This window comes from Agrobacterium sp. 10MFCol1.1 (assembly GCF_000381165.1).
GTDB lineage: Bacteria > Pseudomonadota > Alphaproteobacteria > Rhizobiales > Rhizobiaceae > Agrobacterium > Agrobacterium tumefaciens.
In genome coordinates this window covers 1-111,160 of sequence record NZ_KB906084.1, presented here as the reverse complement: position 1 = coordinate 111,160, position 111,160 = coordinate 1, and the positions used below count along the sequence as shown (strand labels likewise).

The 111,160-nt window shown below is 59.0% G+C and carries 121 protein-coding genes, 1 tRNA gene and 1 pseudogene; 50 read left to right on the top strand and 73 right to left on the bottom strand.

Annotation, left to right across the window (positions count from 1 at the left end; all coding sequences use genetic code 11):
* Positions 1–204: 204 nt before the first annotated feature.
* Together F617_RS0124840 and F617_RS0124835 are read left to right on the top strand one after the other, a co-directional pair.
* Positions 205–510 carry an ETC complex I subunit gene (locus F617_RS0124840; RefSeq protein WP_003495468.1) on the top strand — a complete coding sequence of 102 codons (306 nt, stop codon included), beginning with the start codon at positions 205–207 and terminating at the stop codon, positions 508–510.
* 51 nt (positions 511–561) lie between these two features.
* Positions 562–638 (top strand) — tRNA-Arg (locus F617_RS0124835).
* Between the two features lie 7 nt (positions 639–645).
* Here F617_RS0124835 and F617_RS0124830 read toward each other — a convergent pair.
* Together F617_RS0124830 and F617_RS27290 are read right to left on the bottom strand one after the other, a co-directional pair.
* Complete coding sequence (locus tag F617_RS0124830; RefSeq protein ID WP_026331062.1) at positions 646–1,383, bottom strand: DUF429 domain-containing protein; 738 nt, start codon at positions 1,381–1,383, stop codon at positions 646–648.
* Positions 1,384–1,447: 64 nt separating this feature from the next.
* On the bottom strand, positions 1,448–1,603 hold the full coding sequence (locus F617_RS27290) for a hypothetical protein (protein ID WP_003515963.1): 156 nt from the start codon (positions 1,601–1,603) through the stop codon (positions 1,448–1,450).
* Positions 1,604–1,839: 236 nt separating this feature from the next.
* Between F617_RS27290 and F617_RS0124820 the strand changes: the two genes are divergently transcribed.
* The 4 genes from F617_RS0124820 (at position 1,840) to F617_RS0124805 (ending at position 5,414) form a co-directional block, all read left to right on the top strand.
* The gene (locus tag F617_RS0124820) at positions 1,840–3,138 is read left to right on the top strand and encodes an efflux RND transporter periplasmic adaptor subunit (RefSeq protein WP_026331061.1); all 1,299 of its coding nucleotides are present in this window, start codon (positions 1,840–1,842) and stop codon (positions 3,136–3,138) included.
* A 14-nt stretch (positions 3,139–3,152) separates the two neighbouring features.
* Complete coding sequence (locus F617_RS0124815) at positions 3,153–3,872, top strand: ABC transporter ATP-binding protein (protein ID WP_013636372.1); 720 nt, start codon at positions 3,153–3,155, stop codon at positions 3,870–3,872.
* On the top strand, positions 3,862–5,070 hold the full coding sequence (locus F617_RS0124810; protein WP_019567107.1) for an ABC transporter permease: 1,209 nt from the start codon (positions 3,862–3,864) through the stop codon (positions 5,068–5,070). Before F617_RS0124815 ends, F617_RS0124810 begins: the two co-directional genes overlap by 11 nt.
* 62 nt (positions 5,071–5,132) lie before the next feature.
* Complete coding sequence (locus tag F617_RS0124805) at positions 5,133–5,414, top strand: hypothetical protein (RefSeq protein WP_019567106.1); 282 nt, start codon at positions 5,133–5,135, stop codon at positions 5,412–5,414.
* A gap of 21 nt (positions 5,415–5,435) precedes the next feature.
* Here the strand turns inward: F617_RS0124805 and sufA are convergent, their stop codons facing one another.
* The 7 genes from sufA to F617_RS0124770 all read right to left on the bottom strand — a co-directional run bounded on the left by sufA (position 5,436) and on the right by F617_RS0124770 (position 12,551).
* Complete coding sequence (gene sufA / locus F617_RS0124800; protein WP_003515971.1) at positions 5,436–5,825, bottom strand: Fe-S cluster assembly scaffold SufA; 390 nt, start codon at positions 5,823–5,825, stop codon at positions 5,436–5,438.
* A 112-nt stretch (positions 5,826–5,937) separates the two neighbouring features.
* Positions 5,938–6,321 carry an SUF system Fe-S cluster assembly protein gene (locus F617_RS0124795; RefSeq protein WP_003515972.1) on the bottom strand — a complete coding sequence of 128 codons (384 nt, stop codon included), beginning with the start codon at positions 6,319–6,321 and terminating at the stop codon, positions 5,938–5,940.
* A gap of 23 nt (positions 6,322–6,344) precedes the next feature.
* Positions 6,345–7,595: a cysteine desulfurase gene (locus F617_RS0124790; RefSeq protein ID WP_019567105.1), complete on the bottom strand. Its 1,251-nt coding sequence runs from the start codon at positions 7,593–7,595 to the stop codon at positions 6,345–6,347.
* Positions 7,588–8,859, bottom strand: a complete 1,272-nt coding sequence (gene sufD / locus F617_RS0124785; RefSeq protein ID WP_026331060.1) for a Fe-S cluster assembly protein SufD — start codon at positions 8,857–8,859, stop codon at positions 7,588–7,590. Before sufD ends, F617_RS0124790 begins: the two co-directional genes overlap by 8 nt.
* 24 nt (positions 8,860–8,883) lie before the next feature.
* Positions 8,884–9,639: a Fe-S cluster assembly ATPase SufC gene (gene sufC / locus F617_RS0124780; protein WP_003507958.1), complete on the bottom strand. Its 756-nt coding sequence runs from the start codon at positions 9,637–9,639 to the stop codon at positions 8,884–8,886.
* A gap of 72 nt (positions 9,640–9,711) precedes the next feature.
* Positions 9,712–11,181, bottom strand: a complete 1,470-nt coding sequence (gene sufB / locus F617_RS0124775) for a Fe-S cluster assembly protein SufB (protein ID WP_003507956.1) — start codon at positions 11,179–11,181, stop codon at positions 9,712–9,714.
* A 200-nt stretch (positions 11,182–11,381) separates the two neighbouring features.
* Positions 11,382–12,551, bottom strand: coding sequence for a cysteine desulfurase family protein (locus F617_RS0124770; protein WP_026331059.1), 1,170 nt, complete (start codon positions 12,549–12,551; stop codon positions 11,382–11,384).
* 211 nt (positions 12,552–12,762) lie between these two features.
* On the opposite strand from F617_RS0124770, the gene F617_RS0124765 reads away from it, so the two are divergent.
* Positions 12,763–13,440: an alpha/beta hydrolase gene (locus F617_RS0124765; protein ID WP_003507952.1), complete on the top strand. Its 678-nt coding sequence runs from the start codon at positions 12,763–12,765 to the stop codon at positions 13,438–13,440.
* Positions 13,441–13,513: 73 nt separating this feature from the next.
* Here the strand turns inward: F617_RS0124765 and F617_RS0124760 are convergent, their stop codons facing one another.
* Positions 13,514–14,635 (bottom strand): anhydro-N-acetylmuramic acid kinase, encoded by a 1,122-nt coding sequence (locus F617_RS0124760; RefSeq protein WP_019567102.1) that lies wholly within the window; start codon positions 14,633–14,635, stop codon positions 13,514–13,516.
* A gap of 152 nt (positions 14,636–14,787) precedes the next feature.
* Between F617_RS0124760 and tyrS the strand changes: the two genes are divergently transcribed.
* Positions 14,788–16,041 (top strand): tyrosine--tRNA ligase, encoded by a 1,254-nt coding sequence (gene tyrS / locus F617_RS0124755; protein ID WP_026331058.1) that lies wholly within the window; start codon positions 14,788–14,790, stop codon positions 16,039–16,041.
* A gap of 45 nt (positions 16,042–16,086) precedes the next feature.
* Here the strand turns inward: tyrS and F617_RS0124750 are convergent, their stop codons facing one another.
* Positions 16,087–19,470, bottom strand: coding sequence for a DUF3971 domain-containing protein (locus tag F617_RS0124750; protein ID WP_019567100.1), 3,384 nt, complete (start codon positions 19,468–19,470; stop codon positions 16,087–16,089).
* Between the two features lie 118 nt (positions 19,471–19,588).
* Between F617_RS0124750 and F617_RS0124745 the strand changes: the two genes are divergently transcribed.
* From F617_RS0124745 to F617_RS0124675, 14 genes and pseudogenes are all read left to right on the top strand, one after another.
* Entirely contained in the window at positions 19,589–20,056 is a 468-nt protein-coding gene (locus F617_RS0124745) for a peroxiredoxin (protein WP_013636380.1), read from the top strand.
* A gap of 14 nt (positions 20,057–20,070) precedes the next feature.
* Positions 20,071–20,902 (top strand): annotated as a pseudogene (locus F617_RS27285) (ferritin-like domain-containing protein).
* 89 nt (positions 20,903–20,991) lie between these two features.
* Positions 20,992–22,308 carry a M23 family metallopeptidase gene (locus F617_RS0124735; RefSeq protein ID WP_019567098.1) on the top strand — a complete coding sequence of 439 codons (1,317 nt, stop codon included), beginning with the start codon at positions 20,992–20,994 and terminating at the stop codon, positions 22,306–22,308.
* Positions 22,309–22,527: 219 nt separating this feature from the next.
* Positions 22,528–24,042 carry a DEAD/DEAH box helicase gene (locus F617_RS0124730; protein ID WP_019567097.1) on the top strand — a complete coding sequence of 505 codons (1,515 nt, stop codon included), beginning with the start codon at positions 22,528–22,530 and terminating at the stop codon, positions 24,040–24,042.
* A gap of 32 nt (positions 24,043–24,074) precedes the next feature.
* The gene (locus F617_RS0124725) at positions 24,075–24,494 is read left to right on the top strand and encodes an NUDIX domain-containing protein (protein ID WP_003515990.1); all 420 of its coding nucleotides are present in this window, start codon (positions 24,075–24,077) and stop codon (positions 24,492–24,494) included.
* An 883-nt stretch (positions 24,495–25,377) separates the two neighbouring features.
* Positions 25,378–26,457, top strand: a complete 1,080-nt coding sequence (locus F617_RS0124715; protein WP_050923875.1) for a branched-chain amino acid ABC transporter substrate-binding protein — start codon at positions 25,378–25,380, stop codon at positions 26,455–26,457.
* A 132-nt stretch (positions 26,458–26,589) separates the two neighbouring features.
* Positions 26,590–27,267 carry a ribulose-phosphate 3-epimerase gene (gene rpe / locus F617_RS0124710; protein ID WP_003515995.1) on the top strand — a complete coding sequence of 226 codons (678 nt, stop codon included), beginning with the start codon at positions 26,590–26,592 and terminating at the stop codon, positions 27,265–27,267.
* Positions 27,268–27,328: 61 nt separating this feature from the next.
* Positions 27,329–27,865 (top strand): hypothetical protein, encoded by a 537-nt coding sequence (locus tag F617_RS0124705; RefSeq protein WP_013636387.1) that lies wholly within the window; start codon positions 27,329–27,331, stop codon positions 27,863–27,865.
* Positions 27,866–27,972: 107 nt separating this feature from the next.
* Complete coding sequence (purB, locus tag F617_RS0124700; RefSeq protein ID WP_019567096.1) at positions 27,973–29,280, top strand: adenylosuccinate lyase; 1,308 nt, start codon at positions 27,973–27,975, stop codon at positions 29,278–29,280.
* A gap of 69 nt (positions 29,281–29,349) precedes the next feature.
* Positions 29,350–29,913 (top strand): alpha/beta hydrolase, encoded by a 564-nt coding sequence (locus tag F617_RS0124695; protein WP_003516000.1) that lies wholly within the window; start codon positions 29,350–29,352, stop codon positions 29,911–29,913.
* Between the two features lie 183 nt (positions 29,914–30,096).
* Positions 30,097–30,861 (top strand): phosphoribosylaminoimidazolesuccinocarboxamide synthase, encoded by a 765-nt coding sequence (gene purC / locus F617_RS0124690; protein ID WP_003516002.1) that lies wholly within the window; start codon positions 30,097–30,099, stop codon positions 30,859–30,861.
* Between the two features lie 55 nt (positions 30,862–30,916).
* Positions 30,917–31,159 carry a phosphoribosylformylglycinamidine synthase subunit PurS gene (gene purS / locus F617_RS0124685; protein ID WP_003495372.1) on the top strand — a complete coding sequence of 81 codons (243 nt, stop codon included), beginning with the start codon at positions 30,917–30,919 and terminating at the stop codon, positions 31,157–31,159.
* Positions 31,160–31,178: 19 nt separating this feature from the next.
* Positions 31,179–31,850 carry a phosphoribosylformylglycinamidine synthase subunit PurQ gene (purQ, locus tag F617_RS0124680; RefSeq protein ID WP_003516005.1) on the top strand — a complete coding sequence of 224 codons (672 nt, stop codon included), beginning with the start codon at positions 31,179–31,181 and terminating at the stop codon, positions 31,848–31,850.
* Positions 31,851–31,933: 83 nt separating this feature from the next.
* On the top strand, positions 31,934–32,341 hold the full coding sequence (locus F617_RS0124675) for a hypothetical protein (RefSeq protein WP_019567095.1): 408 nt from the start codon (positions 31,934–31,936) through the stop codon (positions 32,339–32,341).
* Between the two features lie 132 nt (positions 32,342–32,473).
* Here the strand turns inward: F617_RS0124675 and F617_RS0124670 are convergent, their stop codons facing one another.
* The gene (locus F617_RS0124670; protein WP_003516008.1) at positions 32,474–32,779 is read right to left on the bottom strand and encodes a DUF1127 domain-containing protein; all 306 of its coding nucleotides are present in this window, start codon (positions 32,777–32,779) and stop codon (positions 32,474–32,476) included.
* A 93-nt stretch (positions 32,780–32,872) separates the two neighbouring features.
* On the opposite strand from F617_RS0124670, the gene F617_RS0124665 reads away from it, so the two are divergent.
* The 4 genes from F617_RS0124665 (at position 32,873) to F617_RS0124650 (ending at position 37,588) form a co-directional block, all read left to right on the top strand.
* Positions 32,873–34,291 carry a PLP-dependent aminotransferase family protein gene (locus tag F617_RS0124665; RefSeq protein ID WP_019567094.1) on the top strand — a complete coding sequence of 473 codons (1,419 nt, stop codon included), beginning with the start codon at positions 32,873–32,875 and terminating at the stop codon, positions 34,289–34,291.
* Between the two features lie 107 nt (positions 34,292–34,398).
* Positions 34,399–34,989, top strand: a complete 591-nt coding sequence (locus F617_RS0124660; protein WP_019567093.1) for an acyloxyacyl hydrolase — start codon at positions 34,399–34,401, stop codon at positions 34,987–34,989.
* A gap of 114 nt (positions 34,990–35,103) precedes the next feature.
* Positions 35,104–37,338: a phosphoribosylformylglycinamidine synthase subunit PurL gene (gene purL, locus F617_RS0124655; protein ID WP_003516011.1), complete on the top strand. Its 2,235-nt coding sequence runs from the start codon at positions 35,104–35,106 to the stop codon at positions 37,336–37,338.
* Positions 37,339–37,354: 16 nt separating this feature from the next.
* Positions 37,355–37,588 (top strand): BolA family protein, encoded by a 234-nt coding sequence (locus tag F617_RS0124650; RefSeq protein ID WP_003516012.1) that lies wholly within the window; start codon positions 37,355–37,357, stop codon positions 37,586–37,588.
* Between the two features lie 136 nt (positions 37,589–37,724).
* Here F617_RS0124650 and F617_RS0124645 read toward each other — a convergent pair whose 3' ends face one another.
* Positions 37,725–38,873, bottom strand: coding sequence for a hypothetical protein (locus F617_RS0124645; protein WP_019567092.1), 1,149 nt, complete (start codon positions 38,871–38,873; stop codon positions 37,725–37,727).
* 109 nt (positions 38,874–38,982) lie between these two features.
* Here F617_RS0124645 and F617_RS0124640 point away from each other — a divergent pair, with 109 nt between their 5' ends.
* The 4 genes from F617_RS0124640 (at position 38,983) to F617_RS0124625 (ending at position 41,482) form a co-directional block, all read left to right on the top strand.
* Positions 38,983–39,234 carry a hypothetical protein gene (locus F617_RS0124640; protein WP_019567091.1) on the top strand — a complete coding sequence of 84 codons (252 nt, stop codon included), beginning with the start codon at positions 38,983–38,985 and terminating at the stop codon, positions 39,232–39,234.
* Entirely contained in the window at positions 39,231–39,662 is a 432-nt protein-coding gene (locus F617_RS0124635; protein WP_019567090.1) for a hypothetical protein, read from the top strand. The genes F617_RS0124640 and F617_RS0124635 overlap by 4 nt, the downstream gene beginning before the upstream one ends.
* 137 nt (positions 39,663–39,799) lie before the next feature.
* Positions 39,800–40,135 (top strand): Grx4 family monothiol glutaredoxin, encoded by a 336-nt coding sequence (grxD, locus tag F617_RS0124630; RefSeq protein WP_003516034.1) that lies wholly within the window; start codon positions 39,800–39,802, stop codon positions 40,133–40,135.
* 138 nt (positions 40,136–40,273) lie between these two features.
* Positions 40,274–41,482, top strand: coding sequence for a multidrug effflux MFS transporter (locus F617_RS0124625; RefSeq protein ID WP_026331057.1), 1,209 nt, complete (start codon positions 40,274–40,276; stop codon positions 41,480–41,482).
* 74 nt (positions 41,483–41,556) lie between these two features.
* Here the strand turns inward: F617_RS0124625 and F617_RS0124620 are convergent, their stop codons facing one another.
* The 5 genes from F617_RS0124620 to rpsD all read right to left on the bottom strand — a co-directional run bounded on the left by F617_RS0124620 (position 41,557) and on the right by rpsD (position 45,850).
* The gene (locus F617_RS0124620) at positions 41,557–42,381 is read right to left on the bottom strand and encodes an inositol monophosphatase family protein (protein ID WP_019567089.1); all 825 of its coding nucleotides are present in this window, start codon (positions 42,379–42,381) and stop codon (positions 41,557–41,559) included.
* A 30-nt stretch (positions 42,382–42,411) separates the two neighbouring features.
* Complete coding sequence (locus F617_RS0124615; RefSeq protein ID WP_013636393.1) at positions 42,412–43,239, bottom strand: inositol monophosphatase family protein; 828 nt, start codon at positions 43,237–43,239, stop codon at positions 42,412–42,414.
* Positions 43,240–43,255: 16 nt separating this feature from the next.
* Positions 43,256–44,170 (bottom strand): tRNA 2-thiocytidine(32) synthetase TtcA, encoded by a 915-nt coding sequence (gene ttcA / locus F617_RS0124610; protein ID WP_019567088.1) that lies wholly within the window; start codon positions 44,168–44,170, stop codon positions 43,256–43,258.
* Between the two features lie 63 nt (positions 44,171–44,233).
* Positions 44,234–45,163, bottom strand: a complete 930-nt coding sequence (locus F617_RS0124605; protein WP_003495341.1) for a glutaminase — start codon at positions 45,161–45,163, stop codon at positions 44,234–44,236.
* 69 nt (positions 45,164–45,232) lie between these two features.
* Entirely contained in the window at positions 45,233–45,850 is a 618-nt protein-coding gene (gene rpsD / locus F617_RS0124600) for a 30S ribosomal protein S4 (RefSeq protein ID WP_003516040.1), read from the bottom strand.
* A gap of 451 nt (positions 45,851–46,301) precedes the next feature.
* Between rpsD and F617_RS0124595 the strand changes: the two genes are divergently transcribed.
* On the top strand, positions 46,302–47,285 hold the full coding sequence (locus F617_RS0124595) for a TerC family protein (protein WP_019567087.1): 984 nt from the start codon (positions 46,302–46,304) through the stop codon (positions 47,283–47,285).
* A 38-nt stretch (positions 47,286–47,323) separates the two neighbouring features.
* Here the strand turns inward: F617_RS0124595 and F617_RS0124590 are convergent, their stop codons facing one another.
* The 7 genes from F617_RS0124590 to F617_RS0124555 form a co-directional block, all read right to left on the bottom strand.
* Positions 47,324–48,841, bottom strand: a complete 1,518-nt coding sequence (locus tag F617_RS0124590; RefSeq protein WP_019567086.1) for an ATP-binding protein — start codon at positions 48,839–48,841, stop codon at positions 47,324–47,326.
* 126 nt (positions 48,842–48,967) lie between these two features.
* A complete protein-coding gene (locus F617_RS0124585) occupies positions 48,968–49,855 on the bottom strand; it encodes an O-acetylserine/cysteine exporter (protein ID WP_019567085.1) in 888 nt (295 codons plus the stop codon).
* Between the two features lie 37 nt (positions 49,856–49,892).
* Complete coding sequence (locus tag F617_RS0124580; RefSeq protein ID WP_019567084.1) at positions 49,893–50,531, bottom strand: LysE family translocator; 639 nt, start codon at positions 50,529–50,531, stop codon at positions 49,893–49,895.
* 445 nt (positions 50,532–50,976) lie between these two features.
* A complete protein-coding gene (locus tag F617_RS0124575; RefSeq protein ID WP_013636401.1) occupies positions 50,977–51,216 on the bottom strand; it encodes a DUF1127 domain-containing protein in 240 nt (79 codons plus the stop codon).
* Between the two features lie 380 nt (positions 51,217–51,596).
* Positions 51,597–52,418, bottom strand: a complete 822-nt coding sequence (gene murI, locus F617_RS0124565) for a glutamate racemase (protein ID WP_019567081.1) — start codon at positions 52,416–52,418, stop codon at positions 51,597–51,599.
* The gene (locus tag F617_RS0124560; RefSeq protein ID WP_003516049.1) at positions 52,402–53,244 is read right to left on the bottom strand and encodes an RNA methyltransferase; all 843 of its coding nucleotides are present in this window, start codon (positions 53,242–53,244) and stop codon (positions 52,402–52,404) included. Before F617_RS0124560 ends, murI begins: the two co-directional genes overlap by 17 nt.
* Before the next feature lie 175 nt (positions 53,245–53,419).
* Entirely contained in the window at positions 53,420–53,950 is a 531-nt protein-coding gene (locus tag F617_RS0124555; RefSeq protein WP_003516050.1) for a hypothetical protein, read from the bottom strand.
* Positions 53,951–54,166: 216 nt separating this feature from the next.
* Between F617_RS0124555 and F617_RS0124550 the strand changes: the two genes are divergently transcribed.
* Together F617_RS0124550 and F617_RS0124540 are read left to right on the top strand one after the other, a co-directional pair.
* A complete protein-coding gene (locus tag F617_RS0124550) occupies positions 54,167–55,381 on the top strand; it encodes an NADP-dependent isocitrate dehydrogenase (RefSeq protein WP_026331056.1) in 1,215 nt (404 codons plus the stop codon).
* A 335-nt stretch (positions 55,382–55,716) separates the two neighbouring features.
* Positions 55,717–56,343, top strand: a complete 627-nt coding sequence (locus F617_RS0124540) for a glutathione S-transferase family protein (RefSeq protein WP_003516054.1) — start codon at positions 55,717–55,719, stop codon at positions 56,341–56,343.
* A 77-nt stretch (positions 56,344–56,420) separates the two neighbouring features.
* Here the strand turns inward: F617_RS0124540 and F617_RS0124535 are convergent, their stop codons facing one another.
* The 3 genes from F617_RS0124535 to recA form a co-directional block, all read right to left on the bottom strand.
* On the bottom strand, positions 56,421–56,804 hold the full coding sequence (locus F617_RS0124535; RefSeq protein WP_026331055.1) for a VOC family protein: 384 nt from the start codon (positions 56,802–56,804) through the stop codon (positions 56,421–56,423).
* A gap of 75 nt (positions 56,805–56,879) precedes the next feature.
* Positions 56,880–59,543 carry an alanine--tRNA ligase gene (gene alaS / locus F617_RS0124530; RefSeq protein ID WP_003516058.1) on the bottom strand — a complete coding sequence of 888 codons (2,664 nt, stop codon included), beginning with the start codon at positions 59,541–59,543 and terminating at the stop codon, positions 56,880–56,882.
* Between the two features lie 231 nt (positions 59,544–59,774).
* Entirely contained in the window at positions 59,775–60,866 is a 1,092-nt protein-coding gene (gene recA / locus F617_RS0124520; protein ID WP_003516062.1) for a recombinase RecA, read from the bottom strand.
* A 246-nt stretch (positions 60,867–61,112) separates the two neighbouring features.
* On the opposite strand from recA, the gene F617_RS0124515 reads away from it, so the two are divergent.
* Together F617_RS0124515 and F617_RS0124510 are read left to right on the top strand one after the other, a co-directional pair.
* The gene (locus F617_RS0124515) at positions 61,113–62,054 is read left to right on the top strand and encodes a carbohydrate kinase family protein (protein WP_019567076.1); all 942 of its coding nucleotides are present in this window, start codon (positions 61,113–61,115) and stop codon (positions 62,052–62,054) included.
* 32 nt (positions 62,055–62,086) lie between these two features.
* Positions 62,087–63,010, top strand: coding sequence for a pseudouridine-5'-phosphate glycosidase (locus F617_RS0124510; RefSeq protein WP_003516064.1), 924 nt, complete (start codon positions 62,087–62,089; stop codon positions 63,008–63,010).
* A 199-nt stretch (positions 63,011–63,209) separates the two neighbouring features.
* Here F617_RS0124510 and F617_RS0124505 read toward each other — a convergent pair whose 3' ends face one another.
* Complete coding sequence (locus F617_RS0124505; RefSeq protein WP_019567075.1) at positions 63,210–65,429, bottom strand: OmpA family protein; 2,220 nt, start codon at positions 65,427–65,429, stop codon at positions 63,210–63,212.
* Between the two features lie 341 nt (positions 65,430–65,770).
* Between F617_RS0124505 and F617_RS0124500 the strand changes: the two genes are divergently transcribed.
* From F617_RS0124500 to F617_RS0124480, 5 genes are all read left to right on the top strand, one after another.
* On the top strand, positions 65,771–66,544 hold the full coding sequence (locus tag F617_RS0124500) for an ABC transporter substrate-binding protein (protein ID WP_003516066.1): 774 nt from the start codon (positions 65,771–65,773) through the stop codon (positions 66,542–66,544).
* Between the two features lie 113 nt (positions 66,545–66,657).
* A complete protein-coding gene (locus tag F617_RS0124495; RefSeq protein WP_003516067.1) occupies positions 66,658–67,461 on the top strand; it encodes an ABC transporter permease in 804 nt (267 codons plus the stop codon).
* Positions 67,458–68,288: an ABC transporter permease gene (locus tag F617_RS0124490; protein WP_003516068.1), complete on the top strand. Its 831-nt coding sequence runs from the start codon at positions 67,458–67,460 to the stop codon at positions 68,286–68,288. The genes F617_RS0124495 and F617_RS0124490 overlap by 4 nt, the downstream gene beginning before the upstream one ends.
* A gap of 168 nt (positions 68,289–68,456) precedes the next feature.
* Positions 68,457–68,723, top strand: coding sequence for an usg protein (locus F617_RS0124485; protein ID WP_003516070.1), 267 nt, complete (start codon positions 68,457–68,459; stop codon positions 68,721–68,723).
* An 84-nt stretch (positions 68,724–68,807) separates the two neighbouring features.
* The gene (locus F617_RS0124480) at positions 68,808–69,632 is read left to right on the top strand and encodes a class I SAM-dependent methyltransferase (protein ID WP_019567074.1); all 825 of its coding nucleotides are present in this window, start codon (positions 68,808–68,810) and stop codon (positions 69,630–69,632) included.
* 95 nt (positions 69,633–69,727) lie between these two features.
* Here the strand turns inward: F617_RS0124480 and F617_RS0124475 are convergent, their stop codons facing one another.
* From F617_RS0124475 to F617_RS0124460, 4 genes are all read right to left on the bottom strand, one after another.
* A complete protein-coding gene (locus tag F617_RS0124475; RefSeq protein WP_026331054.1) occupies positions 69,728–70,693 on the bottom strand; it encodes an aliphatic sulfonate ABC transporter substrate-binding protein in 966 nt (321 codons plus the stop codon).
* Between the two features lie 291 nt (positions 70,694–70,984).
* Positions 70,985–71,473, bottom strand: a complete 489-nt coding sequence (locus F617_RS0124470; protein ID WP_003507846.1) for an Lrp/AsnC family transcriptional regulator — start codon at positions 71,471–71,473, stop codon at positions 70,985–70,987.
* Between the two features lie 70 nt (positions 71,474–71,543).
* Positions 71,544–72,188 carry a uracil-DNA glycosylase family protein gene (locus F617_RS0124465; RefSeq protein ID WP_162803600.1) on the bottom strand — a complete coding sequence of 215 codons (645 nt, stop codon included), beginning with the start codon at positions 72,186–72,188 and terminating at the stop codon, positions 71,544–71,546.
* Positions 72,181–72,774 (bottom strand): thermonuclease family protein, encoded by a 594-nt coding sequence (locus F617_RS0124460; protein ID WP_019567071.1) that lies wholly within the window; start codon positions 72,772–72,774, stop codon positions 72,181–72,183. The genes F617_RS0124465 and F617_RS0124460 overlap by 8 nt, the downstream gene beginning before the upstream one ends.
* 108 nt (positions 72,775–72,882) lie before the next feature.
* On the opposite strand from F617_RS0124460, the gene pdhS2 reads away from it, so the two are divergent.
* Positions 72,883–74,418 (top strand): two-component system sensor histidine kinase PdhS2, encoded by a 1,536-nt coding sequence (pdhS2, locus tag F617_RS0124455; RefSeq protein WP_019567070.1) that lies wholly within the window; start codon positions 72,883–72,885, stop codon positions 74,416–74,418.
* Between the two features lie 16 nt (positions 74,419–74,434).
* On the opposite strand, the gene F617_RS0124450 is transcribed toward pdhS2, so the two are convergent.
* Entirely contained in the window at positions 74,435–74,839 is a 405-nt protein-coding gene (locus F617_RS0124450; RefSeq protein WP_003516084.1) for a diacylglycerol kinase, read from the bottom strand.
* Positions 74,840–74,847: 8 nt separating this feature from the next.
* Complete coding sequence (cobT, locus tag F617_RS0124445; RefSeq protein WP_019567069.1) at positions 74,848–75,882, bottom strand: nicotinate-nucleotide--dimethylbenzimidazole phosphoribosyltransferase; 1,035 nt, start codon at positions 75,880–75,882, stop codon at positions 74,848–74,850.
* 131 nt (positions 75,883–76,013) lie between these two features.
* Between cobT and F617_RS0124440 the strand changes: the two genes are divergently transcribed.
* Genes F617_RS0124440 through F617_RS0124430 form a run of 3 tightly spaced genes read left to right on the top strand, consistent with a single transcriptional unit; the run spans position 76,014 to position 77,717 of the window.
* On the top strand, positions 76,014–76,799 hold the full coding sequence (locus tag F617_RS0124440) for an adenosylcobinamide-GDP ribazoletransferase (RefSeq protein ID WP_026331052.1): 786 nt from the start codon (positions 76,014–76,016) through the stop codon (positions 76,797–76,799).
* A gap of 19 nt (positions 76,800–76,818) precedes the next feature.
* A complete protein-coding gene (locus F617_RS0124435) occupies positions 76,819–77,013 on the top strand; it encodes a DUF1289 domain-containing protein (RefSeq protein ID WP_003516090.1) in 195 nt (64 codons plus the stop codon).
* Entirely contained in the window at positions 77,010–77,717 is a 708-nt protein-coding gene (locus F617_RS0124430) for a TIGR02281 family clan AA aspartic protease (protein ID WP_019567067.1), read from the top strand. Before F617_RS0124435 ends, F617_RS0124430 begins: the two co-directional genes overlap by 4 nt.
* A 114-nt stretch (positions 77,718–77,831) precedes the next feature.
* Here the strand turns inward: F617_RS0124430 and F617_RS0124425 are convergent, their stop codons facing one another.
* From F617_RS0124425 to F617_RS0124405, 5 genes are all read right to left on the bottom strand, one after another.
* Positions 77,832–78,593: an ABC transporter permease gene (locus F617_RS0124425; RefSeq protein ID WP_003516094.1), complete on the bottom strand. Its 762-nt coding sequence runs from the start codon at positions 78,591–78,593 to the stop codon at positions 77,832–77,834.
* On the bottom strand, positions 78,590–79,516 hold the full coding sequence (locus F617_RS0124420) for an ABC transporter ATP-binding protein (protein ID WP_019567066.1): 927 nt from the start codon (positions 79,514–79,516) through the stop codon (positions 78,590–78,592). The genes F617_RS0124425 and F617_RS0124420 overlap by 4 nt, the downstream gene beginning before the upstream one ends.
* 104 nt (positions 79,517–79,620) lie before the next feature.
* Complete coding sequence (locus F617_RS0124415) at positions 79,621–80,442, bottom strand: sulfite exporter TauE/SafE family protein (protein WP_019567065.1); 822 nt, start codon at positions 80,440–80,442, stop codon at positions 79,621–79,623.
* A gap of 401 nt (positions 80,443–80,843) precedes the next feature.
* The gene (locus tag F617_RS0124410; protein ID WP_019567064.1) at positions 80,844–82,112 is read right to left on the bottom strand and encodes an extensin family protein; all 1,269 of its coding nucleotides are present in this window, start codon (positions 82,110–82,112) and stop codon (positions 80,844–80,846) included.
* Between the two features lie 304 nt (positions 82,113–82,416).
* Positions 82,417–84,231 carry a methyl-accepting chemotaxis protein gene (locus F617_RS0124405; protein ID WP_013636425.1) on the bottom strand — a complete coding sequence of 605 codons (1,815 nt, stop codon included), beginning with the start codon at positions 84,229–84,231 and terminating at the stop codon, positions 82,417–82,419.
* A 251-nt stretch (positions 84,232–84,482) separates the two neighbouring features.
* Between F617_RS0124405 and F617_RS0124400 the strand changes: the two genes are divergently transcribed.
* Positions 84,483–84,797, top strand: a complete 315-nt coding sequence (locus F617_RS0124400) for a DUF1883 domain-containing protein (protein WP_003516101.1) — start codon at positions 84,483–84,485, stop codon at positions 84,795–84,797.
* An 81-nt stretch (positions 84,798–84,878) separates the two neighbouring features.
* Here the strand turns inward: F617_RS0124400 and F617_RS0124395 are convergent, their stop codons facing one another.
* Complete coding sequence (locus F617_RS0124395) at positions 84,879–86,195, bottom strand: replication-associated recombination protein A (protein WP_019567062.1); 1,317 nt, start codon at positions 86,193–86,195, stop codon at positions 84,879–84,881.
* Positions 86,192–87,598 (bottom strand): DegQ family serine endoprotease, encoded by a 1,407-nt coding sequence (locus F617_RS0124390; protein ID WP_019567061.1) that lies wholly within the window; start codon positions 87,596–87,598, stop codon positions 86,192–86,194. The genes F617_RS0124395 and F617_RS0124390 overlap by 4 nt, the downstream gene beginning before the upstream one ends.
* A 174-nt stretch (positions 87,599–87,772) precedes the next feature.
* Here F617_RS0124390 and F617_RS0124385 point away from each other — a divergent pair, with 174 nt between their 5' ends.
* A complete protein-coding gene (locus F617_RS0124385; protein ID WP_019567060.1) occupies positions 87,773–88,126 on the top strand; it encodes a lysozyme inhibitor LprI family protein in 354 nt (117 codons plus the stop codon).
* A 3-nt stretch (positions 88,127–88,129) separates the two neighbouring features.
* Here the strand turns inward: F617_RS0124385 and F617_RS0124380 are convergent, their stop codons facing one another.
* Positions 88,130–89,131 (bottom strand): serine hydrolase, encoded by a 1,002-nt coding sequence (locus tag F617_RS0124380; RefSeq protein WP_019567059.1) that lies wholly within the window; start codon positions 89,129–89,131, stop codon positions 88,130–88,132.
* 265 nt (positions 89,132–89,396) lie between these two features.
* A complete protein-coding gene (ilvD, locus tag F617_RS0124375) occupies positions 89,397–91,232 on the bottom strand; it encodes a dihydroxy-acid dehydratase (protein WP_013636431.1) in 1,836 nt (611 codons plus the stop codon).
* 312 nt (positions 91,233–91,544) lie between these two features.
* Between ilvD and msrP the strand changes: the two genes are divergently transcribed.
* Together msrP and msrQ are read left to right on the top strand one after the other, a co-directional pair.
* A complete protein-coding gene (gene msrP / locus F617_RS0124370; protein ID WP_019567057.1) occupies positions 91,545–92,486 on the top strand; it encodes a protein-methionine-sulfoxide reductase catalytic subunit MsrP in 942 nt (313 codons plus the stop codon).
* Positions 92,487–92,488: 2 nt separating this feature from the next.
* Entirely contained in the window at positions 92,489–93,136 is a 648-nt protein-coding gene (msrQ, locus tag F617_RS0124365) for a protein-methionine-sulfoxide reductase heme-binding subunit MsrQ (protein ID WP_003516113.1), read from the top strand.
* On the opposite strand, the gene F617_RS0124360 is transcribed toward msrQ, so the two are convergent.
* Positions 93,090–93,518 carry a DUF2809 domain-containing protein gene (locus F617_RS0124360; protein WP_019567056.1) on the bottom strand — a complete coding sequence of 143 codons (429 nt, stop codon included), beginning with the start codon at positions 93,516–93,518 and terminating at the stop codon, positions 93,090–93,092. The two genes, msrQ and F617_RS0124360, sit on opposite strands and share 47 nt — an antisense overlap.
* Positions 93,519–93,575: 57 nt before the next feature.
* On the opposite strand from F617_RS0124360, the gene F617_RS0124355 reads away from it, so the two are divergent.
* Both F617_RS0124355 and F617_RS0124350 read left to right on the top strand, forming a co-directional pair.
* Entirely contained in the window at positions 93,576–94,448 is an 873-nt protein-coding gene (locus F617_RS0124355; protein ID WP_019567055.1) for a DUF817 domain-containing protein, read from the top strand.
* A 218-nt stretch (positions 94,449–94,666) separates the two neighbouring features.
* Complete coding sequence (locus F617_RS0124350) at positions 94,667–94,990, top strand: hypothetical protein (protein ID WP_003516119.1); 324 nt, start codon at positions 94,667–94,669, stop codon at positions 94,988–94,990.
* A 79-nt stretch (positions 94,991–95,069) separates the two neighbouring features.
* Here the strand turns inward: F617_RS0124350 and rplQ are convergent, their stop codons facing one another.
* The 28 genes from rplQ to F617_RS0124205 all read right to left on the bottom strand — a co-directional run.
* The gene (gene rplQ / locus F617_RS0124345) at positions 95,070–95,495 is read right to left on the bottom strand and encodes a 50S ribosomal protein L17 (RefSeq protein ID WP_003495230.1); all 426 of its coding nucleotides are present in this window, start codon (positions 95,493–95,495) and stop codon (positions 95,070–95,072) included.
* 118 nt (positions 95,496–95,613) lie between these two features.
* On the bottom strand, positions 95,614–96,624 hold the full coding sequence (locus tag F617_RS0124340) for a DNA-directed RNA polymerase subunit alpha (protein WP_003516121.1): 1,011 nt from the start codon (positions 96,622–96,624) through the stop codon (positions 95,614–95,616).
* 195 nt (positions 96,625–96,819) lie between these two features.
* On the bottom strand, positions 96,820–97,209 hold the full coding sequence (gene rpsK / locus F617_RS0124335; protein ID WP_003495225.1) for a 30S ribosomal protein S11: 390 nt from the start codon (positions 97,207–97,209) through the stop codon (positions 96,820–96,822).
* A gap of 138 nt (positions 97,210–97,347) precedes the next feature.
* Complete coding sequence (gene rpsM / locus F617_RS0124330) at positions 97,348–97,716, bottom strand: 30S ribosomal protein S13 (RefSeq protein WP_003516122.1); 369 nt, start codon at positions 97,714–97,716, stop codon at positions 97,348–97,350.
* 307 nt (positions 97,717–98,023) lie between these two features.
* Positions 98,024–98,614, bottom strand: a complete 591-nt coding sequence (locus F617_RS0124320; protein WP_003516123.1) for an adenylate kinase — start codon at positions 98,612–98,614, stop codon at positions 98,024–98,026.
* Entirely contained in the window at positions 98,611–99,951 is a 1,341-nt protein-coding gene (gene secY, locus F617_RS0124315) for a preprotein translocase subunit SecY (protein WP_019567052.1), read from the bottom strand. Before secY ends, F617_RS0124320 begins: the two co-directional genes overlap by 4 nt.
* A 333-nt stretch (positions 99,952–100,284) precedes the next feature.
* Positions 100,285–100,764: a 50S ribosomal protein L15 gene (gene rplO, locus F617_RS0124310; protein ID WP_019567051.1), complete on the bottom strand. Its 480-nt coding sequence runs from the start codon at positions 100,762–100,764 to the stop codon at positions 100,285–100,287.
* A gap of 16 nt (positions 100,765–100,780) precedes the next feature.
* The gene (rpmD, locus tag F617_RS0124305) at positions 100,781–100,987 is read right to left on the bottom strand and encodes a 50S ribosomal protein L30 (RefSeq protein WP_003495212.1); all 207 of its coding nucleotides are present in this window, start codon (positions 100,985–100,987) and stop codon (positions 100,781–100,783) included.
* 11 nt (positions 100,988–100,998) lie between these two features.
* Complete coding sequence (gene rpsE / locus F617_RS0124300) at positions 100,999–101,568, bottom strand: 30S ribosomal protein S5 (RefSeq protein WP_003516126.1); 570 nt, start codon at positions 101,566–101,568, stop codon at positions 100,999–101,001.
* 218 nt (positions 101,569–101,786) lie between these two features.
* Positions 101,787–102,149: a 50S ribosomal protein L18 gene (gene rplR / locus F617_RS0124295; protein WP_003516127.1), complete on the bottom strand. Its 363-nt coding sequence runs from the start codon at positions 102,147–102,149 to the stop codon at positions 101,787–101,789.
* A 12-nt stretch (positions 102,150–102,161) separates the two neighbouring features.
* A complete protein-coding gene (gene rplF, locus F617_RS0124290) occupies positions 102,162–102,695 on the bottom strand; it encodes a 50S ribosomal protein L6 (protein ID WP_003516129.1) in 534 nt (177 codons plus the stop codon).
* Between the two features lie 43 nt (positions 102,696–102,738).
* The gene (gene rpsH / locus F617_RS0124285) at positions 102,739–103,137 is read right to left on the bottom strand and encodes a 30S ribosomal protein S8 (RefSeq protein WP_003516131.1); all 399 of its coding nucleotides are present in this window, start codon (positions 103,135–103,137) and stop codon (positions 102,739–102,741) included.
* 12 nt (positions 103,138–103,149) lie between these two features.
* Positions 103,150–103,455: a 30S ribosomal protein S14 gene (gene rpsN, locus F617_RS0124280; RefSeq protein WP_003495202.1), complete on the bottom strand. Its 306-nt coding sequence runs from the start codon at positions 103,453–103,455 to the stop codon at positions 103,150–103,152.
* A gap of 33 nt (positions 103,456–103,488) precedes the next feature.
* A complete protein-coding gene (gene rplE, locus F617_RS0124275; RefSeq protein ID WP_003495201.1) occupies positions 103,489–104,043 on the bottom strand; it encodes a 50S ribosomal protein L5 in 555 nt (184 codons plus the stop codon).
* Positions 104,036–104,344 (bottom strand): 50S ribosomal protein L24, encoded by a 309-nt coding sequence (rplX, locus tag F617_RS0124270; protein WP_003516133.1) that lies wholly within the window; start codon positions 104,342–104,344, stop codon positions 104,036–104,038. The genes rplE and rplX overlap by 8 nt, the downstream gene beginning before the upstream one ends.
* A gap of 12 nt (positions 104,345–104,356) precedes the next feature.
* Positions 104,357–104,725, bottom strand: a complete 369-nt coding sequence (rplN, locus tag F617_RS0124265; protein ID WP_003495199.1) for a 50S ribosomal protein L14 — start codon at positions 104,723–104,725, stop codon at positions 104,357–104,359.
* A 234-nt stretch (positions 104,726–104,959) separates the two neighbouring features.
* Positions 104,960–105,196: a 30S ribosomal protein S17 gene (gene rpsQ / locus F617_RS0124260; RefSeq protein ID WP_003495195.1), complete on the bottom strand. Its 237-nt coding sequence runs from the start codon at positions 105,194–105,196 to the stop codon at positions 104,960–104,962.
* A gap of 11 nt (positions 105,197–105,207) precedes the next feature.
* On the bottom strand, positions 105,208–105,408 hold the full coding sequence (gene rpmC, locus F617_RS0124255; RefSeq protein ID WP_003495193.1) for a 50S ribosomal protein L29: 201 nt from the start codon (positions 105,406–105,408) through the stop codon (positions 105,208–105,210).
* A gap of 12 nt (positions 105,409–105,420) precedes the next feature.
* Positions 105,421–105,834, bottom strand: coding sequence for a 50S ribosomal protein L16 (gene rplP, locus F617_RS0124250; RefSeq protein WP_003516136.1), 414 nt, complete (start codon positions 105,832–105,834; stop codon positions 105,421–105,423).
* 38 nt (positions 105,835–105,872) lie between these two features.
* Positions 105,873–106,604, bottom strand: coding sequence for a 30S ribosomal protein S3 (rpsC, locus tag F617_RS0124245; RefSeq protein WP_003516138.1), 732 nt, complete (start codon positions 106,602–106,604; stop codon positions 105,873–105,875).
* On the bottom strand, positions 106,604–106,993 hold the full coding sequence (gene rplV / locus F617_RS0124240) for a 50S ribosomal protein L22 (protein ID WP_003495184.1): 390 nt from the start codon (positions 106,991–106,993) through the stop codon (positions 106,604–106,606). The genes rpsC and rplV overlap by 1 nt, the downstream gene beginning before the upstream one ends.
* A 2-nt stretch (positions 106,994–106,995) precedes the next feature.
* Complete coding sequence (gene rpsS / locus F617_RS0124235; protein WP_003507772.1) at positions 106,996–107,274, bottom strand: 30S ribosomal protein S19; 279 nt, start codon at positions 107,272–107,274, stop codon at positions 106,996–106,998.
* A 15-nt stretch (positions 107,275–107,289) separates the two neighbouring features.
* Positions 107,290–108,126, bottom strand: coding sequence for a 50S ribosomal protein L2 (rplB, locus tag F617_RS0124230; protein WP_003516146.1), 837 nt, complete (start codon positions 108,124–108,126; stop codon positions 107,290–107,292).
* Positions 108,127–108,169: 43 nt separating this feature from the next.
* Entirely contained in the window at positions 108,170–108,463 is a 294-nt protein-coding gene (locus tag F617_RS0124225; protein ID WP_003495178.1) for a 50S ribosomal protein L23, read from the bottom strand.
* Entirely contained in the window at positions 108,460–109,080 is a 621-nt protein-coding gene (gene rplD / locus F617_RS0124220) for a 50S ribosomal protein L4 (protein ID WP_003516147.1), read from the bottom strand. The genes F617_RS0124225 and rplD overlap by 4 nt, the downstream gene beginning before the upstream one ends.
* Positions 109,081–109,092: 12 nt before the next feature.
* A complete protein-coding gene (rplC, locus tag F617_RS0124215; RefSeq protein WP_003516149.1) occupies positions 109,093–109,734 on the bottom strand; it encodes a 50S ribosomal protein L3 in 642 nt (213 codons plus the stop codon).
* Positions 109,735–109,900: 166 nt separating this feature from the next.
* Positions 109,901–110,209, bottom strand: a complete 309-nt coding sequence (rpsJ, locus tag F617_RS0124210; protein WP_003507767.1) for a 30S ribosomal protein S10 — start codon at positions 110,207–110,209, stop codon at positions 109,901–109,903.
* Positions 110,210–110,522: 313 nt separating this feature from the next.
* A partial coding sequence (locus F617_RS0124205; protein ID WP_019567049.1) for an EF-Tu/IF-2/RF-3 family GTPase occupies positions 110,523–111,160 on the bottom strand: 638 nt, incomplete at its 5' end.

Sequence of the window (111,160 nt, the reverse complement as noted above, 5' to 3'; positions counted from 1 at the left end):
TGTTGAGCCCATTGCCTCGATTATTGAAAACTCATGCAACGCGATGGGACCGTGAAGAGGCCGCAAGGGATAATCGTCTTGACTCTCACATGGAGTCGGTCCATTTCAAATTCAGCGTTCCTGACACGATTTGGTTATTCTATTCAGGTACGTGAATAGTAATCCGGGGCGTATGCCCCACCGCCCAACCGGAGCAGTTTCGACATGTCTGCGAAGATTTACCGCCCTGCAAAGACCGCCATGCAATCCGGCAAGGCGAAAACCAATGTCTGGGTTCTGGAATTCGACGCTGAGGTCCCGCGCAAGATCGATCCGATCATGGGATACACCTCGACATCCGACATGAAGCAGCAGGTAAAGCTGACATTCGAGACGCAGGAACAGGCAGAAGCCTATGCGCAGCGCAAGGGCATCGAATACCGCGTCATCCAGCCGAAGGAAGCAACCCGCAAGGTTGTATCCTACACGGATAATTTCCGCTTCAACCGCACCCAGCCCTGGACGCATTGAAGAAGACGCACTGAACGATTTTCAGCCGGAGCAATAATAGTCCGGCACGACGGCCCCTTAGCTCAGCTGGATAGAGCGTCGACCTTCTAAGTCGAATGTCGCAGGTTCGAATCCTGCAGGGGTCGCCATCTTCATCTAAACTGCCGCTTTCGGAATCCAGATCGCGGAAATGTCGTCGCCATACGGCACTGCCTCACTCTCCAAAGCGCAAATCCCGACCCAGGCGCACACGACGGCATCCATCTTGTCCTCAAAAGCCTTCATCTCCCATCCCTTTGCGTTCGTCGCGGGAATGATGAGTGCATCGGCAACCCCACCTATCCGTCGATCCAGATGTGCGATGATGAAAGACCAGACCTCGAGGAGTTTGGCGCGACGGTCTGCGGACGTATCCGACCGCCAGTAGCTGCCGACTTTTCCCTGCTTATACGGAAGCCGTTTCGCGGCGTTGGTCAGTTCAACGAGCGCAGGGTGCGGGTAGACTTCGAGCAGACCGGGACTGCTGATTTCCCTGGTTAATAACGGATATCCCGCAAGTTCAAACCCCATTTTAAGATCATCACTGACCTTACCGGGCCTGATTGCATTTGGGGTGTGGGTGCCGCATTGCCGGGAACCATAGGCGGAAGACACCAGATTGTCAGAAGCACGGCGGGCAGTAATCGGTTGATGCGAGAGCGGCATATCAATCGTAACGAGATCGATCTTGCATCCCGCAAGGGCTTCTGCGGCCGCCAGAAGCGCCGATGCTTCGGCAACTGATCCCCTGGGGCGATCAGCGAAAACCGGAATATCGGTTCCACAGGCAAGGAAGCCTACGTAGGAAGATGCGGCGGCACGCAGCGTCCAGCCTGTTCCATCGTTGATGACCAAGGCGACCCCGCTCGGCTGGGTAACAGTCCATGCGGCGTCTATACCCAATACGGCTTTCAGAGCGTCACCCCTGCCCGAACAGCGTAAAATACCCCCAGGCGGCGGCAAAAAAAGCGATGATGGCGGCGATCGTCAGGGCTTTTTTCGATTTTGGCCCAAGCGGCTGGCGCGGCTTTTTCGGGGGCGCCGGTTTGCGGAACTTCACCACATTGTCGTTCATTATATCATCGTCCTGCATGTCGCTGCTGAAACCGGCGCCACATCAATGACATCGGCCTTTTCGGATTTATCTCTAGCAGACCAGAGCTATCATAAATATTACCAAGTTTTCACTTCCCCCTTTGGGCAAGCTATGTCACTTCCCACAATCAGAGGAATACAAACAGCGACAGACGGACCGGAAACAGGGGTTGGAAACAATCCTCTGTGGTATTTTGAATTTTGCGGGTGACGAAAATGAATGACGCCAACACCAATGGCCGCGACACGGAAAACAGCCAGCCCGATCTGCGGGACATTCTGGGTACCAGCAGGTCAGGTAGAAAGAAGAAGTCGCGCCGCTATCTCTATGCCGCAGCAGCCGTGGTGCTGATCGGCGGGGGCCTTGGTTATTATTACCAGTCGCGTGCCGCAGGCGTCGCCTATACCTACACCACGGAAGCGGCGAGACAGGGCGACCTTTCCGTCATCGTAACCTCCACCGGCTCAGTCCAGCCGACCGATCAGGTCGACATATCGAGCGAATTGTCCGGCACCATTCGCAAGGTCAACGTTACCTATAACAGCCCGGTTAAATCAGGCGATATTCTGGCGGAACTGGACACCAACAAGCTGGAGGCCGACGTGCAGAGCGCCCGCGCCAAGCTTGCCTCCGCCAAGGCCAATGTGCTGAAGGCGCGCGCCGATCTCGGCTCGGCAAAAACATCGATGGAGCGTCTGCGGTCCCTCGTCCAGAGCCGGGTCTCCAGCCAGCAGGATCTGGATGCCGCGCAGTTCAACCACGATGCCGCCAGCGCCACGCTACAGGTCAACGAGGCGACCGTGCTTTCGGCGGAAGCGGATTTGCGACTGGCCGAGGTCAATCTCGGCAAGGCGAAGATCGTCTCGCCCATCGATGGTGTCATTCTCACCCGCAGTGTCGATCCCGGCGCCACCGTCGCCTCCTCGCTCAACGCTCCCGTGCTGTTCACCATTGCTGGCGATCTGCGCCATATGGAATTGCAGGTGTCGGTGGATGAGGCGGATGTCGGCAAGGTTGAAACCGGGCAGAAGGCCACCTTCAACGTCGATGCCTATCCCGACCGTAGCTTCCCGGCTGAAATAGAGACCGTGCGTTTCGCCTCCGAGACCGTGTCTAATGTAGTGACCTACAAGGGCATATTGACGGTGGACAATGAGGAATTGCTGCTGCGCCCCGGCATGACGGCAACCGCCAATATCGTCGTCGAGGAGATCAAGGATACGCTGCTTGTGCCGAATTCCGCGCTCCGATATACGCCGCCGCGCGAATCCGCCTCCCGTGGCGGTGGCTTGATGAGCCTGTTCCGCCCTCCCCGCATGGGCCGGTCGCAGAACCGCGATGCCGGTCCGGCCGCGACAGGCAAAAGAACGGTGTGGGTGCTGCGTAACAACACGCCCGTCTCGGTTTCGATAGAAACCGGCTCCACCGATGGCCAGCATACCGTGGTAAAATCGGGCGAGTTGAAGGCCGACGACCTGGTGATTACCGACGCCTCAGCCCGCAACGTCGGTTGACGGAGGAAAACCGCATGCAACAGGCGCCACTCATAGAATTCCGCGATGTCGTCAAGCAATATGGCCGGGGCGAAGCGACGATCCGCGCGCTTGACGGCGTCAGCCTGTCGATCCACGAGAAGGAATTCGTCGCCATCATGGGGCCATCCGGCTCCGGCAAATCCACCTCGATGAACATCATCGGCTGCCTGGATGTGCCGACATCGGGCGAATATCTGTTTCAGGGCGTGCCGACCAGCGGTTTCGACAATGAACATCTGACGCTGCTGCGCCGCCACATGCTGGGTTTCGTGTTTCAGGGCTTCAACCTCCTGTCGCGGACCTCGGCGGTGGAAAATGTCGAGCTGCCGCTCGTGTACCGGGGCATGAAAGCCTCGGAACGGCGCGCGCGCGCCATGGAGGCGCTTGCACAGGTGGGTTTGAATGGCCGCGAGCACCACACGACGCAGGAGCTTTCCGGCGGTCAGCAGCAGCGTGTGGCCATTGCACGGGCCATTGTCACCCGCCCCGCTCTGCTTCTCGCCGACGAACCCACAGGCAACCTCGACACCAAAACCAGCGCCGAGATCATGGAGCTGATCACCACGCTCAACCGCGACAAGGGCATTACGGTCGTCATGGTCACGCATGAAGAGGATATCGCTGCCCATGCGGGACGCCTCCTGCGTTTCGTGGACGGCCATCTCGCCTCCGACAGCGCAGCGGAAAACAAGGAGACTTCCGATGTTCTTTGAAACGTCGCGTCTTGCGCTGCGCGCCATCAGCCGCAACCTGCTCCGCTCCTTCCTCACCGTGCTCGGCGTCGTCATCGGTGTTGCCGCCGTCATCGCCATGGTAACCATCGGCAACGGCACGACTGAACAGGTGAAATCGGAATTGTCGCGGCTCGGCACCAACATGCTGTTCGTGCGCCCCGGCCAGTTCGGGCCCGGCCGCGCCAGCACGGAAGCCAAACGTTTCGATGATCGCGATGTTGAGGCGATCCGCAACCAGATCAGCGGCCTGCGCGCCGTTGCTCCTCAAAACCGCAGCTCCGCCGCAACGGTCATTTTCGGCGGCAAGAACCACCAGACAAGCGTCATCGGCACCACCAATGATTATCTTGTAGCACAGGACTGGACGCTTGCGCTGGGCCGTGACTTCCAGCCGGCCGAAGATCGCGGCGGGCAGATAGGCTGCATCATCGGCGAAACGGTGCGGCAGGAACTGTTCGGTGCTGAAAACCCTGTCGGCCAGACGATCCGCGTCAGCAACATCTCCTGCCCCGTCATCGGTCTTCTCGCCCGAAAAGGCCAATCCGGCCTCGGCGACGATCAGGATGACACGATCATCATGCCGCTCAAAATCCATCAGCGGCGCATCGGCGGCACCACCACGATTTCCTCGATCATGGTCTCCGCGCAGGACGGCGTTTCCACCGCCAAGGTGCAAAGCGACCTGCAGAACCTGCTGCGGGAACGGCGGCGCATCAACATTGGCCGCGAGGATGATTTCACCGTCAACGACATGACGCAGATCGCCTCTGCCATGACCGGCACGACGACGCTGCTCACCGGGCTCCTGGGTGCGGTTGCAGCCGTCAGCCTGCTGGTCGGCGGCATCGGCATCATGAACATCATGCTGGTTTCGGTAACCGAGCGCACCCGTGAGATCGGCATTCGCCTCGCCATCGGCGCACTGGAAAAACAGGTACTGACGCAGTTTCTGGTGGAAGCCGTCATGCTCTCTGCCCTGGGCGGCACGGTCGGCATCTTGACGGGCCTTGGCCTTGCCTATGGCGTCGTCAGCTTCCTCAACGTGCCCTTCGTCACCAGCCCGTCGATCATCTTCCTCGCCTTCGCCTTCTCGGCTGCCATCGGCGTGATTTTCGGCTATTTCCCGGCGCGGCGGGCAGCGAGTTTGAGCCCGATCGAGGCGCTGCGGCACGAGTGAGACGAGCCGTCGAGGCTGCAACGGCCTCAACGGAAAAGGTTCATGATTTACGGAGAGTTTCGATGTTCAAATCGGTATCGGATAGCGCCGCTGCTGCAGACGGCGGTTCGCTTGCGCTCTTCGTGGAACGAATTGACGGGCAAACGGAACTGTTTGTGATCAATCGCTCCCTCGCGTCACGCGGAACGCCCGACTACAACAAAGTCAGCTCCAGCCTTCGACCACTTGCCGAGGAGGATTGCGGGAAGATTGCAGCAGCTCTCGAGCCGCTTTTGACAACGACGCCATCGATTCATCCGCTGGCGGATTTTATCGATACGCTGAAACAGCAAACATCCCGCTGATCGGAAAAATGGCGCAGCCAATCAAACGCTGGCTTCAGCCTCGCGCTGCTTCGCCAGCGCCGCCAGATCGGCAGGCTTCAGTTCCACCGACTCACCGCAGCCGCAAGCGGACGTCTGGTTCGGGTTGTTGAAGGTGAAGCCGGAGCGCATCTTGGTCACTTCAAAATCCATCTGGGTGCCGAGCAGATAGAGCACGGCGGAGGGCTGAACCCACACCTTGGCTCCATCGAATTCGACCAGATCGTCCTTCGCATCCGCTTCCGTCACGAGGTCGATGGTATATTCCATGCCCGCGCAGCCGCCCTTCTTGATGCCGACGCGCACACCCTTGGCGTCCGGGCCGGAATTCTCGACGATTGCTTTAACGCGCGAGGCAGCAGCGCCGGTCATGGTCATGATCGCAAAGCCCATGGGCTTAATTCTCCTTCGACAATCGAGTTCAAGGCTCGATGTTTATGGATTTCAATTTAATAGCGCTTGGAGGCGCCATCAAGGGATGACGCCTGTCAAAATCACGTCAGTCTCAATACCAGCCGACGGCGACCTGAGCCTCTTCCGACATGCGGTCCGGCGTCCACGGCGGATCGAAGGTCATCGACACTTCGACACCGGAAACACCTTCGACCGCGCCGACGGCGTTTTCAACCCAGCCCGGCATTTCGCCGGCAACCGGGCAGCCCGGTGCTGTCAGCGTCATGACGATCTTGACCATCCGGTCGTCCTCGATGTCGATCTTGTAAACGAGACCGAGTTCGAAAATATCGGCCGGAATTTCCGGATCGTACACGGTTTTCAGCGCCGCGATCACGTCGTCGCTAAGACGCGCCAGTTCGTCGGGCGCTATGGAAGACGGCTTTGCAGCGTCTTCGGTCACATCATGGGTCTTTGCAGTGGCTTCGGCAGTCATGGTCCTGAACCTCAATCCTGATATCAGGCGAAAAATTTGCGCGCATAATCAAGCGCCTCGACAAGACGATCTACTTCGGCGCGGGTATTGTAAAGGCCGAACGATGCCCGGCATGTGGAGGTGACGCCGAACCGTTTCAAGAGCGGCATGGCACAATGGGTGCCGGCACGCACGGCAACGCCGCGCCGGTCTATCACCATCGACACGTCATGGGCATGGATGCCCTCGAGTTCGAAGGAGAAGATACCGCCCTTATCAGGCGCATTGCCGATGATTCGCAGTGAGTTGACCTCGCGCAGCCGCTCGGCAGCATAGGCCGCAAGATCAGCCTCGTGGGCTGTAATCGCGGCACGGCCGAGATTGTCCATATAATCAAGCGCATAGCCAAGACCGATAGCCTGCACGATGGGCGGCGTTCCCGCTTCGAAACGATGCGGCGGCTCGTTATAGGTCACATTGTCTTCGGACACGTCGAGGATCATCTCGCCGCCGCCCTGGAACGGCCGCATCTCGCTCAGGCGGTCAGCCTTGCCGTAGAGCACGCCGATGCCCGAGGGACCGTAAAGCTTGTGGCCGGTCATGACGTACCAGTCGCAATCGATATCGCGCACGTCGACCGGCATGTGAACCGCGCCCTGAGAGCCATCGACAAGCACCGGAATGCCGCGCTCATGGGCGATGCGGCAAATTTCCTTGACCGGCACGATGGTGCCCAGCGCATTCGACATATGGGTGATGGCAACGAGCTTGGTGCGCTCCGTCAGGCTTTTTTCGAAAGCCTCGATATGGAACGCGCCGTCATCATCGACAGGCACCCAGACAAGCTTGGCGCCCTGCCGCTCGCGAATGAAATGCCACGGCACGATGTTGGAGTGATGTTCCATGATCGAGATGACGATCTCGTCGCCCTCGCCGATCTTTGGCATGCCGTAACCGTAGGCAACCGTATTGATCGCCTCGGTGGAGGATTTGGTGAAGACGATCTCGTCCACCGAACCGGCATTCAGGAAACGGCGCACCTTTTCGCGCGCCGCCTCATAGGCGTCGGTTGCGGCATTGGAGAGGAAATGCAGGCCACGATGCACATTCGCATATTCATTGGAATAAGCATGCGAAACGGCGTCGATCACCACCTGCGGTTTTTGAGCGGACGCGCCGTTGTCGAGATAGACCAGCGGCTTGCCATAGACCTCGCGCGACAGGATCGGGAAATCCTTCCGCACGGCTTCAACGTCATAAGGGGCCGCCAATGCGGCGCGTTCGCTCTCAGGCATGATGTTCCAGCCAGCCGGAGATGATAGTCTCCAGCGCCTCTACCAGATTTTCTTCTTCCAGTTCCTCGGCGATCTCAGCGACGAAGGCGTTGACGAGCATCGCCCGCGCCCTTGCCCGCGGCACGCCGCGCGCCATCAGATAATAGAGATGGTTGTCGTCAATATCGGCAACCGTCGCACCGTGACCGCACTGAACGTCGTCGGCGAAGATTTCAAGCTCCGGCTTTGCCGAGAACTCGCCATCGTCAGACATCAGCAGCGTATTACACGCCATCTTCGCATCGGTCTTCTGGGCATCGGGGGCAACCCGGATCATGCCCTGGAAAATGCCCTTTGCACGGTCGAAGACCACGTTGCGGAACACTTCCGTCGAGGTCGTGTTCGGCACGTTGTGGCCAAGAACCATCGTCACGTCGGTATGGGTTTCGCCGCCCAACAGGTTGACGCCGCGAACGATGAGGTCAGTACCCTCGCCGTCCACGTCAATGCGCAGTTCCTGCCGCACCAGCTTGCCGCCGGCATTTATGACGAACAGACGAATCTTGGCGTCCGCACCGATTTTCATGCGCAGCTGGCCAAGATGAATATCGGCCGCGCCCTGTTGCTGCAGGATGATCCAGGTCACTTCGGCACCGTCTTCGACAACGATGTCGGTGACAGAGGAAACAAGGGCGGCATCCGAAGTCACCGAAAGGTGACGCTCGATGACGGTCGCCTTCGAACCCTTGCCGAAGCGCACCGGGAAGCGGCTGTGAACCTGACCTGCGCCATGGATCGCCTGCAATTCGATCGGCTTTTCGATCTCGGCATCAGCGGGAATGTCGAGTATCAGGCCGTCGCGCACGAAGCTGCCGTTGATACGGCCGATCACGTCGTCCTTGCTGGCTTCCGCAAGGCCTGTGGCGGCCGAGCCGTCAAGCAGGCTTTCGGCAAAGCTGGAAACGCTGATGTCCTCGATCTTGCCAACATTGGCCGTGCCATGCAGCACGTAGGCGACGGACGAGCCGGCGACAACAGACGCCTGCTTTTCGATAACAGGTGCGGGCTGGTCCTCGGGAATGGCACGCAACAGGCTCTTGAGATCGGTATAGTGCCACGCCTCGATGCGGCGGGTCGGAAGACCGCCGGTCTTCAGATCGTCGAACAGCACGTCACGGGCGGCGACAACCGCACCATTGCCCGGCAATTCGCTGAACTTGGCGGTATAGGCGTCGATCAGCGCGGTTTCCGCTGGCGTCAGCCGATTGGTCGTTTGAATGTTCATGGACATCACCTCCTGGCCTCTGGCTTAGGCCGCTTCACCGATGATGTCGGCGTAACCATTGTTTTCCAGCTCCAGCGCCAGGGCCTTGTCGCCCGAACGGATGATCTTGCCCTTGTAAAGAACGTGAACGCTATCAGGCACGATGTAATCGAGCAGGCGCTGGTAGTGGGTGATGACGACAGTGGCGCGATCCGGCGACTTCAGCGCGTTGACGCCATCAGCCACGATCTTCAGCGCGTCGATGTCGAGGCCGCTATCGGTTTCGTCGAGAACGCAGAGCTTCGGCTCCAGCAGCGCCATCTGCAGGATTTCGGCGCGCTTCTTCTCACCGCCGGAGAAACCGACGTTCAGCGGACGCTTCAGCATGTCCATGTCGATCTTCAGATCGCCGGCAGCTTCCTTGACGCGACGGATAAAGTCCGGCGTCGTCAGCTCGGCCTCGCCGCGCGCCTTGCGCTGCTCGTTCATAGCAACCTTGAGGAACTGCATGGTGGCAACACCGGGAATTTCGACCGGATACTGGAAGGCCAGGAAAATACCCTTGGCAGCGCGCTCGGCGGCATCCAGTTCCAGAATGCTTTCGCCGTTGTAGAGGATGTCCCCGGAGGTGACTTCATAGTCTTCGCGGCCCGACAGGATGTAGGACAGCGTCGACTTGCCGGAACCGTTCGGGCCCATGATGGCCGCAACTTCACCGGCAGCAACCTTCAGGTTGAGGCCCTTGATGATCTCGGTTTCGGTATCGGCGATCTTTGCGTGCAGGTCGATGATTTCAAGCATGGTTTTATCCTAAGAATAGTGTGAGCGAAGGTGCGCGAAACCGCGCACTCAAAGTGCGTATTCGTATGACGATCAGCCGACCGAACCTTCCAGCGAAATGCCGATCAGCTTCTGCGCTTCAACCGCAAACTCCATCGGCAGCTGCTGGATGACATCCTTCACGAAGCCGTTGACGATCAGTGCGATGGCCGACTCCTCGGGAATGCCGCGCTGCAGGCAATAGAACAGCTGGTCTTCGGAAATCTTCGACGTGGTCGCCTCATGCTCGAAATGAGCAGACGAGTTCTTCGCCTCGATATAGGGCACGGTATGGGCGCCGCACTTGTCGCCGATCAGAAGCGAGTCGCACTGCGTGAAGTTGCGCGTGTTGGTCGCCTTGCGGTGAGCCGAGACCTGTCCGCGATAGACGTTTTCCGAGAAACCGGCGGCAATGCCCTTGGCGATGATGCGGCTCGACGTGTTCTTGCCGAGATGGATCATCTTGGTGCCACTGTCGATCTGCTGATGGCCGTTGGAAACCGCAATCGAATAGAATTCGCCACGGCTGTCGTCGCCGCGCAAAATGCAGGACGGGTATTTCCAGGTGATGGCAGAACCGGTTTCAACCTGCGTCCACGAAATCTTCGAACGGTTGCCACGGCAATCGCCGCGCTTGGTCACGAAGTTGTAGATGCCGCCCTTGCCGTCCTTGTCGCCCGGATACCAGTTCTGGACTGTGGAATATTTGATTTCGGCATCGTCGAGTGCCACGAGTTCCACCACGGCGGCGTGAAGCTGGTTCTCGTCGCGCTGAGGTGCCGTGCAGCCTTCCAGATAGGAGACGTAGGCGCCCTCTTCGGCGATGATCAGCGTGCGCTCGAACTGGCCGGTGTTCTTTTCGTTGATGCGGAAATAGGTGGAAAGCTCCATCGGGCACCGCACGCCCTTCGGCACGAACACGAAGGAACCATCGGTAAAGACGGCCGAGTTCAGCGTTGCGTAAAAATTGTCGGTCTGCGGCACGACCGAGCCGAGATATTTCTTCACCAGATCAGGATATTCGCGCACGGCTTCGGAGATCGACATGAAGATCACGCCGGCCTTTGCCAGTTCCGCCTTGAAGGTGGTGACAACGGAGACGCTGTCGAACACGGCATCCACGGCCACACGACGGTTTTCCACGCCGGCCAGGATTTCCTGTTCCTTCAGCGGGATACCCAGCTTCTCGTAAACCTTCAGCAGCTCCGGATCGACTTCGTCCAGCGACTTCGGGCCGGGCGTGCTTTTCGGTGCGGCATAATAATAGAGATCGTTGAAGTCGATCTTGGGGTAGCTGACGCGCGCCCATGTCGGCTCTTCCATCGTCAGCCAGCGCTTGTAAGCCTCAAGACGCCATTCCAGCATCCATTCCGGCTCCTGCTTCTTGGCCGAGATGAAGCGGATCACCTCTTCCGAAAGGCCCTTCGGGGCCTTGTCGACTTCGATTTCGGTTTCGAAGCCGTATTTATACTGGTCCACATCGATCTGGCGAACCTGATCGATCGTTTCCTGAACCGCTGCCATGTCGTTCTCCAATCTCGCCGGAGCCAAGGTCCGGTGGCTTGTCAACGTATCAAGGCGGATAGCCGCCTTCATCCATCTTCGGGCAAATAATCCGGGCCCGTATAAACGGGGCGGAGCTTATACCCATGTAAGTGCGGGATGGCGCTTTTCACACATCCCGGCAAGCGGAAAATTGCTATTCCGCAATTCTTTGCCGCATTTTAAGCGGCCTGACCGGTCAGCCTGCGCCGCCCGGCAATTTTCGTAAAGGCTGCGAGCGCGCGCTCGATATCCGCCTCATCAGTCGCATGACCAAGGGAAATCCTGAGTGCGCCAAGCTTGGGATCGCGTCCCATCGCCGTCAGCACATGGCTTTCACCCACCTTGCCGGAAGAGCAGGCCGAACCGGCCGAGAGCGCAATGCCTTCGATATCGAATGCAATCTGGCCCGTTTCCGCCTTCAAACCGGGCAAGGTGAAAAACGTGGTATTGCCGACACGGCCGACATCCTCACCGTAGATGATCACGTCAGGCGCGACTGCCCGCATGCCGTCTTCCAGCCTTGCGCGCAGCGCTGCAAGACGCGTCGCTTCGGTCTCGAGGTTTTGCGCAGCAATAGCGGCGGCGGCACCGAAACCGATGACCGACAGGGTATTTTCAGTACCGGAACGATGTCCCTTTTCCTGACCGCCACCATGGATCAGCGGCTTCGGCATCATCACCTCGCCGCGGGACACCAGCGCCCCAGCACCCTTCGGGCCACCAAGCTTGTGGGACGAGATCACAAGGAAATCGGCCTCCAATGCATTGATATCGAGCGGAACGCGGCCGGCAGCCTGCACGGCATCGACGACCATCAATCCCCCAGCTGCATGTGCAAGCCGCGCCGCTTCAGCCACCGGCTGAAGAATGCCGGTCTCATTATTGACCAGCATGCAGGCGACCATCGGCAGACCAGTGGACTTGTCGTGCGCTGAAAGCAGCGCATCAAGGGCCGCAAGATCGATGATACCCGCTGACGTAACGGGAATTTCCGTAACGTCAGCCTTGCCGAACCGGCCTCCTTCACGAAAAGCGGGGTGTTCGATCGCCGAAACGTAAAGACGACCATAGCGTACGGGAGCGCGCCCCATCTTGAATTCAGGCGAAAGCACCAGATTGGCCGCTTCGGTCGCACCGCTCGTAAAGGTCACATGCGACGCCTGGGCGCCGCAGACCACAGCAACGTCACGACGCGCGGCCTCGACGGCCGCACGGGCTGCGCGCCCTTCCCGGTGTACGGAGGACGGATTACCCGTGATATCGAGAGCGCGGACAAGAGCATCCCGCACGGCAGGCAAAAGCGGCGCCGTGGCGTTCCAGTCCATATATGTGCGCGTCAAAACCGTCATCGCGGAAAAGCTTCGCTCAATCTTCCATGCGCCAAAACGCATTTTTCTTGAAATTACAGTTGCGCTTGCCTTATGACACGGTCCGAGTGCTTAAGCACACGCAAAGTTTCGAATTATTCTAAACTGCGTTCTAGAAAAGATGACACAGTTCGTCAAGTCTTCTCGTCGGAAGAATGCGGTTGGAGAATGAAAAAACACGACCGGAGTACCAATGCCCGAAGTCATTTTTAACGGCCCTGCGGGTCGCCTCGAAGGCCGTTATCAACCCTCCAAGGAAAAGAGCGCGCCGATAGCGATCATCCTTCATCCGCACCCGCAGTTCGGCGGCACGATGAACAACCAGATCGTTTATCAGCTCTTCTATCTTTTCCAGAAGCGCGGTTTCACGACGCTCCGGTTCAACTTCCGCTCCATCGGCCGCAGCCAGGGCGAGTTTGACCATGGCGCCGGCGAGCTTTCCGATGCCGCGTCCGCTCTCGACTGGGTGCAGAGCCTGCATCCCGATTCGAAAAGCTGCTGGGTCGCCGGTTATTCCTTCGGCGCCTGGATCGGCATGCAGCTTCTGATGCGTCGCCCGGAAATCGAAGGTTTCATGTCGATTGCGCCGCAGCCCAACACCTACGACTTCTCTTTCCTCGCCCCCTGCCCGTCTTCCGGCCTCATCATCAATGGCGACGCCGACAAGGTCGCGCCTGAAAAGGACGTCAACGGTCTGGTCGAAAAGCTGAAGACCCAGAAGGGCATCCTCATCACCCACCGCACCCTTCCCGGCGCCAACCACTTCTTCAACGGCAAGGTTGATGAGCTGATGAGCGAATGTGAGGACTACCTCGACCGCCGCCTGAATGGCGAACTGGTTCCGGAACCGGCAGCGAAGCGCATTCGGTGATTTAGGAGCGTAGCTTAGGTCATTGTTGATCTACCTACAATGATCGACGGCGGGCTTGGCTCGCCGTCGTCTATTACGCCCTGACCAAAACCCCACCCGTAACCGGCTCATTCACACCGGTCGTCCCCGGATATGTTAGCGGCAGCCCCTTCAGCGATCGCACCGCCAGATAGGCCCAGGCCTCCGCCTCCATCGCCCCGCCGTCGAACCCCGCCTCTTCCGCCGCGATTACCCGCGCACCCTGCTTGGCAGCAAGGCTCGCAAACTCTTCCATGATAACAGGATTGAGCCGCCCGCCGCCGCAGATCACATAGGTCTTAGCCGCTTCCGGCAGATAGCTCGCCGATTTGAGGATCGCGGCACCCGTCAGATGCGACAGCGTGCGTGCGCCGTCCGCCAGCGAAACCTCGCCCTTTTGCGGCGGCACGAAATCGCTGCGGTCAAGCGAGCGGCGGATATTGGCCGAGAAGAACGGGCTTTCCATGTAGCGCGTGACGAGCGATGCAACGACGCTGCCGCCCGCCGCCGTCCTGCCGCCCTTGTCGAAGGCTTTGCCCGTATGCGCCTCGATCCACTGGTCGATCAGCATATTGCCGGGACCGCTGTCGAAAGCCGCAAGCCGCCCTCCCTCGCCGATATAGGTGAGATTGGATATGCCGCCGATATTGACGAAGACGGCGGGCGTTTCGAAGCCATCAGGCAGATTGGCGGAGAGCGCCATGTGGTACGCAGGAATGAGCGGTGCGCCCTGCCCGCCATGCACCATGTCGTTGGCGCGCATGTCGTACACCACATCGATACCGGTTTCCTCGGCCAGAAGCGCGCCGTCACCGATCTGCACGGTCAACGCCTCATCCGGCCGATGCAGCACCGTCTGGCCATGAAAACCGATCACGTCTATATCGCTGGCTTCAAGCCGGTGGCGGTGGAGGAAGGATTTGACTGCCGCCGCATGGGCAAGCGTCAGCTTGCGTTCCGCATCCGCGAGGTCACCCGGACGCTCGCGCCGTTCGCGAATGGCTTTGGCCGTAACCAGCGCCTTCTGCCACGTGGCGCGCAGGCCCGGATCATAGGGGAAATAACCGCTCGGCCCATGCCGGACCACGTTTTCGCCATCCGTGCGCAACAGGGCGATATCGATGCCGTCCATCGATGTCCCGCTCATCAGCCCGATTGCCGTTTTGACCTCGCCCACGCGCTGCTCCCTTTCAATATCGAATCATGCGGAGATGAATCGCCGTTATTCATGGCCGAAACGGGTGCACTTTTCAAAAAACAATGGTAAAGCCCCCCCCGCGTTCATTGACAGACAATGACGGCAAAGGTCCAACCAGAAAGAAAAAGGTTATGTCCAGGTTCAAGTCCGATTTCCTCCGCACGCTCGATGAGCGCGGCTTCATTCACCAGATCTCCGACGAGTCGGGTCTCGACGAACTGTTCGCCAAGGAAACCGTGACCGCCTATATCGGCTATGACCCGACGGCCTCCAGCCTGCATGTCGGCCACCTCACCCAGATCATGATGCTGCACTGGATGCAGAAGACCGGTCACCAGCCGATTTCGCTGATGGGCGGCGGCACCGGCATGGTTGGCGATCCCTCCTTCAAGGAGGAGGCCCGCAAGCTGATGACGATCGACATGATCGAGGACAACATCACCTCGCTCAAGCACGTCTTCGCCAACTACCTCGATTACGATCGCGCGGAAAATCCGGCACTGATGATCAACAATGCCGAATGGCTGCGTGGGCTCAACTACCTCGAATTCCTGCGCGACGTCGGCCGCCACTTCTCGGTCAACCGCATGCTGTCCTTCGACAGCGTGAAGACGCGCCTCGACCGCGAGCAGTCGCTGTCCTTCCTCGAATTCAATTACATGATCCTCCAGGCCTACGATTTCGTGGAGCTGAACCAGCGTACCGGCTGCCGCCTGCAGATGGGCGGCTCTGACCAGTGGGGCAACATCATCAACGGCATCGATCTCGGTCACCGCATGGGGACACCGCAGCTCTATGCGCTGACCTCCCCGCTTTTGACCACCTCTTCGGGTGCGAAGATGGGCAAGTCCGCGTCCGGTGCCGTCTGGCTCAACAAGGACCTACTGCCGGTCTATGATTTCTGGCAATACTGGCGCAACACGGAAGACGCGGACGTGGTTCGCTTCGCGAAGCTCTTCACCACGCTGCCGATGGATGAGATCGCACGCATCGCCGCCCTTGGCGGATCTGAAATCAACGAGGCGAAGAAAATCCTCGCAACCGAAGTCACGGCTATCCTGCATGGCCGCGCTGCTGCCGAAGAAGCCGCCGAAACGGCGCGCAAGACTTTCGAGGAAGGCGCGCTTGCTGAAAACCTGCCCTCCATCGAGGTTCCGGCATCCGAACTCGATGCCGGCGTCGGCGTCCTGTCGCTCATCGTCCGCGCTGGCCTTGCCGGCTCGAATGGCGAAGCCCGCCGTCACGTTCAGGGCGGCGCGGTAAAGATCAACGACAAGGGCGTATCCGACGATCGCCAGATGATCGGTTCCGCCGAGATCACCGGCGATGGCATCATCAAGCTTTCGGTTGGCAAGAAGAAGCACGTTCTCGTTCGCCCGGCGTAACACCCGCGCAAATCATCAGATGAAGGGCCGCGGAAGCGGCCCTTTTTATTGAAACTCGAAAATCTGCCTGAAGACGCCCGGCGCTATCAGCGACAGCGGGTTGATTGTCAGCTTCGGCTGGTCCGTCTGGCCGGAAAGCTTGAAGGTGATGCCGAGCAACCCGCGGTCGCGGCCGTTGCCGAGGAAGATGCCGATAAAGGGCAGCTCGCCGAACAGCCGGTTCAGGCCATAGGCGGGCATGAAGGTGCCGGTCATGTCCATACGGCCGTTCTGGTCTTTCAGCAGGCCCTGAAACGTCGCACCGATCTGTTCGCCGCGCACCACGCCGTTTTCCACCGCAACAGAGCCGTTGACGTAGACGAGCCGGGCAAAACCGCGCTGGAATTTCTCCGAGCTGACATCGATGTTACGGCGGACCGCCGTGTTGAGGCTCCGGCCGTCATCGCCCGTCGGCGTGGCGACGATATCCTGAAGCTTCGCTTCGTTGACGACGGCGAAATTGCGCAGATCGAGCGAGCCGCTCCAGTCGCTGCCGTTGACGGTCGAGAGTGCGAGATTGAGAAGACCACCGCGAATGCGGGTGTAGATATTGGTGAAACGGGCAAGAGAACCGGCGTCGCTGCTGGTAAGCGTCACGGTTCCCGTCGCGCCGCGATTGGTCGTCTGAGCCACAACCGCCTGGCCCCTGCCGGTGACGCCGCGAAAATCAACCGAACGGACCTTGCCGTCACGCACACTGACATCGGCACTGACATTGGAAAGGATCTCGTCATTGAAGCCGTAGACCTTGTCGAGTTGCGCCTTGATGGCAAGGGACGGCTGCGAACGCGACGTGCCATCACCTGCCCCTGAGGAACTGCGAAGCTTTGAGAGGAAAGGCCGGAGATCGGCAGATTTTCCCGAAGCGTTGATGCTGTATCCGTTTTTGGAGGCAGTGACGGCGACGGCGTAATTGTCGGAAGGTGACAATTGCACGCGGCTGAGATCGGCGGAAATCAGCCCGTTCTTGGTGAAGGTGACATCTCCGGCCGCGCCGAAGCCGTCCCCGGTTAGGGAGAAATCACTGATCGTCGTGCGGCCATCACTGGTTTCCAGGGTAAAGGTCGCTTTTGCCGGAATACCGACGCCCTTGCTCCATCCAAGCCCCGGCAGAATGATAGACGCCTTCGCCAGATCGAGCTGTATGTCCTGACTTTTCGTATCCGCGCCATCGATTTCCACAACTGTCGTGCCGCCAAGAACCGTGGAAAGCTCCGGTGCAAGCTTGGCGACCTGCGTCTCGTTCAGGGTTGCTTTCAGCGTCAGCGTTGGAGCAACGTCGCTGTTCTTGCGCACCGGCTCCGTCATCTCGATAGACATCGGCACATCGTCCACCCGGCCCTTGCCTTCAAGCTTGAGCTGCCGGTCGTTGATGGACATGAAACCGTCAAGCGCGGTCACCTTGCGGCCGGCAAACGGCTTTGTCAGCGACAGGTTCTTCAGATCGAGATCGGCAGTCCACACCGGCGGCGGTGGATTTTGGCTGGAAAGCATGCCGACGGTCAGCTTTGCATTCGCCGTCACGTCGCCGGTGAAGTCATCCGGCTTGAACTGCGTATCCTTGAGCGCATTGATGGGCTTCAGCGTCGCAAGCTCCGCCACGGCATCGGCCGAGCCCGAAACGTTCAAATCGAGATTCCCAAGCAGGGGCTTTGCATAGACGTCGGACATGGAGAACCGGCTGTCCTCCAGCGCAAGCGACCGATTGGAGGCGAAATAGGATGTCGCGTTCTTGAGATCGACATTCATCCGGCCGCCGACGAGATTGAAATGCGCATCAACGTCGCGCAGCGGCGGAATGTCGCCGGTGGTATTGAGACGCGTACCGTCGATATCGAAGCGGATCTGCATTTCGCTCTCGCCCAGCACCAGCGGGCAACCGGGACCGCACATCCGTCCCTGCGGAATGAAGATCGCAATCGAGCCGTTCGTGACCGTGCCGCCATAAAGATTGGAGACCACCCACTCGCGCGGCTTGTGCGCCATCCAGAAAGGCCAAAGCTGCTTGACCGCCGTGGCCTCCATCTTGGGAATCTGTCCGGCGAAACTGATTTCAGGCGAGCCCTGGCCGAAGCGGATTTTCAGCGAGCCTGCCATGTCTCCAAGCGGGCCGGTAACGTATAGCGAGGGAACCTCGAGCTGCCTGGTCGCGACATTGAATTGCCCGTCGGCCTTCAAGCTGAAAGGAACGGGGTCTTCGCCAGAGGCTTCGGCCGAGGCAACCGCATTGTCGATCCGCAGCGAAAGACCGAAGCCCTCTTGGGTATCCGTGATTTCCCCAGTGACCGGAATAGCCGTTCGCCCAAGGTCGATCCGCGAATTCCCAATGACAAGACTGTTTTTCTGAAAATCGTAGCGCGCGTTGACGGTGCCGGCAGTGAAGGGCTGAGCCTCGCCGCCGATAAGAAGCATTCCATTGCCCATGCCGAGCGAGATTTCCAGCCGCGGCTCATGTCCGGGCATGGAACGCCGGGCGAGGATGCTGACACCGGTCTTGACGTTCAGCCCCTCATGAAGATTGCCTTCAGGATCGAATTTTTCCAGAAAAGGACCGATGTCGAAACCGTCGATGCGCGCGTCGAAACCGTCGATCACACCGCCTGATCCCGATGTCTTTAGCGACAGGCTGGCGATTTCGCCGTTAAACAGCGTTTCACCCTCAAGCGAATATCCGCCCTGCTGGTCAGGGGTCAACGAAAGCTCGCGCACTTCGACGACGCGTGGCTTGCCGGCTTCGCTCGGTGGCAAGTGGATCGAGACGCTGGAAATGTCGATTTCCTCGGTTCCGCTGCTTAAAAACGCCTGCGCCAATTTGTCCAGCTGGGAAAACGCCGCCTGCAACTGCTGCGGCACCGCGTCCAGCCGGATGCTGGCGAGATCGAAACCGTTACCCTTGGGCAAAAGGGCCGTATCGAGTTCCATCCCGTCGGCCTCGAGGCTTTGCACGGAGACGCGTCCGGTCAAAAGCGCTAGCGGATCGAGCGCCATGCCGATAGCCCTCGCCCGGCTCAGATGCTGGCCGGATTCCTTCTCGACGATATCCACATCCTCCGCCACCAGCGCAAGCCGCAGCCCGGTCGAGAACCTGATGGCCGAAGAACCGATTCGCGCGCTGTAGTGGGGTCCGAGCGCCCGTTCGAGCGCCTGCTGCGCCTGGCTGGAAAGGGCATTGTCGATCGATCCGGTTTCGACGGAGACAATGATGCCGCCGATGGACAGGAAGGCCAGTACGAAAAGAGCAGCGAAAATCTTGATGAGAGCACGCGCCATGGAGCGCGGCGCCGGGCAATGCACGATGAGAGGATCTTCGGCCTGCGCCGAAGGAAGATCATGCAGCGCAACGATATCGCGCTTGCTGAACTTGACCTTTTCACCCCTTACTTCAGCCATACGCCCGTGTTTGCCCCTGAATAGCTTTTGTTTCGCCTCAACACTGGACGACGCCCGGTTTCGCTATATATCGAATGTGGCGACTTTCACTCAACATCCCGGCGAAAGAAAGATGATTATGACAGAACTGACGATTGGCAGCCCTGCCCCCGATTTTACTTTGCCCCGCAACGGTGAAGGAACGGTGACATTGTCCGGCCTGCGAGGCAAGGCGGTCGTTCTCTATTTCTACCCGAAGGACGACACATCCGGCTGCACCGCCGAAGCGATAGATTTCAGTGCCCTTGGCGCGGAATTCGAGGCCGCCAATACTGTCGTCATCGGCATTTCCCCTGATAGCGTCAAAAGCCACGACAAGTTTGCTGCAAAACACAAGCTTTCGGTGATGCTGGCCGCCGACGAGGAGCGGAAGGCTCTTGAGGCCTACGGCGTCTGGAAGGAAAAAAGCATGTATGGCAAAAAATACATGGGTGTCGAACGCACCACCGTCCTCGTAGCACCTGACGGTACGATCGCGGAAATCTGGAACAAGGTGAAGGTTCCGGGCCACGCACAGGCCGTTCTCGACGCCGCACGGAAGCTCTGAGAGACGCCCCTGTCGTGACGCCCACCTTCAGGATCATCTCGCTGCGCGGCGGCGCCACCGAGGCGATTGCCTGCGCCGATCTCGACAGAAAAACCGCACTGGCGCAGGAAACGGCGACACGATGGTTCGCGCGCCGCCTGTCGCTGCGCCCCCCCCTAGATCCACCCCTGCCCGAACGTCCGGGCAGGCCGGATAAACCGGAACTCGTTCCGCCGACCGCCGTGGAGCGCCGCTCCCTCCACAGCGTCAAGGGTCGCATAGCGCTGCTGCACGCCATCGCCCATATCGAGCTGAACGCCGTTGACCTCGCGCTCGACATCGTCGCCCGTTATGCCAGCGAGCCGGTGCCGCATTCCTTTTTCAACGGCTGGATGCAGGTTGCCTTCGAGGAGGCGAAACATTTCCGGCTGGTGCGGGAAAGGCTGCGAAACCTCGGCGCGGATTACGGCGATCTGCCCGCCCATGACGGGCTCTGGCAGGCGGCGCATTCAACCCGCAACGACCTCACCGCGCGGCTCGCAGTCGTGCCGCTCATCCTTGAGGCGCGCGGACTGGACGTGACGCCCTCCCTGCAGGCGAAGATGCGCGAAACCGGAGACCTTGAAAGCGCCGCCGTTCTCGATGTCATCTACAATGACGAAAAGGGCCATGTCGCCATCGGCGCCAAATGGTTTCGCTTCCTGTGCGCCCGTGAAAAGAAGGACCCGGCAGCAACCTTCAGGCAACTGGTACGTGCCAATTTCCGCGGACCGCTGAAACCGCCCTTCAACGACCTCGCCCGCGCCGAAGCCGGGTTGACCCCCATCCTTTTACCGCTCCCTCACCGCTGTCAGCAACAGCAGCTGACACCCGCAGCCCGGCGCATGGTGCAAAACTTCGTTAACCTTAACGAAGTATGATTTCCTGTGAGAAATCGGCCAGTCCGGAGAGAGATTTTGACTGATACAGCGGAAAACCGGGTATTCGGCAAAAAGCGGCAGCAGCACGTTCTGGTGCTGGCAAGCGGTGACAAGGTCCGGCACATGACGATCCGGCCGTGGATGACGGCGCTTGCCGGCTGCACGATCGGCCTTTTCTCGCTCGGTTATCTGGGCGCCACCGGCTATCTCATCCTGCGTGACGACCTGATCGGCGCGACCATGGCGCGCCAGACCCGCATGCAGCACGATTACGAAGACCGTATCGCCGCGCTGAGGGCGCAGGTGGACCGCGTTACCTCAAGACAATTGCTCGACCAGCAGGTGGTTGAAAAGAAAGTGGAAAAGCTGCTGCAACAGCAGGCGGCACTCACGTCCAGACACGGGCGCATGAGCGAATTGCTGGAGCGCGCGGAAAATTCCGGCATCGCCGCCTCCACGGCCACGGCCCCCATTCAAACCGCGCCCTCCTCGCTCTCGAACGCGATGGCACCGGAAAAACGCGCCGATCTGACAGGTGGCCTCTCCGCCATAGAAAATCTGATGGCGCCCCGCCCATCGCAGCCGGAAAAGCCAGCCGGAACCGACAAGCGGGCGTCCTATGTGCCCGAAAACGGCGAAACGCCTTCCGACCGCGCTGACCGCGTGTTTTCCAAGGTAACGCTGTCGCTGAAGGATATCGAACGCCAGCAGATATCACGGATCGCCAGACTGACCAGCGACGCCGAGGACAAGGCGAGCGCGATGCAGGATATCATCCGGCAGGCGGGCCTGAAAATCGACGAAAGTGGCGCGGACGGTGTCGGCGGCCCCTATGCGGATCCGCAGGGGAATGAAACCGATCCCTTCAATATGTCTCTGACCAATCTAGACAATGCGCTCAACCGGCTGGATATCGTGAAGGAAACCGCAACCGCCCTGCCCTTCGGCAATCCGGCCCCCGGCAGGGCGATCACCAGCCGATTCGGAAACCGGCTCGACCCTTTCCTCGGACGGCCCGCTTTACATACCGGCATCGATTTTCGCGCCGAAACAGGCGCCGACGTCAAGGCGACGGGCGCTGGAAAGGTGACGGTTGCGGAAAACTCCGGCGGCTACGGCAATATGGTCGAGATCGATCACGGCCAGGGCGTATCGACGCGATTCGGCCATCTCTCCACCATTCTGGTCAAAGCCGGCGACAAGGTGGAGGCCGGCGACATCGTTGGCCGTGCTGGCAGCACCGGCCGCTCCACCGGTCCGCACGTACATTACGAGGTCCGCCGCAACGACACGCCTGTTGATCCGATGCGGTTTCTGGTCGCCGGGGCCGAGCTTAAAACCTATCTCAAATAGCAGTCCGATTTTAACGCTTTTTTCGCCCTTTTTGCGATAAATCGCCCGAAACCGCGTCCAAGGCTCAAAAGCCTCGCCATCGTCTCGCCGTTTCGCGCGCATTTCCGGTTGTTTCCTTGACTTTCTGGCAATTTGGGCATATCCCCGCGCCAAGTCTTTGCAAGTGTCGCAGCGGCACGCAGGTATTCTTACCGAACCAGAACGGAAAAAGTTCTTCCTTTGACAACATTCTCTGATCTTGGCCTGAGCCAAAAAGTTCTTTCCGCTATTGCAGATGCCGGCTACACGACGCCGACACCCATTCAGGCTGGCGCAATTCCGCCCGCTCTCGAAAAGCGTGATATCTGCGGTATCGCACAGACCGGCACGGGGAAAACCGCATCCTTCGTTCTGCCGATGCTCACACTGCTGGAAAAAGGCCGCGCACGCGCAAGAATGCCGCGCACGCTGATCCTCGAGCCGACCCGCGAACTGGCGGCACAGGTAGCCGAAAACTTCGAGAAATACGGCAAGAATCACAAGCTGAACGTCGCACTTCTGATTGGTGGCGTTTCTTTTGAAGATCAGGACCGCAAGCTTGAGCGCGGCGCCGATGTTCTCATCTGCACGCCCGGCCGCCTTCTCGACCATTGCGAGCGCGGCAAGCTCCTGATGACCGGCGTTGAAATCCTCGTGATCGATGAAGCCGATCGCATGCTGGATATGGGCTTCATTCCCGATATCGAACGCATCGCCAAGATGATTCCCTTTACCCGGCAAACCCTGTTCTTCTCGGCCACCATGCCGCCGGAAATCCAGAAGCTTGCCGACAGGTTCCTGCAGAACCCGACCCGTATCGAGGTTGCCAAGCCCTCCTCCACGGCAAAGACCGTTACCCAGCGCATCGTCGCTTCGCACAACAAGGACTATGAGAAGCGCGCTGTCCTGCGCGATCTCGTCCGTGCCGAAGAAGCCGAACTCAAGAACGCGATCATTTTCTGCAATCGCAAAAAGGACGTTGCCGACCTCTTCCGTTCGCTGGATCGTCACGGCTTTTCCGTTGGCGCGCTGCATGGCGACATGGACCAGCGTTCGCGCACGACCATGCTGCAGAACTTCCGGGACGGTCAGCTGACGCTGCTGGTTGCTTCCGACGTTGCAGCCCGCGGTCTTGATATTCCCGATGTCAGCCACGTCTTCAACTTCGACGTTCCCATTCATGCCGAAGACTATGTCCACCGCATTGGCCGTACCGGTCGTGCTGGCCGTTCGGGCAAGGCCTTCACCCTCGTCACCAAGAGCGATGCGAAATATCTCGACGCGATCGAAAAGCTGATCACCGAGAAGGTCGAATGGCTGAACGGTGACCTGTCCTCCCTCCCCGCGCCCATGGAAAGCTTTGAAAGCAATACCGGCCGCCGGGGCACCAAGGAACGTGGCGGCAGAGGCCGCGACAGAAACCGTCGCGATGCACCTGCATCGCCGGTCGAAAACATCAATCAGGGTGCACAATCCACCACTGTGGATACGGACATCGCGGCTCACGGAGAAGACAAGGTGAAGGCAGAACGCAGACCGGAAAAGACCCCGCGCAATTCCGAGCGCAACAGCCGCAACCTGAACCCGCTGCACGCCAATGACGACAACCGTGACCGTCGCCGCCATTACCGTGACCATGACGATGGCCCGACGCCTGTTGGTTTCGGCGATGACATTCCCGCTTTCATGCTGATCGTGGCCAACGCCAAGGGCTGAGCCCCGACGGCCTGACGCAGGAAACAATACGCATGACGCCGACGATCAAGCCAGGACAAGATTTTCCAGGCGTCGGCGTTGGGCTTGCCATATTGCGTGATGGCCGCCTGCTTTTATGCCGGCGCTTGAAAGCGCCGGAAGCCGGATACTGGAATATTCCGGGCGGCAAAGTCGATCACCTTGAATCATCCCTCGCCGCAGCACGGCGAGAGGCTGAAGAAGAGACCGGGCTGACAATCGGCAAGGTCGAATTTCTCTGTCATAGCGAATATATCAATGTCGCAGACCGGCACCATTGGGTCTCGCTGATCTTCGTCACCCGCGACACGCAGGGTGAGCCGGTACTGACAGAACCGGACAAGCTTTCCGATATCGGCTGGTTCGACCCCGATAACCTTCCCGAACCCATCTCTGCCTTTGCAAAAGACGCGCTGGCTGCTCTGACGAAATAAAGCCGCTAGCGAACGGAAGCGGCATCAGCGCTGACCGGCGTGGGCTTTTCGCGGCACTCAACGGCGTCTTGAGCTTTACTAAAAACAGGCCTCGCCTGCGACAGACGCGACGCTCCTGCGCGATTTGCTTTCGGAAAACCCAATGCTGGAAGAATATCTTTTCGCGAAGCTTTTCGAATGCAATTTAAAATTGCTTAAATTAGCATCACATAAAAAACCGCCCCGGTTGCCCGAAGCGGTTTATACGTAATGAAAATAATAGAATATAGAATGTAATATAGTTTGGCAGTGCTTAAGTTCGGAACACTTCCGAGGCTTGTTACAGCCAATTTCAGTCGTCCCCTGAAACACCTATATCTAATCTAACCATTTACTTTTCGTCAAGCAGATCTTCTCGCAAATGCGAAAAAAACATGGCAAAGCACAAATAAAGCACAGGGAAATATGTATATTCTCTTTTTATATCAATAAATTAGATGAATGGAAATAAAATGTGCATTTTATTGGGGTGCACTATAAAAGGCAAAATCGCAAACCCGCCCTTATAAAACTGTGCTTATACGCACTGCATGTTACAGTTTTATAAAGTAAAAATGCTCTAAACCATGACGAGCAGTACTTCCGCTCTTATGAAATTACAGAGTGAATTGCCGACCTTAAAAAGATGAATCTCGGCAAAAAACAATCGCACGCGATCACATTGAATATATACAACCATAACGCGTAATTGCAGACTGTTGTTTCAAATTGGATGAGTTGCGATCAAAACCGCCGTGCAGTGAACGATGATGTGCGATTATGATGGGTATCAGCGATTTTTCCTTTGGAAAACCAGTTGTTGCCGATAAACATCAAACCGGGACAACAGGATTTCGCGCACGTCATGCTTTCACTTCGCCTGCTAACGATCATCGCCGGTTTTGCCTTTGCGGGCTCAGCATGCGCGGCGTCGATCGGCATCGTTGCCCCACAGAACGGCCCATATGAACTGCTGGGGCAACAGGTCAGGCAGGGCGCGAAGGCCGCGGCCGCCAAGCTCGGGCTAGATGTCGTCGAAATCCATGAAAGCTGCGAAGACGGCAGCGGCGGCGCGATTGCCGATGGTCTCGTGGCCGCCAAGGTCAGCGCGGCAATCGGTTTTTTGTGCACGGAAACGCTTCAGGGCGTTCTGCCGCCTCTGAAGTCAGCCGCCATTCCAGCAATCACGCTTTCCAGCCGTGCCCCGATCCTGATGGAAGACGCTCTGAAATATAGCTGGCCGCTTTTCCGCCTAGCGCCATCGGACAAGGCCGAATCGGACCGGGCCGCAGAAATCATTCTGCGCGACTGGAAGGGACATTCCATTGGCCTCGTGGATGATGGCACGATCTTCAGTCGCGATCTGGTAGATCGCATCCGTTCGGCGCTGGAGGAGAACGGGCTGAAACCGACACTCACCGATACGCTGCGCCCGGCACAGGAGCAACAGGTGGCGCTTGTACGCCGGCTGGGGCGCACCGGCATCACCCATGTCTTCATCGGCGCGGAACGCAACGACGTCGCGATTGTCGCCAGAGACGCCGGCTCCGAAAACATTCCGCTCACCATCATGAGCGGCGACGCCATGAATGCGGCAAACAACCCCGTGCCACTTGCGGCAAATGTGCTAGCGGTCACGCGCCCGGCCTATGACACATTGCCTTCGGCACAGGCCGTCGCCGGCGAATTGCGTGCCGCCAATATCGAGCCGGAAGGTTACGTCCTGCCCTCCTATGCGGCTGCGGAACTGACTGCGGCGCTTGCCGAAGCAGCCCAATCCCAAGGGAAACCCGCACCGGAGATACTGGCGAACGGTACCGTCTTCAAAACCGTGCTTGGCGATATCGCTTTCAACCCTTCGCATGAGCTTGCAGACAATCCCTATCGCCTGCAGCGCTGGAACGGTCAGCGTTTCGAACAGGCGGACAAGGCCGAAAGACAATAGGTGAAGCCGGTATCGCTGGAAATTCAGTAAGCCGCGGCTGAAAACCGGCGGCAACCGCGCGACAAGCCGTTTCAAACCCTGATACTTGATGCTAAAGGCAGCTTACGCAACGCGTCGAGAGGAGTTTGCCCCATGTCCCTGCCCATCCGGATTGCACCGTCCATTCTGGCGTCCAATTTCGCCAAGCTGGGACAGGAAGTCGCCGATGTGACGGAAGCGGGCGCAGACTGGATCCACCTCGATGTCATGGACGGCCATTTCGTGCCAAACATCTCCTTCGGTCCTGACGTCATCAAGGCGCTCCGCCCGCACAGCAATGCCTTTTTCGACTGCCACCTGATGATTGCCCCCGTCGATCCCTACCTCGAAGCCTTCGCCAAGGCCGGCTGCGACGGCATTACCGTCCATGCGGAGGCAGGCCCGCATCTCCATCGCTCACTCCAGACCATCCGCACGCTCGGCAGGAAGGCCGGCGTGACGCTCAACCCCGCCACGCCGCTTTCGGTCATCGAAAACGTGCTTGACGATGTCGATCTCGTGCTGATCATGAGCGTCAATCCCGGTTTCGGTGGACAGAAGTTCATTCCGGCCATGCTCGACAAGATCCGTGCGGCAAAGGCCATGATCGGCGACCGGCCGATCGAACTTGAAGTGGACGGCGGCGTGACGGCGGAGACAGCCGGCGCCATCGTCGCAGCCGGTGCCAACGCACTGGTGGCCGGTTCGGCCGTCTTCAAGGGTGATGGCGTCGCAGACTATCGCAAGACGGTTTCGTTGTTGCGCTCGGTGTCGGAAGCCGCCCGGTCCTGACCCGCCACAGCAGCCGGATACACCGGAGACGGGACGGCAGGACGTTTGGGTGGGGGCTTTGATGAACAGCGACAGGCGGAATTTCCACGACGTCATCCCGGCAGCGCTGTTTTCGCTCCTCGCTCCGCTTGTCTGGGCCGCCATCTCGGCAGCCACCGCTACCCTCGGCCTCTATCTCCGCAACCGGCTGGAAACCGACCATGCCGCCGATATCGCCGTGCTGTTCTTCTTCGGCGGTCTCCTGGGCTGGCCGCTGGCCATGGTTGCCTTGCGCTTCCTGCCCGCATCCACCAGCCTGCCGCTGCGTTTTGCGGCAAGCTGCCTTGCCATCGCTTTTTTCACGATCGCGGTCGCGGCGGCATTTTTCGCGCTCCAGTACCGCATCTTTTATGCGCAATGGCATGCGCCGGCATTTTCCCGCATCTGGTTTTTCCAGCAATTTTTCACCTCGCTTGGCGCGATCTACCAGTTCTGCATTCTCGGCCTCGGCCTCTATTTTCCGTTTGCCGCCATTCCGCTTGCGCTGGCAGGCGCCATCCTTTGCCGCCGTGCGCACAGAGCGCCACGCGTCCGTTCGGACGTACACCGGACGCTCTAGCATTTTGAATGTACGCATCGAGCCGATGCGCAGGCTTGATAGATTGAGATTCGCGGAACACTTTGCTAAACGGGCAGCAAAATTCCTCCACAAAGAAAGTCATTGCCATGATCCCTCGTTACTCCCGGCCGGAAATGGTCGCCATCTGGTCGCCGGAAACAAAATTCCGCATCTGGTTCGAGATCGAGGCGCATGCCTGTGACGCGCTGGCCGAGCTCGGCGTCATTCCGAAATCGGCCGCACAGACCATCTGGGAAAAAGGCGGCAGCGCGACTTTCGACGTCGCCCGTATCGACGAGATCGAGGCCGTCACCAAACACGACGTCATCGCCTTCCTCACCCACCTTGCGGAATTCGTCGGTCCCGACAGCCGCTTCATCCACCAGGGCATGACCTCGTCCGACGTGCTTGATACAACCCTCAACATTCAGCTCGTCCGCGCCGCCGATCTGCTGCTTGCCGATATGGACCGCGTGCTGGCGGCGCTCAAGACCCGCGCTTTCGAACACAAGAACACGGTACGCATCGGCCGCAGCCACGGCATCCACGCCGAGCCGACCACGATGGGCCTGACCTTCGCCCGCTTCTACGCCGAGATGCATCGCAACCGCGAGCGTCTCGTCAATGCGCGCGCGGAAATCGCCACAGGCGCGATCTCCGGTGCTGTCGGCACCTTCGCCAATATCGATCCGCGCGTCGAGGAACATGTCTGCGCAAAGCTCGGCCTCGTGCCCGAGCCGGTCTCCACGCAGGTCATCCCGCGTGACCGCCACGCCATGTTCTTCGCCATCCTCGGCGTCATCGCCTCGTCGATCGAAAACGTCGCCATCGAAATCCGCCACATGCAGCGCACCGAGGTTCTGGAAGCGGAAGAGTTCTTCTCTCCCGGCCAGAAGGGTTCGTCGGCGATGCCGCACAAGCGTAACCCGGTTCTCACCGAAAACCTCACGGGCCTTGCCCGCCTGGTGCGCATGTCGGTCGTTCCCGCGCTTGAAAACGTGGCGCTCTGGCATGAGCGTGACATCAGCCACTCCTCTGTGGAGCGCGCCATCGGCCCCGACACCACAGTCACCCTCGATTTTGCGCTGAACCGCCTTGCCGGCGTCATCGAAAAGCTGGTGATCTATCCCGACAACATGCTGAAGAACATGAACAAGTTCCGCGGCCTCGTGCACTCGCAGCGCGTTCTTCTGGCGCTGACGCAGGCCGGCGTTTCCCGCGAGGACGCCTACCGTCTGGTGCAGCGCAGTGCCATGAGGGTCTGGGAACAGGGTGCGGATTTCCTTGAGGAACTGCTGGGCGACGAGGAAGTGCGCGCCGCCCTTCCCGAAAACGTCATCCGCGAAAAATTCGACCTCGGTTACCACACCAAGCATGTCGACACGATCTTCGCCCGCGTCTTCGGCAACGCCTGAGGCGAGGCTCCCGAAGTTAATGCCGTCGCGACCTTGATCGTGACGGCATGAAACCACAGATATGGGCCCATGAAAGTTTCAGAAGCAGATATTCTCATCGTACCGGGTTACACCAATTCCGGTCCTGACCACTGGCAGACACGCTGGGAGCGCAAGCTTTCGACAGCGCGCCGCGTCGAGCAGGCTGAATGGTCAAAACCGGTGAAGGAAGACTGGATCGCGCGGCTGGTGGAAGAGGTTAACGCCTCGACCAAGCCCGTTGTCATCGTCGCTCATTCGCTGGGTGTGCCGACCGTCATCCACGCCCTTCCGGAAATCGGCAAGAAGGTTGCAGGCGCGCTTCTGGTGGCGCCGCCGGATGTCGCCAATCCCGATATCAGGCCGAAACATCTGATGACCTTCGGTCCCTATCCGCGCGATCCCTTGCCGTTTCCGGCAATCACAATTGCCAGCCGCAACGATCCCTTCGGATCCTACGAGCATGCCGACGATATTGCCGCCGCCTGGGGTGCGATGTTGGTGGATGCAGGCATGTCCGGCCATATCAACGCCGAGTCTGGCCATGGCCCCTGGCCCGAGGGTGGCATGGTATTTGCCCAGTTCCTGAGCCGCCTCAAGGTGAACGAGCCCTGACCATCGCGGCCAGCCGCTGAAGCCGGTCGATTTTCGGCCGGGCAACATTCTTCCGCCCGACACAAGAATTGAAGGGAAGATATGCGAGCCGCATTGTAGAATGCACTCTTTTCCTTTATGGGACCGCTCAAAGACAGAAACGCAACGCCACCAGAATCGGCGTGAACCAAGAGACCTGCCATTATGAACCGTCGCCGCCGTATTTACGAAGGCAAGGCCAAGATCCTCTACGAAGGTCCGGAGCCAGGCACGCTTATCCAGTTCTTCAAGGACGATGCGACTGCCTTCAACAAGAAAAAACACGAAGTCATCGACGGCAAAGGTGTGTTGAACAACCGGATTTGTGAATATGTCTTCACCCATCTGAACAAGATCGGCATTCCCACACACTTCATCCGCCGCCTCAACATGCGCGAGCAGTTGATCAAGGAAGTCGAGATGATCCCGCTCGAGATCGTCGTGCGCAATGTCGCCGCCGGCTCGCTGTCGAAGCGACTCGGCATCGATGAAGGCGTGGTTCTGCCGCGCTCCATCATCGAGTTCTACTACAAGTCCGACGAGCTGGAAGACCCGATGGTCTCCGAAGAGCACATCACGGCCTTCGGCTGGGCCAACCCTGCCGAGCTTGACGACATCATGGCACTGGCGATCCGTGTCAACGACTTCCTGTCCGGCCTGTTCTTGGGCGTCGGCATCCAGCTGGTCGACTTCAAGATCGAATGCGGTCGCCTGTTTGAAGGCGACATGATGCGCATCATCCTCGCCGACGAGATTTCGCCCGATAGCTGCCGCCTGTGGGACATCGAGACCCAGAAAAAAATGGACAAGGACCTGTTCCGCCGCGACATGGGCGGCCTCGTGGAAGCCTATTCCGAAGTGGCACGCCGTCTCGGCATCATCAATGAAAACGAACCGATCCGCGGCACCGGCCCTGTCCTGGTAAAGTAATTTCGGCCTCGTGAAATAATATCGGCCTAGCAAGGTAAAATCAGGAGAAGATCAGGTGATCAAGGCACGGGTGACTGTTACGCTGAAGAACGGCGTTCTCGATCCGCAGGGCAAGGCAATCGAAGGCGCGCTCGGCAGCCTCGGTTTCGGTGGCGTCGGCCATGTCCGTCAGGGCAAGGTCTTCGACCTGGAACTGGAAGGTGCAGACAAGGCCAAGGCCGAGACCGACCTGAAGGCGATGTGCGAAAAGCTCCTGGCCAATACGGTTATCGAAAACTATTCTATCGCCATTCTCTAAGCCGCAGGAGCCGCCGACCATGAAATCCGCTGTCGTCCAACTTCCCGGCCTCAACCGCGATCGCGACATGATCGCGGCACTCACGAAAATCTCCGGCAAGGCGCCCGTCACCATCTGGCAGACGGAGACGACTATCCCGGATGTCGACCTGATCGTCATTCCGGGCGGCTTTTCCTATGGCGACTATCTGCGTTGCGGCGCAATTGCTGCGCGCATGCCGGTCATGCAGGCCATTCGCGAAAAGGCTGAACAGGGCGTCAAGGTTCTCGGCGTCTGCAACGGCTTCCAGATTTTGGTCGAAGCGGGCATGCTGCCGGGCGCGCTGATGCGCAACGCCTCACTGAAATTCGTCTGCCGCGAAGTGAAACTCGAAGTCGTCAACAACGACACCGAATTCACCCGCGCCTATGACAAGGGCCAGGTTCTGCGCTGCCCCGTCGCCCACCACGATGGCAACTATTTCCTCGATACGGATGAGCTTAAGTCCGTCGAAGACAACGGTCAGGTCGTTTTCCGTTATGCAGATGGCACCAATCCGAACGGTTCGCTGAACGACATTGCCGGCGTCATCAACGCCAAGGGTAACGTTCTCGGCATGATGCCGCACCCGGAAAACCTGATCGAAGCTGCCCATGGCGGCAATGACGGCCGTGGCCTCTTCGCCTCGGCGCTTGGCGTTATCGCAGCCTGACAAGCGGGCGGGCCATGCGCCTGCCCTCTTCCCGATGATGCTTTTTATGGCTCCAGTTTTTGGCCCTTACCTTGGATGACGCGATGAAACGCCTGCTCCGTTCCCACGCCCCGAAGGCCGCTGGATTGCTTCTCGCCGCAGCAGCGCTTGCTGCGTGCCAGCCCAAGCCGCAACCGGCATCGTCCTCCGCATCCCGTGCGGCATTACCGACGATGGAGCGAATCGCGCTTGGCGCCAATGCTTGCTGGTTCAAATCGGGCGATCCGGCGTTCAAGGCCTATCGCCTGGCGCCCGAACTCAACTCCTTCTCGGGCCGTCCGCGCATTCTGCTCGTACCGCGCAACAGCCCGGAATCGCGCCCGATGCTGGTTATTCAGGCAGAAGGCAACCCGGCAAAGCTCGACGCCTTCGGCCCCGTTATGAACGAAGCCATCTCCGGCCGCATCGCAACCGACGTCAAACGCTGGGCGAATGGCGGCAAGGGCTGCTGATCGGGCAAAACTGCGCTAAAAGCCGGCCAAATACAAAAAAGACCCGCCGACGCCGGTTGGGACTGGCGTGGCGGGCCTGCCGAATGGCTGTTCAGGCACCGGGGAAAGATGGCGCCGCTCTCCGGCAGAAAATCAAAGCGGCCGCGACGGCCATGAAAACAGCTGCGATCTCGCGGCCTCCTTCAAGGCCTCGTCCCGCGTAACGCCGATATCGTCCAGAAGATCGTCGGACAATTCCCGCAAGGCAAGCCGTCCCTGACGTTTGCCATGCCAGTTGGACAATCCCGCAATCAGGCGGCCAATAAGCGTGTGAGCGATCCGGGCCGGAAAGGGCGACGGTGCGACCATGTCGCCGGTATCGCGGAACACGCGTTCCCGTTCGTAGCCGTCAGGATAAAGCGTATCCGCTGTCGAAAGGTATTGATCCATCTTGCGCATATTGCACCTATTGTCTCCGTGCGTTTGATCTCATTGACTGCATCCGATAAATACAATTGACTTGCGGACAGATACAATGCATAAATTGTCACCATGACAAATTGGCTTCCCGATATCACCGAGGGCAACGGCCCCATCTACCTTCGCCTCGCGGACAAGATCGAAGGCGCAATTTCGGATGGCATCTTGCAGGCCGGGTCGAAATTGCCGCCGCAACGCAATCTCGCTTTCGATCTGGGCGTTACAATCGGTACAATCAGCCGGGCATATGCCCTCATCCACGAACGCGGCCTCGTCAGCGGCGAAGTCGGCCGTGGCACCTATGTCAACGAGCGTAAGGCTGCCGCCCCATTATCACGCGTGGAACCGACGGCATCGGCATTCGGCGGCACGCGCTACGCGGTGGACACCAGCGCCGAATTCCGCCTGAACACCACGGCCGCTCCCGATGTCGGGCAGAGCGCGCTGGTCAGCAAACACGTCGAGGCCGTGACGAAAGAGCATCCGTTCGAAATTTCCAACTACACCCGCTCCTTTCCCGACAACTGGTGCATGGCGGGCGTTCGCTGGCTTTCCCAGAATGGCTGGTCGCCGAAACCGGAAAACATCGTTTCGACGCTTGGCGCCCATGCTGCGGTGATGAGTGTGGTAACGGCAATGACCGCGCCGGGCGACCGTATCGTTTTCGAACCCCTCACCTATTCCCATATCAGCCGCAGCGCCGCCCTTGCCGGACGGCGGGTGACACTGGTGGAAGTGGATGAGAAAGGCATTATCCCCGATGATTTCGAGCGCGTTTGCGCCCAACAGCATCCAAAAATGATCTTCCTGATGTCGGCGGGCCAGAACCCGACCTGCGCCACCCTGCCCGAGGAGCGGCGGCGGGCGATCGCCGATATCGCCCGCAGATACGGCGTATGGATCGTGGAGGACAATCTCTATGGCGCCATGACGCGGGATGCGATCCCACTCATTGCGGAATTCGCGCCCGATCTTACCTTCGTTGTCGGCGGCCTGTCGAAATCCGTTTCCGCCGGCGTCAGGGGTGGCTGGGTCGCCTGCCCGGCGCAATTCGCCTCGAGAATTCGCATTTCGCATTCGATGATAACCGGCGGACTGCCGTTTATGCTGGCCGAACTGAATGCACGCCTCGTCAACAGCGGCGACGCAGACGACATCCGCAAGGACTGTATCGCCGAGATCAACCAGCGCGAGGCCCTCGCCAGACGCATCTTTGCAGGGCTGGAATTCAACTCCCTGCCGGACATCGCCTTTCTGTGGCTGAGGCTGCCTGAACCGTGGCTGTCTGGAACCTTCCGCAGCGCTGCCATGAAGGAAGGTGTGCTGATAGACGACGAGGACGAGTTCAAGGCCGGGCGCACGGAGAAGGTTTACCACCGTGTCCGCATCAGTCTTTCCGGGCCGTCAAACCAGGAAGAACTGAAGCATGCCCTGGGTATCCTGCGGCATTTGCTCGACAATGGTTCAGCCGGCTACGAAAGCGAGGCGTGAGCGGGAACGAGTCTTTCCTGCAACACGCCCCCTAATTCAGTAACTCATTATTTACCACGCCGACGAATCTGCCATCCTTTCCCTACTTCGGAGCGGGGAATGATTCGATGGCAGCATTCGGTTCCATATCCGGCAGGGCATTTGTTGCTCTCGCGATGGTTTTCGCAGCATGTGTGTTGAGTGACATGACGCCGGCCGCCGCCGCAGACGGCACGGTGTTCGATGAATTGCGTTTCGGGGTCACAACCTCGCTCGCCGATCGCAATGGTGGCGGCGAAGATGGGGTATTCCCGGCCTTTACTGCCTATTTCGATCCTTTCGCGAGCGCCTCGGCCGTCACCTTTGGCGAAAAGCTTGCCCGACCGCGTCTGCATCTGGGTGCGGAAATCGGCACCGAGGGCGAAGCAAATACCATTTACGGCGGTATCAACTGGACCTTCGATCTCAATCCGAAGATTTTCGTCGACCTCGGCTTTGGCGGCCTGTGGCATGACGGCAAGCTGCGAAACGGTCCGGGCGAAACTGGCGCGGAATTCGGTTGCCGCGTGCTTTTTCATGAATATGCCGCCATCGGATATCGCTTCAACAGCAACTGGAATATTTCGACCCAGATCGAACATGCCTCCCATGCCAATCTGTGCGATGGCCCCAATGACGGGCTGACGCGTGTCGGACTTATGGTCGGCTACAAGTTCTGAATAACCCAACAAAGCAGCGTTTTGCTGGCAAAACTGCGCATTTTCCTGTCGCACGGAGAGGCCTCTTGCGCTAAAGAACCGGAAACTTTCCTCGGCTCGAACCGCGTGAGACCTATGTCGATTCCAAACTCCATCAAGATCACCCCGGAACTCGTTGCATCCCACGGGCTGAAGCCCGACGAATACCAGCGTATCCTCGACCTGATCGGACGGGAGCCGAGCTTTACCGAGCTTGGCATTTTCTCGGCCATGTGGAACGAGCACTGCTCCTACAAGTCCTCTAAGAAATGGCTGAAGACCCTGCCCACCACGGGCCCGCGTGTCATTCAAGGCCCCGGCGAAAATGCCGGCGTAGTGGATATCGATGATGGCGACTGCGTCGTCTTCAAGATGGAAAGCCACAACCATCCGTCCTACATCGAGCCCTATCAGGGTGCGGCAACCGGCGTCGGCGGCATCCTGCGCGATGTCTTCACCATGGGCGCACGCCCGATCGCAGCCATGAATGCGCTACGTTTCGGCGCACCCGACCATCCGAAGACCCGCCACCTCGTGGCTGGCGTCGTCGCCGGTGTCGGCGGTTACGGCAACTCCTTCGGCGTGCCGACCGTCGGCGGCGAAGTGGAATTCGATCCCCGCTATAACGGCAACATCCTCGTCAACGCCTTTGCCGCCGGACTTGCCAAGTCCGATGCGATCTTCCTTTCGGAAGCCAAGGGCGTCGGCCTGCCGGTGGTGTATCTCGGTGCGAAGACCGGCCGCGACGGCGTCGGCGGCGCGACCATGGCCTCTGCCGAATTTGATGAGTCGATCGAAGAAAAGCGCCCAACCGTTCAGGTCGGCGACCCCTTCACCGAAAAGTGCCTGCTGGAAGCCTGCCTCGAGCTGATGAAAACAGGTGCGGTCATCGCCATTCAGGACATGGGTGCCGCAGGCCTTACCTGCTCGGCCGTCGAAATGGGCGCCAAGGGCGATCTCGGTATCGAACTTGATCTCAACGCCGTACCGGTGCGCGAAGAGCGCATGACGGCCTACGAAATGATGCTGTCGGAAAGCCAGGAGCGCATGCTCATGGTTCTCGAGCCCTCCAAGGAAGAAGTCGCCAAGGCGATCTTCGTCAAATGGGGCCTGGACTTCGCCATCGTCGGCAAGACCACCGACGACCTGCGTTTCCGCGTGCTGCACAATGGCGAGGAAGTCGCCAACCTTCCGATCAAGGATCTCGGTGATCAGGCTCCGGAATACGACCGCCCGTGGACGCCCGCCAAGGTTCAGGCTCCGCTTGCGGAGAACGACGTTCCTGATGCAGACATTGCCGACGCATTGGTGTCACTGGTCGGTTCGGCCAACAACTCCTCGCGCCGCTGGGTCTACGAGCAGTATGACACGCTGATCCAGGGCAATTCCCTGCAGCTGCCGGGTGGCGATGCCGGCGTTGTCCGCGTTGAAGGCCATGACAAGAAGGCGCTGGCCTTCTCCTCCGACGTGACACCGCGTTATGTCGAGGCAGACGCCTTTGAAGGCGGCAAGCAGGCCGTGGCCGAATGCTGGCGCAACATCACCGCAACCGGCGCTTTGCCGCTCGCGGCCACCGACAACCTCAATTTCGGCAATCCGGAAAAGCCCGAGATCATGAGCCAGCTCGTCCATGCCATCAAGGGCATCGGCGAAGCCTGCCGCGTACTGGAATTCCCGATCGTTTCCGGCAACGTCTCGCTCTACAACGAGACCAACGGTCAGGCGATCCTGCCCACCCCCACCATTGGCGGCGTTGGCCTGCTGAAGGACTGGGGCCGTATGGCGCGCATCCGCTTTGCCGCCGCGGACGAAGTCGTGCTGCTGGCGGGCGCGCCTGCCGGTCTTGGCACCCATATTGCCCAGTCCGTTTACATGCGCGACGTGCATGGCCGCATCGATGGCCCGGCACCGCATGTCGATCTGGAAGCTGAAAAGAGAAATGGCGATTTCGTCCGCGCCCTTATCGCAGACGGTCTTGCCACAGCGGTTCACGATTGCTCCTCGGGCGGCCTGGCTCTCGCGGTTGCCGAAATGGCAATTTCCTCCGGCATCGGCGCGACGATCGACGCGGTCGAGGGCCATAACCCCGTCCTCACCTTCTATGGCGAAGATCAGGGTCGTTATGTGCTGACCGTCAAGAAGAGCGATCTGGATGAAGTGCGCGCGGCAGCGAAGGCAGCGGGCGTTTCCTGCCCCGCGATCGGCGTCACCGGCGGCTCAAGCGTAAAGCTGGGCACGGCACGCGCTATCGAGATTAAAGAATTGCACTTGGCCTATGAATCGTGGTTCCCTCAATTCATGGATGGCGAAACTCTAATCGCCGCAGAATGAATTAAGGAGATACACCATGCCCATGAAACCCGGCGACATTGAAGACATGATTAAGGCGGGAATTCCCGGGGCAAAGGTCACGATCCGCGATCTGGCCGGTGATGGCGATCATTACGCGGCAGAAGTCGTCGCGGATGCTTTCAAGGGCAAGACCCGCGTGCAGCAGCACCAGATGGTCTATGACGCGCTGAAGGGCAATATGGGCGGTGTTCTGCACGCCCTTGCCCTGCAGACCTCGGCTCCCGAATGACTGCGCCCGGAAAAGCGTCTCCGGCAGGACGGTTTCACTGTCCTTGCCGCGGTAACGCTTGAAGCCATGGATTGAAAAAGGCCCGCGTGAGACTGTCACGCGGGCCTTTTCTTTTCCGGCAAATGGCGCGTGCCGCTTACAAAACAGGTGGCTGCTGCGATTCCAGATCGGCAAAGGAGGCAGCCGGCAACGGCCCAGCCGTCAGCAGGGTAAAATCGTAACCGGACTTGCGGTCCGGCCCCAGAACATATTGTCTGTGCATGCGCAGGAAGTTGCGCTTGTTCTTTTTGTAGCGTTCGGGTGAAAGCGAGTGCTTGAAACGGATCGGCACGATCTTCGGCTGCGGCGCATCCTTGTGCCCGGTCAGCGCCACGGTGTTGCAGCGGTAGAGGTGGATCGGATCCGTCAGGCACTGGATATCGAACCATGTCACTTCAGGGTGACGCGCAATCACGCCGACGCTCTGGCGAAGCCGGTCCGCACTCGACAGCAGCGCGCATTGCAGCGCAGCGCCACCGAGCGTCGCAAAGGACAGCTTCCGGCCATCCAGCGCATCTGGCCGCAGTTCCAGCACACGGCCTATCACGGCGAGCGCCAGGCTGGCGCCCATGCTATGCGACACGACCAGAACCTCCTCAGACGGCTGCTCCAGCGCTTTGAGAACGAGGGCTGCCTTCTCTTCAATCCAGTTGCGGGCAATCGGCTCATCGCGCCCGACGGCCAGCGCAAAGCGCCAGTCGGCATAAAGATGCAACGTATGAAACCGCTCGGCGAAAGGCAGAAACGCCTTCACGAAGAACAAGGCCGCAGCGGGAAGACTGATCGCAAGCAGCCAGAGCGGCAAACCGAACAGCCATGGCGAGAGCGCGATCCCCGCCGCAAGCGCACCACCCACCAGCATCAGCAGAAATGGGAAAATGAAGAACAGGCCGAAACGCCAGGCATGACGGAGGTAACGCCCTGCCCCACCTTCGGCGACGATACCGGCCGCAGCCGCAAAGCCTAGTGCGATCTGCCGCCAGAGTGGCGCATCCCGCAGGCGCGATATCACCGCATTGTGGTCGTAGACGAAGATCGTGGAACGCGTCCGCCAGTCGCCGGCCGAGGCCTCCACCGAGAATGTTTCGCCAGCCGGCGAGTTCTCCAGCGCACCCACGGCATAATTGACATCCCACGTCTTGCCAGCAAGCGCTGCCGCCCGCTGATAGCGCAGATGATGCGCAGCCGCATCGAGCGGATCGAAGCCCGGGAAATAAAGAACAAGTCGTGACTTGACGGTCGTCATGCATAAACCCTCGGGCTGGAGACACCCGAAAGGATCGCTTGATACAGTGGGCGATGCACGTATAGTAAAAAACGCGACGGAAATATGATTTATTTGTTGCGAGGGAATTTTGTCTGGGATCGTCGATCAATTGCTAAACGGCGTCGTTAAAGGCGCTCTGTCCGAAGTCCTCGCCAAGACAGGCCTTCGCAAAACCCGCCGCATCCGCCGCCGGACCAAAAGCAACTCGTCCCTCGCAGGCGGCATCGTCGGCTCCGTGCTGGAAGCGGCAATCAAAGCAGCCGTCAAACCCAAGCCGGCCAAAAAACAGGTGAGCAAAAGACGCACCGCCGCCGCCCGCAGCAGACAGCGGCTTCGATGATGCATCACCTCAGAGTGCTTCCCACCTTTTTGGTGTTGGCGATTTCGGGGCCGCTACAAGGTGCCGCAGAGGTTAAGAGCAGCAAAGAGATCAAGATCGGCTTCGTCGTGGAGCTTGATGGTGCTGATCGGATATCCGGCACAGCCTTCTGCAAAACCGGCAACACCTGCCGCCTGGTGGACCAGAAAAGTCCAAAGTTAATTCTCGATATTGAAGTGAACAGTTTCTATAGCGAAATGGAGATTGACTGTGAGGACGATTGCTCGCTGCCGGGCGGAATGCAAGCCATAACGTTCGATAGCGCTCGCGAATTCCATATTTCGGAAGGCGAAACAGGTGTATTGATACAATCAGTCTTCAGACGGTGGAAGCAGATCGGAAAAATAGTTCTCGACTTTTCTTACCCGAAGAGAACGACGCGCTGGTAGCGGGGTTGCGACCTTCACTTATCGATACCACACCAGCGCATTTTTTACGCTTCCCGGGTGGAAATCGCGCCGCGACATGTTATTTAGGGACAAAGTCAAAGCAGCGGCCTTGAACCGCATGTGAAAGGAATAGGCCTATGAGCGGCATTCACGATATGATCGACAGCGAAGTGAAGAGCAACGACATCGTTCTTTTCATGAAGGGCACCCCGCAATTCCCGCAGTGCGGTTTTTCCGGTCAGGTCGTACAAATTCTCGACTATCTTGGCGTCGACTACAAGGGCGTCAATGTGCTCGCCGATGCCGACATCCGTCAGGGCATCAAGGATTATTCCAACTGGCCGACCATCCCGCAGCTCTACGTCAAGGGCGAATTCGTCGGCGGCTGTGACATCGTAAGAGAGATGTTCCAGTCCGGTGAACTTCAAAATCACTTCCAAGAACAGGGTATCAGCGTCCGCGGCGCGGCCTGATTTCGGCCGGTTCATCCGGCCCACCCTGATTGTCAGAAAACTTATGCCAGGCGTTGCTTCATGCAACGCCTTTGCCGTTCTTTTTGGGGCAATCCTGTGACAGAACTTTCACAATCCACCACTTCGCGCGCCGTTTCGATGGGGCGCACGGAATTCATCGCGCTTGCCGCGATGCTGATGGCGCTGAATGCGCTTGCCATCGACATCATGCTTCCCGGCCTTCAGGAAATCGGCGCGTCACTTGGCGTCGTGAATGAAAACCACCGTCAATACGTCATTTCCAGCTATCTTCTAGGCTTCGGCATTGCCCAGCTTCTGTACGGACCGATCTCGGACCGTTTCGGGCGCCGCAAGCCGATGCTCGTCGGGCTGGCAATCTACATCGTTTCGGCTATTGCCGTCGTCTTCGTACCGTCATTCACTGGCCTGCTGGTTCTGCGCTTCATTCAGGGCATCGGCTCTGCGGCGACGCGCGTCATCACCATTTCGATCGTGCGCGACATCTATGGCGGCCGTCAGATGGCGGAAGTCATGTCGCTGATCATGATGGTATTCATGGTCGTTCCGGTCATCGCACCCGGCACTGGCCAGATCGTGCTGTTTTTCGGTGACTGGCACCTTATCTTCGCCTTCATGGCCGGAATTGCCGCCGTCGTGACCGCCTGGATGTATTTCCGCCTGCCGGAAACCCTGCATGCCGATGACGTCAGGCCTTTCACGGTTCGTTCGATCCTCGGTGGCTTCAAGATCGTGCTCACCAACCGTATTGCGCTCTGTTACACGCTCTCCAGCACATTCATCTTCGGTGCGCTGTTCGGCTTCATCAATTCCGCCGAACAGGTCTATAAGGGCATCTACGGGCTGGGCGCATGGTTTGCGGCCGCTTTTGCGGGCGTCGCCCTGTTCATGGCCTTCTCGTCCTTCATCAATGCAAGGCTTGTCGGCAGGTTTGGCATGCGCAAGCTGTCGCACGGGTCGCTGCTCGGCTTCATCGCCATCACCTTCGTGTGGCTGGTGGTACAGATGGTCGGGCCGGAACCGATGCCCTTTGCGATCTTCATCGTGTTCTTCGCGCTTGCCATGTTCCAGTTCGGCTGGATCGGCTCGAACTTTAACTCGCTCGCCATGGAGCCACTCGGCCATGTCGCCGGCACGGCCTCGTCCGTCATTGGCTTCATGGGAACCGTCGGCGGTTCGCTGATCGGTGCCGTTATCGGTCAGGCTTTCGATGGCACGGCGCTGCCAATGGTAGCCGGCTTCTTCGCCGTCTCCATTATCGGCCTCGTCTTCGTGCTGATCGGAGAAAAGGGCGTGCTGTTTCAGGCCCACAACAAGCCGACGCACTAAGGGCGGACAGACAAATAAAAAGGGCGCGGAACTCGGTTCCGCGCCCTTTTTTGTTGATCAAAGCCGAACTTCACTCAAACCGTGAAAATCTTCTCGCGCAGCAATTCCCATGTCTCCTGATCAGGCGCAAGCAGCAGGCCACCCTCAAGGTGGCGCGGCAGGTAAGGCGAGCCGTCGAAACGGGCGGCGTAGGCGCCCGCTTCCTGCGAAAGCAGGGTGCCAGCGAGATGATCCCAGGGCATAAGCTTGTTGTACATCAGGAAATGCATGTGGCCGCCGCAGAACACGCGGTATTCATGCGCAGCACAACGGTAGCTGGTGAAGAGCCGCACATCCGCGAGGTTCATGAGAATCTTGCGACGGGTGTCCACGTCAAAATAACCGGTGTTGGCGATGCCGACCATCTGCGACAGTGCCGGTGCCGGCACGACGGACATCTGCGTCTGCGAGCCATCGGCGGCACAAAGCCATGCGCCGGAACCCTTTTCGGCAATCGCCCAGTCATTGCCCATCGGATCGAAAATGAGACCGGCAACGGTCTCGCCCTTGGAGATGACGCTCATCATCACGCCAAACAGCGGCAGGCCCGACGCGAAGTTGTAGGTGCCGTCGATCGGATCGACCACCACGGCAAGATCCGCATCCGCAAGCTTGCCAAGCAGCGAGGCATCCGCCGCAACGGCCTCTTCACCGATGAACAGCGCCTGCGGCATGATTTCCTGCACGCGGGCGCGGATCAGCCGCTCAGCAGCCTCGTCAGCCTCGGTTACGAGGTCTATCGCCTCGCTCTTTATCCTGACGTCGCCCTCACCCAGATTACGGAACCTCGGCAGGATTTCCACTGCCGCCGCCTCCTGAAGCGCATTGGCGAGAGAGGCGATGTCGAGTTCGATAGCCATGGGCGATATCCTTCTATTTAAGCATCAATATTATAAGGCCACGATTTCCCGGCGCAGCATCTTCCAGCTTTCCTTGTCGGGTGCCGACAGGATGCCGCCTGTCGTCTGTCCTGGCCGGTAGGGCGTATTGTCGAAACGGGCCGTGTAGCCGCCCGCTTCATGATGAATGAGAACGCCGGCGAGATGATCCCAGGGCATCAGCTTTTCGTGGCCGATGAAGTGCAGCTTGCCAGTCGAGGCAAGCCAATATTCATGAGCCGAGCAATTGATTGAAAGCGCCATCTTGATCTTGGCCATATTGGCGGCGATCACCGGGCGGCGATCTTCATGGCTGTGACCCCAGGAAAATATGCCGACCATTTCGGACAATGGCACGGGGTCGGCAACCTTGAGCCTTGCCTGTGAGCCGTCCTTGCGGTGGAGATAAGCGCCCTCGCCTTTGAGAGCAAGGATGGTATCACCCATGACAGGATCGTGGATGATGCCTGCGACCGTCTCACCCTTGACGGTGACGGCGAGCAGCGTGCCGAAAGCTGGAAAACCGGAAGCATAGTTGAAAGTGCCGTCGATTGGATCGATCACGAAGGCAAATGGTGCATCGGCAAGGGCAGGAATAACGGATTGATCCGCGTCATAGGCCTCTTCGCCGACAATATGGGCCTTCGGAAACCGTTGCAGAAGAGCGGCGGTTATCGCCTTTTCCGTCAGAATATCCGCCTCGGTGACGAGATCGACCGCAGAGGTCTTTTCGGAAATCGCGCCTGCATCGAGATTGCGGAAGCGGGGCATGATTTCCTGGCGGCCGGCAGCGGCAACGGTGGAAATCAGAAAGTCGATATCTTTATCGGAAAGGGTCATCGCTAAGGGCACTTCTTCATAAGGGAGGGCTGGCCTCCGTACGCTCTTCAGGTGACGCGCCGGTGACAGAGAGCGCCGAGAAATCAAAAAGCTTCGGGTCGAGCAGATGCGATGGATTGACATGGGCAAGCGCCCGCAGCATCACGTCCTTGCGGCCCGGCATACGCCTTTCGATGTCAGCCAGCATCTCCTTCATGGCATTGCGCTGAAGCCCGTCCTGCGAGCCGCAGAGGTCACAGGGAATGATCGGGAATTCCATCGCCGCCGCGAATTTCGCCATATCCTCTTCGGCGCAATAGGCAAGCGGACGCAGCACCATCAGGTCGCCCTCGTCGTTCATCAGCTTTGCCGGCATGCCAGCCAGACGGCCGCCATGGAAGAAGTTCATGAAGAAGGTCTCGAGAATATCCTCGCGGTGATGGCCGAGCACGAGCGCGTCGCAGCCCTCTTCCCGCGCAATACGGTAGAGATTGCCGCGCCGCAGCCGCGAACAGAGCGAACAATAGGTGCCACCCGCCAGCACCTTTTCCTTCACAACGGAATAAGTGTCGCGATATTCGATGCGATGTGCGACGCCGATCTTCGCCAGATATTCCGGCAGGACGTGCTTTGGGAAATTCGGCTGGCCCTGATCCAGATTGCAGGCAATGAGTTCCACGGGCAAAAGGCCGCGCCACTTCAGGTCAAGAAGCAGCGCCAGAAGGCCGTAGCTGTCCTTGCCGCCGGAAAGGCCTACCAGCCAGCGCTTCTGGCCGTTCAGCATGCCAAAATCCCCGAAGGCCTGACGTACATTGCGCAACAGCCGCTTGCGCAGCTTGTTGAAGGAGACGGAACGGGGCGCCGCGTCGAACAGCGGATGCGAAGCGCCATTTTCTCCGGCCAGGTCCTGATCGGCCTCGACCTCATCTGCGATGCTGGTGACAATGTTCATGATTAGCCCGCTCTGGCGTTCAGCCATTTTCAATGCAGGAAATGCCCGCATCCGCCCGCAATATCAAGCCCCGAATACCGACCAGCCGGTTTTCGTCGCCAGCATTTCCAGCGCATGCGACCCAAGCGCCGAATTGCCGACCTTGTTCAGACCCGGCGACCAGACCGCAATCGATGCCTTGCCCGGCGCCACTGCCATGATGCCGCCGCCCACGCCGCTCTTGCCCGGCAGGCCGACATGATAGGCGAAATCGCCCGATCCGTCATAATGGCCGCAGGTCAGCATCAGCGCATTGATGCGCCGCGCGCGTCGGTCTGACACAACCGTATGACCACTCAGCGGATTGCGGCCGCGATTCGCAAGGAAAAGACCGGCCCGTGACAGCTGCGCGCAGGTCATGGACAGCGCGCACTGATGAAAATAGACGCCCAGCGTATATTCAACAGGGTGATGCAGATTGCCGAAGGACCGCATGAAATTGGCAAGCGCGAAATTGCGGAAACCCGTCGCCTGCTCGGATTTCGCCACGGTGTCATCAATGCTGATCGTGTCATCATCAGCGAGATAACGGACGAAACGCAGAAGCTCGCCAATCGCCTCGCGCGGCTGGTGGCCGGAAAGAACGATATCCGTCACCACGATGGCACCGGCATTGACGAAGGGATTGCGCGGAATGCCGTGCTCATGCTCCAGCTGGACGATGGAGTTGAAGGACGACCCCGACGGCTCACGCCCCACCCGGTTCCATACCGTCTCGCCTGCCTTGCCGAGCGCCAGAGTCAGCATGAAGACCTTGGAGATGCTCTGGATCGAAAACGGCGTGAGCGCATTGCCGGCTGTATAGGTGGTTCCGTCGACAGTGGTGATGGCGATACCGAACTGGTTCGGATCGACCTTGGCGAGTTCCGGAATGTAATCCGCAACTTTGCCCTCGCCCAGGCGCGGCACCATGCTGTCGTAAATGGAATCGACGATCGCCTGAATGTCCTGCATGCAAAGCCTTCCCCAGCAAACAAAAAAGCCGCCCCGAGGGGCGGCTTTCTCAATACTGAAACGCGCCGATTAACGCGAGTAGAATTCGACGACCAGATGCGGTTCCATGACGACCGGGTACGGAACGTCAGACAGAGCCGGGATGCGAGCATAGGTCGCAACCATCTTGTTGTGATCGACTTCGATGTAATCAGGAACGTCGCGTTCTGCGAGCTGAACAGCTTCGAGAACGGTCACCAGCTGCTTGGACTTCTGGCGAACTTCGATAACGTCGCCCGGCTTGCAACGGTAAGAACCGATGTTGACGCGAACGCCGTTAACCGTGACGTGGCCATGGTTGATGAACTGACGCGATGCGAAAACGGTCGGAACGAACTTGGCGCGGTAGACGATGGCGTCCAGACGCGACTCGAGCAGGCCGATCAGGTTCTCGGAGGTATCGCCCTTGCGACGGTTTGCTTCGTCGTAGGTGGCGCGGAACTGCTTTTCGCGCAGTTCGCCGTAGTAGCCCTTGAGCTTCTGCTTGGCGCGCAGCTGCGTGCCGAAGTCGCTCATCTTGCCCTTGCGGCGCTGACCGTGCTGGCCCGGGCCGTATTCGCGGCGGTTTACCGGGGACTTCGGACGGCCCCAGATGTTTTCGCCCATACGGCGGTCAATTTTATACTTAGCCGATTCGCGCTTGCTCATCGTATTTCCTTCTCAATAGGTTATGCCGGTTTGTTGCCAAACCGGTTTGAGGAAACACGCCCTCCTCTGAAGCCCGTTTCAGGACCTCTGACAGGTTTCTCACATGCGAATGGAGAGACCACGGGACATGTCGGTGATGTTGACCGCCGAACGTCAGCTTATAAACTGCAAGGCAGTCAACGAAACACACCGGACATGACTGCCCGGCGTTGGGGCGGCTTCTAAACACGTTTTACAAATTTGTCAAACAAAGCCCGCCGCTTTTTTCTCGAACCACCCCTTGAAAAGCTGGAAGGCCCACCCACTTCTAAGCCGTAATCAGGACTCGGGCCCCTCTGGCGTGTTACCGGACAACACGCGATGTCGAGTCTCTTGAAGGTTGGGGCCCACGTTTATTCCTGATACGCGTCCCCATCCGCAAAGCCAACCTCGTCCGGCTAAAGGTTGACTGATGGAGTTCCTCCTCAACGATTTTCTCGGTACCCCCACATGGATGTGGGCGGTCTTCATTTCTCTCGTCCTTGGCCTCTTGGCGCTCGATCTCGGCGTGCTGCACAAGAATTCCAAGGAAATCGGCATCCGTGAAAGCTTGCTGATGTCCGGCTTTTATATCGCCATCGGCTTGGCCTTCGGCGGATGGATCTGGTACCAGTCCGGTGAACAGTCAGCGATGGAATATGTCACCGGCTTCGTGGTCGAAAAAAGCCTCGCCATGGACAATATCTTCATCATCGCGATGATCTTCTCCTATTTCGCCATTCCCCGCCAATATCAGCACCGCGTGCTGCTATGGGGCATCCTCGGCGTGATCGTTCTGCGCGGCATCATGATTGCCGGCGGCGCCGCCATTGTCGAAAACTTCCACTGGGTGCTTTATCTCTTTGCGGCCTTCCTCGTCTTCACGGGCCTCAAGATGCTGTTTTCATCCGACCATGACGAGAACGACATCGGCAATAACCGCATCCTGAAATTCCTGCGTAGCCGCCTTCCGGTAACGGAGAAGCTGCATGGCGAGAAATTCTTCGTCAAGGAGACCGATGCTGCCACAGGCAAGCTGAAGACCTTCGTGACGCCGCTGTTTCTGGCGCTCATCATGGTCGAAATCGCCGACCTCATCTTCGCGGTCGATTCGATCCCGGCGATCTTCGCGATCACCACCGATCCGTTTATCGTCTATACCTCTAACATCTTCGCGATCCTCGGCCTGCGCGCCCTCTATTTCGCACTTGCCGCCCTGATCCACCGCTTCGCCTATCTGAAATACGCGCTAGCCGCAGTTCTGGTCTTCGTCGGCTCGAAGATTTTCGTCGCGGATATGCTGGGCATCGCCAAGATCCCGCCCGCCGTCTCGCTCGGCGTCACCATCGCCATCCTCGCAACCGGCATCATCGGTTCGCTGATTGCGACGCGCAAGGAAACAAAGGCTATCGAGTAACACCTGAAAATGTTGGCGGCAGGAAACCCTGCCCCAAGTTACTCGGCCGCCAGCCTCGCATCATCCTCAGCCGCATCCGCATCGCCGGGTGCGGTCTTCGCGTCGAGATCGGGGAACGCCACGATGCGCTTGCCGGAGAAATCGGCGTGTACCACCACAAGCTCCTTCTCCTCGAAATAACCGAGAAGACGGCGCGCACGGCGGGCGGAATGGGTACCGTAAGCGCGGGCAATACGGGCGTCGGATGGGCAAGGCTCCTCATTGAGCGCCGCCTTGACCAACAGCAGGAAAACCCCCTGCAGATCGTCGGAGACCGACATCGACAATTCCAGCGCTTTCTCCCAGCCTTCGCTGGCCGCCATTGCCGCATCCACGCCGGAGCGGGCAATCGCCACTTGCCGGCGGAAATCCGCCAGCGTCATCGGCGTGCCGGGAATACGGCGCATGCGCGCGCGCACCAGAAAATCCTGGTACAGCACGGCGTCCGTGCGATAGGCCGATTGCGGATCGTCGAGAATTTCAACCAGCACCGCCGCGATCTTCTCTTCGCGCTCCTCCGGCGTCAGCTCCGGCTGACCTGCACGCGCCGACTGCTCCGGTGAAGGACCGGCGGCGGCGGGGGTGGAGCGGGAGAGTTCAGCGAGAATATCGGTTGTCGGGCGCGGCGCTGGCAGCGTGCGGCGCGTGGCGGGTCGCGTGAACTCTTCCGGGTCCGGCGTGAAGATCAGATCCTCCACATCCTGCGGTGCATCCGGCAGCGGCATCAGCTTCGGCGAGGAAGACCGCGCCGAGGTTTCCACCGCACCGATGACGATGGGCAACGGGCGGCGCGACAGCGCCGGTCCAAGCGCCACGAAATTGCCGCGCTGCAGATCGCGGAACATTTCCGCCTGCCGCCGGTCCATGCCGAGCAGATCGGCAGCGCGCGCCATATCGATATCGAGAAAGGTGCGGCCCATCAGAAAGTTCGAGGCTTCCGCCGCTACGTTCTTGGCAAGCTTGGCAAGGCGCTGCGTGGCGATGACGCCCGCAAGCCCGCGTTTACGCCCACGGCACATCAGATTGGTCATGGCGCCCAGCGACGCCTTGCGCGCATCCTCGGTCACCTCGCCGCCGACGGAGGGCGCAAACATCTGCGCCTCGTCCACAACGACAAGCACGGGATACCAGAATTCGCGATCCGCATCGAAAAGGCCATTGAGGAAAGCGGCAGCGGCCCGCATCTGCTGCTCGATATCAAGACCTTCAAGCGTCAGCACGCAGGAAACGCGGTGCTGGCGGATGCGGTTGGCAATGCCCGCAAGCTCGGCTTCCGTGCGCTCTCCATCCACCACCACATGGCCGAACTTGTCGGACAGCGTGACGAAATCACCCTCGGGATCGATAATGACCTGCTGCACCCATTGCGCCGATTGCTCCAGGAGCCGGCGCAGAAGGTGTGACTTGCCGGACCCGGAATTGCCCTGCACCAGCAAACGCGTTGCAAGCAATTCCTCAATATCGAGCTTGGCCTGCTGCCCGCCCGATAGGGTTCCCATGTCGATGCCGACCTGCAATGTTCCGTTCCTCGTGCTGCATGTCATCCGGCCGATTCCCGTAACGGCGGCCGAACATGCTCTTTACCAAAAAATCACCGATTGCGTCTGCCCCGTGCCGATAATGCACAGGCAATTGCGCCACATCTATGCGGCCCCGGACGAGACGCGCGAAAATGATAGCCGCCTGCCGAACACATTCAGCATCAGCCCGATGATGACCAATGCGGCACCGACCACTTCGAAGACAGTAATATGCTCCGCAAAAGCGAGATAGGCGCTGACGAAACCGACAATCGGCACCAGCAGCGAAAACGGCGCCACCGTTCCGGCAGGATAACGCAGAAGCAGGTAACTCCAGATACCCGCGCCGACGATGGTCGCACCATAGGCCATGTAGATCACCACGAGAGCCATCGTAGGCGTCGCATTGCGCAGCCCTTGCGCAATCGCATCAGGTCCCTCCACCACCAGCGAAAGCAGGACCAACGGCAGAACGGGAACAAGGCTCGTCCATGCGACAAAGGAGACCGCATTCACCTGGCCGATGCGGCGATTGACGATGTTGCCGCAGGCCCAGGCAATAGCCGAGCCGACGCCCATCAGCAGCGGTATCAACGCTGCAGCCGTCATGCGCTCCACGCCGATGACCGCCAGCCCGCCAAAGGCAACGATTGCGCCGACGATCTGTGACGGCAACGGCCGCTCGCCGAGAAACACCACGGCCAGCGCCAGCGTGAAGAAGGCCTGCGACTGCATGACGAGCGAAGCAAGTCCAGCCGGCAGGCCGAGCTTGATGGCCGGGTAAAGCAGGCCGAATTGCACGAAACCCATCGCCATGCCGTAAACGATCATATGCCGCCACGGCACATTGGGTTTGGGCAGGAAGAATACCAACGGCACGGCTGCAAACAGATAGCGCACCCCCGTCAGAAACAGAGGCGGCATGTCGGCGACGCCGATCTTGATGGCAACGAAGTTGAAGCCCCACAAAAACACGGTGATCAGGGCAAGAAGAATATGCGGCAACGCCATTTTGTTATGTCCGAATTTCAGGCGATCGACGGGCGTTTTACGCCGAAACCGCCCTCTTCCAGCCAAATGTAATGAGACCGGCGCCGATCAGGAGACCGCCGCCCGTGCGGTTGACGATGCGCTGAACCTTGGGTTTGCGGATCGTATTGCGGGCGGCACTTGCCAGAAGTCCATAAAGCGCCGCATTGCAGCTGGCAAGCACAAGGAATGTCGCTTCGAAAATCAGCACCTGCGGCCAGAAAGGCAGAGTCGGCACCAGAAACTGCGGCAGGAAGGCGACGAAGAAGACAATGCTCTTGGGGTTCAGCGCCGTGACGACATAGGCATGCAGGAAGATTTTGAGCGGCCTTTCACGGCCGGTAACGCCCGTCCCTTCGGCACCTTCTCCGCCGACCGGCGAACGCCACAGCTTGATGCCGAGATAGATGAGGTAAGCCGCACCGATCCATTTCAGGCCGGTAAAAAGGGCCGCCGATGTGGCAAGCAGCGCGCCGAGCCCCAGCATGGAGGCCGTCATCGCAGTGAAATCACCAAGCGCCACACCCGTCACCGTCGCGGTGCTCGCCTTGCGGCCATGCCCCAGAGCATAAGAAATCACCAGCAGGATTGTCGGCCCCGGAATGGCAAGCATGATGGCGGATGCGGCCACGAAGGCCAGCCAGTTCTCCAGTGGCATGATGCAATCTCCCCCGTTCGGTCTTTGGAGCAAGCCACCAAAAGCGCACGGTATCAAGCCAAATTTTCGGAGGCTGTGCCGCTTTGTCATCCAGCGGACGAAGGGGCTGCTGCTGCCGCTTCATCGCCTGTGCAAGATCGTAATTTGACGGCATGGCAAGCCATGCCGCGCCGCGCTGCCCCCTGCCCGCTCCAGCCGCAGGGCAAGATCAGGAGTAACGCCCGCCCGGACGTTCCCGAGAATAGTGCAACGCGCTATATGCCAGGCCTTTCCGCAGCTTCCGTTACGGAAAACTGAAGTGCGGCAATGAACTCCTCGCAGACGCGCCGTGGGTGGACGACGGGTCGAGTCCCGCATGACGGAGGCGCGCATTTCGAACATCATTAGAAGTGGAAACGGACGACGGAGCCTCCCCGGCATTTTCTCGCCGGAGAGACTGTCGCCATCAAAACCGCGGCGCCCAGTAAGGAGGGGCCCACTCCCGCCGCATTTTGCGGTCGGACGGCTCCAGGCCGATATCGTCCAGAAGACGCTCCGGCAGATCGGAAAGATCGGTCGGCGGCGGGCGCGGCACCATTGCCGCGACGAGAACCGCTTTCAGGGTTTTCCAGACGCCGAATGTGACGAACAGGCGGTCGACCGCATCCGGCAGCGCATATGCTACCAATGGTTGATTTTTCTGCATGGGGAATCCGTCCCGGCGCGGCGAAGCAGCCAGGTCCTTTATCGATGATAAAACGACATGCAGGAACGGCGGGCGCAACACGCGGTAGCGCGGACGCACAATTCAGCTGTCAGACGAAGTGAAGATGCCAAACGGCAGGGAAATCAGGCAGGAAGCCTTATCGGAGGTCGATGCCTCGGGACATGTAACCGCCGACGACCATGCCGGAAAAGCCAGACATGCCGGTAAGGCGCATATTCATATAGTCAGTCATTCCACGCCTCCTTTTTATAGCGGTTACAGACAAGATGCATCTTACACGAGATGCCGGACGCGACAAGAGGTCGCAATCTCGAATTGCAAAAGTCCGGCAGAATAGATGCAAAAATGCAACAAGCCGTTCAGCTCAGCGAGACGCTGAGGCCAAAACCCTGCATCAGCCGCCGTGTGGCGAAATCCGGCTTGCCGGAAGTGAAGACGGCGAAATCGAAACCATTTGGATGCTCCGCATCCTGCGGCAGCGGCACCAGATGGCGCGCGCGACGGGCAATCGCTTCCGCGGGATCGAGCCAGTCCACCGGCCATGGCGCCAGCCGGCGAAACACATTGGCCATGAAGGGATAATGAGTGCAGGCGAGAACAACGATATCGGTGCGCTTGCCGTCGCTATCGATGAAGCAGGGTTCGATTTCCGCCAGCACGGCTTCATCGGAGATCGGCTCGCCCCTGATCCAGCTTTCGGCCATACGCGCCAGATTTTCCGATCCCACGAGGCGAACATGGCATTGCGTGGCGAATGACTGGATGAGATCGCGCGTATAGGCGCGCTTGACGGTGCCGGGTGTTGCCAGCACGGAAACGAGACCGGAACGGGTGCGTTCGGCCGCAGGCTTGATAGCTGGAACGGTGCCGACGAAAGTCATATCAGGGAAGCGCGCCCGAAGATCGGCGCCTGCCAGTGTGAAGGCGGTGTTGCAGGCAATGATGCAGACTTCAGGGCTATAGTCTTCAAGCAGCTTTTCGAAGAGCGAAAGAATGCGCGCTTTCAGCGCCTCCTCTTCCCAGCCGCCATAGGGGAAACCGGCGTCGTCGGCCACATAGATGAAACCGCGCTCGGGCATCAGCACGCGCGCCTCGCGCAGTACCGTCAGCCCGCCAATGCCGGAATCGAACACCAGCACCGGTTTGAGAACATCGGCCAGAGCCTCAGTCGTCTTCAGCATTCTCCCCAGCCCTCTCCGACAATGGTCCCTCCGCCGTCCCGGCCCGGCCTGCCTGCTTAGGCCACTGCCGGGGAAAACGATCGAGTGACCTGATCACGCCACGGAAAACACTGATTTCCTGCTCGGAAAAGCCGCGTCTCGACAGCACCGCACGCAGATTGTCCACCATTTTCGGCTTTTTTTCGGGCGGATGAAAATATCCGCGCGCATCGAGCGCCTCCTCGATGTGTTCGAACAGGCCGAAGACCTGTTCCTTGGTCGAGGGCCGCTGCTCGATGGGCTGGAAAAGCGTCTCGTCCAGATCGTCCATGCCGGATTTCATCCACTCATAGGACATCAAAAGAACGGCCTGCGCGATGTTGAGCGAGGCGAAGGCGGGGTTGACCGGAAATGTCACGATCTCATCGGCCAGCGCCACTTCTTCATTGGTAAGGCCCCAGCGCTCACGCCCGAACAGGATGCCGGTTCTTTCACCCGCCTTGAACTTCGCGCGCAGCGTGCCGGCTGCGGTGACGGGGGCACGAACCGGTTTGAAACCGTAACGCTCCCGCGCGGTCGTGGCATAGACGAAATTGAGATCCTTGATCGCCTCTTCCAGCGTCTCGAACACCTTCGTCCCGTCGATGACATGATCGGCCTTGGAAGCGGCGGCGCGCGCCTTCTCGTTCGGCCAGCCGTCACGCGGCTTGACGAGGCGAAGTTCGGCAAGACCGAAATTGGCCATTGCCCGTGCCACCATGCCGATATTTTCGCCGAGCTGCGGTTCGACCAGAATGATCGCCGGGCCTTCCGCCACAAGTTCAAGCTCGCTGTTTGTGCCTGCCATCGTCGTTTTCCAGTTTCTGAAGCGCCGCATCGATTTTTCAGGCCGATGCGTTTTATGGTTTTCGCGCATTTCCAGACTGAAAACCGGTCGCCGCTTTTCCTGAAAATGCTCTAAAGCGCGCTTCACTGGCACAGATCGGCGCCAAAATCAAAGCCGGGGCAGGCAGAACGCCCTGTTATTCGCCCTTGATGATCGCCGCCATCTCTGCGCGCAGCGAATCCCTGCCCTCGTCTCCAACCCGGTGAATGTCGCTGATGACAGGCTGGCCGTTTTCCTCGATGACATCGAAATGTACCTCGTCGACCGTTGCCTTCATCTCTGCCTCATCCATGCAGGCCCAGAGCTTGAACTTCGCCGTCACGTCAGTCACGCCGTCCTTCACCTCACCGGGCGTTACCGAAACATCCACCAGCGGACAGCCATCCTGCGAGTTGGTCACCACATCGTAGCCGAAGGGATCGCCGGTCTCGCCGCTTTCCGCCTCGTAAGCCGGCTTCTTGGAAGCTTCGCGGTATTGGGCAACGAAGTCCTTGCTGAACAGGCTGGTCAGCATGTCCTCGTCAAAGATGTATTTCCAGTTTTCCGCATCGCCGGACCAGTTCTTGACGGTAATGTCCATCACCTTCTGGACGGGATCGGCAGGGCCGGCCGCAAGGGCGCTGTGGGAAAAGAGGACGGCGGCAGTCAGAAGCAGAATATTCCGCATGATGTGATCCCGGAGGTAGGCCCGACGCGCGGGCGAAGCGATTCGCCTGACTGTATTCCGGCAATATGGTTTGGCAATGCGCAAAGCGTTATTGCACCGCGCCAAAAAAGCGCCCCCCATGGCTTTGCCTCAGGCGCGCGCGATGCTATAGCCGCACCGGATATTTTTCCGAATACCGGCGTCACCAGGCGCCACAGCTTCGAAGGTGAGGAATTCATGGCAAAGATCAAGGTAGCCAATCCAGTCGTCGATCTCGACGGCGACGAAATGACCCGTATCATCTGGCAGCTCATCAAGGACAAGCTGATCCTGCCATACCTCGATCTCGACATCGAATATTATGACCTCTCGGTCGAAAACCGCGATGCTACCAACGACCAGGTAACAGTCGATGCGGCACATGCCATCAAGAAGCACGGCGTCGGCATCAAGTGCGCGACGATCACGCCGGACGAGCAGCGCGTCGAGGAATTCGGCCTGAAGCAGATGTGGAAGAGCCCGAACGGCACGATCCGCAACATTCTGGGCGGCGTCATCTTCCGCGAGCCGATCATCTGCAAGAACGTTCCCCGCCTCGTTCCTGGCTGGACGAAGCCGATCGTCGTCGGCCGCCACGCCTTCGGCGACCAGTACAAGGCAACCGATTTCAAGTTCCCTGGCAAGGGCAAGCTGACGATCAAGTTCGTCGGCGAAGACGGTCAGGTCATTGAAAAGGACGTCTTCGACGCGCCGAGCGCAGGCGTTGCGCTGGCAATGTACAACCTTGACGAATCCATCCGCGAATTCGCCCGCGCATCCATGATGTACGGCCTGATGCGCAAGTGGCCGGTTTACCTGTCCACCAAGAACACCATCCTGAAGGCCTATGACGGCCGCTTCAAGGACATCTTCGAAGAAGTCTACCAGACCGAGTTCAAGGCGAAGTTCGATGAAATCGGCATCATCTATGAACACCGCCTGATCGACGACATGGTTGCCTCCGCTCTGAAGTGGTCCGGCGGTTACGTCTGGGCCTGCAAGAACTACGATGGCGACGTGCAGTCTGATACGGTTGCCCAGGGCTTCGGTTCGCTCGGCCTGATGACCTCCGTTCTCCTGTCGCCGGACGGCCGCACGGTTGAAGCTGAAGCGGCACACGGCACGGTCACGCGCCACTACCGCCAGCACCAGAAGGGTCAGGAAACTTCGACCAACTCGATCGCTTCGATCTTCGCCTGGACCCGTGGCCTCGCCCACCGCGCCAAGCTGGACGACAATGCAGAACTCGCAAAGTTCGCAGCAACGCTCGAAACCGTCTGCGTCGACACCGTCGAAAGCGGCTTCATGACCAAGGACCTCGCGCTCCTCATCGGTCCGGACCAGCCCTGGCTCTCCACCACCGCCTTCCTCGACAAGATCGATGAAAACCTCAAGAAGGCGATGGCGGCTTAAAAGAACGGGGCACTACCCGTTTGAAATATCGACAAAAGGAAACCCGGCCGCAACGCCGGGTTTCTTTTTTTGTTCACAGTATCTTGCTTAGATGTTGCACTAGGCGCAGACTTCGATTCCACAGCGTGCCGCAGTCACAAAAATAAAAATATATAGCTGAAACAGCATAAAACGACACATAACTTGTCCGGCACAGTCAAAAATTCATGTGGTTACCAGCTCGATCCTTCGGGAAAACAGATAATGCTGTGGACTATAAAAACGCACCGTGTCAGCGCGAACTGCGCGCGGGTTTTCAATGATGCTTTTGCAATTTTGCTTGGGGAGGCAAAGCAATGAGTGAATTGATCTTCTACACCAATCCCATGTCGCGCGGACGCATTGCGCGATGGATGCTCGAGGAAGTGGGCGTTCCCTACAAGACAGAGATACTGGGCTTCTCGACGTCGATGAAATCGCCGGCCTATCGGCTGATCAACCCGATGGCCAAGGTGCCCGCCATCAAACACGGCGACACCATTGTCACCGAAGCGGCAGCGATCTGCGCCTATCTGGCGGATGCCTTTCCGGGCGCCAACCTTGCGCCGACGCCGAAAGCGCGCGGACTTTATTACCGCTGGATGTTTTTTGCTGCCGGTCCGTTGGAAATGACAACCAGCATGAAGGCGATGGGTTTCGAGGTGCCGCAGGAAAAGCTGCGTATGGCTGGCTGCGGCAGCTATGCGGATGCGATCAACACGCTCGAACGTGCCGTCAGCGAAAACCGCTTCATCGCCGGCGATCACTTCACTGCGGCGGATGTCTATGTAGGTGCCCATGTCGGCTGGGGCCTGCAGTTCGGCACAATCGAAAAACGTCCGGCCTTCACGGACTATATGGCGCATCTGACAGACCGCCCCGCCTTCAAGCGGGCCACCCAGCTTGACGAAGCGGCAGCGAAGGATATGCAGGCGGCCGGTTGAGGAAACTGACAGGCATTTCGCCTGAAAGCGGAGCACGAGCGCTTACAAGGGTCACAAAACGGATTTTGGAAGCGGGCTTATTCGTTGGACTGGGCGAGTGGTTCGCCGATCTCGACTGCATGCCCGTCCGGATCATAAAAACGGAACACTCTCTGTCCCCATGCCTGCCGCTCAACGGGATGGATCAACTCCACATGCGGCGCAATATTCCGAAATGCCGCATCGACATCCTCATGTTCGAAATAGAGCAGCAGATTCCTTCTGCCGTAAGGTTTGTCCGTGTCCGGCGATGTCCGCCAGACCGTCTGTTCGAGCGAACGCCCCTCATGGATTGCAAAGCCGCTTTCAAAGAGGACAAAATTTCCGAAATCGTCCAAAACCTTCAGGCCGAGCCTGTCACGATAAAACTCCCTGGAGCGGTTGATATCGCACACGAAAGGGATGGGATTTACAAAGCGCATCACGTTCCTTTCGGATTTCAACATCCAGAATCAAAAAAGCGGGGTAGAACCCCGCCTTTTTTCAATTCATCCAGATCAGGCCGCCAGGGCCGCTGCCACCGCGTTGATGGCGTCCTGTGCCTTGGCGCCATCGGGGCCGCCGGCCTGCGCCATATCCGGGCGTCCACCGCCGCCCTTGCCGCCGAGGGCCGCAGAGGCCGTGCGGACGATATCGACGGCGCTGAAACGGCCAGTCAGATCCTCGGTCACGGCAGCAACAGCACTTGCCTTGCCGTCTTCGGACACGGCGATCAGCAGCACGACGCCGGAGCCGATATTGGCCTTGGCTTCATCTGCAAGACCCTTGAGGTCCTTGGCATCGATGCCGGACAGGGATTTTGCGAGGAAATTGACGCCAGCAACCTGCTGTACGTCGTTTGCGCCGGCATCCGACGAGCCGCCGCCCATTGCGAGTTTCTTGCGGGCATCCGCAAGCTCGCGCTCCAGCTTCTTGCGCTCGTCGAGAAGTCCCTCGACACGCGACAGCACATCGCCCGGCTGAACCTTCAGCGACGAGGCCAGTGCCTTTACGCGCTCATCCTGCTCGGAGAGATAGGCAAGCGCGCCCTGACCCGTTACGGCCTCAAGACGGCGCACGCCCGCACCGACGGCACTTTCGCCAAGAATGCGGATAAGGCCAATCTGGCCGGTTGCGGCAACATGGGTGCCGCCGCAAAGCTCGACCGAGTACGGACGGTTGGCTTTCGCACCGTGAACACCGGTGCCCATGGACACAACGCGGACTTCATCGCCGTATTTTTCGCCAAACAGTGCCATAGCACCCTCGGCGATGGCGTCGTCAACGCTCATCAGACGCGTCACGACAGGCGAGTTCTGCAAGACGATCTCGTTTGCCATTTCTTCGACGACCTTCAGCTCCTCGGCCGACATCGGCTTCGGATGCGAAACGTCAAAGCGCAGACGCTCGGGTGCAACCAGCGAACCCTTCTGTGCGACGTGCGTGCCAAGCACCTCGCGCAGCGCCTCATGCAGCAGGTGGGTGGCGGAGTGGTTGGCGCGCAGACGCGAGCGGCGGTCGTGATCGACCGTCAGCTGCACGGCGTCATCGAGCTTCAATCCACCCTTGGACACCGTGCCGGAATGCACGAAGAGGCCCTCGCCCTTCTTCTGGGTTTCTGAAACGGTAAAGGTGCCGTTATCGCCAGAGATTACACCGGTATCGCCCATCTGACCGCCGGACTCGCCATAAAATGGCGTCTGGTTGACGACGATCTGAACCGTCTCGCCCTCGGCAGCACTGTCCACCGACTTGCCGTCCTTGACGATCGCCTGAATAACGCCTTCGGCTGTTTCAGTGTCGTAACCGAGGAATTCGGTCGCGCCGAGCTTTTCCTTCAGTTCGAACCACACCGTTTCGGTCGCCTTGTCGCCGGAACCAGCCCAGTGCGAGCGTGCTTCCGCCTTCTGGCGCTGCATGGCATCGGTAAAGCCGGAAATATCGACGCCGATTTCGCGGGCGCGCAGCGCATCCTGCGTCAGATCGAGCGGGAAGCCATAGGTATCGTAAAGCTTGAAGGCGGTTTCGCCGTCCAGCATGTCGCCCTTGTGCAGGGTCGAAGTCGCGTCAGACAGCAGCGACAGGCCGCGTTCCAGCGTCTTGCGGAAACGGGTTTCCTCAAGCTTCAGCGTCTCGGAGATCAGCGCCTCGGCGCGAACCAGTTCCGGATAGGCGCGGCCCATCTGCTGTATCAGCGCCGGCAGCAGCTTGTAGATCAGCGGCTCGCGCGAACCGAGAAGCTCGGCATGGCGCATGGCGCGGCGCATGATGCGGCGCAGAACGTAACCACGGCCCTCATTCGACGGCAGGACGCCATCGGCGATCAGGAAAGCGGAGGAGCGCAGATGATCGGCAATGACGCGGTGGCTGGCGCGCTTCTCGCCCTCTGCCGGAACGCCGGTCGCTTCGACAGAGGCCGAAATCAGCGCCCGGAACAGATCGGTGTCGTAATTGTCGTGTTTGCCCTGCAACAACGCCGAAATGCGCTCGAGACCCATGCCGGTGTCGATAGAAGGGCGCGGCAGATCGATGCGCTCTTCCTTCGTCAGCTGCTCATATTGCATGAAGACGAGGTTCCAGATTTCGATGAAACGGTCGCCATCCTCTTCCGGTGAACCGGGCGGTCCGCCCCAGATATGATCGCCGTGGTCATAGAAGATTTCCGAGCAGGGACCGCACGGACCGGTATCGCCCATGGCCCAGAAATTATCGCTGGTCGGAATACGGATGATGCGATCGTCGGAGAAACCGGCGATCTTCTTCCAGAGATTAAAAGCCTCGTCGTCGGTGTGATAGACCGTGACCAGCAGACGGTTGCGATCGATGCCGAATTCCTTGGTAATCAGGTTCCAGGCATGGGTAATCGCCTCTTCCTTGAAATAGTCGCCAAAGGAGAAATTGCCGAGCATTTCGAAGAACGTATGGTGACGGGCCGTATAACCGACATTGTCCAGGTCGTTATGCTTGCCACCGGCGCGCACGCATTTCTGCGCCGAGGCAGCGGTGGAATAAGGACGGCTTTCGAGACCGGTGAAGACGTTCTTGAACTGCACCATGCCAGCATTGGTGAACATCAGCGTCGGATCGTTGCGCGGCACCAGCGGGCTGGAGGGCACAATCTCGTGTCCGTTCTTCTTGAAGTAGTCGAGAAAGGTCGACCGAATTTCATTCACACCGCTCATGCCCACACACCGCTCACAGCTGGAGTCCATCACCGCCATCCCGAATGATGGCTATCTTGCAAAATCAAAGGCTTTTATCGTCCGCATCCTGCCCTGTCCAGCCATGGAGGCGCACCAAGGCGTCTAGGCAAAGAAAAAGGGCCACGCGAGGAAAATCGCGCGACCCTTTTGATCCATACCGGCTCATGCCGGCAAAGCCACCGGACGCGAACGCCCGTACCTTCGAATGCATCAGCCCTCGTCGGGACCGTCGTCGCTTTCGCCGGCTTCCGGGCCGCCATTCTGCAGGAACCGATCGGCGATCAGACCGGCGTTCTGGCGCAGCGCCAGTTCGATCTCGCTTGCCATTTCCGGATTGTCGCGCAGGAAGGTCTTGGCATTTTCACGCCCCTGCCCCAAACGCTGGCTGTTATAGGAGAACCATGCACCGGATTTCTCGACGATACCGGCTTTCACGCCGAGATCGACAAGCTCGCCGGTCTTGGAAACGCCTTCGCCATACATGATGTCGAATTCCACCTGCTTGAAAGGCGGTGCCATCTTGTTCTTGACGACCTTGACGCGGGTCTGGTTGCCGACAACCTCTTCACGCTCCTTGACGGCGCCGATACGGCGAATGTCGAGACGCACCGAGGCGTAGAATTTAAGCGCATTACCGCCCGTCGTCGTTTCCGGCGAACCGAACATGACGCCGATCTTCATGCGGATCTGGTTGATGAAGATCACCATGCACTTCGACTTGGAGATCGAGGCGGTCAGCTTGCGCAGCGCCTGGCTCATCAGACGTGCCTGAAGGCCTGGCAGGCTGTCGCCCATCTCGCCTTCGATTTCGGCACGCGGCGTCAGCGCCGCAACCGAGTCCACCACCAGAATGTCGACGGCACCGGAGCGCACCAGCGTATCGGTGATTTCAAGCGCCTGCTCGCCCGTATCCGGCTGCGAGATCAGAAGGTTCTGCAAATCCACACCGAGCTTGCGGGCATAGACCGGATCGAGCGCGTGCTCGGCATCCACGAAGGCGCAGATGCCGCCCTTTTTCTGGGCTTCCGCGATCGTCTGCAACGCAAGCGTCGTCTTACCGGAGCTTTCCGGGCCGTAAATCTCAACGATACGCCCCTTCGGCAAACCGCCGATACCGAGCGCTATATCCAGGCTGAGAGAACCCGTCGAAATGGTCTCTACTTCAACCACGTTTTCATTGGAACCGAGCTTCATGATCGATCCCTTGCCGAACGACCGTTCGATCTGGGAGAGCGCCGCTTCCAGTGCCTTGCTTTTATCCACCGATTTATCCTCTACGAGACGCAAAGAATTTTGTGCCATCCGATCCACCTTTAGGTTATTGAAGCCGCACAGGCAATGAAGCAGTATGGAAATAGGATGTACTCTATTTGTTCTCATATCGCAAGGCGCAGCCAGCATATTGAAAACAAATAGCGATAAGTCGTTTGTTCTGCTTTCGTTTTTCCGTGTCCGGCCTATCGCTGCTGACCGGATGTGAAGGGGAACAAACAGAAGATTGGGACGAATCGTCCACCTTTTCCATCCGCGAAAGAGGGAAACACAAGCGTGAAGAAAATACTCGTTCTGGGCGGCGCGCATATAGACAGGCGCGGCATGATCGAGACTGAAACGGCGCCCGGCGCCAGCAATCCTGGCTCATGGATGGAAGAGGCTGGCGGCGGCGGTTTCAATGCGGCGCGCAATCTTTCGCGGCTCGGCTTTGCCGTCCGTATCATCGCACCGCGCGGCGGCGACGTGACCGGCGAAGCGGTGGCGGAGGCAGCAAGGCAGGCGGGCGTGGAAGATACGCCCTTCGTTTTCCTCGATCGCCGCACGCCAAGCTACACCGCCATTCTGGAGCGCGACGGCAATCTTGTCATCGCACTTGCGGATATGGACCTTTACAAGCTGTTTTCGCCGCGCCGACTCAAAGTTCGCGCGGTGCGTGAAGCGATTACCGCGAGCGACCTTCTGCTTTGCGATGCCAATCTGCCGGAGGATACGTTGGAGGCGCTCGGTCTCATTGCCCGCGCCTGCCAAAAGCCGCTCGCGGCCATCGCCATTTCGCCCGCCAAGGCGGTGAAGCTGAAGGACATGCTCGCCGATATCGACATTCTCTTCATGAACGAGGCAGAGGCGCGCGCGCTGACCGGACAGACGGCAGACAATGTTCGCGACTGGCCGGGCATTCTCCGCAGGGCAGGCCTTGCCGGCGGCGTCATCACCCGTGGCGCAAGCGAAGTGGTAGCCTTCAACGCGACGCAAACCGCAAGCCTCCACCCACCCATCATCCGCGAGGTGAAAGACGTAACCGGCGCCGGAGACGCCATGGCGTCAGGTTATCTCGCGGCGATTACGGAGGGCAAAGCCATCACTGAGGCCCTGCGATTGGGTGCCGCGGCGGCCGCCATCACCGTGCAATCGCCTTTCGCCACCGCCCAAGACCTGTCAAAAGACAGTGTCGAGACCATGTTGGGGCTTGTCCCCAAGGCCGAAATGCTGGCATGAACCCGTTTTTTTTATAGTCTGGAACAAACAGAATGACCCGCCCCATCTCCCCGCTCCTGCCCATCGTCTATTCGCAAGAGGTTGCCGCTGCCAAACAGCGCGGCGCGCCGATCGTCGCGCTGGAATCGACCATCATCACCCACGGCATGCCCTATCCCGGCAATATCGAGATGGCTGAAGGCGTCGAACAGATCATCCGCGATCAGGGAGCCGTTCCGGCAACCATCGCCGTCATTCACGGCACGCTGCATATCGGCCTCGAGAAGGAGCAGCTCGAAGCGCTTGCCCAGACCACCGACGCCATGAAGGTCTCGCGCGCCGATATTGCCTTTGCGATTGCCGAGCGCCGCACCGGTGCCACGACAGTGGCAGCCACCATGATTGCCGCTGCCCGCGCCGGCATCCGCGTTTTCGCCACCGGCGGCATCGGCGGTGTACACAAGGGCGCGGAGGAGACCTTCGATATTTCCGCCGATCTGACCGAGCTTGCCAAAACCGGCGTGATCGTCGTCTGCGCCGGCGCCAAGGCCATTCTTGACATCCCTAAGACGCTGGAAGTTCTCGAAACCAACGGCGTGCCTGTCGTGACTTTCGGTTCGGAAGAGTTCCCGGCTTTCTGGTCGCGTTCTTCGGGCCTTCCCAGCCCGCTGTCGCTCAACAGCCCTGCAGCCATCGCCAATTTCCAGACGACCCGCGAACAGCTCGGCATCGATGGCGGTATGCTGATTGCCAATCCCGTGCCGGAAGAGGACGAAATTCCGCGCGAGGAGATGGAAATCTACATCAATCGCGCCATTTCCCACGCCGAGCGCGAGGACATCACCGGCAAGGCCGTAACGCCCTTCCTGCTCGGCGATATCTTCCGCCTGACCGACGGCCGCAGCCTCGCGACCAATATCGCGCTGGTACGCAACAATGCCCAGCTCGCAGCAGAGATTGCTGTGGCGCTTAACTAAGCGTTAGAGGCTGGATTATCCTCAAATTTGAGGGTGATGGCAGGGTGAGAATCCCAGTCATGCAGGACTTGATCACGCCGGACCCCGGATCTGGTCCGGAGTTACGGATAATGTGTCGGCCTGGGAACTTTGCTACCAATAAAAAAGCCCGGAAAGCTTCGCGCTTTCCGGGCTTTCATTTTTCAGTTCCTGAACCTTATCAGTTCTGGGCGACCGGTCTTACCAGCGGTGTCACGCGGCGGATGGTGACGCGGCGGTTCTGCTGTTCCGGGCCGAGTGTCTGAACCTTCAGGTAACGCTCGCCGTAGCCTTGCGTCGCCAGGTTTTCCGGCGGAATGCCGTAAACATCGGTCAGGACATTGGCGACGGAAGCGGCACGCTCGTCGGAAAGAACGAGGTTGCTTTCATCCGAACCAACGGCATCGGTGTGGCCTTCGATCAGGAAGGTTTCCGCCGGGTTCTTTGCCAGCGCCTTGTTGATCGCATCCGCTACTTTCCGCAGCGAACGGGCCTGCGCCATCGGAATATCAGCGCTTCCAGTGGCAAATGTGATCGTATCGAGGTCGATACGGCGCACCTTGTCGCGGATACGGGCCGAATAACGCACTTCATCCAGCGAGTAGACACGCTCCACAGGCTCGACCGGCGGCTGCTCCAGGAAGCGGTAATAATCGCGGTCCGGATCGCTCGACGTGTCGATGATGTAGTCACGAACCGGAATGCGCAGACGCATCGGCGGCAGGTCGAGGCCGGGATCGCGATAGACATATTCACGGTCCGGTTCGTCCATCAGCTCCGGTGCATAGAACAGCACATATTCCCGGCCACGGTCATCGATGCGCGAACGCTGGATGACGTCGCCATAGCGGTTGCGGATCGTCACCACCTGCGTGCCGTCGCGACGCTCGACGGTCTCGCGGACACGTCCGCCGGGCAGGCGCTCGTAATAGGGCTCGCCGCCATCGCGGATGAAGCGCTGATTGTCGTCGCCGCGCACAACCACGCGGTCGCCAAACTGCAGGATGATCGGCGCATCGCGATCCTGATCGCGCCGGCCGCCTTCGCGCGGCTGCCATTCCCGGGCACCTTCCGGCCGGTCATATTGCGGACGGCGGTCGACACGCTCGCCCTGCTGAGAGGTAATCGCCTCCATCTTCACGGGCGGCGGAGCCTTGCCTCCGGCAGCACCGGCGCGCTGCGCTTCGGCGTCGGAAGTCGGCACCTTCACGTCACCGGCCTGCTCACGCTCGCGGCGGCGTTGCTCGCGTGCCTGATTGTTACCGGAGCGCTCCACTTCCTTGTCGCTGTCGAGAACGGCGGCACCCTTGTCGACGGGCAGAATGACGGTGTCGGCAGTCTTGGACGGGTCCTTGGCGATAGCCTTGGCCTTGTCCAGTTCCTGCTTCGTCGTCGGAGGCGCTTCCGTCTGCGGAATGGCGACCTGATTCGGAACGGCTTCGCCGGCAGGCGCCTGTCCTGTCGTGGCACCGCTTGGCGGCGGAGGTGTCGGAGTACCCGGCAGCGGCGCTGCAGGCTCCGTCTTGCCCTGGCCTTCTACTGGCTGCTTTTCAGAAGGCTGCTGGCCGGGCGCAGGATTGGGCTGAGCTTCCGGAGCCGGTGGCCGTGCCGGTGTCGGCGCTTCCGTTGGAATAGGAGCCTCCTTTACAGCTGGCTCAGGAGCCGCCGGCTTTTTCTCCGGAACGGCCTTTTCGGCGGGTTCCGATTTCGGTTCCGGTGCTGGAGCCTTTTCCTCTACCGGCTTTTTCTCGGCGGCGGGCTCGCGCTGTTTCGCCGGCTGCTCGGTATTTTCAGGGCGTGCGGCTGGCTGTTCGGCCGCCGGCTCCGGCTTGCGCGGACGTGCGGGGCGTTGCTCGCCCTCGCCTGCCGGCTGCTCGGCTCTAGCCGGTTTGCGCGGCCGTTCCTGCGGCTGCTGCTCGGCGGGTGCAGGTGCGGCTTCGGGCTCAGGCTGCGGGCGCTGCTTGCGGGCGGGTGGCTGTTCAGCTGGCGCCGGTTCCGGTTGGGCTTCGCGCTGCTGCTGCCGTTTCGGTTCTGGCTGAGGCTCGCGTTGCGGCTCGGGCTGAGCTTCACGCTTGGGTTCAGGACGCGGTTCGGCCGGTGCAGCTTCAGCCTTCGGCTGTTCGCGCTGCGGTTCCGGAGCCTGCTCCTGCTTTTTCGGCTCTGGCTCTGGCTTCGGCTGCGCCTCTTCTGCTTGCTGGCGTTGCTTGCGCAGCAGCTCTTCCGGGTTTTGCTCCTCCGCCTGCGGCTGCGCCTGCGCCAATATCACCGGGGCCTGTGCCTGGGGCATTTGCGTTTGCGTCCGTGCGGCGCCGGCATAACCGGCGGCGGCCGGCTCCACCGCGATCGCCAGCGACATGAGGGGGAAAACCACCCCCGTCAGCAATGTGTTCTTCTTCAGCATCGGTGCTTCCTCATCTGCCAATCGTTGTACGCCGCTTATGCCGCGACATTGTGAATCCGGCCGCGCGTGCAGGCGCTGGTCAACGCCTTGCATACGCTTAGGTTCCCATGATGACCAAAGCGTTCTGTACCGGAAATGAACAGATCAAGGCCATTTCGTGAAAGCTCCGCGACGAAAAAGAGGGCGCTAATATTGCAGTTGCATTTTTTGACCAACCGGACGAATAATTGCCGCGCGCTGAAGGCCACGAATGGCAACCCGTTCTGTTGCGCCTGCGCTCACGACGTCCGCACTGAAAACAACAACAGACTGCGGATGAACGACCAAAAGAGAGGATCGAAATGCCTATTTCCACCCGTCTGCTCGCAGCCGTATCGATTGCCGCCATCTCCCTGTTTTCCGGCGCGGCCCTCGCGCAGGACAAGATCGTCATCGGCACGGAAGGCGCCTACCCGCCCTTCAACAATCTGGAAGCCGACGGTACGTTGACCGGCTTCGACATCGACATCGCCAAGGCGCTGTGCGTCGAAATGAAGGCTGAATGCACCTTCGTCACCAATGACTGGGACGGCATCATCCCCGCCCTGCAGGCAAAGAAGTTCGACGCCATCATCGCGTCCATGTCGATCACGCCGGAGCGTCTCCAGAAGGTCGATTTCTCGAAGAAATATTACAACACCCCGCCGGCAATCGCCGTACCGAAGGATTCGCCGATCAAGTCCGTCGACGACCTGAAGGGCAAGTCGCTCGGCGCGCAGGGTTCCACGACCCACTCCAACTATGCCGAAAAGCACTTCCCGGGTTCAGACCTGAAAATGTACCCGACCGCCGACGAATATAAGCTCGACATCGCCAACGGCCGCATCGACGCCGTCATCGATGATATCGTCGTCCTGTCGGAGTGGCTGAAATCGGATGCAGGCAAGTGCTGCAAGATCCTGACGCCGCTTCCGGTGGATGTCGAGATCAACGGCAATGGTGCAGGCGTAGCCGTTCGCAAGGGCGATACGGCGCTCGCCGATAAGTTCACGGCTGCCATCGCCGGCATCCGCGCCAACGGCAAGTACCAGGAAATCAACAAGAAATACTTCGATTTCGACGTTTACGGCCAGTAAGCGGCGCGTCGCCTGTTGAAATCTGGTGGCGGAAGGCTTGCCCTTCCGCCATTTTTGTTTGAAAACGTAACCATAACAATCACGGCGGCTTAAGACCGCGGGGGAAAACTGGCATGAGCGGAGCATTTTCCGCCATAGGTGCGTTCTGGACCTATGTCTCGACACTTCTCGACCCTTTCTGTGGGCCGGTTGGTCTCTTCACGCTTTTCGGAAACGGCACCCTCGTCACCTGTGGCGATGCCGGCTGGGGCGACGAAATCGCCTTCGGCGTCAAGGTCACGATCTCGCTGGCGCTCGCCACCCTGCCCGTCGGGCTTGTGATCGGTTTCCTCATTGCGCTCGCCGCGCAATCGGAAGAAAAATCGCTGCGGCTGGCGGCCGGTGTTTATACCACCATCTTCCGTGGCCTGCCGGAACTCCTGACGCTGTTCATCGTCTATTACGGCATACAGATGCTGCTGCAATCGGCCGCCGGTTATGTCGGGATAACCGGCCCGGTAGAGATCAACGCCTTCGTGGCGGGCATGGTCGCGCTGTCAGTGGTGTTTTCGTCCTATTCCTCGGAAGTGTTGCTATCCGCCTTCAAGGCCATCCCAAAGGGCCAATATGAGGCGGGCCATGCACTCGGCCTCTCGCGCGGCCACACCATGGTGCTTGTCATCATTCCGCAGCTGGTCAGGATCGCCCTGCCCGGCATGACCAACCTTTGGGTCATCCTTCTCAAGGATACCTCTTACGTCTCGATCATCGGCCTTGCCGATATCGTGCGCCAGACCGGCATCGCTGCCCGCGTCAGCAAGGAAGCCTTCTTCTTCTACGGCATCGCCTGTCTGCTCTACCTCATCCTCGCTCTGCTCTCCTCCATCGGCATCGGCTTCATCGATCGCTGGTCACGCAAGTCGGAGGCAAGCCGATGAGCCATGTTCAGGAACTCATTCCGCCGCGCCCCGCGCCGGTCGCCACAGACAAGCCCCTCAACATATCGCGCGTCGTCGGCATCGCCGTCATAACGCTCTGGCTGCTGCTGGCCGCCGGGCTGATCTTTGCGATGATCGAAGGCTGGGACTGGGCGAAATTCGAACGTTACGGGCCGCGTTACATCGATGGCCTCATCACCACCATTACGCTGGTTGGCAGTTCGATCATCCTCGGCGCACTTCTCTCGGTGCCGATCGCCTTCGCCCGCATGTCGGAAAATCGCGTCATCAGCGCGCTGGCCTATGCCTATGTCTACGTTTTTCGCAGCACGCCGCTGCTGGCTCAGCTTTTCCTGATCTATTACGGCCTCGGCAGTTTCCGTCAGGGGCTGGAAACCGTTGGCCTGTGGTGGTTCTTCCGTGAGGCCTGGTATTGCGGCCTCTTGTCGCTCACCCTCAACACCGCCGCCTATCAGGCCGAAATTCTGAGGGGCGCGATCCGAAGCGTGCCACGCGGCCAGATTGAAGGTGCCGCCTCGCTCGGCCTGTCGAAATTCATCACCTTCCGCAAGGTCATTCTGCCGCAGGCCCTCATCGTGGCGCTGCGCCCCTACGGCAACGAGATCATCCTGATGATCAAGGGTTCGGCAGTGGTCTCCATCGTCACGGTCTTCGACCTGATGGGACAGACGCGCTACGCCTTCTCCCGCACATTCGATTATCAGGCCTATCTCTGGGCGGCGATCTTCTACCTGACGATCGTCGAGACGCTCCGGCATGTCTGGGCATGGCTCGAAGCCCGCCTGACGCGCCATCTCAAGCGCTAGGGACACCGTTGGCAGCACTCAACAGAGAAGACTGCCAACATTTTGAAAAATATAACTATTTTGTGACAACCCAGACCTTTGGCAAGGTTGGGTTAACCCTGTCGTGTTCCCATATCAGATACAGCGACAACGCTGTGATCGGCAATCATGAGAACGGGAACAGCCGACATGAACAAGGAAATGGAAATGATGCTGAGGGGCTACGGCCTCACCACCGCCCAGATTTTTTATCGCATGCCGGACCATCCGCTGGTTCTCCAGACCTATGTCTGGCAGGACTATGATCTCGCCCCGGATTTCCCCGAAATGCACGGTTTCCTCAAATTCTGGCAGGAAAAGCTAGACGGTCCGTTGCACTCGGTCCGCTATGTGCACCGGCAGGTGATCTCGGCGCAGGAATGGCGCGCACTGAAAGGAGAGTTCATTCTCCACTGAGGCCCATCGCCACATAAGCATTGCGCCCGTCCGTCTTGCGGCTTACAGCAGACTTCAACTGAAGATGCTGACGGATACCGCACGATGACGAAGAACCAGAAAATTGACGAAGAGGCGCTTGCCGAAGCCTATAACCGCGCGCTCGCGCTTGAAAAAGCCGGCGATGTTGACGCGGCGGTGAAGGCCTATGAAGAGGTTCTGGCCATCGACCCGGACGATCATGGCGGCGCAGCCGTTCGCATCGCCGCCATGGGCCGCGGCGAACCGCCTTCCAAAGCGCCCGACGCCTATGTCGAAACCCTGTTCGACCAGCACGCCGAAGCCTTCGAGGATATTCTTGTCGAACAGCTCGGTTATGCAGTGCCGATGATGGTGCGCCAGCGCCTGCAAACGCTCGATCTCGGCCCCTTCAAGCGCCTGCTCGATCTCGGCTGCGGCACCGGCCTCACCGGCGAAGCGCTGCGCGACATGGCTGATGACATCACCGGCATCGACATTTCCGAAAACATGGTCGAGATCGCCCACGAGAAGGACCTCTACGAGACGCTCTATGTCGCCGAAGCCGAGGACTTTCTCGAAGACAATGACGACGAGCCCTTCGACATCATCACCGCAACCGATGTGCTGCCCTATCTCGGCGCGCTGGAACCGCTGTTTTTCGGCGCCGCTGAAAACCTCGTCCCTGGTGGCCTGCTGATCTTCTCGTCGGAAACGCTGCCCGAGGCAACCATGGCCGGACGCCGCTATATGGTCGGCCCGCACCAGCGTTTCGCCCACGCCGAAACCTATGTTCGGGAAAGACTGGCAGCGACCGGTTTCGACATAGTCGAAGTCACCGACATTAACGTGCGCATGCAGGACGGCAACCCCACACCCGGCCATCTGGTGATTGCCAGGCTCAAGGGCTGAGGCAGAGGCAAGCGCTCCTGACATGGAGCGCTTGCCTGAATCAATCTCTCAGCAACAACAGCCAGACGATTGAAGAGACTCAGCTTTCGCCCGGCTCAACTCGCTTTCGGACGCCAGACGATATCGGTAACCTTGAGTTTCTTCGGCACGATTTTCAGATCGTAGAACTCGTCGGCCAGCGCCTGCTGATAGCTGATGGCCTCATCCGAAACCAGCGAGACACGCCCCAGATCCGCTCCCGGACGCGTCAGCGACACCTTGGTGACATCCTGCGGGACGCCGGTTATCGCCGCCAGCAATTTTGCAGTCTCATCGATATTGGCCTGAGCCTTTGCGCCGACGCTTGCGAGTTCCCTGAGGAGCAGCGGCACGAGGTCGGGATTGCTTTCCACGAAGTCGCCATTGGCGAGGAAATAGCTCCAGGGATCGACAATACCTTCGGCAGTCGCGAGAACTCGTGTCGTCGGCTCCTTTTCCGCCACGGCAAAATAAGGATCCCAGATCGACCAGGCATCGATGCTGCCGCTGCGGAAAGCGGCCGCCGCATCCGGCGGGGCAAGGTCGATGGATGTTATGTCGTTCAGCGTCAGACCGGCCTTTCGCAATGCTTTGACAGTAACGTTATGGGCGCTGGAGCCGCGCTTGAAAGCCACCTTCTTGCCCTTGAGGTCGGCCAGCGTCTTCAGCGGCGAATCCTTCTGCACAAGGATTGCCGATCCGCCGGCAGCGCCCTTGTAAGTTCCCACATAGCGCAGATTGCCACCGGCAGCCTGCGCGAAAAGTGGCGGCACATCGCCCGTCGGTCCGATATCCAGCGCACCTGCGCCCAACGCTTCAAGAAGCGGCGGCCCGGAGGAGAACTCCGACCATTTGACCTCAATGCCGCGATCCTTCAACAGCGCTTCAAGCGCGCCCTGGCTCTTTGCCAACGCGATCACGCCATTCTTCTGCCAGCCGATCCGTAATGTGGTGGTCGCGGCTCCAGCCCGCCGGATATGCGGCAGGAACGCCGCCCCCGTTGCACCTGCAATCAGTCCCAATGTTCCGCGTCGTGTGAGCATGTGGATATCCTTCGCTGTTGCCATCATCAGATATACAAAGCGTAGATATTCGAGTGATTTTATCAAAATCCCACTTTGCGCGGCACGAGTGCAAAGAGAATTGAATGTGCGAATTTGCCGTCGCAGGCGGAATAAGATTGCCTGGCCGCCTCGGCACGCCAGGAGTGTGCATTCCCCGGACAACCGCCAGATGGCCGACTTGAGTGCTTGCGGAAAAGCAAACTGCGCAACGAAAAATGCCCTCCCCGGCAGCCGGAAAGGGCATTGTTCAAAAAGCCTGATCAGCCGGGGTCATTCCTCGCCGGATTTGGGATTATCCAGCAGCATGTAATCGAGCGGCAGTTCCGTCGTATATTTGATCTGTTCCATCGCAAAGGCAGACGACACGTCACGAATTTCGATCTTGGCGATCATCCGCTTGTAAAAGGCATCGTAGGCCGCGATGTCAGGCACTACAACGCGCAGCAGATAATCGACATCGCCGCTCATGCGGTAAAACTCGACGACTTCGGGGAACTCGGACACCACCTCGGAAAACCGCTTCAGCCATTCGATGGAATGGGAGGCAGTGCGGATGGAGACGAAAACGGTGACCTTGGTGTTGACCTTGACCGGATCCAGCAGCGCCACGCGCCGGCGGATGACACCGTCCTCTTCCATCTTCTGGATACGCCGCCAACAGGGCGTCGTGGAAAGGCCGACCTTTTTCGCCAGATCAGCGACAGCCAGCGTGGAATCCTCTTGCAGAATGCGCAAAATCTTACGGTCTAGGCGATCCAATGCGTCTACCCTCCTGAATTAATTTCCTTTCAATACACTAATTTTTAGAGAAAAACAGAAAATTGTTTCACTAAAGTCGCATTTCCACATGTTCTCGCAGAACAGGAAGCAGCTCCTCGGTAAACCACGGATTCTTCTTCAGCCAGCCGGTGTTGCGCCAGCTTGGATGCGGCAGCGGCAAAATGGCCGGTCCCGAATTTGAATGAAAATAGCTGCGCCAGTCGTACACGGTCTCGGTCATGGTTTTCCGCCGTCTTTCGCCGAGATGAAAGGCCTGGGCATATTGACCGATGGCAAGGACCAGCTCCACCTGCGGCATCGCCGCCAGCACCTTCTCCCGCCACTGCGGCGCACATTCGCGTCGAGGCGGCAGGTCACTGCCCTTGTCGTCATAGCCGGGGAAACAGAACCCCATGGGCACAATAGCGAAGCGGTCCGGATCGTAGAATGTCTCACGATCAACATTCAGCCACTGGCGCAGCCGGTCGCCGGAGGCATCGTTGAAAGGCACACCCGTTTCATGCACGCGAAGCCCGGGCGCCTGCCCTGCAATCAGGATACGCGCCTTGGTCGACATCACGACCACCGGTCGGGGTTCGTGCGGCAGGCGTCCGTAGGTTGGGGTGTCGCGACAGATGCGACAGAGGGTAATCGCGCCCCGCAGCCCGTCCAACCCGTCGTCATTCATCCGCAGGGCTCGATCCGCCTCAGCCATGATTCCATCCCAGAAGATGACGGATGATGGTGAGGAAACCCGCCGCGGGCGTTTGCAAATCCGCTGCGCGATGTTCGCGCCGCCACTCCGCCGGTCTTTCGAATTCTCCGGCCCATATGCCGCGAGCTTCCTTGCGCGCCAGCGCCTGTTCGCCGGAGAACTGGAAATAACCTGAAGCGATGGCAAAACCCGACACCACCATTTCCGAGGACACGTCCCGGTCTCCCGCCGAGCAATAGACCAGCAGACGTCCGTAACGGTCCCTGGAACTGCCGGAACAGGAAAAGGTCGTGCCTTCGATCATCTGTTGCAGAACGCGGCGCGCCTCCGCGCCGCATGGCCAGGTTTCGCTGCCGCGCCGGCACGTCTGCGAAAGCTCCGGCGCATCGATGCCGAGCAGCCGGAACCGGTCCTCGCCCTTTGAAAGCGTATCGCCATCGATCACAAAGAAACGGCCGGTATGGGTCTCGCTATTGATCTGATCGAGCTTGGCGGCAATCAGAATGCCGAGAAAAACGGTGGCAAGGAAAAGCCCGCCGTCGCGAAACGTCGAGAAAAAGCCGCGCCTGCCTCCATTTCGTCTCATGTCACAACAAACCCTTGTCAGAAATGGCAAACAAATCCTTTCACGGCAGCATCTTCTTAAGATTTTGTGCGTAGCCTGCAAAGGGTTCATGTCACCTGCGTTGTAACAATGAGTAAAAGCGTCAGCACGTCCACCGATAAGATCATCGTCGACCGTTCACGAAAGCACCGTAACAAGGCTGTTTTCGACACGGTGAAGACGACGCGTGAACGCTTGCAGCAAGGCGCTGGCGGCAGCGAAGCCTATGAACGTGAAATGCTGACGATGCACATCGCAGAAGCCCTTCAGGGCGCGATGGTCATGCCGCTTTTCATCGTATTCGCCTCTATCATCGGTTTGTATATCACGGGTGACATAGGGCTGATCATCTGGTCGCTCATTGCGCTGAGTTTCCATGCCATGTCTCTGGTGCTGGCCAAAAGAGCCGCCAAACAGGGGATCACGGCCGAAAATCTGCCGAAGTGGCGCAATCTCTTCCTTGCCATGCAGATCCTCATCGGTTGCGCCTGGGCAATGTTCGCCTTGGCCGAACCGGTGCGCAACAACCCGGCACTCGTTCTTTTCTTCAAGGGCGCGACGCTGCTGATCGCGCTTTCGCTTACCGCTATGGCCAATTTCATGCTGCGGCGGGCCACCTTCATGACCTTCCTGCCGGTGCTGGCGGCGCTGTGCGTCACCTCCGTCGTCTCCCGCGATCCCTTCGATGTTGGCCTCGCCCTGATGTTCGGCATGGCGATTCTTTTCTGTCATCGCATCACCAGCAGGCTTTACCAGACCAGCATCAAGCTGCTGTCGTCGCAGACTGAAAAAGATGATCTGATCGCCGAACTCGAAGTCGCCAACTCGATGTCGGATGAGGCGCGGCGGCGTGCGGAAGAGGCCAATCTGGCGAAATCGCGCTTTCTCGCCTCCATGTCGCACGAGCTGCGAACCCCGCTCAACGCCATTCTCGGCTTCTCCGAAGTCATGTCAGCAGAGGTGCTCGGTCCGCTCAACAATCCGCTCTATAAGGAATATTCCGGCGACATCCACCGTTCCGGCCAGCATCTGCTCGACCTTATCAACGAAATCCTCGACCTGTCGCGTATCGAGGCCGGCCGCTACGACCTCAATGAGGAAGCGGTCTCGATGCTTGAGATCGCCGAAGATTGCATCGGCATGATCCAGCTTCGCGCCCGCGCCAAGACCATCAGGATTTCGCAGCAGTTCGAGAGCAGCCTGCCGCAGGTCTGGGCGGATGAAAAATCGATCCGCCAGGTCATCCTCAACCTGCTCTCCAACGCCGTCAAATTCACCCCGCAGGGCGGTGAAATACTCGTGAAGGCAGGCTGGACGGCGGGTGGCGGGCAATATGTGTCGATCAAGGACAACGGCCCCGGCATTCCAGAGGAAGAGATCCCCGTGGTGCTGTCGGCCTTCGGTCAGGGATCGATCGCGATCAAAAGCGCCGAACAGGGAACCGGGCTCGGCCTGCCCATCGTTCAGGCCATCCTTGCCAAGCATGACGGCCAGTTCATCCTGAAATCGAAATTGCGTGAAGGCACCGAAGGCATCGCCATCCTGCCGGCAAAACGCGTGCTGCAAAGCCTGCCAGCCGTGGAGGAAACCCACGCCATCCAGCCACGCCGCCGGTCCTTCGCCTAAGCGTCAAATCTGCCGTTCAGAAGAACAGCGTCGTCACCAGCGAATAAAGCACGAAAAATCCGTTTGCCGTCAAAAGGCAGAAGACGGCGAAGGAACCGAGATCCTTGGCGTGCCGCCCGACGGAAGAAATTTCCGGCGAGATGCGATCCACCAACTCCTCAATCGCGGTATTGAGCGCCTCGACCGCGAACAAAAGCAGCATCAGCACCGTAAAGACGAGAAGATGCGCAAACGGCGCGCGGGCGACCAGAAGCAGGGCAAGGCCGACGCCGAAGGCGAGAACCTCGTGCCGGAACGCCGCTTCCTGCCACAGCCGTCCAAGCCCCTGCAAGGAATAGCGGGCAGCGGCAAAAAGATGCCGCCATCCCTTTTCCTTACGGAAGGCAGGTTCCGGTTGCTTCTTCTGCGGCGTTGCGTCCATCTTTGGCCTCAATGCTCAGTGTAGGAATGGGTACCAGTATCGACACCGGCAGCTTCGAAAGTCGCCATGCCGGAATGGCAGGCGGCGGCAGCCTTGACGATGCCGGCGGCCAAAGCGGCACCCGTGCCCTCGCCAAGCCGCATGCCCAGCGCCAGCAGCGGCGTCTTGCCAAGTTTCTCGACGGCAGCCAGGTGGCCCGGTTCACCGGAGACATGGCCGATCAGGCAATGGTCAAGCGCCGAAGGATTGGCAGCCTTCAGAAGTGCTGCAGCGGCAGTCGCCACATAACCGTCGATCAGCACAGGAATGCGCTGCACGCGCGCGGCAAGGATGGCGCCGGCAATCGCCGCAATTTCGCGTCCGCCGAGACGGCGCATGATTTCGAGCGGATCGGACAGATGGTCCTTGTGGAACTCGACGGCAGCCTTCACCGCCGCGATCTTGCGCGCCATGACCTCGCCTTCGGAGCCGGTACCGGGACCGGTCCATTCTTCAGCCGTACCGCCATAGAGCGCCAGATTGATCGCCGCTGCGATGGTCGTGTTGCCGATGCCCATTTCGCCAACGCAGAGAAGGTCGGTACCGCCAGCAATCGCCTCCATGCCGAAGGCCATGGTGGCGGCGCAATCGCGCTCGGAAAGGGCAGGCTCGCAGGTGATGTCGCCGGTCGGGTAGTCAAGTGCCAGATCGAAAATCTTCAGACCGAGATCGTTGGTGACGCAAATCTGGTTGATCGCCGCACCGCCTGCCGCAAAATTCTCCACCATCTGCTGCGTCACGGATGTCGGATAGGGCGTGATGCCGTGCCGGGTGACGCCATGATTACCGGCGAAAATCGCCACCAGCGGACGGGTGACGGCGGGCGAGCGACCCGACCATGCGGCAAGCCACATGGCGATTTCTTCCAGCCGACCGAGCGAACCGGCCGGTTTCGTCAGTTGCGCATTGCGCTCCTTGGCCGCGACCAGCGCATGCGTATCCGGGCCGGGAAGCTCGCGCAGCAGCGCGCGGAAATCGTCGAAGGGCAATCCGCTCATGCTCATGGTATCTGTCTTTCTCGTCGTCGGGTTGGCGGAAACTTGTGTTTTCCGGCAAATCGGTCTTTGTTGCGCCTCTCATAATCGCGGACGCGCCGCGGAACAACCGGAAATGCAAGCACAGCAGCGGAGAGAGCATGAAGGCCGGGGATTTTATAACAGATGTCATGCATTCCGTTGCCTTTCTCAGCCGCCTGCCGGTCTCATCGCGCTTCTTCGGTGAAGGTGACGGTCCATCGATGCGCCGGACAGCACGCGCTTTTCCCGCCGCGGGCCTCCTGATCGCCCTGCCCGCTGCTGTCCTCGTGGTGGCATTAGCGAAGTTCGACGCCTCACCGCAGCTCACCGGCTGGCTTGCCATCGCCGTCACCGCGCTCATAACAGGTGCGTTGCACGAAGACGGCTTGGCGGATATGGCCGATGGCTTCGGCAGCGGCAAGCACAAGCCGAAAACGCTTGAGATCATGAAGGACAGTCGCATCGGCAGCTATGGCACGATCGCCATGGTCCTGTCCTTTGCACTGCGCGCCACGGCACTCGCATCGCTTATAGAAACCCTGCCTGCCAAGACCGCCGCCGGCTGCCTGATTGCCGCGCTGGTGGTGAGCCGCGCCCTGATGGTATGGCACTGGCAGTCAATGCCCGCCGCCAAAACCTCCGGCATCGCCGCCGGCGCCGGCCAACCCGGGGAAAGCGAGCGCAACATCGCGCTCGCAACAGGGTTGCTGCTGCTCGTGCTTTTCACGCTGCATGCCCTGCCCTTTGTGTCTATCGTAGTCGTTCTGGCGGCTGCCTGCCTCGCGACGATGCTGTTCGGCAGGCTCTGTGTCAGCAAGATCGGCGGCCACACCGGCGACACAATCGGCGCCAGCCAGCAGATCACGGAGATCGTTACTCTCATCGCTCTTGCCCTTGCGACGTGACAGACTGATATAGATCCCCATGGAAACACCCTGCATTCATATCTGCTCCCTCGACGCCACAAACACCCTCTGTATCGGTTGCGGACGCACGCTGGACGAGATCGGCGGCTGGGCGACCTATAGCGACGAAAAGCGCCGCATGATCATGCAGGCGCTTCCCGAAAGACTGGCAAAAACAGGCAAGGACACCTCCAGGGAGACGCACACCGCATGAACAGGCTGACTTTCGTTCTTCTCTTGCTGACCGTGGGTCTCGGCCTGCTTCTCGTCAATCACGACAGCGGCCGCACCTTCGGCATCGACAACGAAAAATTCGGGCAGATCGTCTATCTCCTGCCGATTGCGGGCTTGCTATCAGTCGGCATTCTGGCGGGAAGCCGCGGCAGCTTCGCAAGCGTTGTCCGGCAACTCGCCATCTGGCTCGTGATTATCCTCGGCCTCGTATCCGTCTATCTCTATCGCTACGACCTGCAATCCTTCGCCGACCGGCTGCTGGGTGGCCTGATGCCCGGCCGCGCGGTGGTGGTGACGACCGCTGGCGGCGAACAGGAGATCATACTGCACAAATCGATGAGCGGCCATTTCGAGGCGAATGTCAGCATTGAAGGCAAAACCATCCACATGCTGGTCGATACCGGCGCGAGCTCCGTGGTGCTGGCCAATGCCGATGCCGCCGCCATCGGCATCGACACCACGAAACTGCGCTACACCGTGCCGGTGATGACCGCGAACGGCCGCACGGCGGCAGCGCCCGTCACCCTGTCCGAGATCGGCATCGGCCCGATCGCGCGGAGCAACATCCCCGCCCTCGTCGCGCAGGATGGCCAACTGGGCCAGAGCCTGCTCGGCATGAGCTTCCTGTCGACGCTTGGTTCGATGCAGATGCAGACCGATGAGTTGAGATTGCGAGACAGGTAAAACCTGCCGGGCAGACAGTTCCTGCTCGCGATCAAAAATAACGTCTCGCTATCCGAATACGAAAACGCCCGGTGCAAACCGGGCGTATCACATTCACGGCAAACCTCTTTCCGGTCAGTTGCGCAGCCGGTAACCGGTCTTGAACATCCAGCCGACGACGCCGAGGCAGAGTGCGAGGAACAGCGTGATCATCGCCAGGCTGATGACGGGATTGACGTCGGCGATCTCGTAGAAGCTCCAGCGGAAACCGCTGATGAGGTAGAGCACCGGGTTGAAATGACTGACCGTCTGCCAGAAGGGCGGCAGCATGTCGATGGAGTAGAAGCTGCCGCCAAGGAATGTCAGAGGCGGCACCACCAGCATCGGGATGAGGTTCAGCTGCTCGAAATTCGTGGCCCAGATGCCGATGATGAAGCCGAACAGGCTGAAGCTCACCGCCGTCAGCACAAAGAACAGGATCATCATGAACGGATGGGCGATGGTGATATCCACGAAGAAGGAGGCCGTTATCAGGATGATCGTACCGATCATCAGCCCCTTGGTCGCCGCCGCCCCGACATAACCGGCAACAATTTCCGTCATCGCCACTGGCGCAGACAATATCTCGTAGACCGTGCCGGTGAATTTCGGAAAATAGATGCCGAAAGAGCCGTTGCTGATGCATTGCGTCAAAAGCGTCAGCATGATCAGGCCGGGCGTTATGAACGCGCCATAGGAAACCCCGCCAACCTCCTGAATCCTTGACCCGATCGCCGTTCCGAAAACGATGAAATAGAGAGAGGTGGAAATGACCGGCGACACGACACTCTGCAACAGGGTGCGGCGGGTGCGCGCCATTTCGAACAGGTAGATGGACTTGACAGCTTCGAAATTCATTTCTGGTCTCCTACCAGCGAGACGAAAATATCCTCAAGAGAGCTTTGACGTGTCGAAATATCCTTGAAATGGATGTTGGCACCGGAAAGCGCGGTCAGCAGATCGGCAATGCGCCCCTGCTCGCCGTTATCCTCGATCTCGTAGGTGATGGTGTTGCGGTCATCCGAGAGCGAAAGGCCGAAAGATGAGAGACTGTCCGGCAACGCCTCCACCGGCTGCGAAAGTTCAAGGAAAAGCTGCTTGCGGCCGAGCTTCTTCATCAGCGCGGTCTTTTCTTCCACCAGCAACAATTGGCCGCCATTGATGACACCCACCCGATCGGCGATCTCTTCCGCCTCCTCGATGTAATGCGTGGTCAAAATGATTGTGACGCCCTTGGAGCGCAGCTCGGAAACGACATTCCACATGTCGCGGCGCAAGGTAACATCCACACCCGCCGTCGGCTCGTCGAGGAAGAGGACCTTCGGTTCGTGCGCAAGCGCCTTGGCGATCAGCACGCGTCGCTTCATGCCGCCGGAAAGCTCCCGCAACATATTGTCCTTCTTGTCCCAGAGCGACAGCGATTTCAGGACGCGCTCGATCAGTTCCGGGTTCTTCTTCTGCCCATGCAGACCACGCGAGAAGCTGACGGTGTTCCACACGGTCTCGAACTGGTCTGTCGTCAGTTCCTGTGGCACAAGGCCGATCAGGGCACGCGTCTGGCGAAAATCCTTCACCACATCATATCCGCCAACGAGAACCGAGCCTTCACCCGGATTGACAAGCCCGCAGATGATAGAGATCAGCGTCGTCTTGCCGGCTCCGTTGGGCCCGAGAAGAGCAAGGATTTCCCCCTCTCTGATATCGAGGCTGACACCTTTGAGCGCCTGAAAGCCATTTGAGTAGGATTTGGTCAGATTCCGTATCGAAACAATGGCATTCATCGCGAATCTTTCGAAAAAACGAGTAAGATGCACGCCATATAGGCCGTACAACCCGCAATTGCCAGCCCAACGGCCTGAACACTGCATTCGGCGGGGAGGGAAAATCAGCTGTAGACGCTGTAGAAAAACTGGGCCGCGACGAAGACCAGAAACACCCCGAAGGCCCGCTCCAGCTGCTTCTTGCTGAGTGCATGCGCCAGCCGCGCGCCATAGGGCGCGACGACAAGCGTGATGGGGATCAGCAGCGCGACGGCGATCCAGTTGATGAAGCCGGTGGAAAAAGGCGGCAGACCTGCATCACCACAGCCGGCCCAGATATAGCCGAGGAGACCCGGCAGCGAAATAAGCACTCCGACACCGGAGGATGTGGCAACCGCCTGATGGATGGTGCGTCCGTAAAGCGTCATGAAAGTATTGTTCATCACCCCGCCGCCCACACCCATCAGGCCAGACAGAAGGCCGATGCCGGTGCCGACCAGAAAGCGGACCGGGTTTTTCGGCAGGTCTGAACCGAGATGCCAGCTCGCCCGGTTGAAGATCATCCGGAAAGCGAGCGCAAGCGCAATGAAAGCGAAGATCAGCCGCAGGGCGACGCTCGAGGCATGCGCAGCCACCACAGATGCGAGGATGGTGCCGAGCGGCACGGCGACGATCCAGCCCTTCAGGAGATCGATATCAACGGCACCTTTCTGTTGATGCGTCAGGAAGGAACGAATGGAGGTCGGCACGATGATGGCAAGCGAAGTGCCAAGCGACAGATGCATGCGCACCGCCTCCGGCACATCCAGAAGCCCGAACACATGGTAGAACACCGGCACCAGCACAGCACCGCCGCCAATGCCGAACAGCCCCGCCAGAAGTCCAGCGACCACGCCCGCGGCCGCAAGCGCCGAAGCAAAGATCAGTATCTCTGAAACTGGGGGCATGAAAGCAGGCTCCCGGGGGCCGTTGTCACAAACATGTGACGCTCATAGCGTATCAGAAAAGGGCGGCAAGCCATGTTGGCCGCAGGTCAGTACGGCGCGATGTTTTTTGCCGGATATCCGCACCGGATGGACCGTTTTATGGGATTTCTTCCCATTGCATGCCCTTGCAAAGACGCCGATATCCCCCGATTTAGGCAGTCTTCTTCAACCGGCCTTAGGGCCGGTCTTTTTTTGGGCGGCTAGCACCAAACCCAACAGGCCCAAATTGTAATGTGGCCACATCCCCCACTCCGTCATTCCGGGTAGCGCCGGGACGGACGGGAAGTTACGGGTCGACGTGACGCACCACAACTAATGCCTCACGCCTATCGTCATGCACCACCGTGTCGTCTCGTCGCCCCCTAGTCGCAATGCCTGTAACCGGACTTGCGGGTGCGCAGGTCGAAGTGGAAATGGTTCCAGTGGTTGGGATCGCTGCCCGGCCCGAGAACCGTGGAGAAATATTTGCAGCTATCGGACCTCACTGCCTTCAGCAGCGCCTTTTCCCGGAAGGCGAAGAAGTTCTTGCTGCGGACGTCGATCTCCTTGCCGTTGTTCAGCGTTATGGTGCCGATATCGATGGCGTTGCCGCGCGCATGTTCGGACCATGGATTGCTGGAGCGCGAATTCATCTTGCGGCAGGAATAACCGCCCATGGGCGTGATGCGCCCGACGCCTGAGAGGTAACGGAAGCGGGAGGACGGCACGAGTTCGAACTTTACCCATTTGGCGAAGGCAAGCGTGACCTGGCAATTGAGCTTCACTGCCGGGCGGATGGCAACGCCGCTGGCAAGCCCGCTGAGTTCGATCGGATAGTCGATACCGCAGGTCGGACCATCTGCAATGCGCGCAACATCGCGGAAGGCGACGCCGAGACGGCGCAGCTCGGAGCGACAGGCCACTTCCGAGGATGGCATGACGCCGGGCGGCATAGCCGAGCGGTTGCTTTGCAATCCGTCGCGGGCCATCGGATCATTGGGCATCAGCATGGCGACCTCCTCCACCGGCTGGCGGCGGGAAGAAGACCCCGGCGGCGGTGGCGGTATCAACCGCGACTGACCCGCACTTTGTTGCCGGCGAGCCGGAGAAACGGCAACCGGATTGTCGGTGCCGATGCCGTCCACCACCGGCTGGGCGGAAGCGCCTTCGGCAATATCGGCATCCTGCTCTTCCGCAAGTCCGCGAACCGGCTCCACGCCCAGCATGGAATCCATGTTCACCCCGCCCTCGCCTTCGGCGATCTGATTTGCGGCGCCCTGCTGGTTGGGCATGGCTGGGGAGGCCATACTTTGGCCGTTCGCGGCCATCCGCGCCTGATGCTGGCCATCCAGCGTGGAATAGCCCTGGCCGCGCTGTGGCGATTGCAGCAGGGGATCCTGCGAGGCATAAGGCTCCGGCATCGGCTGCGACACGGCTGCGGGATAATTGGTGGCCTGCCCGGTCCGCTCGGCCTGATAGACCGCACCCGGCGGCGCGCTGTAGCCTTGCTGCCGCGACGACCGGATGGCGCCGACACGTGTCGTGCCGTCAACCTCGGCCGGCGGCACAAGGCCCTCCGCCGAACACGACACCATGACCGTGGAAATCATCAACAACGTCACAAGACGACGCGGAAGGGAAACATACGCCATACGAGAACCTGTACCTTCAGCGGCCGCTACCCGCGGCAATACAGGTAAATTTTAAAGAAACGGGGTAAACGAATCCTTATTGGTTGGGAGAAATAACGAACCGGGCTGTTCCGTGAAGCGAGAAATGCGGAAGCCTCGAGCGAAATCATACCAAAGGTGTCAGCAAAGCTCCGCAAACCAACGCCTCTCACGATGCAGACACACCACGGGTCCGGCACGACGGAGGAGAGGTTGTCTCACTTCCTCGAAACAGAAAGGGCGCAGCCAAAGCCGCGCCCTGTAAACTATCTCAAGCGGATAAAAATCAAGCCGCCCGCGAAACCTCGCGCCCTGCCCCATGCCCGAGTTCGAAACGGGACAGCAGCGCGCGGAGCTGCCGGCTTTCTTCGGCCAGCGTCTGGCTGGCCGCCGTCGTCTCTTCCACCATGGCGGCGTTCTGTTGGGTCATCTGGTCCATGTGGTTGACGGAGGTGTTGATCTCCTGCAGGCCGGTGGCCTGTTCCCGCGCCGCCGTGGCGATGGAATTGACATGGCCGTCGACCCGGTTGACCAGCGTCACGATCTCATCCAGCGCATCGCCCGTGGAGCGAACGAGTGCGACACCGCCGCCGACCTCTTCCGCGGAACGATTGATAAGGGTCTTGATCTCCTTGGCGGCATTGGCAGAGCGTTGCGCGAGTTCGCGAACCTCCTGCGCCACCACGGCAAAACCGCGTCCCGCTTCGCCTGCCCTTGCGGCCTCGACACCGGCATTCAGCGCCAGAAGGTTGGTCTGGAACGCGATTTCGTCGATGACGGAAATGATCTGCCCGATGCGCCGCGAAGATTCCTCAATACGGCCCATCGCATCGACGGCATTACGCACGATCTCGCCCGAGCGGCCTGCGCTCGTTTTTGTATCCTGCACCATTTGTCGGGCCTCGTTCGCCCGTTCGGAAGCGGTGCGCACCGTCGCGGTGATTTCGTCAAGAGCCGCCGCCGTCTCCTCCAGCGCCGCTGCCTGCTGCTCTGTCCGGCGCGAAAGATTGCCGGTCGCACCGCTGATGTCAGATGCGCTATCGTTGACGACATGGCCGGTTCTGGCGATCGCCTCGATCGCCCCATGCAGCGCGCCGACGGCGCGGTTGAAATCCATGCGCAGCTTTTCATATTCGCCGCCGATATCGGCAAGCTCGACGGTCAGATCGCCATTGGCGAGTGCTTCCAGCGAACTGCCGAGCTCGTTCATGGCATGAGCCTGACGCTCGGATGCGGAGCGCAACGCCATCTCGTTGCCATGCCGCGCCTCCTCCAGCGCCCGCTGCTGCCCCGCCTCGCGGGCCTGCAAGGCGCTGCGCTCATTGACGCTGTCACGCAGCACCAGCAACGTCTTGGCAATGGCGCCGATTTCGTTGCGACGGTCGGCGAATTCGATTTCCGCCTCGCCGTCACCATCAGCGATCCGCTTCATACTCTGCCGGATGCGATCGATAGGCCGTGTCACGCTGCGCACGACGGCTGCAGCCACGCCGATCACCAGAAGGCCGGACAGAACACACACTGCGATGTTGAAATAGGCATTGCTCCAGAAAACCGCCTCAAGATCGTCGACATAAACGCCAGTGCCGACAATCCATCCCCAGGGCGCGAAACCGGCGACATGGGAAAATTTCTCGACTGGGTCCGGCGCGCCGGGCTTGGGCCAATAATAATCGACAAAGCCCTGGCCGCCCGCCTTCACCGTATTGACGAATTCGACGAACAGCGCCTTGCCGTTCGGATCCTTGTTGGCAGTGAGATCGCTGCCGTTCATCTCGGGCTTGATCGGATGCATCACCATCTTGGGATGCATGTCGTTGATCCAAAAATAGCCGCTGCCGTTGCCATAGCGCATCGCCGCAATCGTGGTCTTGGCTTGTTGCTGCGCAGCCTCACGCGTCAGGGTGCCACCCTGCTCCAGCCGGTAATATTGCTCAAGAATGGCGACAGCCGTTTCGTTCATGGATGCGAGTCCCGCTTTACGCTCGCGTTCCATCTCATGAAAAGTCTCGAACAGGCTGAATGTAAGTGCCGCAGTCAATATTGCCAGAAACAATGCAACGAGCGCATAAAGGCGCATAGATATCGTGACGTTTTTCATATTCCCCCCAACGCCGCTGACGGCACTTCGACCAGCGTATGTTAGAGTTAAAAAATTTATTATAACTGAATACGCTTATTATACGTTAGTATTATTCCAGACCTCCTCCTCCCAACCCGCCAATACTCTCCACGGCCCTTCAAAGCCGGCGCAGCGACCCGAAATTCTACAGGGTGCTGCCGTTTTAAAGAGCTCGTTAACCCTGACGTCCTATCCTCTTTTGCCAAAATACAGGTACAGGGAGACGCGCAATGTCACGGCCGAATTTCCGCTTTACACACTATGACCTGAAGGAATTGCGGGCTGGGACGACCATTGAGGTGTCCCTTTCGGCCGTCAACAATGTACGGCTTATGACAGGCGCAAACTTCCAGCGTTTCACCGAATTGCTCGATTTCAAATATCTCGGCGGCGTCGCGAAAAAATCGCCGATCCGCATCAGCATTCCCGAGACCTTGCACTGGCATCTGGTGATCGATGCCGAAGGGCACAGTGGTCTGGCGGAATCCTCGGTCAAGATGCTGCCTGCCCCGTCGCAGGTCATGCAGCACCGGAAGGCATCCTGATTTCCCTTTGGAAACAGTTGGATGGCGCGTTTTTACGACTCACTTTGGCAAGCGCCTGATTCTTTTTGTGAAGAAAGCTTTTTAACGCGAACCGCGCTCGCGGCGCAGCTTCGCCCACCAGTCGAGACGCTTGCGGATGTCCCGCTCGAAACCCCTGTCGGGCGGATCGTAAAACGTCTTGCGCCCCATTTTTTCCGGAAAATAGTCCTGTCCCGAAAAGGCATCCGGCTCGTCATGGTCGTAACGGTAACCGTCACCATAACCCTCGCCCTTCATCAGCTTTGTGGGCGCGTTCAGAATATGTTTTGGCGGCACCAGCGAGCCGTTTTCCTTGGCCGCCCGCATCGCCGATTTGAAGGCTGTATAAACGGCATTCGATTTCGGCGCGGTGGCGAGATAGACGCAGGCCTGCGCCAGCGCCAGTTCGCCTTCCGGTGACCCCAGATAATCATAGGCGTCCTTGGCGGCATTGCAGACGGCAAGCGCCTGCGGATCGGCAAGGCCGATATCCTCCACCGCCATGCGCACCAGCCGCCTCCCGATAAAGAGCGGGTCTTCGCCGGCATCGAACATGCGGCAGAGATAATAAAGCGCCGCATCCGGGTCCGAACCGCGCACCGATTTATGCAGCGCGGAAATCAGATTGTAGTGGCCGTCCTGTCCCTTGTCGTAAACCGGCGCGCGCCGCTGCACGATGCGCGTCAGCCCTTCGGTATCGAAAGTCTCGTCCTTGCGCGCCGCACGCCAGACCTCTTCGGCAAGCGTCAGCACGGCGCGGCCATCGCCATCGGCCATCCGGATCAGGCTGACACGCGCCTCCTCGGTCAGCGGCAGAGGCTTGCCCTCCGCCTCTTCGGCGCGCTTCAAAAGCTCGCCCAGGCTCTCCTCGTCATGCGAACCGAACGTGAGGACACGCGCCCGCGACAAAAGAGCGGCATTCAGTTCAAAGGACGGGTTTTCGGTGGTTGCACCCACAAGAATGATGGTGCCGTCTTCCATGACCGGCAGGAAGCTGTCCTGCTGGGCACGGTTGAAACGATGGATCTCGTCAACAAAAAGCAGCGTCTGCCGGCCGTTCATCCGGCGTGTGCGTGCTGCCTCGAAAACCTTCTTGAGATCGGCAACACCGGAAAAAATCGCCGAAATCTGTTCGAAAGCCAGCCCGGCCTCGCCCGAAAGCAGACGGGCGACCGTCGTCTTGCCGGTACCGGGCGGTCCCCAGAAGATCATCGATCCGAGTGAGCCGCTATCGATCATACGGCGCAGCACGCCCTCTTCACCCGTCAGATGCGGCTGCCCGGTCACCTCCGCCAGCGTCTTCGGACGCAGGCGGTCGGCAAGAGGCCGCCGGTTGGCGACCTCGACAGGCACCTGTGGGGCAAAGAGGTCATCGCTCATCGCAGGAACTGCCGGATGCGTTGACCGTCACGCAGGATTTCCACCCGCCAGAAGCCGGGATTGTCATCCAGCGCCTTTTCGACCGCAGCCGTGGAGCCGATATCCGAGCCGTTCAGCGACAGGATGACATCCTTCGGCTGGAAACCGACCCGATAGGCCGGCGAACCGCGCTTCACATCGGTGACGACGACGCCGGTCACCTGCGAAGGCATGCGCAGTTCATCCGCAAGCTTCGGCGAGAGATTGGCGACAGTCGCGCCCGCCAGGGGATTGCGTCCCTCCAGCAGGCGTTCATCACGCGGCGCGGTTTCCGGCGCCGTGTCGAGCGCAATGGTCACCTTCTTCTCTTTGCCCTTCTCCACCAGCGTCAATTCGGCAGACTTGCCGATGCCAGCAGTCGTGAGGCGATAACCGAGTGCATCGGGATGCTCCACCTCCAAACTGTTGACCGCCGTTACGACCTGCCCCGGCTCGATGCCAGCCTTCTCCGCCGGGCCACCCTTGACGACGCTGACGACGAGCGCACCGCGCGCGCGGTGCAGGCCAAGCGCCTCGGCGACATCGGAGGTGACTGGATCGAAGGTCGCGCCGATATAGGGCCGCTGGAAGTTCGCGTCGCCACGCTCGGCGGCGGCAACGAAAACGCGGACCAGATTGGCGGGAATGGCAAAACCGATGCCGTTCGACCCGCCGCCCTTGGAGAAGATGGCAGTATTGATGCCGATCAACTCACCCGCCATGTTCATCAGCGCACCGCCGGAATTGCCGGGGTTGATGGAGGCGTCGGTCTGGATGAAGAAGCCGAAATCGCCCTGCGTCACCTGGTTGCGCGCCAGGCCCGAGACGATGCCGCTCGTTACCGTCTGGCCGACACCGAAGGGGTTGCCGATGGCAAGCACGAGATCGCCGACTTCAATGGCATCCGAATTGCCAAGCGAAAGCACCGGAAACTGTTCCTTCGCATCGATCTGCAGAATGGCAAGATCGACCCGGTCGTCCTTCAGCAGCACCTTGGAGGAGAATTCACGCCCATCCGCCAGCGCCACCTTGATGTCGTCGGCGCCATCGATGACGTGATTATTGGTCACCACGAGGCCGCCGGCCGTCACGATCACACCCGATCCGAGCGAGGACTGTTTCTCCGTGCGGTTCGGCATCTGCTGGCCGAAGAATTGTTCGAAGAACGGGTCGCCGGCAAAGGGCGACGAGCGCCGCTGCACGATGCGTTCGGCATAGACATTCACCACAGCGCCCGCGGTACGCTTGACCAGCGGCGCGAAGGAAAGCTGCATTTCCATGTGGCTTGCGGGCACGGTCTTGTTGTCCTGCGCCTGCGCTCCGACCGGAACGAGAAGCAGCGCCGCAAGACAGCCGGTGGACAGATACTTCAGCACGCTCTGCATGTGATTCCTCATCCTCATCAGTATGATGGAGTTATAACGTGAAAGCCTATAAAGCAAAGCGCGGCAAGATGATGGCCGATCTTTTTCATGCGATGACCGGCTTGTGCAGGTGGAACCAACAGCACCCCATTTCGGTTTCACCCACACGAGCCTGTCCTCAAAATGAGACGACCCATGCACATGAAACAGACAATCCTTGCCTCCGGCATCCTCCTCGCCTGCGCTTCACTGGGTTCGCCCGCCAACGCCGCCAGCTTCGATTGCACGAAGCCGGATCTGGCCGCGGATGAAAAGGCGATCTGCGACAACCGCGCCCTCAACGATCAGGACGTGAAGATGGTCACCACCTTCGACATCCTGACACAACTCATGGCGATGGGCGCACGCGACACCTTGCGTGAAGAACAGAGCCAATGGTTGAAAAAGCGCCAGGAATGCAATGCGGATGTCGCCTGCATCACAAGTGCCTATGAGGAGCGCATGAAACGGCTCGGGGAAGCTTTCCAGAGCATAAACAGACCGCTCTGATTTTCACGCAACGCGAATGATATTCTCCATCAGCCCATGCAATTGATCGCGATAACCGGTTCTCGCGGAAGGCGCATCCTCACGGGACGTCATAACCACCGAAAGCCGTTTGGCGGGGACGATATAGAGCATCTGCCCGCCATAGCCCCAGGCATAATAAACCGTCTCGCCCGCCATCTCCTTGATGAACCAGTAATAGCCGTAACCATCGCCGTTGAAGACGGAATTGGTGCGTTGCTGCCAGGATTGATCGATCCAGTTCTGCGAAATCAAACGCTCGCCGCCTGGCGTTACCCCGCCCAGCCGGTAAAGCTCGCCGAAAGCCAGCAGCGACCGCGCCGTCATCGCCATCTGGTTGCCGCCGAGATAGATGCCCTGCGGGTCGCGCTCCCAGCCACCGATTGAGAAGCCCTCCAGCGGCCGGAACCAGTCGCGCGCCAGCGACAGCGTCGAACGGCCGGATGCCTTGGTCAAAATCGCCGAAAGCAGATGCGTGGAACCGGTGGAGTAAAGCATGCCACCGCCCGGCTCTCCGGCAAAACCCGACCCCAGCGCCATTCGCACCCAGTTGCGGCTGGCGACCCAGCGGCCGTAGTTCGGGCCGGACATTCGTTCCAGACCGGACTGCATGGAAAGCAGGTTGCCGATGGTCACCCTTTCCAGACGCGCATCGGGGTTCGGCGGAAAATCGCTGCGCAGGATCGTGGCAATCGGCTGATCCGCCCCGGCCAATATCTTGCGGTCGATCGCCATGCCGACCAGCGCGGAAATGACCGATTTCGAGGCCGACTTGATGTTGGTGGAACCCATAAGGCTGGCGCCGTGATAGGCACGGCTGGCCACCTCCTCGCCGTCAATACTGACGATGACGGCTTTCAGGCTCGAAAGCCCATCCGCCTCGTTGAGCAATGGACTGAAGCGGGCGCCATTGCCGGGTGTTTGCCCGTGGGCAAGGCGGGCGAAAGGCAGGGATGCGATAAGGCCGAGTGCGGTTCGTCTTTTCATGGTGCTGAAGTTAGGCATCGCGGCGCGTTGGAAAAGGGCAAGTGACGGAACATCACTCCAATGTGACTGCCGGCATGGAGGGTGGACGGCCGGATGGCTTAGAATTTGCGGTGCAGAAACAGCGTGTTGCGCGAGCTTGGAGAATCAAGCTCTGAGGCAATTGAATCTGTTTCTTAACGACGCACGTAATCTGGGTCCGAACAAGAAAAAGCCGCTCAGAAGAGCGGCTCAGGCTGCCTGCCAATGTAGGCCCCTGCCCGCCAGATTACTCCGGCAAAATCCGAACAGCACCCTTGTCGGCACTGGACGCAAAAGCCGCATAGGCCTTCAGCGCTGTCGTGACGTTGCGCTTGCGGAACTCCGCAGGCTTCCAGCCGAGCTGATCCTGCTCGGCGCGGCGGGCTGCCAGTTCCGCATCCGTAACTTTGAGGTTGATCGTGCGGTTGGGAATATCGATCTCAATCAAGTCGCCTTGACGCACGAGGCCGATAGCGCCGCCCTGCGCCGCTTCCGGCGAGGCATGGCCGATGGACAGGCCGGATGTGCCGCCCGAAAAACGTCCGTCGGTGATCAGCGCGCAGGCTTTGCCGAGGCCCTTGGACTTGAGGTAGCTGGTGGGATAGAGCATTTCCTGCATTCCGGGGCCGCCCTTCGGTCCTTCGTAACGAATGACGACGACATCACCTGCCTTGACCTCGTTGGAAAGAATACCCTTCACCGCCGCGTCCTGGCTTTCGTAAACAACCGCCGGACCGCTGAATTTCAGGATGGATTCGTCGACACCCGCCGTCTTCACGATGCAGCCATCAAGAGCGATGTTGCCATAAAGCACGGCCAGACCGCCATCCTTGGAGAAAGGCTTTTCAACCGAGCGGATAACGCCGTTTTCACCGTCCGTATCCAGATCGTCCCAGCGCGACGACTGGCTGAAGGCCACCTGCGTCGGCACGCCGCCGGGGGCAGCCTTGAAGAACTGCCGCACGGTTTCGCTGTTGGTGCGGGTGATGTCCCAACGGTCGATGGCGTCGCCCAGCGTCGCCTCGTGCACCGTGTAGGTATCGCGATTAAGGAGACCGCCACGATCCAGCTCACCGAGAATGCGCATGATGCCGCCGGCGCGGTGAACGTCTTCCATGTGCACGTCCTGCTTGGCAGGCGCGACCTTGGAAAGGCAGGGAACCTTGCGGGAAAGACGGTCGATGTCTTCCATGCCGAAATCGACACCGCCCTCATGCGCTGCCGCCAGAATATGCAGCACCGTGTTGGTGGAACCGCCCATGGCGATATCCAGCGACATGGCGTTTTCAAACGCAGCCTTGTTGGCAATGGTGCGCGGCAGAACGGTCTCGTCGTCCTGCTCGTAATAACGGCGCGCCAGATCGACGATCAGGTGACCGGCCTCGACGAACAAGCGTTTGCGGTCCGAATGGGTGGCAAGCGTCGAACCGTTGCCGGGCAATGAAAGGCCGAGCGCCTCGGTCAGACAGTTCATGGAATTGGCAGTGAACATGCCGGAACAGGAACCGCATGTCGGGCAAGCGGAACGCTCGATGATCTTGACGTCCTCATCGGAAATCTTGTCATCGGCAGCTGCGACCATGGCGTCAACCAGATCGAGCGCGACCGTCTTGCCATGCAGAACGACCTTGCCCGCTTCCATCGGACCACCGGAAACGAATACGGCGGGAATGTTGAGGCGCATCGCCGCATTCAGCATACCGGGGGTGATCTTGTCGCAGTTGGAGATGCAAACCATCGCGTCGGCGCAATGGGCATTGACCATGTATTCGACCGAGTCAGCGATGATTTCGCGAGACGGCAGCGAATAAAGCATGCCGTCATGTCCCATGGCGATGCCGTCATCAACAGCGATGGTGTTGAATTCCTTGGCGACGCCGCCGGCCGCTTCGATTTCACGCGCAACGAGCTGGCCGAGATCCTTCAGATGCACATGGCCCGGCACAAACTGCGTGAAGGAATTGACCACCGCGATGATGGGCTTGCCGAAATCGCTGTCCTTCATGCCGGTGGCGCGCCATAGGCCGCGCGCGCCCGCCATGTTGCGGCCGTGGGTTGTCGTTCTGGAGCGATAGACTGGCATGGTGTTTTCCTCGATCTCTTGGGCAGAAGAGCGCATTCCCGCACAGCGGTCAAAATGCCCTCGCCCTATTTTGCGGTTTTTCTAGCGCAAACTGTAAGCCCTGTCACTGTCACCTTCGAGCAAAACAGTACGGTTCGGTACGGTACGCCCGGTTTGAATGTTGCAATTCGCGCGACCTGTCATCACAAATGCGCGATTTTTGCCGCCCGGCCGCTGTTTTTGCGCAGAGTGCTGAAACATATCTGTGCAGCGGCCGTATAGCCTATCATAATCGATTTATCGCCGATGCACCCGGCTTTTGTGGAGGTTGAAATGCCCGCCTATCGTCCGCCCCTCATCCCGGCACGAGAAATCACGCCGAAGAATATCTACCTCTCGAGACGTGGCTTCCTGGGCACGGCGGCGGGGCTTGCGGCAATCGGGCTTTCCGGCCGCGAGGCTGTCGCCACTCCGCTTGCTGCCAAAGCAGGCGCCTACAAGCTGGACGAGAAGCTCACCCCGCTCGATGCCGTCACCAGCTACAATAATTTCTATGAGTTCGGAGTGGGCAAATCCGACCCGAAGGAAAATTCCGGCAAGTTCAAGCCCAACCCGTGGACGGTAAAGGTGGATGGCCTTGTCTCCAAACCACAGGAATTCGGCATCGAAGAGCTGATGAAATATCAGCTAGAGGAGCGCACCTATCGCATGCGCTGCGTCGAGGGCTGGTCGATGGTCATTCCGTGGATCGGTTTCCCTCTCGCCGCACTTCTCGACAAGGTGGAGCCACTCGGCAGCGCGAAATACGTGTCCTTCGAAACCGTGGTGCGGCCGGAGGAAATGCCGGGCCAGAGCGGCCTGTTCCAGCCTCTGTCCTGGCCCTATGTCGAGGGTCTGCGCCTAGATGAGGCCCGCCATCCTCTGACCATTCTTGCCGTCGGACTATACGGCGAAACCCTGCCGAACCAGAATGGCGCGCCCATTCGCCTCGTCGTTCCCTGGAAATACGGCTTCAAGGGCATCAAATCCATCGTCCGTATTTCGCTTGTCGAGAAACAGCCGGAAACGACGTGGAAAAACTCCAACGCCCGCGAATACGGTTTCTATTCCAACGTCAATCCGCATGTGGACCATCCGCGCTGGAGCCAGGCGACGGAACAGCGAATCGGCGAAGGCGGCTTTTTCGGCACCCAGAACCGCCCTACCCTGATGTTCAACGGCTATGACGAGGTGGCAAGCCTCTATACCGGCCTCGATCTAAAGGCGAATTACTGATCATGGCCCTCGCCTTTTCGCTTCCCTCACTGCCGAAGCGTTACCAGCCGGCAGCCATCTGGTCGCTTTATGTCATCGGCCTCTGTCCCGGCCTCTGGTATTTTTACCTCGCCGCAACCGGCGGCCTCGGCTTCAACCCAGTCAAGGATTTCGAGCACCTGCTCGGCATCTGGGCCCTGCGCTTTCTGTGCCTAGGCCTGCTGGTGACGCCGCTGCGCGATCTCTTCAACATAAACCTCATCGCCTATCGCCGGGCGTTGGGACTGATCGCCTTCTATTACGTGCTGGCACATTTCAGCGTCTATCTGGTTCTGGATCGCGGCCTGGTCTTCAGCTCCATCGCCGCTGATATTCTCAAGCGGCCCTATATCATGTTCGGCATGGCGGGGCTCGTCATGCTGCTGCCGCTCGCGCTCACCTCCAACCGCTGGTCGATCCGCAAGCTCGGCAGCCGCTGGAACACGCTGCACAAGCTCGTCTATCTCGTGCTCATCGTCGGCGTACTGCATTTCGTGCTGGCGCGAAAATCGATCACTCTCGAGCCGGTGTTTTATATTAGTACGATGGTGGTGTTGCTCGGGTATCGGCTGGTGCGGCCCTCGATCATGGCGGCGAAGAGGGCAAGGCGCGCAAGCCCCGTCCGGACGTAAAGGACGCCACCGCGATCCCGCCGATATAACAGACGATATTCCACACCGAGAAAACGCGGCCGAGCAGCAAAGCTCCGGCCGCCGTTGCGCGAAACGCGTCCAGCGCCGGGAAATGAACGAGCCGAATCAATTCCACGAAGACGACGGCGATGACGGCGATGTGAACCTCGTAACCGTACCAGCGGGACGGAAGGATGGCCGCCAGCAGCAGATATACCATCGCCCCCCAGAGCACGGATCCGCCATATTTTACCGCCACGAACGGCAATCCCACCTCGTAGCCGAACGCCCGCAAGCAAAGACCGCCAATGATCACCATCATGGCCGCCGCCAAAAGCCGGATGCGGGCAAAATAAGGCGGGGAAAGGCGTGACGGACCCATGCGAGTTCCTTCCGGTTTTCGTATGAAAATTTAACAGATACAAATCGAGGCGCGAACATGAGCACAGCAACAGGCCCAGCCGCAACCCGCCTCTCGGTTTTGGACAATCTTCTGTGCGATACCTATCCTTGGGGCGAACTCAAGGGCATCAGGCGCTTTGTCATCGAATTTCTCTATTTCGGCATCAAGGAAGCCCGTGCCTGCCTGTTTGCGGGATTGTTCTTCATTTCCATCTTCGTGGTGCCGCATGATGGGGTATTTGGCATTCCGCGTTATGACGTGCTGCTGATCGTCGCGCTCGGCATCCAGTTCTTCATGATCTGGAGCAGGCTGGAAACGCTTGACGAGGCCAAGGCCATCCTGCTGTTCCATATCGTCGGCTTCGCGCTTGAGGTGTTCAAAACGTCAAGCGCCATCCAGTCCTGGTCCTACCCCGACTTCGCCTATAGCAAGGTCCTCGGCGTGCCGCTCTTTTCCGGCTTCATGTACGCCGCCGTCGGCAGCTACATCATCCAGGCGTGGCGCCTGCTGGATGTGCGCATTCGCAATTATCCCACCTATTGGATGGCAACGCTCATCGGCATCGCCATCTACGCCAACTTCTTCACCCACCACTTTATCGGTGACTACCGCTGGTACATCGCCGCCTGCGCCATCGGCCTCTATTCCCGCGCAACGGTGGTCTACCGTCCCTATGATCGGGATCGAAAGATGCCGCTGCTTCTCTCCTTCGTCCTGATAGGGTTTTTCGTCTGGCTCGCGGAAAACATCTCCACATTCTTCGGTATCTGGAAATATCCCGATCAGATCGGCGCCTGGTCCGTGGTGCATATCGGCAAGTGGAGTTCGTGGTCGCTGCTGGTCATCATGACGTTTACGATTGTCGCGCAACTCAAGCACATCAAGGCCCGTATACACGTTCCGGAGTGAAGCGAGCGCTTTCCAAGCATCGTTAAAAAATACGATTGCAGGACATCGAGCCGATAGAGAGCAATAACTTAGATATCATTAAGTAAATCCTGCCAAAAATCTATCGAGCGATATACAAGACAAGCGAAAATTACGAAGTTGGCGTATTTATTGTTCACGGCGCCAGCCGCCCTAATGGCTTCTATGTTGATACAGCTTACCCTTGGAACGCCGATATTGTGAAAAAGACCATTACACCCGCACCCGTATTCCTGAAATTTACAGGCTATATGATCCAAGACTTCGAAATGTTCGAAAGCTTGGATGGCGTCTTACTTTTAGGTTTGTATCACTTAACTAAAAAGGAGCGGAATGAGCTCAATACATTCCTTGCATCCCTGTTGCGCTCTGATGTTTCAGATAGCTTGATTGGAGATCTTTGGAACACATCCAATGCTGAATTTGGTGCCGAAGGTAAGGGAATTAGATGGCTTCTCAACCGGACCGTCGAGTTGATCGAAGGTGACGACGGCACTGACGGTTACTATCTGCGTCGTTCATGACTATTCTTTTGGAAAATAAAAAAGCCGGGTGATCTCTCACCCGGCTTTTTAATTCACGACGCCTGAACGGCGTCAGACCTTACGCAGCTTCAGCAGCAGCAGCTTCCGCAGCAACGCGAGCCTTGTCGGCTGCGCCCTTGGCGTCAACGTCACGCTCGACGAATTCAACAACGGCCAGAGCCGCGTTGTCGCCCTGGCGGAAGCCAGCCTTCATGATGCGCAGGTAGCCGCCGTTGCGGGTTGCGTAACGCGAAGCGATTGCGTCGAACAGCTTGCGAACAGCGTCCTGATCCTTGATCTGCGAGATCGCCTGACGACGAGCGTGCAGGTCGCCGCGCTTGCCAAGCGTCACGAGACGCTCGACGATCGGACGGATTTCCTTCGCCTTAGGAAGGGTGGTGACGATCTGCTCATGGGTGATGAGCGAAGCAGCCATGTTGGCAAACATTGCCTTGCGGTGGCTGGCGGTTCTATTGAGCTTGCGGCCTGAATTACCGTGGCGCATTGCTATTCTCCTTCTACGCAGGTGCCTTCTCTAAGGCCTGCCGTTTCCTGGCACATGCAGATGACTTATCTGCTGTTTGACGGGGAAAGGCAGTCTTTAAGGTCTGCCTTCTTGTTTGTTAGTATTGGTCTTCGTAACGCTTGGCGAGATCTTCGATGTTCTCAGGCGGCCATGCCGGTACTTCCATACCGAGGTGCAGACCCATGGAAGCGAGAACTTCCTTGATTTCGTTCAGCGACTTGCGACCAAAGTTCGGCGTGCGAAGCATTTCGGCTTCGGTCTTCTGGATCAGGTCGCCGATATAGACGATGTTGTCGTTCTTCAGGCAGTTTGCCGAACGAACGGACAGTTCCAGCTCGTCGACCTTCTTGAGAAGCGCCGGGTTGAACGCGAGTTCGGTAACCGATTCTTCTTCTGCTTCCTTCTGCGGCTCGTCGAAGTTGACGAAGACGCCGAGCTGGTCCTGAAGAATGCGAGCGGCGAAGGCAACGGCGTCTTCGCCGGAAACCGAACCGTTGGTCTCGATCGTCATGATCAGCTTGTCATAGTCGAGAACCTGACCTTCACGGGTGTTTTCCACCTTGTAGGACACTTTCTTGACCGGAGAATACAGGCTGTCCACCGGAATGAGGCCAATTGGGGCATCTTCCGCGCGGTTGCGCTCAGCCGGTACGTAACCCTTGCCGTTGTTGACGGTGAATTCCATGCGGATTTCAGCGCCTTCGTCCAGCGTGCAGATCACGTGGTCGGGGTTCAGGATCTCGATGTCGCCAACCGTCTGGATGTCACCAGCGGTTACCGAACCCGGACCCTGCTTGCGCACGACCATGCGCTTGGAATCGTCACCATCCATCTTGATGGCGATTTCCTTGATGTTGAGCACGATATCCGTCACATCTTCCCGAACGCCGGGGATGGAGGAGAATTCGTGCAGGACACCGTCGATCTGCACGGCCGTAACAGCGGCACCACGCAGAGAAGACAACAGAACGCGACGCAGCGCGTTGCCGAGAGTAAGACCGAAACCACGCTCCAGCGGCTCGGCAACGAGCGTTGCCTTGGTGCGGCTGGACGAGGTGAACTCGACCTTGTTCGGCTTGATAAGTTCCTGCCAGTTCTTCTGAATCATCTTTAAACCTTCCGTTCGCCGCCACCATCCAATCGTGACGGACCGAGCATGAAAACACTGAGAGGAACCTAATTCCGCGGTTCATCAGTGGGTTCTTGAGCGCAAGTCCGTCGATCGAAATCGACGCGCACACGCCAGATACACGAAAATTCCGCCAGACCGAAGGAAAGGCGGAATTTCCGAACCACGGTCGCGTCAGACGCGGCGCTTCTTGCGCGGACGGCAACCGTTGTGCGGGATCGGCGTCACGTCGCGAATGGAAGTGATCATGAAACCGGCAGCCTGCAGAGCGCGAAGTGCCGATTCACGGCCGGAACCCGGACCGCAAACTTCAACTTCAAGCGACTTCATGCCGTGTTCCTGAGCCTTCTTCGCGCAATCTTCAGCAGCGATCTGGGCAGCAAACGGGGTCGACTTGCGCGAACCCTTGAAGCCCTTGGCACCAGCGGACGACCAGGCAATAGCATTGCCCTGTGCGTCGGTGATGGTGATCATCGTGTTGTTGAAGGTCGAGTTGACATGCGCGACGCCCGACGTGATATTTTTACGTTCGCGACGGCGAACGCGTGCGGCTTCCTTGGCCATTTTATACCTTTCATTGATCTCTTCACCGCCGTAACACCAGCGGCTACACCGGCGATCGACCCGTTTCCGAGCTTCACGCCAAACTCAGAAAGGCTGGCGCAGACCGCACCAGCCTCTCCTTTCCGGAGAACCGGAAAATTACTTCTTCTTACCAGCGATAGCCTTCGCCGGACCCTTACGGGTGCGGGCGTTGGTGTGCGTGCGCTGACCGCGGACCGGAAGGCCACGACGGTGACGCAGGCCGCGGTAGCAGCCGAGGTCCATCAGACGCTTGATGTTCATCGAGGTCTCGCGACGAAGATCGCCTTCGACCTGATAGTCGCGGTCGATGGCTTCGCGGATCTGAAGAACTTCAGCATCCGTAAGCTGATGAACGCGCTTGTCAGCCGGAAGACCGACCTTGTCCATGATTTCCTGCGCGAATTTCGGACCAATCCCGTGAATATACGTCAGCGCAATAACAACGCGCTTTGCAGTCGGGATGTTGACGCCAGCGATACGTGCCACGTCTTTTCTCCTTGGTTCCAGTTGCCATCCGGCAAGTGGTGATTCCATTCGAGCGGCCGACACGACCGCCAGTTCAAAATTGATGTCCGTGACAAGTCAAAACGACCGAACCCGGATTTCCCTCCCTTAAGGGAAATCCGCGCCAGTCGCTTGGGATGTCGCGAGTTGGCGCGGTGTTTAACGGAATCAGCGCTAAAAAGCAACCGGCTCCGCCAAGATTCTTTTGCGATCCAAAGGATACGCCGTATCAGGAGCACAGGATTTGCCGGGAAAACCGCCTGCGGTTTTCACCATCCCGCTCCAACCATCAGGCCGAGGCCTTTTCCAGAACCCGTTCGATGGCCGCGGTGACGGCATCGACATCAGCCATGCCATCCAGTGTCACAAGTTCACCCTGCTCGCTGTAATATTGCGACAGCGGCGCAGTCTTCTCGCGATACTCCGTCAACCGCTTGCGGAAGGCTTCCGGATTGTCGTCGGAACGAACCGTGCCACCGGCAGCGATGGTCTCTGCAACGCGATTTTCGATTCGGCGAATCAGCGCCTCCTCGTCCACCTTCAGTTCGATGACGGCATCGAGGGCAACGTTCTTCTTGTGCATGTTCTCGGCAAGCGCCTTGGCCTGCGGAACGGTGCGCGGATAGCCATCGAGAATGAAACCCTTGGCACAGTCCGGAGCTTCGATGCGTTCGGAAACGATCTGATTGACGATATCGTCGGAAACCAGCCCGCCGGCGTCCATGACGGCCTTGGCGCGCTTGCCTATTTCCGTGCCCGCGCTAACCGCAGCGCGAAGCATGTCACCGGTGGAAAGCTGCGGGATCCCGTACTTGTCAGTCAGGCGTTTGGCCTGGGTTCCCTTGCCCGCACCCGGCGGACCTAAAAATATCAGTCTCATCGTCCCCTCTTTCCTCCACGCAACTTCGACTTCTTGATCAGTCCTTCATACTGCTGCGCGATCAGGTGTCCCTGAATTTGCGCAACCGTGTCCAGAGTTACACTGACAACGATCAAAAGCGAAGTACCACCAAGGGCTAATGGAATGCCCGTACGTGCGATAAGTGTCTCAGGAAGGATACACACGAAGACAAGATAAACAGCGCCGACAACCGTGATACGGGTCAGAACGTAATCGATGTACTCCGCGGTGCGCTCGCCCGGACGAATGCCCGGAATGAAGCCACCGTGCTTCTTGAGGTTATCGGCCGTGTCCTTCGGATTGAAGACGATAGCCGTGTAGAAAAATGCAAAGAACGCGATGAGCAGGCCGTAGAGCGCCATGAACAGCGGCTGTCCATGCTGCAACGACGCGATGATCGAGGTTGCCCAGCCCGGCAGGTTGGTGTTTCCGGCAAAACCGGCAGCCGTCGCAGGCAGAAGCAGCAGCGAGGATGCGAAGATCGCGGGAATAACGCCAGCCGTGTTGAGCTTCAGCGGCAGATGCGAGGTATCGCCCTGGAACATCCGGTTGCCGACCTGGCGTTTCGGATATTGTATCAGTAGACGGCGCTGGGCGCGCTCCACGAAAACGATCAGCGCGATGACGCCAATTGCTACGACAACGACCATGAGTATGAGCGTCGTCGACAGCGCACCGGTGCGGCCGAGTTCCAGCGTGCCGGCAAGTGCCTTGGGCAGACCTGCGGCAATACCGGCAAAGATGATGAGCGAAATACCGTTGCCGATGCCGCGCGAGGTAATCTGTTCGCCAAGCCACATCAGGAACATCGTGCCGCCGAGCAGCGTGATGACGGTGGAAATACGGAAGAACAGGCCAGGATCGACCACGAGGCCGTTGCCGCTCTCAAGGCCGACAGCGATGCCGTAGGCCTGCAGGGTGCCAAGCAGTACCGTGCCGTAGCGCGTGTACTGGTTGATGATCTTGCGTCCGGCTTCGCCTTCCTTCTTCAACGCTTCGAGCGAAGGCACGACCGAGGTCATGAGCTGCACGATGATCGAAGCGGAGATGTAAGGCATGATGCCGAGGGCGAAGATCGCCATACGCTCGACTGCGCCACCCGCAAACATGTTGAAAAGACCGAGAATACCGTTGGCCTGGCCACGGAAGGCCTGTGCATAGGCTTCGGGGTTCAGACCCGGAAGCGGAATGTGGGTACCAAGACGGTAGACGAGAAGTGCGGCAAGAGTAAACCAGAGACGCTTTTTCAGATCCTCCGCCTTAGCGAAGGTCGAAAAATTCAGGTTCGAAGCCAGTTGTTCCGCTGCTGAAGCCATAAATTTCTCCGAATGACCCTTGCCGGCCAGCGAAACCGGCCAATGCGGAAAGGTCTAAAAATACCGGTTCAAAAACGGGCTTCGGACGAACACGGCGTTGCGCCGCCATCATGCCTCACCCTGTTTTTTTATGTCCTATCCCCTCCCTCAAGGAAGTTCAAGAACTGTGAGGCTCTCCCTGCGGCACTTTATGCCGCATGTGGCGCGCATAACAGCTGCACCGCGAAGAGTTTGCCGTGATGCCACAATAAATCGATTTAAATCGAGAGCACCATAAGCCAGGGAGCGCAAACGCCCGGAGCGACTATGCCCCGGGCGTCTGAAGTCTATATATTACTCGGAAGCTTCAGCTGCAACTGCGAGAAGCTTGATAGAGCCGCCAGCCTTCTCAATCTTTTCGAGTGCAGGCTTGGAAGCGCCGGCAACTTCAAAAGCAACCTTGCTCGTCAGTTCGCCGTCAGCGAGAATGCGAACGCCGTCCTTGGTGCGACGGATAACGCCAGCAGCCTTGAGAGCAGCAGCATCGATCGTTGCGGAAGCGTCGAGCTTCTTGGCGTCGATGGCGGTCTGAATGCGGCCGAGCGATACAACAGCAAATTCGGAAGCGAAAATGTTGTTGAAACCGCGCTTCGGAAGACGACGGTAGATTGGCATCTGACCGCCTTCAAAACCGTTGATGGCGACGCCCGAACGAGCCTTCTGACCCTTCACACCGCGACCACCGGTCTTGCCCTTGCCGGAACCGATACCGCGACCTACGCGGATACGGTCCTTGGTGGAGCCTTCGTTGTCTCTGATTTCATTGAGTTTCATGATAGGTTACTCCGTCTCACTTCTCGTCAACGACGCGAACGAGATGCTGGACCGCACGGATCATGCCGCGAACCGCAGGAGTATCTTCCAGGGTGCGCTGACGGTGCATCTTGTTGAGACCCAGACCGACCAGCGTCTGACGCTGGATTGCCGGGCGGCGGATAGGGCTGCCGATCTGTTCGACCGTAACAGTCTTTTTGGCTTCAGTAGTCTTCTTGGCCATGATCCAGCTCCTTATTCTTCAGAAGCGTTGCCGGAAGCGGCACGACGAGACTGAAGGGTCGCATACTTGAGACCACGCTGTGCAGCGATGTCCTTAGGATGAACCTGATGCTTCAGAGCGTCGAACGTTGCGCGAACCATGTTGTACGGGTTCGAAGAACCGGTCGACTTGGCAACAACGTCATGAACGCCCAGCGTTTCGAAAACAGCGCGCATCGGACCACCGGCGATGATACCGGTACCGGCCTTGGCCGAACGCAGCAGAACCTTGCCTGCGCCGTGACGGCCATTGACGTCGTGATGCAGCGTGCGGCCATCGCGCAGCGGAACGAAGATCAGATCGCGCTTTGCGCTCTCGGTTGCCTTACGGATGGCTTCCGGAACTTCGCGAGCCTTGCCGTGACCGAAGCCAACGCGGCCCTTCTGGTCGCCGACGACGACGAGAGCGGCGAAGCCAAAGCGACGGCCACCCTTAACAACCTTTGCAACGCGGTTGATCGCGACCAGCTTGTCGACGAATTCGCTATCGCGTTCTTCACGGTTCTGGCGGTCGTCGCGAGAACCTCTTTTTTCCTGTGCCATTGTCCTTGTCCTTTTTCTTTTACGGGTGGAACGGCAAACGAAAAGACCACCGGCCTCGATGAAGAGACCCGCATGGTCCGGTGAAATTCCGCCCGGATCGTTGTCAGGGCGGAAACTGCAGCGCCGCGTGTCGAAACCGACACGCAAAGGACGCTGCAGGATCTTGAGTGGTGCGTGACCCTTTCTCTCGATTGCGAACAATCGAAAGGGTCAAGCACTCAGAAGTTCAGACCGCCTTCGCGGGCAGCTTCTGCCACAGCCTTGATACGGCCGTGATAGATGAATGCGCCACGGTCGAATACGACATCCTTGACGCCAGCCTTGACGCCACGCTCTGCAACCAGCTTGCCTACGACAGCTGCTGCTGCAACGTCGGCGCCGGTCTTGAGCGAGCCGCGCAGATCGGCTTCGAGCGTGGAGGCAGACGCAAGCGTCTTGCCAGCAACGTCATCGATGATCTGAGCGTAGATGTTCTTCGACGAGCGATGAACCGACAGGCGCGGGCGGCCATTGGCAACCGCCTTGATCTGGCGGCGCACACGGCTCGCGCGACGTGCAAGTGCTTCTTTCCTGCTAGCCATTTCGCGTGATCCTTACTTCTTCTTGCCTTCTTTGCGGACGATACGCTCTTCAGCGTACTTCACGCCCTTGCCCTTGTAGGGCTCGGGACCACGGTATTCGCGGATTTCCGCGGCAACCTGGCCAACCTGCTGCTTGTTGATGCCGGAAACGATGATTTCCGTCGGCTTCGGAACGGCAATGGTGATGCCGACCGGAGGCTCGTAAACAACATCGTGGCTGAAACCGAGAGCCAGCTGCAGGTTCTTGCCCTGCAGGGCGGCACGGTAACCGACGCCGTTGATTTCGAGCTTGCGTTCGTAGCCGTCCTTAACACCCTTGAAGATGTTCTCGATCATCGTGCGGGACATGCCCCACTTGGAACGAGCTTCCTTGGTGTTGTTGGCCGGCGTTACGGAAACGCCATTATCTTCGAGTTTCAGCTGGATGTCGTCATTAGCGACGAAAAACAGTTCACCCTTCGGGCCCTTAGCAGTGACCTTCTGGCCGTCGACATTGGCCGTAACACCTGCTGGAACCTGAACGGGCTTTTTACCGATACGAGACATTGTTCAATCCTGTCTGTTCGTTATGGAGATCCGTGCTCGGGTCTTAGAAGACCGAGCAAAGAACCTCGCCACCAACGTTCTGTTCGCGAGCTTGGTGATCGGCCATCACGCCCTTCGGGGTCGAAAGGATGGTGATGCCGAGGCCGTTCGCGACCTGCGGAATGGACTTAACCGAGACATAAACTCGGCGGCCCGGCTTGGAAACGCGGCCGATCTCACGGATCACGGACGCGCCTTCGTAGTACTTCAGTTCGATCGTGAATTCGGCCTTGCCGTTTTCGAAATCGACCTTGGAATAACCGCGAATGTAGCCTTCAGCCTGCAGCACGTCGAGAACGCGTGCGCGGAGGCTGGAAGCAGGCGTGCTTACCGAAGACTTACGGCGAGCAGCACCATTGCGGATGCGGGTGAGCATATCACCCAAAGGATCAGTCATGGTCATGTGCCCGTCTCCTTACCAGCTCGACTTGACAATGCCCGGCACCTTGCCGGAATTGCCCAGCTCACGAAGCGCGATACGCGACATCTTGAGTTTGCGATAGAACGCGCGCGGACGGCCCGTTACTTCGCAGCGGTTGCGGATACGCGTCTTCGAGCCGTCACGCGGCAGCGAAGCGAGCTTCAGAGTGGCCTTGAACCGGTCTTCGATCGGAAGGGACTGGTTCATCACGATCGCCTTCAGTGCAGCCCGCTTGGTGGCCTGCTGGGCGACCGACTTGCGGCGGCGCTTGTTCTTTTCAACTGCGCTTGTTTTCGCCATATCGGAGTTCCTTTTCTACGCTCGTCGTTACGGTTAGTGACGGAACGGGAAGTTGAACTCTGTAAGCAGAGCCCGTGCTTCGTCGTCCGACGTCGCCGTCGTGCAAACGATGATGTCCATGCCCCACATCTGATCAACCTTATCGTAGTTGATCTCAGGGAACACAATGTGTTCCTTGATGCCCATGGCGAAGTTGCCACGGCCGTCAAAGCTCTTCGGGTTCAGACCCCGGAAGTCGCGAACGCGCGGCAGCGCGATGTTGACCAGGCGATCAAGGAATTCATACATGCGGGCGCCACGAAGGGTAACCTTCGCACCGATCGGCATGCCTTCGCGAACCTTGAAACCAGCGATCGAGTTGCGAGCGCGGGTAACAACCGGCTTCTGGCCGGCAATCGCAGCCAGGTCACCGGCAGCAATGGTTGGCTTCTTGGAGTCGGCAGTTGCCTCGCCAACACCCATGTTGATCACGATCTTTTCAAGCTTCGGGATCATCATCACGTTGGCGTAGGAGAACTTCTCCTGCATGGCGCCACGGATACGGGAAACGTACTCCGTCTTGAGACGCGGCTCGTACTTATCAGCCATCGATCACTTCTCCCGAACGCTTGGCCACGCGGACCTTCTTGCCGTCTACAACAGTAAAGCCAACGCGGGTCGGCTTGCCATCCTTATCGACGATGGCAATGTTGGAGATGTGCAAGGACGCTTCCTTGTTGATGATGCCAGCTTCCTGAGCCTGGGTCTGGCGCTGGTGACGCTTCACCATGTTAACGCCACGCACAACGGCCCGATCTTCCTTCGGCAAAACCTGGATTACTTCGCCGGTACGGCCCTTGTCCTTACCGGTCAATACGACAACGTTGTCGCCTTTACGAATTTTCTGCATCGCATACGCTCCTTACAGTACTTCCGGAGCCAGCGAGATGATCTTCATGTGGTTCTTGGCGCGAAGTTCGCGCGGAACCGGTCCGAAGATACGGGTGCCGATGGGCTCTTTCTTGTTGTCGATAAGAACGGCTGCGTTGTTATCGAAACGGATGACGCTGCCGTCAGCGCGACGGATGTCCTTGGCGGTGCGAACGACAACCGCCTTCATCACATCGCCCTTCTTGACGCGGCCGCGCGGAATAGCTTCCTTGATGGAAACGACAATAATGTCGCCAACAGAAGCATATTTGCGCTTCGAGCCGCCCAGCACCTTGATGCACATGACACGACGTGCGCCGGAATTATCCGCCACGTCGAGGTTTGTTTGCATCTGAATCATGTCAGGTCGCCTTCTTGTTGTTACCGGAACGGTTGGGCAAACTCTCCCGAGTGAGCCCCCTGCCCCAGCTTATGAATGTCTCTTTTTTTGCGCGGAAATGTCGTGACAGGGTGGTTTCCCGAAGGACCTTCCGTGCGCATCAAAGCAAAAGACGCTCGATTCACGAGCGTCCTTGCGGTGCTTCATACAGTATTTCGCGCCAAGTACAAGAGACCTGGCGCGATTCTGATGAAATTAAGCCTGGGCGGAAACGACCGTCCAGCGCTTGTCCTTGGAGATCGGTGCGCATTCCTCGATGGAAACGACATCGCCGACCTTATACTGATTGTTTTCGTCGTGTGCCTTGTACTTCTTCGAACGGCGAACGGTCTTCTGGAGCAGCGGGTGAGCGAATCGGCGCTCAACCCGGACTACAACAGTCTTCTCGTTCTTGTCGGACACTACGACGCCCTGCAGAATGCGTTTCGGCATATTATTTTTCCTTAGGCCTTGGCTTCTGCCGCCTTCTGGCGGGCAATGGTTTTAACGCGGGCGATGTCCTTGCGGACTTCGTTGATGCGCGAGGACTTCTCCAGCTGGCCAGTCGCCTTCTGGAAGCGCAGGTTGAACTGCTCCTTCTTCAGATCAGCGAGCTTGTCCTTGAGCTGGTCGGCGCTGAGGCCGCGAACTTCATCGGCTTTCATGTGCCTTGCTCCTTACTCTGCGATGCGCTGTACGAAGCGCGTCTTGACCGAGAGCTTGGCAGCACCGAGACGAAGCGCCTCGCGGGCGATCTCCTCGGACACACCGTCGATCTCGAACATCATACGACCGGGCTTGACCTTGCATGCCCAGTATTCGACCGAACCCTTGCCCTTACCCATACGAACTTCGGTCGGCTTTGCCGTTACCGGAACGTCTGGGAATACGCGGATCCACACACGACCTGCGCGCTTCATGTAACGCGTGATCGCGCGGCGGGCCGCTTCGATCTCGCGTGCGTTCACGCGGTTCGGTTCCTGCGACTTCAAGCCGAATTCACCGAATGCCAGGTCAAAGCCGCCCTTGGCGACGCCCTTGATGCGTCCCTTGAACTGCTTGCGGTACTTAGTACGCTTTGGCTGCAACATTTTCTTACTTCTCCGAGCTTATCTTTCGCCAGCGTCAATCAAGCGTTTTCGCGACGACGATCGGGACGATCGCCACGCTCACGGCTTGCAGGGCCCTGAGCATCGCCTTCGAGACCACGACGCTCAGAAGCCATCGGATCGTGCTCAAGGATTTCGCCCTTGAAGATCCAGACCTTGATGCCGCAGATGCCGAACGCGGTTTCCGCTTCAGCTGTGCCGTAGTCGATGTCCGCACGCAGCGTGTGCAGCGGAACGCGTCCTTCGCGGTACCATTCGGTACGAGCGATTTCGGCGCCACCGAGACGGCCACCGCAGGTGATCTTGATGCCTTCGGCGCCAAGACGCATTGCGGACTGAACCGAACGCTTCATCGCACGGCGGAAAGCCACGCGGCGCTCGAGCTGCTGGGCGATCGACTGAGCGACGAGAGTCGCGTCGATTTCCGGCTTGCGCACTTCAACGATGTTGAGGTGCGTTTCGGAGTTGGTCATCTCGGAAAGCTTCTTGCGAAGCTTCTCGATGTCCGCGCCCTTCTTGCCGATGATGAGACCCGGACGAGCCGAATGGATCGTAACGCGGCACTTCTTGTGCGGACGCTCGATGACCACCTTGGCGATACCGGCCTGCTTGAGTTCCTTGATCAGGTAAGCCCGGATCTTCAGGTCTTCATGCAGCAGCTTGCCGTATTCAGCGGTGTCAGCGTACCAGCGGCTATCCCAGGTACGGTTGATGCCGAGGCGGAAGCCGATCGGATTGATTTTCTGACCCATTATGCGGCCTCCCCTTTTTCCTCAACTTCACGAACAACGATCGTGAGGTGAGAGAACGGCTTTTCAATGCGGGATGCACGACCACGGCCACGAGCGTGGAAACGCTTCATGGTGATGGACTTGCCAACATAGGCCTCGGCGACGACGAGAGCGTCGACGTCGAGGTCATGGTTGTTTTCCGCATTGGCAATCGCAGATTCGAGCGTCTTCTTGACGGTCCCTGCGATGCGCTTGCGGGAGAATTCGAGCTCGGCGAGAGCGCGATCAACCTTCTTGCCACGGATAAGAGCGGCAACCAGGTTCAGTTTCTGGGGGCTGACGCGGAGCGTACGGGCAATGGCCTGAGCCTCATTGTCCTTCAGCCGGCGTTCGGTCTTAGCCTTCGCCATGATTACTTCCTCTTTGCCTTCTTGTCCGCGCCGTGACCGTAATAGGTACGGGTCGGAGAGAATTCACCGAACTTGTGTCCGACCATGTCTTCATTAACAGAGACGGGCACATGCTTGCTGCCGTTGTAGACGCCAAACGTCAATCCGACGAACTGCGGCAGGATCGTGGAGCGACGGCTCCAGATCTTGATTACTTCATTGCGTCCGCTTTCGCGCACCTTCTCAGCCTTAGTGAGAAGATAGCCGTCAACAAACGGACCTTTCCAAACTGAACGAGCCACTTGAGACTTCTCCTCTTACTTCTTGCGCTGATGGCGCGAACGCATGATGAACTTGTCGGTCGACTTGTTCGAACGGGTGCGCTTGCCCTTCGTGGGTTTACCCCACGGAGTAACCGGGTGACGACCACCCGACGTGCGACCTTCACCACCACCGTGCGGGTGGTCGACCGGGTTCATGACGACGCCGCGAACGTGCGGACGCTTGCCACGCCAACGCGAACGACCGGCCTTGCCGTCGTTGGTGTTGCCGTGATCGGAGTTCGAAACTGCGCCGATCGATGCGAGGCAGGAGCCGTGCACCAGACGCTGTTCACCCGAGTTGAGACGCAGGATAGCCATACCGGCATCGCGGCCGACGAGCTGGACGTACGTACCGGCGGAGCGGGCAATCTGACCGCCTTTACCTGGCTTCATCTCGACGTTGTGGATGATCGAACCGACCGGAATGTACTGAAGCGGCATGGTGTTGCCGGGCTTCACGTCCACTGCCTTGTCGGAGGCGATCACCTTGTCACCGGCAGCGAGACGCTGTGGCGCGAGAATGTAAGCCTGTTCGCCGTCGGTATACGTAACCAGCGCGATGAACGCGGTGCGGTTGGGGTCGTATTCCAAACGTTCAACGGTGCCTTCAACGTCGAACTTGCGACGCTTGAAGTCTACCAGACGGTAGGTCCGCTTGTGACCACCACCCTGGAACCGGACGGTGATCCGGCCCTGGTTGTTGCGGCCACCCTTGGAGCTGAGGCCCTGGGTGAGAGCCTTTACCGGCTTGCCCTTGTAGAGCGAAGCGCGGTCCACGATAACCAGCTGACGCTGGCTTGGCGTGGTCGGATTGAAACTTTTCAATGCCATATTCTTGTTCCCTTTTGGGTCTTTGCCCGCTTGGGCCTAACCTTTAGAGTCCGGTGGACACGTCGATGGATTGACCTTCGGCGAGCGTAACGACGGCTTTCTTGACGTCTTTCAGCTTACCGGCGAACCCACGGAAACGACGGGTCTTACCCTTGCGGATAAGCGTGTTCACAGCCGTGACTTTGACGCCGAAGAGAGCTTCCACGGCAGCCTTGATTTCAGGCTTGGAAGCGCTTTTGGCGACGTTGAATACGACCTGGTTCTGTTCGGATACCAGCGTCGACTTTTCCGTGATCGAAGGAGATACGATCACATCGTAGTGGCGAAGATCCGTCATTTGAACCGCTCCTCCAGAGCCTCTACAGCAGCCTTGGAAAGCACGAGCTTACCACGACGCAGGATGTCGTAAACATTGATGCCCTGAACCGGCAGAACGTCCACATTCGGGATGTTCTGAGCTGCGAGCTTGAAGTTGCCATCAAGTTCTGCGCCACCGATAACGAGAGCGTTGGTCAGGCCAAGCGAAGCGAAGCTGCCCAGCAGAGCCTTGGTCTTTGCTTCGGACGCGACGAGCTGATCGACGATGATCAGATCTTCAGCCTTCAGCTTTGCAGACAGGGCGTGACGCAGAGCAAGCGCGCGAACCTTCTTGGGAAGGTCGTGTGCGTGGCTGCGAACGACCGGGCCGTGGGCCTTGCCGCCGCCGCGGAACTGCGGTGCGCGAGCCGAATGGTGACGAGCGCGGCCCGTACCCTTCTGCTTGTACATCTTCGCACCAGTACGGGAAACTTCCGCACGGGTCTTGGTCTTGTGCGTTCCCTGCTGCTTCTTTGCAAGCTGCCAGCGAACCATACGGGCCAGGATATCCTGACGGGGATCGAGGCCGAAAATCTCGTCCGACAGAGAAACCTTGCCGGCGTCTTTTCCCTCGAGGGTCTTGACGTTCAATTCCATGATAAGGCTCCCTTACTTCGCGGCCGACTTGACGGCGTCGCGGACGATGATCCAGGCGCCCTTGGAACCGGGAACTGCACCCTTAACGAGGATCAGGCCACGGTCTTCATCGGTCGAAACGACTTCGAGGTTCTGGGTCGTAACGCGCGTCTGGCCCATATGACCAGCCATGCGCTTGCCCTTCCACACGCGGCCCGGATCCTGGTTGTTACCAGTCGAACCGTGCGCACGGTGCGATACGGAGTTACCGTGCGAAGCGCGACCACCACCGAAGTTGTGACGCTTCATAGCACCGGCAAAACCCTTACCGATCGTGGTTCCCGTTACGTCGACCAGCTGGCCGGCCTGAAAATGAGTTGCGGTCAGTGTTGCACCGATATCGATCAGGTTCTCGGGGGAAACCCGGAACTCGACGAGCTTTGCTTTCGGTTCGACATTGGCAGCGGCAAAATGACCGCGAAGCGCCTTCGTCGTGTTTTTGACCTTGGACTGGCCGGCACCGAGCTGAACTGCGGTGTAGCCATTCTTGTCTTCCGTGCGCTGGGAAACGACTTGTACGTTATCCATCCGCAATACTGTTACTGGAATATGTTCACCAGCGTCGTTGTAGACGCGGGTCATACCCACTTTCTGTGCAATCACACCTGAACGCATTGGTTCATCCTCTTGCGAGCCTTGAAGGGAAAACCCTTTTTGGCCTTTGTTAAGGAGTGCCCTTCGACATCTCACGATGTTTCCGGTCTCCGGATTGGAAGCCGTTGGATTTCTCCACGTACCTTCCTTGTTATATGGCCCTCACTTGGATGAGGTCAGGCCAGTCTTAGAGCTTGATTTCCACGTCAACGCCGGCAGCCAGGTCGAGCTTCATCAGAGCATCGACGGTCTGCGGGGTGGGGTCAACGATATCGAGAAGACGCTTGTGCGTCCGCATTTCGAACTGTTCACGGCTCTTCTTATCAACGTGAGGAGAGCGGTTGACGGTAAACTTTTCGATGCGGGTTGGGAGCGGAACCGGGCCGCGAACGCTGGCGCCGGTGCGCTTTGCGGTCGACACGATTTCACGGGTAGAGGCATCGAGGATCCGGTGATCGAACGCCTTGAGGCGGATACGGATATTCTGGCCGTTCATTCGTCTTGTCCTTGTTCTTTGTTATTCGTTTCCGCACGCGGAAACACATGAACTTCTATTGATCGTGGCGCCGCAGATTTTCAAAAATCGAGAGGGATGCGCGTCGCACCCCAATCATTTCAGTAGTCTGTATTGCTAAAACACCGCGCTCCGCAATTGCTTGCGAATCCAGCGGGTGAGTGTGAATGCGCGTTTACGCGCTTTCACCGAATTTTTCAAGCACTAAAAATGCAACGCCGCCAGGCTTTTTTACTAAAAGCCCGGCGGCGGTGTGGGTTACACCGCCGCCGGTCTGAATTTCAACGTCGTGAAATTACTCGACGATAGAAGCGACGATGCCGGCGCCGACGGTACGGCCGCCTTCGCGGATAGCGAAGCGCAGCTTTTCTTCCATCGCGATCGGAACGATCAGCTCGACTTCAACAGTCACGTTGTCGCCAGGCATAACCATTTCCGTGCCTTCTGGAAGCGAAACGATACCGGTAACGTCAGTCGTACGGAAGTAGAACTGCGGACGGTAGTTCGTGAAGAACGGCGTATGACGGCCGCCTTCTTCCTTCGTCAGGATGTAGGCTTCTGCCATGAACTTCTTGTGCGGCTTGACCGAACCCGGCTTGCACAGGATCTGGCCACGCTCAACGCCGTCACGGGTAACGCCGCGAACCAGAGCACCGATGTTGTCGCCAGCCTGGCCCTGGTCGAGCAGCTTGCGGAACATTTCAACGCCGGTAACCGTCGTCTTCGACGTCGGACGAATGCCGACGATTTCGACTTCTTCACCAACCTTGACGATACCGCGCTCAACGCGACCCGTCACAACCGTACCACGGCCAGAGATCGAGAACACGTCTTCGATCGGCATCAGGAACGGCTGGTCGATCGGACGCTCAGGCGTCGGGATGTAGGCGTCAACAGCAGCCATCAGCTCGCGGATTGCGTCTTCACCGATCT

Excerpts from the sequence above, each read along its gene's own strand:
- F617_RS0124405 (WP_013636425.1), bottom strand. The coding sequence starts at position 84,231 with ATGAAAAACGTCACGATATCTATGCGCCTTTATGCGCTCGTTGCATTG.
- recA (WP_003516062.1), bottom strand. The coding sequence starts at position 60,866 with ATGGCACAAAATTCTTTGCGTCTCGTAGAGGATAAATCGGTGGATAAA.
- msrP (WP_019567057.1), top strand. The coding sequence starts at position 91,545 with ATGCCCGCCTATCGTCCGCCCCTCATCCCGGCACGAGAAATCACGCCG.
- F617_RS0124805 (WP_019567106.1), top strand. The coding sequence starts at position 5,133 with ATGTTCAAATCGGTATCGGATAGCGCCGCTGCTGCAGACGGCGGTTCG.
- F617_RS0124575 (WP_013636401.1), bottom strand. The coding sequence starts at position 51,216 with ATGCAGAAAAATCAACCATTGGTAGCATATGCGCTGCCGGATGCGGTC.
- F617_RS0124635 (WP_019567090.1), top strand. The coding sequence starts at position 39,231 with ATGATGCATCACCTCAGAGTGCTTCCCACCTTTTTGGTGTTGGCGATT.
- F617_RS0124750 (WP_019567100.1), bottom strand. The coding sequence starts at position 19,470 with ATGGCTGAAGTAAGGGGTGAAAAGGTCAAGTTCAGCAAGCGCGATATC.
- tyrS (WP_026331058.1), top strand. The coding sequence starts at position 14,788 with ATGTCCAGGTTCAAGTCCGATTTCCTCCGCACGCTCGATGAGCGCGGC.
- F617_RS0124425 (WP_003516094.1), bottom strand. The coding sequence starts at position 78,593 with ATGAATTTCGAAGCTGTCAAGTCCATCTACCTGTTCGAAATGGCGCGC.
- rplN (WP_003495199.1), bottom strand. The coding sequence starts at position 104,725 with ATGATTCAGATGCAAACAAACCTCGACGTGGCGGATAATTCCGGCGCA.
- F617_RS0124465 (WP_162803600.1), bottom strand. The coding sequence starts at position 72,188 with ATGGCTGAGGCGGATCGAGCCCTGCGGATGAATGACGACGGGTTGGAC.
- F617_RS0124820 (WP_026331061.1), top strand. The coding sequence starts at position 1,840 with ATGAATGACGCCAACACCAATGGCCGCGACACGGAAAACAGCCAGCCC.
- rplF (WP_003516129.1), bottom strand. The coding sequence starts at position 102,695 with ATGTCTCGTATCGGTAAAAAGCCCGTTCAGGTTCCAGCAGGTGTTACG.
- F617_RS0124495 (WP_003516067.1), top strand. The coding sequence starts at position 66,658 with ATGAGCGGAGCATTTTCCGCCATAGGTGCGTTCTGGACCTATGTCTCG.
- F617_RS0124815 (WP_013636372.1), top strand. The coding sequence starts at position 3,153 with ATGCAACAGGCGCCACTCATAGAATTCCGCGATGTCGTCAAGCAATAT.
- rpsH (WP_003516131.1), bottom strand. The coding sequence starts at position 103,137 with ATGACCATGACTGATCCTTTGGGTGATATGCTCACCCGCATCCGCAAT.
- sufA (WP_003515971.1), bottom strand. The coding sequence starts at position 5,825 with ATGGGCTTTGCGATCATGACCATGACCGGCGCTGCTGCCTCGCGCGTT.
- F617_RS0124555 (WP_003516050.1), bottom strand. The coding sequence starts at position 53,950 with ATGCGGAATATTCTGCTTCTGACTGCCGCCGTCCTCTTTTCCCACAGC.
- rpsQ (WP_003495195.1), bottom strand. The coding sequence starts at position 105,196 with ATGCCGAAACGCATTCTGCAGGGCGTCGTAGTGTCCGACAAGAACGAG.
- F617_RS0124475 (WP_026331054.1), bottom strand. The coding sequence starts at position 70,693 with ATGCTCACACGACGCGGAACATTGGGACTGATTGCAGGTGCAACGGGG.
- F617_RS0124715 (WP_050923875.1), top strand. The coding sequence starts at position 25,378 with ATGCTTTCACTTCGCCTGCTAACGATCATCGCCGGTTTTGCCTTTGCG.
- ilvD (WP_013636431.1), bottom strand. The coding sequence starts at position 91,232 with ATGCCAGTCTATCGCTCCAGAACGACAACCCACGGCCGCAACATGGCG.
- F617_RS0124705 (WP_013636387.1), top strand. The coding sequence starts at position 27,329 with ATGAACAGCGACAGGCGGAATTTCCACGACGTCATCCCGGCAGCGCTG.
- F617_RS0124360 (WP_019567056.1), bottom strand. The coding sequence starts at position 93,518 with ATGGGTCCGTCACGCCTTTCCCCGCCTTATTTTGCCCGCATCCGGCTT.
- F617_RS0124415 (WP_019567065.1), bottom strand. The coding sequence starts at position 80,442 with ATGCCCCCAGTTTCAGAGATACTGATCTTTGCTTCGGCGCTTGCGGCC.
- rpsC (WP_003516138.1), bottom strand. The coding sequence starts at position 106,604 with ATGGGTCAGAAAATCAATCCGATCGGCTTCCGCCTCGGCATCAACCGT.
- F617_RS0124810 (WP_019567107.1), top strand. The coding sequence starts at position 3,862 with ATGTTCTTTGAAACGTCGCGTCTTGCGCTGCGCGCCATCAGCCGCAAC.
- F617_RS0124660 (WP_019567093.1), top strand. The coding sequence starts at position 34,399 with ATGGCAGCATTCGGTTCCATATCCGGCAGGGCATTTGTTGCTCTCGCG.
- F617_RS0124550 (WP_026331056.1), top strand. The coding sequence starts at position 54,167 with ATGGCAAAGATCAAGGTAGCCAATCCAGTCGTCGATCTCGACGGCGAC.
- F617_RS0124420 (WP_019567066.1), bottom strand. The coding sequence starts at position 79,516 with ATGAATGCCATTGTTTCGATACGGAATCTGACCAAATCCTACTCAAAT.
- rpsE (WP_003516126.1), bottom strand. The coding sequence starts at position 101,568 with ATGGCACAGGAAAAAAGAGGTTCTCGCGACGACCGCCAGAACCGTGAA.
- sufB (WP_003507956.1), bottom strand. The coding sequence starts at position 11,181 with ATGGCAGCGGTTCAGGAAACGATCGATCAGGTTCGCCAGATCGATGTG.
- F617_RS0124840 (WP_003495468.1), top strand. The coding sequence starts at position 205 with ATGTCTGCGAAGATTTACCGCCCTGCAAAGACCGCCATGCAATCCGGC.
- rplE (WP_003495201.1), bottom strand. The coding sequence starts at position 104,043 with ATGGCTGATAAGTACGAGCCGCGTCTCAAGACGGAGTACGTTTCCCGT.
- rplO (WP_019567051.1), bottom strand. The coding sequence starts at position 100,764 with ATGAAACTCAATGAAATCAGAGACAACGAAGGCTCCACCAAGGACCGT.
- rplR (WP_003516127.1), bottom strand. The coding sequence starts at position 102,149 with ATGGCTAGCAGGAAAGAAGCACTTGCACGTCGCGCGAGCCGTGTGCGC.
- F617_RS0124615 (WP_013636393.1), bottom strand. The coding sequence starts at position 43,239 with ATGACCCTTTCCGATAAAGATATCGACTTTCTGATTTCCACCGTTGCC.
- F617_RS0124560 (WP_003516049.1), bottom strand. The coding sequence starts at position 53,244 with ATGGCAGGCACAAACAGCGAGCTTGAACTTGTGGCGGAAGGCCCGGCG.
- F617_RS0124675 (WP_019567095.1), top strand. The coding sequence starts at position 31,934 with ATGAAACGCCTGCTCCGTTCCCACGCCCCGAAGGCCGCTGGATTGCTT.
- F617_RS0124490 (WP_003516068.1), top strand. The coding sequence starts at position 67,458 with ATGAGCCATGTTCAGGAACTCATTCCGCCGCGCCCCGCGCCGGTCGCC.
- pdhS2 (WP_019567070.1), top strand. The coding sequence starts at position 72,883 with ATGAGTAAAAGCGTCAGCACGTCCACCGATAAGATCATCGTCGACCGT.
- rplB (WP_003516146.1), bottom strand. The coding sequence starts at position 108,126 with ATGGCATTGAAAAGTTTCAATCCGACCACGCCAAGCCAGCGTCAGCTG.
- F617_RS0124665 (WP_019567094.1), top strand. The coding sequence starts at position 32,873 with ATGACAAATTGGCTTCCCGATATCACCGAGGGCAACGGCCCCATCTAC.
- rpmC (WP_003495193.1), bottom strand. The coding sequence starts at position 105,408 with ATGAAAGCCGATGAAGTTCGCGGCCTCAGCGCCGACCAGCTCAAGGAC.
- purQ (WP_003516005.1), top strand. The coding sequence starts at position 31,179 with ATGAAATCCGCTGTCGTCCAACTTCCCGGCCTCAACCGCGATCGCGAC.
- msrQ (WP_003516113.1), top strand. The coding sequence starts at position 92,489 with ATGGCCCTCGCCTTTTCGCTTCCCTCACTGCCGAAGCGTTACCAGCCG.
- ttcA (WP_019567088.1), bottom strand. The coding sequence starts at position 44,170 with ATGAACATTGTCACCAGCATCGCAGATGAGGTCGAGGCCGATCAGGAC.
- rplP (WP_003516136.1), bottom strand. The coding sequence starts at position 105,834 with ATGTTGCAGCCAAAGCGTACTAAGTACCGCAAGCAGTTCAAGGGACGC.
- rpmD (WP_003495212.1), bottom strand. The coding sequence starts at position 100,987 with ATGGCCAAGAAGACTACTGAAGCCAAAAAGACTGTTACGGTCGAACAG.
- rpsK (WP_003495225.1), bottom strand. The coding sequence starts at position 97,209 with ATGGCCAAGGAAGCCGCACGCGTTCGCCGTCGCGAACGTAAAAATATC.
- F617_RS0124725 (WP_003515990.1), top strand. The coding sequence starts at position 24,075 with ATGACGCCGACGATCAAGCCAGGACAAGATTTTCCAGGCGTCGGCGTT.
- F617_RS0124320 (WP_003516123.1), bottom strand. The coding sequence starts at position 98,614 with ATGAGACTGATATTTTTAGGTCCGCCGGGTGCGGGCAAGGGAACCCAG.
- rplC (WP_003516149.1), bottom strand. The coding sequence starts at position 109,734 with ATGCGTTCAGGTGTGATTGCACAGAAAGTGGGTATGACCCGCGTCTAC.
- F617_RS0124795 (WP_003515972.1), bottom strand. The coding sequence starts at position 6,321 with ATGACTGCCGAAGCCACTGCAAAGACCCATGATGTGACCGAAGACGCT.
- F617_RS0124620 (WP_019567089.1), bottom strand. The coding sequence starts at position 42,381 with ATGGCTATCGAACTCGACATCGCCTCTCTCGCCAATGCGCTTCAGGAG.
- F617_RS0124395 (WP_019567062.1), bottom strand. The coding sequence starts at position 86,195 with ATGAGCGATGACCTCTTTGCCCCACAGGTGCCTGTCGAGGTCGCCAAC.
- rpsN (WP_003495202.1), bottom strand. The coding sequence starts at position 103,455 with ATGGCGAAAACAAGCGCAGTTGAAAAGAACAAGCGCCGCCGCAAGTCG.
- F617_RS0124450 (WP_003516084.1), bottom strand. The coding sequence starts at position 74,839 with ATGGACGCAACGCCGCAGAAGAAGCAACCGGAACCTGCCTTCCGTAAG.
- F617_RS0124625 (WP_026331057.1), top strand. The coding sequence starts at position 40,274 with ATGGGGCGCACGGAATTCATCGCGCTTGCCGCGATGCTGATGGCGCTG.
- F617_RS0124770 (WP_026331059.1), bottom strand. The coding sequence starts at position 12,551 with ATGACGGTTTTGACGCGCACATATATGGACTGGAACGCCACGGCGCCG.
- rplQ (WP_003495230.1), bottom strand. The coding sequence starts at position 95,495 with ATGCGCCACGGTAATTCAGGCCGCAAGCTCAATAGAACCGCCAGCCAC.
- F617_RS0124380 (WP_019567059.1), bottom strand. The coding sequence starts at position 89,131 with ATGAAAAGACGAACCGCACTCGGCCTTATCGCATCCCTGCCTTTCGCC.
- F617_RS0124645 (WP_019567092.1), bottom strand. The coding sequence starts at position 38,873 with ATGACGACCGTCAAGTCACGACTTGTTCTTTATTTCCCGGGCTTCGAT.
- F617_RS27290 (WP_003515963.1), bottom strand. The coding sequence starts at position 1,603 with ATGAACGACAATGTGGTGAAGTTCCGCAAACCGGCGCCCCCGAAAAAG.
- rpsJ (WP_003507767.1), bottom strand. The coding sequence starts at position 110,209 with ATGAACGGCCAGAATATCCGTATCCGCCTCAAGGCGTTCGATCACCGG.
- F617_RS0124430 (WP_019567067.1), top strand. The coding sequence starts at position 77,010 with ATGAACAGGCTGACTTTCGTTCTTCTCTTGCTGACCGTGGGTCTCGGC.
- F617_RS0124595 (WP_019567087.1), top strand. The coding sequence starts at position 46,302 with ATGGAGTTCCTCCTCAACGATTTTCTCGGTACCCCCACATGGATGTGG.
- rpsD (WP_003516040.1), bottom strand. The coding sequence starts at position 45,850 with ATGAGCAAGCGCGAATCGGCTAAGTATAAAATTGACCGCCGTATGGGC.
- F617_RS0124440 (WP_026331052.1), top strand. The coding sequence starts at position 76,014 with ATGAAGGCCGGGGATTTTATAACAGATGTCATGCATTCCGTTGCCTTT.
- F617_RS0124670 (WP_003516008.1), bottom strand. The coding sequence starts at position 32,779 with ATGCGCAAGATGGATCAATACCTTTCGACAGCGGATACGCTTTATCCT.
- rplX (WP_003516133.1), bottom strand. The coding sequence starts at position 104,344 with ATGCAGAAAATTCGTAAAGGCGACAACGTTGTCGTATTGACCGGTAAG.
- purB (WP_019567096.1), top strand. The coding sequence starts at position 27,973 with ATGATCCCTCGTTACTCCCGGCCGGAAATGGTCGCCATCTGGTCGCCG.
- F617_RS0124510 (WP_003516064.1), top strand. The coding sequence starts at position 62,087 with ATGACCCGCCCCATCTCCCCGCTCCTGCCCATCGTCTATTCGCAAGAG.
- F617_RS0124390 (WP_019567061.1), bottom strand. The coding sequence starts at position 87,598 with ATGCAGAGCGTGCTGAAGTATCTGTCCACCGGCTGTCTTGCGGCGCTG.
- F617_RS0124460 (WP_019567071.1), bottom strand. The coding sequence starts at position 72,774 with ATGAGACGAAATGGAGGCAGGCGCGGCTTTTTCTCGACGTTTCGCGAC.
- purC (WP_003516002.1), top strand. The coding sequence starts at position 30,097 with ATGAACCGTCGCCGCCGTATTTACGAAGGCAAGGCCAAGATCCTCTAC.
- F617_RS0124535 (WP_026331055.1), bottom strand. The coding sequence starts at position 56,804 with ATGCGCTTTGTAAATCCCATCCCTTTCGTGTGCGATATCAACCGCTCC.
- rplD (WP_003516147.1), bottom strand. The coding sequence starts at position 109,080 with ATGGAATTGAACGTCAAGACCCTCGAGGGAAAAGACGCCGGCAAGGTT.
- F617_RS0124500 (WP_003516066.1), top strand. The coding sequence starts at position 65,771 with ATGCCTATTTCCACCCGTCTGCTCGCAGCCGTATCGATTGCCGCCATC.
- murI (WP_019567081.1), bottom strand. The coding sequence starts at position 52,418 with ATGCTGAAGACGACTGAGGCTCTGGCCGATGTTCTCAAACCGGTGCTG.
- F617_RS0124435 (WP_003516090.1), top strand. The coding sequence starts at position 76,819 with ATGGAAACACCCTGCATTCATATCTGCTCCCTCGACGCCACAAACACC.
- purL (WP_003516011.1), top strand. The coding sequence starts at position 35,104 with ATGTCGATTCCAAACTCCATCAAGATCACCCCGGAACTCGTTGCATCC.
- rpe (WP_003515995.1), top strand. The coding sequence starts at position 26,590 with ATGTCCCTGCCCATCCGGATTGCACCGTCCATTCTGGCGTCCAATTTC.
- F617_RS0124400 (WP_003516101.1), top strand. The coding sequence starts at position 84,483 with ATGTCACGGCCGAATTTCCGCTTTACACACTATGACCTGAAGGAATTG.
- F617_RS0124355 (WP_019567055.1), top strand. The coding sequence starts at position 93,576 with ATGAGCACAGCAACAGGCCCAGCCGCAACCCGCCTCTCGGTTTTGGAC.
- F617_RS0124650 (WP_003516012.1), top strand. The coding sequence starts at position 37,355 with ATGCCCATGAAACCCGGCGACATTGAAGACATGATTAAGGCGGGAATT.
- F617_RS0124485 (WP_003516070.1), top strand. The coding sequence starts at position 68,457 with ATGAACAAGGAAATGGAAATGATGCTGAGGGGCTACGGCCTCACCACC.
- F617_RS0124580 (WP_019567084.1), bottom strand. The coding sequence starts at position 50,531 with ATGCCACTGGAGAACTGGCTGGCCTTCGTGGCCGCATCCGCCATCATG.
- F617_RS0124540 (WP_003516054.1), top strand. The coding sequence starts at position 55,717 with ATGAGTGAATTGATCTTCTACACCAATCCCATGTCGCGCGGACGCATT.
- sufC (WP_003507958.1), bottom strand. The coding sequence starts at position 9,639 with ATGCTTGAAATCATCGACCTGCACGCAAAGATCGCCGATACCGAAACC.
- F617_RS0124505 (WP_019567075.1), bottom strand. The coding sequence starts at position 65,429 with ATGCTGAAGAAGAACACATTGCTGACGGGGGTGGTTTTCCCCCTCATG.
- F617_RS0124745 (WP_013636380.1), top strand. The coding sequence starts at position 19,589 with ATGACAGAACTGACGATTGGCAGCCCTGCCCCCGATTTTACTTTGCCC.
- grxD (WP_003516034.1), top strand. The coding sequence starts at position 39,800 with ATGAGCGGCATTCACGATATGATCGACAGCGAAGTGAAGAGCAACGAC.
- rplV (WP_003495184.1), bottom strand. The coding sequence starts at position 106,993 with ATGGCGAAGGCTAAGACCGAACGCCGGCTGAAGGACAATGAGGCTCAG.
- F617_RS0124695 (WP_003516000.1), top strand. The coding sequence starts at position 29,350 with ATGAAAGTTTCAGAAGCAGATATTCTCATCGTACCGGGTTACACCAAT.
- secY (WP_019567052.1), bottom strand. The coding sequence starts at position 99,951 with ATGGCTTCAGCAGCGGAACAACTGGCTTCGAACCTGAATTTTTCGACC.
- F617_RS0124480 (WP_019567074.1), top strand. The coding sequence starts at position 68,808 with ATGACGAAGAACCAGAAAATTGACGAAGAGGCGCTTGCCGAAGCCTAT.
- F617_RS0124585 (WP_019567085.1), bottom strand. The coding sequence starts at position 49,855 with ATGGCGTTGCCGCATATTCTTCTTGCCCTGATCACCGTGTTTTTGTGG.
- cobT (WP_019567069.1), bottom strand. The coding sequence starts at position 75,882 with ATGAGCATGAGCGGATTGCCCTTCGACGATTTCCGCGCGCTGCTGCGC.
- F617_RS0124385 (WP_019567060.1), top strand. The coding sequence starts at position 87,773 with ATGCACATGAAACAGACAATCCTTGCCTCCGGCATCCTCCTCGCCTGC.
- F617_RS0124790 (WP_019567105.1), bottom strand. The coding sequence starts at position 7,595 with ATGCCTGAGAGCGAACGCGCCGCATTGGCGGCCCCTTATGACGTTGAA.
- sufD (WP_026331060.1), bottom strand. The coding sequence starts at position 8,859 with ATGAACATTCAAACGACCAATCGGCTGACGCCAGCGGAAACCGCGCTG.
- alaS (WP_003516058.1), bottom strand. The coding sequence starts at position 59,543 with ATGAGCGGTGTGAATGAAATTCGGTCGACCTTTCTCGACTACTTCAAG.
- F617_RS0124340 (WP_003516121.1), bottom strand. The coding sequence starts at position 96,624 with ATGATTCAGAAGAACTGGCAGGAACTTATCAAGCCGAACAAGGTCGAG.
- F617_RS0124605 (WP_003495341.1), bottom strand. The coding sequence starts at position 45,163 with ATGCAGGACATTCAGGCGATCGTCGATTCCATTTACGACAGCATGGTG.
- F617_RS0124225 (WP_003495178.1), bottom strand. The coding sequence starts at position 108,463 with ATGACGGATCTTCGCCACTACGATGTGATCGTATCTCCTTCGATCACG.
- F617_RS0124765 (WP_003507952.1), top strand. The coding sequence starts at position 12,763 with ATGCCCGAAGTCATTTTTAACGGCCCTGCGGGTCGCCTCGAAGGCCGT.
- F617_RS0124410 (WP_019567064.1), bottom strand. The coding sequence starts at position 82,112 with ATGGCGTATGTTTCCCTTCCGCGTCGTCTTGTGACGTTGTTGATGATT.